At 57.5% G+C, this 115343-nt stretch carries 99 protein-coding genes, 5 tRNA genes and 1 pseudogene (1 of these 105 only partly in view); 61 read left to right on the top strand and 44 right to left on the bottom strand.

Going from position 1 to position 115343, the window contains the following annotated elements; all coding sequences use genetic code 11:
* The 4 genes in view from HMPREF1255_RS05420 to HMPREF1255_RS05405 are tightly spaced (at most 50 nt apart) and all read left to right on the top strand, a layout consistent with a single transcriptional unit that may run on beyond the window.
* Positions 1–324, top strand: the final stretch of a protein-coding gene (locus HMPREF1255_RS05420; protein WP_016455169.1) for an SDR family oxidoreductase. It extends 444 nt beyond the left edge of the window; only the last 324 of its 768 coding nucleotides appear in the window; the start codon falls outside the window, past its left edge; the stop codon is at positions 322–324.
* Complete coding sequence (locus HMPREF1255_RS05415) at positions 325–1101, top strand: lysophospholipid acyltransferase family protein (protein ID WP_016455170.1); 777 nt, start codon at positions 325–327, stop codon at positions 1099–1101.
* 50 nt (positions 1102–1151) lie between these two features.
* A complete protein-coding gene (locus tag HMPREF1255_RS05410; protein WP_016455171.1) occupies positions 1152–2096 on the top strand; it encodes a glycosyltransferase in 945 nt (314 codons plus the stop codon).
* Positions 2089–2949, top strand: coding sequence for a glycosyltransferase (locus tag HMPREF1255_RS05405; RefSeq protein WP_016455172.1), 861 nt, complete (start codon positions 2089–2091; stop codon positions 2947–2949). Before HMPREF1255_RS05410 ends, HMPREF1255_RS05405 begins: the two co-directional genes overlap by 8 nt.
* Here the strand turns inward: HMPREF1255_RS05405 and HMPREF1255_RS05400 are convergent.
* Positions 2946–4601, bottom strand: a complete 1656-nt coding sequence (locus tag HMPREF1255_RS05400) for a SulP family inorganic anion transporter (RefSeq protein ID WP_036917357.1) — start codon at positions 4599–4601, stop codon at positions 2946–2948. The genes HMPREF1255_RS05405 and HMPREF1255_RS05400 overlap by 4 nt on opposite strands.
* 274 nt (positions 4602–4875) lie before the next feature.
* Between HMPREF1255_RS05400 and HMPREF1255_RS05395 the strand changes: the two genes are divergently transcribed.
* From HMPREF1255_RS05395 to HMPREF1255_RS05380, 4 genes are all read left to right on the top strand, one after another.
* Positions 4876–7392 (top strand): DMSO/selenate family reductase complex A subunit, encoded by a 2517-nt coding sequence (locus tag HMPREF1255_RS05395; protein WP_024111047.1) that lies wholly within the window; start codon positions 4876–4878, stop codon positions 7390–7392.
* Positions 7393–7398: 6 nt separating this feature from the next.
* Positions 7399–8037: a DMSO/selenate family reductase complex B subunit gene (locus HMPREF1255_RS05390; RefSeq protein WP_016455175.1), complete on the top strand. Its 639-nt coding sequence runs from the start codon at positions 7399–7401 to the stop codon at positions 8035–8037.
* A 2-nt stretch (positions 8038–8039) separates the two neighbouring features.
* Positions 8040–9194: a DmsC/YnfH family molybdoenzyme membrane anchor subunit gene (locus tag HMPREF1255_RS05385; RefSeq protein ID WP_024111031.1), complete on the top strand. Its 1155-nt coding sequence runs from the start codon at positions 8040–8042 to the stop codon at positions 9192–9194.
* Positions 9195–9299: 105 nt separating this feature from the next.
* Positions 9300–10991, top strand: a complete 1692-nt coding sequence (locus HMPREF1255_RS05380) for an alpha/beta-hydrolase family protein (RefSeq protein WP_024111120.1) — start codon at positions 9300–9302, stop codon at positions 10989–10991.
* Positions 10992–11503: 512 nt separating this feature from the next.
* Here the strand turns inward: HMPREF1255_RS05380 and HMPREF1255_RS05375 are convergent.
* The gene (locus HMPREF1255_RS05375) at positions 11504–11689 is read right to left on the bottom strand and encodes a hypothetical protein (protein WP_024111266.1); all 186 of its coding nucleotides are present in this window, start codon (positions 11687–11689) and stop codon (positions 11504–11506) included.
* A gap of 178 nt (positions 11690–11867) precedes the next feature.
* On the opposite strand from HMPREF1255_RS05375, the gene dnaK reads away from it, so the two are divergent.
* From dnaK to HMPREF1255_RS05355, 4 genes are all read left to right on the top strand, one after another.
* Complete coding sequence (dnaK, locus tag HMPREF1255_RS05370) at positions 11868–13730, top strand: molecular chaperone DnaK (protein WP_028821809.1); 1863 nt, start codon at positions 11868–11870, stop codon at positions 13728–13730.
* 104 nt (positions 13731–13834) lie between these two features.
* Positions 13835–14455, top strand: coding sequence for a nucleotide exchange factor GrpE (locus HMPREF1255_RS05365; protein WP_024111077.1), 621 nt, complete (start codon positions 13835–13837; stop codon positions 14453–14455).
* Between the two features lie 40 nt (positions 14456–14495).
* Positions 14496–15611, top strand: coding sequence for a molecular chaperone DnaJ (gene dnaJ / locus HMPREF1255_RS05360; protein WP_016455181.1), 1116 nt, complete (start codon positions 14496–14498; stop codon positions 15609–15611).
* Positions 15611–16021, top strand: coding sequence for a heat shock protein transcriptional repressor HspR (locus tag HMPREF1255_RS05355; protein WP_016455182.1), 411 nt, complete (start codon positions 15611–15613; stop codon positions 16019–16021). Before dnaJ ends, HMPREF1255_RS05355 begins: the two co-directional genes overlap by 1 nt.
* Before the next feature lie 49 nt (positions 16022–16070).
* On the opposite strand, the gene treZ is transcribed toward HMPREF1255_RS05355, so the two are convergent.
* Complete coding sequence (treZ, locus tag HMPREF1255_RS05350) at positions 16071–17831, bottom strand: malto-oligosyltrehalose trehalohydrolase (RefSeq protein ID WP_024111111.1); 1761 nt, start codon at positions 17829–17831, stop codon at positions 16071–16073.
* A 54-nt stretch (positions 17832–17885) separates the two neighbouring features.
* Positions 17886–20525 (bottom strand): malto-oligosyltrehalose synthase, encoded by a 2640-nt coding sequence (treY, locus tag HMPREF1255_RS05345; RefSeq protein ID WP_024111263.1) that lies wholly within the window; start codon positions 20523–20525, stop codon positions 17886–17888.
* Between the two features lie 285 nt (positions 20526–20810).
* On the opposite strand from treY, the gene HMPREF1255_RS09405 reads away from it, so the two are divergent.
* Both HMPREF1255_RS09405 and clpB read left to right on the top strand, forming a co-directional pair.
* Positions 20811–21917 (top strand): LppP/LprE family lipoprotein, encoded by a 1107-nt coding sequence (locus HMPREF1255_RS09405; RefSeq protein WP_024111045.1) that lies wholly within the window; start codon positions 20811–20813, stop codon positions 21915–21917.
* Between the two features lie 299 nt (positions 21918–22216).
* Positions 22217–24793 (top strand): ATP-dependent chaperone ClpB, encoded by a 2577-nt coding sequence (clpB, locus tag HMPREF1255_RS05335; RefSeq protein WP_024111106.1) that lies wholly within the window; start codon positions 22217–22219, stop codon positions 24791–24793.
* A 46-nt stretch (positions 24794–24839) separates the two neighbouring features.
* On the opposite strand, the gene HMPREF1255_RS05330 is transcribed toward clpB, so the two are convergent.
* Genes HMPREF1255_RS05330 through HMPREF1255_RS05320 form a run of 3 tightly spaced genes read right to left on the bottom strand, consistent with a single transcriptional unit; the run spans position 24840 to position 27655 of the window.
* Positions 24840–25889 (bottom strand): phosphotriesterase, encoded by a 1050-nt coding sequence (locus HMPREF1255_RS05330; RefSeq protein ID WP_016455187.1) that lies wholly within the window; start codon positions 25887–25889, stop codon positions 24840–24842.
* A gap of 8 nt (positions 25890–25897) precedes the next feature.
* Positions 25898–26899: a DMT family transporter gene (locus HMPREF1255_RS05325; RefSeq protein ID WP_016455188.1), complete on the bottom strand. Its 1002-nt coding sequence runs from the start codon at positions 26897–26899 to the stop codon at positions 25898–25900.
* A gap of 15 nt (positions 26900–26914) precedes the next feature.
* Positions 26915–27655, bottom strand: a complete 741-nt coding sequence (locus tag HMPREF1255_RS05320; RefSeq protein WP_024111230.1) for a glutamine amidotransferase — start codon at positions 27653–27655, stop codon at positions 26915–26917.
* Between the two features lie 99 nt (positions 27656–27754).
* Between HMPREF1255_RS05320 and HMPREF1255_RS05315 the strand changes: the two genes are divergently transcribed.
* Positions 27755–28762, top strand: a complete 1008-nt coding sequence (locus HMPREF1255_RS05315) for a LacI family DNA-binding transcriptional regulator (RefSeq protein WP_024111094.1) — start codon at positions 27755–27757, stop codon at positions 28760–28762.
* Between the two features lie 21 nt (positions 28763–28783).
* Positions 28784–29746 carry a ribokinase gene (locus HMPREF1255_RS05310; protein ID WP_024111088.1) on the top strand — a complete coding sequence of 321 codons (963 nt, stop codon included), beginning with the start codon at positions 28784–28786 and terminating at the stop codon, positions 29744–29746.
* On the opposite strand, the gene HMPREF1255_RS05305 is transcribed toward HMPREF1255_RS05310, so the two are convergent.
* Entirely contained in the window at positions 29737–30534 is a 798-nt protein-coding gene (locus tag HMPREF1255_RS05305) for a MurR/RpiR family transcriptional regulator (RefSeq protein WP_024111176.1), read from the bottom strand. The genes HMPREF1255_RS05310 and HMPREF1255_RS05305 overlap by 10 nt on opposite strands.
* 349 nt (positions 30535–30883) lie before the next feature.
* On the opposite strand from HMPREF1255_RS05305, the gene HMPREF1255_RS05300 reads away from it, so the two are divergent.
* The 9 genes from HMPREF1255_RS05300 (at position 30884) to HMPREF1255_RS05260 (ending at position 38103) form a co-directional block, all read left to right on the top strand.
* On the top strand, positions 30884–31693 hold the full coding sequence (locus HMPREF1255_RS05300) for a spermidine synthase (protein ID WP_016455193.1): 810 nt from the start codon (positions 30884–30886) through the stop codon (positions 31691–31693).
* A 19-nt stretch (positions 31694–31712) separates the two neighbouring features.
* A complete protein-coding gene (locus tag HMPREF1255_RS05295) occupies positions 31713–32321 on the top strand; it encodes a class E sortase (RefSeq protein ID WP_024111217.1) in 609 nt (202 codons plus the stop codon).
* Between the two features lie 41 nt (positions 32322–32362).
* Complete coding sequence (gene pyrE, locus HMPREF1255_RS05290; protein ID WP_036917207.1) at positions 32363–32902, top strand: orotate phosphoribosyltransferase; 540 nt, start codon at positions 32363–32365, stop codon at positions 32900–32902.
* A gap of 81 nt (positions 32903–32983) precedes the next feature.
* A complete protein-coding gene (locus HMPREF1255_RS05285; protein WP_024111251.1) occupies positions 32984–33841 on the top strand; it encodes a LemA family protein in 858 nt (285 codons plus the stop codon).
* Positions 33842–33864: 23 nt separating this feature from the next.
* On the top strand, positions 33865–34512 hold the full coding sequence (locus HMPREF1255_RS05280; RefSeq protein WP_051112330.1) for a TrmH family RNA methyltransferase: 648 nt from the start codon (positions 33865–33867) through the stop codon (positions 34510–34512).
* Entirely contained in the window at positions 34505–35689 is a 1185-nt protein-coding gene (locus HMPREF1255_RS05275) for a MalY/PatB family protein (RefSeq protein ID WP_024111066.1), read from the top strand. The genes HMPREF1255_RS05280 and HMPREF1255_RS05275 overlap by 8 nt, the downstream gene beginning before the upstream one ends.
* A gap of 47 nt (positions 35690–35736) precedes the next feature.
* Positions 35737–36303 (top strand): hypothetical protein, encoded by a 567-nt coding sequence (locus HMPREF1255_RS05270; RefSeq protein WP_155948485.1) that lies wholly within the window; start codon positions 35737–35739, stop codon positions 36301–36303.
* 103 nt (positions 36304–36406) lie between these two features.
* Positions 36407–37429: a class II fructose-bisphosphate aldolase gene (fbaA, locus tag HMPREF1255_RS05265; RefSeq protein WP_024111277.1), complete on the top strand. Its 1023-nt coding sequence runs from the start codon at positions 36407–36409 to the stop codon at positions 37427–37429.
* Positions 37430–37539: 110 nt separating this feature from the next.
* Positions 37540–38103 carry an isochorismatase family protein gene (locus HMPREF1255_RS05260; RefSeq protein ID WP_024111231.1) on the top strand — a complete coding sequence of 188 codons (564 nt, stop codon included), beginning with the start codon at positions 37540–37542 and terminating at the stop codon, positions 38101–38103.
* Here HMPREF1255_RS05260 and HMPREF1255_RS05255 read toward each other — a convergent pair.
* Complete coding sequence (locus tag HMPREF1255_RS05255) at positions 38100–38984, bottom strand: hypothetical protein (RefSeq protein WP_024111013.1); 885 nt, start codon at positions 38982–38984, stop codon at positions 38100–38102. The two genes, HMPREF1255_RS05260 and HMPREF1255_RS05255, sit on opposite strands and share 4 nt — an antisense overlap.
* 73 nt (positions 38985–39057) lie before the next feature.
* Here HMPREF1255_RS05255 and HMPREF1255_RS09400 point away from each other — a divergent pair, with 73 nt between their 5' ends.
* Positions 39058–39771: a hypothetical protein gene (locus HMPREF1255_RS09400; RefSeq protein WP_024111212.1), complete on the top strand. Its 714-nt coding sequence runs from the start codon at positions 39058–39060 to the stop codon at positions 39769–39771.
* Here HMPREF1255_RS09400 and HMPREF1255_RS09395 read toward each other — a convergent pair.
* The 3 genes from HMPREF1255_RS09395 to HMPREF1255_RS05235 all read right to left on the bottom strand — a co-directional run bounded on the left by HMPREF1255_RS09395 (position 39761) and on the right by HMPREF1255_RS05235 (position 43070).
* The gene (locus HMPREF1255_RS09395) at positions 39761–40630 is read right to left on the bottom strand and encodes a hypothetical protein (RefSeq protein ID WP_016455204.1); all 870 of its coding nucleotides are present in this window, start codon (positions 40628–40630) and stop codon (positions 39761–39763) included. The two genes, HMPREF1255_RS09400 and HMPREF1255_RS09395, sit on opposite strands and share 11 nt — an antisense overlap.
* A gap of 78 nt (positions 40631–40708) precedes the next feature.
* Positions 40709–41662 (bottom strand): carbohydrate kinase family protein, encoded by a 954-nt coding sequence (locus HMPREF1255_RS05240; RefSeq protein WP_016455205.1) that lies wholly within the window; start codon positions 41660–41662, stop codon positions 40709–40711.
* 13 nt (positions 41663–41675) lie between these two features.
* Positions 41676–43070 carry a sugar porter family MFS transporter gene (locus HMPREF1255_RS05235; protein WP_024111208.1) on the bottom strand — a complete coding sequence of 465 codons (1395 nt, stop codon included), beginning with the start codon at positions 43068–43070 and terminating at the stop codon, positions 41676–41678.
* 182 nt (positions 43071–43252) lie between these two features.
* Between HMPREF1255_RS05235 and HMPREF1255_RS05230 the strand changes: the two genes are divergently transcribed.
* Positions 43253–44248 (top strand): LacI family DNA-binding transcriptional regulator, encoded by a 996-nt coding sequence (locus HMPREF1255_RS05230; RefSeq protein ID WP_036917332.1) that lies wholly within the window; start codon positions 43253–43255, stop codon positions 44246–44248.
* 114 nt (positions 44249–44362) lie between these two features.
* On the opposite strand, the gene ilvD is transcribed toward HMPREF1255_RS05230, so the two are convergent.
* A complete protein-coding gene (ilvD, locus tag HMPREF1255_RS05225) occupies positions 44363–46204 on the bottom strand; it encodes a dihydroxy-acid dehydratase (RefSeq protein WP_024111112.1) in 1842 nt (613 codons plus the stop codon).
* 85 nt (positions 46205–46289) lie between these two features.
* Complete coding sequence (locus HMPREF1255_RS05220; RefSeq protein WP_024111073.1) at positions 46290–46940, bottom strand: DNA-3-methyladenine glycosylase I; 651 nt, start codon at positions 46938–46940, stop codon at positions 46290–46292.
* A 789-nt stretch (positions 46941–47729) separates the two neighbouring features.
* Here HMPREF1255_RS05220 and HMPREF1255_RS05215 point away from each other — a divergent pair.
* The 9 genes from HMPREF1255_RS05215 to HMPREF1255_RS05175 all read left to right on the top strand — a co-directional run bounded on the left by HMPREF1255_RS05215 (position 47730) and on the right by HMPREF1255_RS05175 (position 56988).
* On the top strand, positions 47730–48710 hold the full coding sequence (locus HMPREF1255_RS05215) for a hypothetical protein (RefSeq protein ID WP_028821789.1): 981 nt from the start codon (positions 47730–47732) through the stop codon (positions 48708–48710).
* Between the two features lie 38 nt (positions 48711–48748).
* On the top strand, positions 48749–49609 hold the full coding sequence (locus HMPREF1255_RS05210; RefSeq protein WP_024111089.1) for an HAD-IIA family hydrolase: 861 nt from the start codon (positions 48749–48751) through the stop codon (positions 49607–49609).
* Positions 49610–49653: 44 nt separating this feature from the next.
* Positions 49654–51216: a ribulokinase gene (locus HMPREF1255_RS05205; RefSeq protein WP_024111132.1), complete on the top strand. Its 1563-nt coding sequence runs from the start codon at positions 49654–49656 to the stop codon at positions 51214–51216.
* 7 nt (positions 51217–51223) lie between these two features.
* Entirely contained in the window at positions 51224–52594 is a 1371-nt protein-coding gene (locus HMPREF1255_RS05200; RefSeq protein WP_024111105.1) for a sn-glycerol-1-phosphate dehydrogenase, read from the top strand.
* Positions 52595–52611: 17 nt separating this feature from the next.
* Entirely contained in the window at positions 52612–53052 is a 441-nt protein-coding gene (locus HMPREF1255_RS05195; RefSeq protein WP_016455214.1) for an RpiB/LacA/LacB family sugar-phosphate isomerase, read from the top strand.
* A gap of 235 nt (positions 53053–53287) precedes the next feature.
* The gene (locus HMPREF1255_RS05190) at positions 53288–54799 is read left to right on the top strand and encodes a methylmalonyl-CoA carboxytransferase subunit 5S (protein ID WP_036917330.1); all 1512 of its coding nucleotides are present in this window, start codon (positions 53288–53290) and stop codon (positions 54797–54799) included.
* A 12-nt stretch (positions 54800–54811) separates the two neighbouring features.
* A complete protein-coding gene (locus HMPREF1255_RS05185) occupies positions 54812–56368 on the top strand; it encodes an acyl-CoA carboxylase subunit beta (protein ID WP_016455216.1) in 1557 nt (518 codons plus the stop codon).
* A gap of 8 nt (positions 56369–56376) precedes the next feature.
* A complete protein-coding gene (locus HMPREF1255_RS05180) occupies positions 56377–56601 on the top strand; it encodes a hypothetical protein (protein ID WP_016455217.1) in 225 nt (74 codons plus the stop codon).
* A 21-nt stretch (positions 56602–56622) separates the two neighbouring features.
* The gene (locus tag HMPREF1255_RS05175) at positions 56623–56988 is read left to right on the top strand and encodes a biotin/lipoyl-containing protein (protein WP_016455218.1); all 366 of its coding nucleotides are present in this window, start codon (positions 56623–56625) and stop codon (positions 56986–56988) included.
* Positions 56989–57219: 231 nt separating this feature from the next.
* On the opposite strand, the gene HMPREF1255_RS05170 is transcribed toward HMPREF1255_RS05175, so the two are convergent.
* Positions 57220–58620 carry an L-serine ammonia-lyase gene (locus HMPREF1255_RS05170; protein WP_024111259.1) on the bottom strand — a complete coding sequence of 467 codons (1401 nt, stop codon included), beginning with the start codon at positions 58618–58620 and terminating at the stop codon, positions 57220–57222.
* A 92-nt stretch (positions 58621–58712) separates the two neighbouring features.
* Between HMPREF1255_RS05170 and HMPREF1255_RS05165 the strand changes: the two genes are divergently transcribed.
* Positions 58713–59573: a DedA family protein gene (locus HMPREF1255_RS05165; protein WP_024111039.1), complete on the top strand. Its 861-nt coding sequence runs from the start codon at positions 58713–58715 to the stop codon at positions 59571–59573.
* 36 nt (positions 59574–59609) lie between these two features.
* On the opposite strand, the gene HMPREF1255_RS05160 is transcribed toward HMPREF1255_RS05165, so the two are convergent.
* Entirely contained in the window at positions 59610–62072 is a 2463-nt protein-coding gene (locus HMPREF1255_RS05160; protein WP_051394995.1) for an MMPL family transporter, read from the bottom strand.
* A 142-nt stretch (positions 62073–62214) separates the two neighbouring features.
* On the opposite strand from HMPREF1255_RS05160, the gene HMPREF1255_RS05155 reads away from it, so the two are divergent.
* Positions 62215–62290, top strand: a tRNA-Thr gene (locus tag HMPREF1255_RS05155).
* Between the two features lie 75 nt (positions 62291–62365).
* Here the strand turns inward: HMPREF1255_RS05155 and HMPREF1255_RS05150 are convergent.
* Positions 62366–63985: an ABC-F family ATP-binding cassette domain-containing protein gene (locus HMPREF1255_RS05150; RefSeq protein ID WP_024111175.1), complete on the bottom strand. Its 1620-nt coding sequence runs from the start codon at positions 63983–63985 to the stop codon at positions 62366–62368.
* Positions 63986–64380: 395 nt separating this feature from the next.
* Between HMPREF1255_RS05150 and HMPREF1255_RS05145 the strand changes: the two genes are divergently transcribed.
* On the top strand, positions 64381–65430 hold the full coding sequence (locus HMPREF1255_RS05145) for a virulence RhuM family protein (protein WP_016455286.1): 1050 nt from the start codon (positions 64381–64383) through the stop codon (positions 65428–65430).
* A gap of 546 nt (positions 65431–65976) precedes the next feature.
* On the opposite strand, the pseudogene HMPREF1255_RS09820 reads toward HMPREF1255_RS05145, so the two are convergent.
* From HMPREF1255_RS09820 to HMPREF1255_RS05120, 3 genes and pseudogenes are all read right to left on the bottom strand, one after another.
* Positions 65977–67204: pseudogene (locus HMPREF1255_RS09820) on the bottom strand (IS3 family transposase).
* Positions 67205–67392: 188 nt separating this feature from the next.
* The gene (locus tag HMPREF1255_RS05125; protein WP_036917194.1) at positions 67393–67854 is read right to left on the bottom strand and encodes a cupin domain-containing protein; all 462 of its coding nucleotides are present in this window, start codon (positions 67852–67854) and stop codon (positions 67393–67395) included.
* Positions 67855–67895: 41 nt separating this feature from the next.
* Positions 67896–71366, bottom strand: coding sequence for a SpaA isopeptide-forming pilin-related protein (locus HMPREF1255_RS05120; RefSeq protein ID WP_024111056.1), 3471 nt, complete (start codon positions 71364–71366; stop codon positions 67896–67898).
* Between the two features lie 383 nt (positions 71367–71749).
* On the opposite strand from HMPREF1255_RS05120, the gene HMPREF1255_RS10195 reads away from it, so the two are divergent.
* The 4 genes from HMPREF1255_RS10195 to HMPREF1255_RS10180 are packed head-to-tail and all read left to right on the top strand — an operon-like array spanning position 71750 to position 73003.
* On the top strand, positions 71750–72073 hold the full coding sequence (locus HMPREF1255_RS10195) for an IS3 family transposase (protein ID WP_024110995.1): 324 nt from the start codon (positions 71750–71752) through the stop codon (positions 72071–72073).
* Positions 72074–72075: 2 nt separating this feature from the next.
* Complete coding sequence (locus tag HMPREF1255_RS10190; RefSeq protein ID WP_369793286.1) at positions 72076–72579, top strand: IS3 family transposase; 504 nt, start codon at positions 72076–72078, stop codon at positions 72577–72579.
* Entirely contained in the window at positions 72546–72623 is a 78-nt protein-coding gene (locus HMPREF1255_RS10185; RefSeq protein WP_369793285.1) for a hypothetical protein, read from the top strand. The genes HMPREF1255_RS10190 and HMPREF1255_RS10185 overlap by 34 nt, the downstream gene beginning before the upstream one ends.
* Positions 72624–72661: 38 nt before the next feature.
* Positions 72662–73003 carry an integrase core domain-containing protein gene (locus HMPREF1255_RS10180; RefSeq protein WP_369793284.1) on the top strand — a complete coding sequence of 114 codons (342 nt, stop codon included), beginning with the start codon at positions 72662–72664 and terminating at the stop codon, positions 73001–73003.
* Positions 73004–73875: 872 nt separating this feature from the next.
* Here the strand turns inward: HMPREF1255_RS10180 and HMPREF1255_RS05100 are convergent.
* Positions 73876–74469 carry a hypothetical protein gene (locus HMPREF1255_RS05100; RefSeq protein ID WP_155938258.1) on the bottom strand — a complete coding sequence of 198 codons (594 nt, stop codon included), beginning with the start codon at positions 74467–74469 and terminating at the stop codon, positions 73876–73878.
* A 159-nt stretch (positions 74470–74628) separates the two neighbouring features.
* On the opposite strand from HMPREF1255_RS05100, the gene HMPREF1255_RS05095 reads away from it, so the two are divergent.
* From HMPREF1255_RS05095 to HMPREF1255_RS05065, 8 genes are all read left to right on the top strand, one after another.
* Entirely contained in the window at positions 74629–75435 is an 807-nt protein-coding gene (locus HMPREF1255_RS05095) for a hydroxymethylpyrimidine/phosphomethylpyrimidine kinase (protein WP_016455294.1), read from the top strand.
* Positions 75436–75758: 323 nt separating this feature from the next.
* Entirely contained in the window at positions 75759–77108 is a 1350-nt protein-coding gene (gene mgtE, locus HMPREF1255_RS05090) for a magnesium transporter (protein WP_024111020.1), read from the top strand.
* A gap of 259 nt (positions 77109–77367) precedes the next feature.
* Positions 77368–77586, top strand: a complete 219-nt coding sequence (locus HMPREF1255_RS09605; RefSeq protein WP_024111145.1) for a hypothetical protein — start codon at positions 77368–77370, stop codon at positions 77584–77586.
* A 15-nt stretch (positions 77587–77601) separates the two neighbouring features.
* Positions 77602–78156, top strand: a complete 555-nt coding sequence (locus tag HMPREF1255_RS05085; protein ID WP_024111098.1) for a hypothetical protein — start codon at positions 77602–77604, stop codon at positions 78154–78156.
* 286 nt (positions 78157–78442) lie between these two features.
* Positions 78443–78515, top strand: a tRNA-Glu gene (locus HMPREF1255_RS05080).
* Between the two features lie 196 nt (positions 78516–78711).
* Positions 78712–78785: transfer RNA gene (locus tag HMPREF1255_RS05075), tRNA-Asp, on the top strand.
* 69 nt (positions 78786–78854) lie between these two features.
* A tRNA-Phe gene (locus HMPREF1255_RS05070) sits at positions 78855–78931 on the top strand.
* A 74-nt stretch (positions 78932–79005) separates the two neighbouring features.
* Positions 79006–79932, top strand: coding sequence for a cation diffusion facilitator family transporter (locus HMPREF1255_RS05065; RefSeq protein WP_024111018.1), 927 nt, complete (start codon positions 79006–79008; stop codon positions 79930–79932).
* On the opposite strand, the gene HMPREF1255_RS05060 is transcribed toward HMPREF1255_RS05065, so the two are convergent.
* The 4 genes from HMPREF1255_RS05060 to HMPREF1255_RS10120 all read right to left on the bottom strand — a co-directional run bounded on the left by HMPREF1255_RS05060 (position 79933) and on the right by HMPREF1255_RS10120 (position 83847).
* Positions 79933–81297 (bottom strand): ABC transporter permease, encoded by a 1365-nt coding sequence (locus HMPREF1255_RS05060; RefSeq protein WP_024111085.1) that lies wholly within the window; start codon positions 81295–81297, stop codon positions 79933–79935.
* A 2-nt stretch (positions 81298–81299) separates the two neighbouring features.
* A complete protein-coding gene (locus tag HMPREF1255_RS05055; RefSeq protein WP_024111178.1) occupies positions 81300–82409 on the bottom strand; it encodes a COG1361 S-layer family protein in 1110 nt (369 codons plus the stop codon).
* A complete protein-coding gene (locus HMPREF1255_RS05050; RefSeq protein ID WP_081717345.1) occupies positions 82393–83247 on the bottom strand; it encodes an ABC transporter ATP-binding protein in 855 nt (284 codons plus the stop codon). The genes HMPREF1255_RS05055 and HMPREF1255_RS05050 overlap by 17 nt, the downstream gene beginning before the upstream one ends.
* Before the next feature lie 249 nt (positions 83248–83496).
* Complete coding sequence (locus HMPREF1255_RS10120) at positions 83497–83847, bottom strand: cell division protein CrgA (protein WP_255325104.1); 351 nt, start codon at positions 83845–83847, stop codon at positions 83497–83499.
* An 80-nt stretch (positions 83848–83927) separates the two neighbouring features.
* Between HMPREF1255_RS10120 and HMPREF1255_RS05040 the strand changes: the two genes are divergently transcribed.
* Positions 83928–84608 (top strand): DUF881 domain-containing protein, encoded by a 681-nt coding sequence (locus HMPREF1255_RS05040; RefSeq protein ID WP_024111023.1) that lies wholly within the window; start codon positions 83928–83930, stop codon positions 84606–84608.
* Here HMPREF1255_RS05040 and pknB read toward each other — a convergent pair.
* From pknB to trxA, 7 genes are all read right to left on the bottom strand, one after another.
* Positions 84605–86431, bottom strand: coding sequence for a Stk1 family PASTA domain-containing Ser/Thr kinase (gene pknB / locus HMPREF1255_RS05035; RefSeq protein WP_016455302.1), 1827 nt, complete (start codon positions 86429–86431; stop codon positions 84605–84607). The genes HMPREF1255_RS05040 and pknB overlap by 4 nt on opposite strands.
* Positions 86432–86498: 67 nt before the next feature.
* Entirely contained in the window at positions 86499–87902 is a 1404-nt protein-coding gene (locus HMPREF1255_RS05030) for a penicillin-binding protein 2 (protein WP_024111102.1), read from the bottom strand.
* Positions 87903–87918: 16 nt separating this feature from the next.
* Positions 87919–89292 carry an FtsW/RodA/SpoVE family cell cycle protein gene (locus HMPREF1255_RS05025; protein WP_036917184.1) on the bottom strand — a complete coding sequence of 458 codons (1374 nt, stop codon included), beginning with the start codon at positions 89290–89292 and terminating at the stop codon, positions 87919–87921.
* Entirely contained in the window at positions 89283–90698 is a 1416-nt protein-coding gene (locus HMPREF1255_RS05020) for a PP2C family serine/threonine-protein phosphatase (protein WP_024111129.1), read from the bottom strand. The genes HMPREF1255_RS05025 and HMPREF1255_RS05020 overlap by 10 nt, the downstream gene beginning before the upstream one ends.
* A gap of 8 nt (positions 90699–90706) precedes the next feature.
* Complete coding sequence (locus HMPREF1255_RS05015; protein ID WP_016455306.1) at positions 90707–91222, bottom strand: FHA domain-containing protein; 516 nt, start codon at positions 91220–91222, stop codon at positions 90707–90709.
* A gap of 2 nt (positions 91223–91224) precedes the next feature.
* On the bottom strand, positions 91225–91938 hold the full coding sequence (locus HMPREF1255_RS05010) for a DUF3662 and FHA domain-containing protein (RefSeq protein WP_016455307.1): 714 nt from the start codon (positions 91936–91938) through the stop codon (positions 91225–91227).
* Positions 91939–92083: 145 nt separating this feature from the next.
* Positions 92084–92485 carry a thioredoxin gene (gene trxA / locus HMPREF1255_RS05005; RefSeq protein WP_016455308.1) on the bottom strand — a complete coding sequence of 134 codons (402 nt, stop codon included), beginning with the start codon at positions 92483–92485 and terminating at the stop codon, positions 92084–92086.
* A gap of 417 nt (positions 92486–92902) precedes the next feature.
* On the opposite strand from trxA, the gene HMPREF1255_RS05000 reads away from it, so the two are divergent.
* Positions 92903–93841 (top strand): SDR family NAD(P)-dependent oxidoreductase, encoded by a 939-nt coding sequence (locus HMPREF1255_RS05000; protein ID WP_024111142.1) that lies wholly within the window; start codon positions 92903–92905, stop codon positions 93839–93841.
* Between the two features lie 46 nt (positions 93842–93887).
* Here the strand turns inward: HMPREF1255_RS05000 and HMPREF1255_RS04995 are convergent, their stop codons facing one another.
* The 5 genes from HMPREF1255_RS04995 to HMPREF1255_RS04975 all read right to left on the bottom strand — a co-directional run bounded on the left by HMPREF1255_RS04995 (position 93888) and on the right by HMPREF1255_RS04975 (position 98618).
* Positions 93888–94709: a hypothetical protein gene (locus tag HMPREF1255_RS04995; RefSeq protein WP_024111040.1), complete on the bottom strand. Its 822-nt coding sequence runs from the start codon at positions 94707–94709 to the stop codon at positions 93888–93890.
* Complete coding sequence (locus HMPREF1255_RS04990; RefSeq protein ID WP_024111166.1) at positions 94697–95431, bottom strand: ABC transporter ATP-binding protein; 735 nt, start codon at positions 95429–95431, stop codon at positions 94697–94699. Before HMPREF1255_RS04990 ends, HMPREF1255_RS04995 begins: the two co-directional genes overlap by 13 nt.
* Positions 95428–95814 (bottom strand): GntR family transcriptional regulator, encoded by a 387-nt coding sequence (locus HMPREF1255_RS04985; RefSeq protein WP_016455312.1) that lies wholly within the window; start codon positions 95812–95814, stop codon positions 95428–95430. The genes HMPREF1255_RS04990 and HMPREF1255_RS04985 overlap by 4 nt, the downstream gene beginning before the upstream one ends.
* A 932-nt stretch (positions 95815–96746) precedes the next feature.
* Positions 96747–98336, bottom strand: a complete 1590-nt coding sequence (locus tag HMPREF1255_RS04980) for an aspartate:alanine exchanger family transporter (RefSeq protein WP_024111108.1) — start codon at positions 98334–98336, stop codon at positions 96747–96749.
* 51 nt (positions 98337–98387) lie between these two features.
* Positions 98388–98618, bottom strand: a complete 231-nt coding sequence (locus HMPREF1255_RS04975) for a hypothetical protein (RefSeq protein ID WP_036917180.1) — start codon at positions 98616–98618, stop codon at positions 98388–98390.
* A 107-nt stretch (positions 98619–98725) separates the two neighbouring features.
* On the opposite strand from HMPREF1255_RS04975, the gene HMPREF1255_RS04970 reads away from it, so the two are divergent.
* On the top strand, positions 98726–99241 hold the full coding sequence (locus HMPREF1255_RS04970; protein WP_024111200.1) for a nitroreductase family protein: 516 nt from the start codon (positions 98726–98728) through the stop codon (positions 99239–99241).
* Here HMPREF1255_RS04970 and HMPREF1255_RS04965 read toward each other — a convergent pair whose 3' ends face one another.
* The gene (locus tag HMPREF1255_RS04965; RefSeq protein ID WP_024111280.1) at positions 99242–100315 is read right to left on the bottom strand and encodes a branched-chain amino acid aminotransferase; all 1074 of its coding nucleotides are present in this window, start codon (positions 100313–100315) and stop codon (positions 99242–99244) included.
* A gap of 7 nt (positions 100316–100322) precedes the next feature.
* Positions 100323–101711 carry a hypothetical protein gene (locus HMPREF1255_RS09815; protein WP_155948483.1) on the bottom strand — a complete coding sequence of 463 codons (1389 nt, stop codon included), beginning with the start codon at positions 101709–101711 and terminating at the stop codon, positions 100323–100325.
* Positions 101712–101859: 148 nt separating this feature from the next.
* On the opposite strand from HMPREF1255_RS09815, the gene HMPREF1255_RS04950 reads away from it, so the two are divergent.
* Positions 101860–103806, top strand: coding sequence for an NAD(+) synthase (locus HMPREF1255_RS04950; RefSeq protein WP_024111121.1), 1947 nt, complete (start codon positions 101860–101862; stop codon positions 103804–103806).
* On the opposite strand, the gene HMPREF1255_RS04945 is transcribed toward HMPREF1255_RS04950, so the two are convergent.
* Positions 103803–104561, bottom strand: a complete 759-nt coding sequence (locus tag HMPREF1255_RS04945; RefSeq protein ID WP_024111197.1) for a PIG-L family deacetylase — start codon at positions 104559–104561, stop codon at positions 103803–103805. The two genes, HMPREF1255_RS04950 and HMPREF1255_RS04945, sit on opposite strands and share 4 nt — an antisense overlap.
* The gene (locus HMPREF1255_RS04940; protein WP_036917178.1) at positions 104554–105774 is read right to left on the bottom strand and encodes a glycosyltransferase; all 1221 of its coding nucleotides are present in this window, start codon (positions 105772–105774) and stop codon (positions 104554–104556) included. Before HMPREF1255_RS04940 ends, HMPREF1255_RS04945 begins: the two co-directional genes overlap by 8 nt.
* 129 nt (positions 105775–105903) lie before the next feature.
* Between HMPREF1255_RS04940 and HMPREF1255_RS04935 the strand changes: the two genes are divergently transcribed.
* A complete protein-coding gene (locus HMPREF1255_RS04935; protein ID WP_016455321.1) occupies positions 105904–106782 on the top strand; it encodes a D-hexose-6-phosphate mutarotase in 879 nt (292 codons plus the stop codon).
* A gap of 77 nt (positions 106783–106859) precedes the next feature.
* Here HMPREF1255_RS04935 and HMPREF1255_RS04930 read toward each other — a convergent pair whose 3' ends face one another.
* A complete protein-coding gene (locus tag HMPREF1255_RS04930) occupies positions 106860–107840 on the bottom strand; it encodes a ribose-phosphate pyrophosphokinase (protein WP_024111048.1) in 981 nt (326 codons plus the stop codon).
* A 145-nt stretch (positions 107841–107985) separates the two neighbouring features.
* Between HMPREF1255_RS04930 and HMPREF1255_RS04925 the strand changes: the two genes are divergently transcribed.
* Positions 107986–109677 carry an AMP-binding protein gene (locus HMPREF1255_RS04925; RefSeq protein WP_024111184.1) on the top strand — a complete coding sequence of 564 codons (1692 nt, stop codon included), beginning with the start codon at positions 107986–107988 and terminating at the stop codon, positions 109675–109677.
* Positions 109674–111113 (top strand): FAD-binding protein, encoded by a 1440-nt coding sequence (locus tag HMPREF1255_RS04920; RefSeq protein WP_016455324.1) that lies wholly within the window; start codon positions 109674–109676, stop codon positions 111111–111113. Before HMPREF1255_RS04925 ends, HMPREF1255_RS04920 begins: the two co-directional genes overlap by 4 nt.
* Here the strand turns inward: HMPREF1255_RS04920 and mptB are convergent.
* Entirely contained in the window at positions 111110–112621 is a 1512-nt protein-coding gene (gene mptB, locus HMPREF1255_RS04915; RefSeq protein WP_024111210.1) for a polyprenol phosphomannose-dependent alpha 1,6 mannosyltransferase MptB, read from the bottom strand. The genes HMPREF1255_RS04920 and mptB overlap by 4 nt on opposite strands.
* Positions 112622–112769: 148 nt before the next feature.
* On the opposite strand from mptB, the gene HMPREF1255_RS04910 reads away from it, so the two are divergent.
* Positions 112770–113726 carry an enoyl-CoA hydratase/isomerase family protein gene (locus tag HMPREF1255_RS04910; protein ID WP_024111252.1) on the top strand — a complete coding sequence of 319 codons (957 nt, stop codon included), beginning with the start codon at positions 112770–112772 and terminating at the stop codon, positions 113724–113726.
* On the opposite strand, the gene HMPREF1255_RS04905 is transcribed toward HMPREF1255_RS04910, so the two are convergent.
* On the bottom strand, positions 113723–114619 hold the full coding sequence (locus tag HMPREF1255_RS04905) for an exodeoxyribonuclease III (RefSeq protein ID WP_024111276.1): 897 nt from the start codon (positions 114617–114619) through the stop codon (positions 113723–113725). The two genes, HMPREF1255_RS04910 and HMPREF1255_RS04905, sit on opposite strands and share 4 nt — an antisense overlap.
* 107 nt (positions 114620–114726) lie before the next feature.
* On the opposite strand from HMPREF1255_RS04905, the gene HMPREF1255_RS04900 reads away from it, so the two are divergent.
* Complete coding sequence (locus tag HMPREF1255_RS04900) at positions 114727–115134, top strand: hypothetical protein (RefSeq protein WP_028822174.1); 408 nt, start codon at positions 114727–114729, stop codon at positions 115132–115134.
* 116 nt (positions 115135–115250) lie between these two features.
* Positions 115251–115336 (top strand) — tRNA-Tyr (locus HMPREF1255_RS04895).
* The last annotated feature ends 7 nt before the right edge of the window (positions 115337–115343 follow it).

Below are 115343 nucleotides of genomic sequence, written 5' to 3'. Positions count from 1 at the left end.
ATCAAACGCTGGGTCGTCACATATACCCAGGCGCTCGCCGACGAGCTGGCGGATACTGGCGTGCAGGCCACCGTCGTCTGTCCCGGCTGGGTGAAGACCGAGCTGCACGCGCGAGCGGGGGTTAAACGCCCCAAGCTGCCCGGTTGGGCCTGGAATGAGCCACGGGACGTTGCCCGGGCTGCGTTAAAGGGTGCAAAGGCGGGTAAAGTATTAGTGGTGCCTAAGCTGCAGTGGCGGTTGGCCGTTTGGTTCCTGAACCACGGCCCAGCGGCTCTGCCAAGGTTTGTGTCAAGGAAAATACGTTCTTCGCGAAAGGCTAAGTAGATGGGCGACTACGGTGGCGGCAGACGCCGATTCAAGTCGCCCCTGAAACGATTGGCCTCGATGGGTGCACAGCGGGGGTTGCTGAAGCCCGCGTTGAACACGGCCATCAGCGTGCACGTTTCCGGCACCGAACTGTTGAAGGGCGTCGAAGAGCCCTTCTTGTTGGTGGCGAACCACTCATCGCACTTTGACGGGCCGTTGCTGATGACGTCGCTGCCTGCCCGGCTCTCCAAGAAGATAGCCACAGGCGCGGCCGCCGATTACTTCTTCACGAACAGGTTTAGTGCGGCAACCGTCGAGCTTTTCATGAACGCATACCCAGTGAACCGAGGCGCGACCCGCAGTCATCGGGGAATGTCTAAGCAGCTTCTGAACGACGGCATCCCCCTGATGATTTTTCCTGAGGGAACCAGATCCCGCACGGGCGCCATGGGACCGTTCTCTCCGGGTACCGCGGCTCTGGCCATCTCGTTTAACTGCCAGGTGGTCCCTGCCGCGCTAGTAGGCGCGTTCGCGGCCTGGCCGGCGAAGAACAAACGCTGGAAATCGGGCCGTCCCGACGTCTACGTAACATACGGTAACCCGCTTCGTCCGCAGCCCGGAGAGGTGGCGCACGCCTTCAGCGAGCGAATCCGGCGTAAGGTAATCGAGCTGCACGATTCCACCGCGCGCGCATACAACATGCCCACCCAACTGGAGATGGCCAACCTGGCCGCGCTCGAGGCCGGGCCCAAGGGCAAAAAGAGGGCCGCGGAGAAAAAGAAGAAGCGCACATAGACGAGCCCCAAAAGCAGGTTCGGCAAACTTATAACCGTTAATGTGTAGCTATGAGTGTTAGGGTTGCCGCCGTTGTGGTGGCGTGGAATCGGGCTGACATCTTGCGTGACACCGTTGCGGCTCTTGGTTGTCAGGAGCGCAAGGTTGACGACATCGTCGTCGTCGATAACGCTTCCACGGACTCCACCCCCGAGTTTCTTGCCCAAAGCGAGATCGTCGACGACGTCATCACCATGCCGGAGAATCTCGGCGGTGCGGGTGGCTTCGCGGCAGGTATCGCCAGGGCGGTCAGCAGGGGAGCCGACTACGTCTGGATCATGGATGACGACACCGTCCCCACACCCAAAGCGCTTTCGGAGTTGTTGGCCAGCCTCGCGAAATACCCCGGCGAGCCCGCCATTATGGCCTGCAGGGCCGACTGGTTTGACGGACGCGAACACCCAATGAACAAGCCGCGCACTCGGTTCGGAATGCCCAAGCGGATGCACACCGATGCCAAAAAAGCCGGCGCGCGGCAGATCCGCACGGCCTCTTTCGTTGCGATCATGATCGACGCCCAGGCAGTGCGCGAAGAGGGCCTACCCATTGCCGACTATTTCCTCTGGAACGATGATTTTGAATACACCGCCCGGTTGCTACGCAAGAGAATCGGGCTTTACGTCGACGCCGCCCGTGTCGAGCACCGCACGAAGGTCTTCGGTAATTCCACCGCAGACCCGGGCCCAAGATTCTTCAATGAGGTGCGCAACAAGATCTGGGTCTTCGGTTTTTCTCACGGTTTATCCCCGCTTGAGAAGCTGCTCTTCGGCGGTAAGACGCTGCTGCGCTGGACGAAAATGATTCTTAAATCCGGCGATCGCAGGGCGATGCTCGGATATCTGCGCGATGGAATCGCCGCCGGCTGCAAGTTTCCGCGGAGGAATTCCGAGGTGCTGGCGGGCACGCCCGTCGCCGACGAGGTCACCCAGATCGAGCAGGGTGCGGGCAATGAGTGAATTGCCCGATTTCAGCGTCCTGCTGCCGGTATATATCGGTGACCCGGTCGACTTTTTCGCCCGCTCGTTGAAGTCGGTGAGCGCTGAGCAGACGCTGAAACCTGCCGAGGTCGTCGTGGTTTGCGACGGGCCAGTGAAACCCGAGGTAGACGAGTTCCTAGCCGAGGTTGCTGCGGGTAGCCGCGAGGATCTGGTGGCTGATGTTCCCGTGCGGGTGGCGCGGTTGGAACAAAACCAGGGACTGGCCACCGCTTTGAACTTCGGCCTTGGTGAATGCGCCCACGACGTCGTCGCCAGGGCCGACGCGGACGACATCTCGCTGCCCGAGCGATTCGCCGTCCAAATTCGGATGGTCGCCCAAGGCCACGACCTGGTGGGCTCAGCTGTTGAAGAATTCGAAAGCGACGAAACTGAACCTGGCATGATCCGGTCGATGCCGGTGAGCCAAGACGAAATCCGCGAGGTCGTCACATACCGTGACCCGTTCAACCACCCGAGCGTGGTCTACCGCAAATCTAAGGTTCTGGAGTTTGGCGGCTATCGCCACTTAGAACGCATGGAGGACTACTGGTTGTTCGCTCGGCTCGTGCACGGCGGGGTATCGTGCGCGAACAGTCCGAAGGTGCTGGTCAAATATCGAGTCGGAGCTGGCGCCTACGACCGCCGAGGTGGTTTGGAGATGCTCGCTTCTGAGTTGCGGTTGCAGAAAGCCCTGCTCCGCGAGGGCATAGTGACCTACCCGCAGTTTTTCAGGAACCTCTTGGTTCGTGGCCTCTACCGGCTAATTCCTTCCAGCGTTCGCCAGGCACTGTATCGCGGCGTTGGCGCTAAACGCTGGTTTTCCAACGGCTAGTCGATCGCCTTGAAACGTCCGGTAGCCGTGGAATGAGACTCGCCGGTGGCGGCGATCTGGCAGGCCTTCGCGATAGCGCTGGGCAGATCAGCGAACAGGTATTCGTCCAGGCTCACCTGCTCCAGCTCCATGCGCTTGGCCATCTCCTGAATCTGCTTCGGCATTCCTTTCAGAAGGACGGTGTTGCCCGCGTCTACTAGCTTGCCGACAATTTGGGCCAGCACGCGCACGCCGGTCGCATCGACGATACCCACGCGAGACAGTCGCAGGATAACGACGTCGACGCCGGCAAGGCGAGGGAGCTCTCGCTCGATTCGGTCGCCCACGCCGAAGAACATTGTGCCGTCGATGCGCAGGATGGCGATCTTGGGATCGGACGGCAGATCCTCGCGGAAGATGCCCGAGCGGTTAGCCATTCGTCTCAGCACCAGCACGCCCGAGACGACGATGCCAGCGGCGATCGCCCAGATAATGTCCAGGCCGACGGTGATGATGGCGGTGACGACGAACACCAGCGCGTCGGAGCGGTTGGAGCGCATCACCTGACGGATGGTGTCTGGGTCGACCATGCGGAAACAGGTCACCGCCAGCACGCCGGCCAACACCGAAAGCGGGATGACTGAAACCACGGTCGAGGCCAGATAGACCACACCGATCAGCAGCAGTGAATGAACGATCGATGACAGTCTCGAGCGGCCACCCGAGCGCACGTTGACGGCCGTGCGGACGATGGCTCCCGTCGCCGGCATGCCCCCGAACATTCCGCTGGCCACGCTGGCCAGGCCTTGCCCGACCAGCTCACGGTCGGGGCTGTAGCTGCCGCCGCGAACCATGCCGGCGGCGATCCGCGCGGAAATCAGCGATTCGATTCCGGCCAGGGCTGCGACGGCAAGCGAGCCCTGCAGCAGCGAGGTGGCCAGCGGAATCGAAAACTCCGGCATGATGGGTGCGGGCAGAGAGTTGGGGATTGTGCCAATCGTCGGTATCGATACGCCCATCGCCCAGACGGCTAGCGTCACTACGACGACTGCGATCAGCGAACCGGGCAGTTTTCTAGAAATCTTTGAACAGGCAGCAATAACGACGATTGACGCCAGGCAGGTCAACCCGGTTTTCGTCGCCGTTGTCGGGTCGATGCGGGCGATCGCCTCGAACGCGGCCGGCAGCGTGCTAAGCCCAGATTTCGCCTCGACGCCGATTATGTTCGGCACCTGCTGGAAGAACAAAATGGCCGCAATGCCCAGCGTGAAGCCTTCGATGACCGGCCAGGGAATCAGCGAGACCGCCCGGCCGAGCCCAAGAAGCCCGCCGAGCACGATGAACGTCCCAGCCATCACGCACAGTAGGGGCACTACGTGCACCCCGTGAGCTGCGACGATCGGCGCGAGGATCACGGCCATAGCGCCCGTCGGGCCCGAAATTTGGTAGTTCGAACCACCGAAGACGGCAGCGATGGTTCCGGCAATGATCGCAGTGATCAGTCCGGCCTCGGCGCTCAGCCCGCTGGAGATAGCGAATGCTAGGGCGAGCGGAAGCGCGACGATCCCGACCGTGATTCCGGCGGGGATGTCCTGGCGCCAATATTTTTTGACGGCACTGAGGTCGTCGACGTTAGGCAGCAGAGAGCGCAGATGATTCAGAACTGCAGGCACGTAAACCTTTCGAGGTTGGGGCACGGCTGTCGATTCGGCGGTATTAACGCGCGGGTGTGGAATAAAGATCTTGTGCCGAGCCAGATCCGACGGCTCGACCATATCACAAGGTGTTTCAAAATATGAGACGGGATGATTTTCGGCGTTTACTAACTGAGGTCGTCCTATCCCTGTATCCGGCTGAGCCTCGGTTATTATTGGGCTGTTGTTGTTCTCGTAAGAAATCTTTAAGTTTCAGGCGGTTATCGAAGCGCGGAAACAAAAAGGAGCTTTGATGGTCGATCGAGCAGAGGCTGTATCCGATCCGGCGGCAACGAAGCCGTCGCGTCGCACATTCCTAAAGTGGTCTGGCGTTGCGGGCGTTGGCGCAGGCCTGGTCGCCTGCAGTGCCCCCGCGGAGTACCCGGCCGATCAAAAGGCTGCCCGGTCTACGGCAGGAATGCTGGATGCCGATAAAACCGTGTGGTCGGCTTGCATGGTCAACTGCGGTGCGCGTTGTCCGCTGCGCCTGCAGGTCAAGGACGGTCAGGTGGTGCGCGTACTGCCGGACAACACCGGCGTCGAAAAGTTGGACGGCACCCCGTGGCGAATCCCTGCGTGCCCGCGCGGGCGCTCAATCAGGCAGCGAATTTACAACCCTGATCGCCTAAAAACCCCACTGAAGCGCAAGCCCGGCACTAAGCGCGGCGAGGGCCAGTGGGAGAAGATCAGCTGGGAGCAGGCGTTCGACGAAATCGCAAAGAAATACGACGAGATCCTCGGCAAATACGGGCCCGAGTCGTCGTTCATTGCATACGGCACCGGCGTCATCGGCTGCAGCGTTTCGCAGTCGTACTCGCCGTCGGGTGGCCCGCTCGCCAAACTGCTTAGCTTGAAGGGCGGCTTCCTGACCTACTACGGCGACTACTCCACGGGCGGCATCACGGAGGCCATGCGCGTTTGCTACGGCGGGTACTTCGATACCAACTCCACCGACGACCTGGTGAATACCAAGCTGTACGTCATGTGGGGTCACTCGCCGATGGAGACCAAGATGTCTGGCGGTTCCGAGGCTTTCTACCTGCCCAAGTTCCTGCGCAAGGCCGGGGTCAAGGTTGTCGCAATTGACCCGCGCTACTCGGACTCCGTTCAGCTGCTGGCCGACGAGTGGCTCGCGCCGAAGCCCGGCACCGACGCCGCGCTGGCGGCAGGGCTCGCGTGGGTGCTGCTTGACGAAGGGCTGCACGATCAGGCGTTCCTAGATAAATACTGCCTGGGTTTCGACGACGCCCACTTGCCGGAGGGTGCGAAGCCGGGCTCGTCCTATCGCGCTTACATCGAGGGTAAGGGCCCCGACGGCACGCCGAAGACTCCGCAGTGGGCTGAGGGAATCACTGGCGTGCCCGCCGAGAAGATCATCAACCTGGCCCGCGAGCTGGGCAACAACAAGCCGTCGATGATCGTGCAGGGCTGGGCGCCTCAGCGTCAGGCCAACGGCGAGAACTCGGCGCGTGCCATCATCACGCTCAACGCGATGCTTGGCAACGTCGGACTCAAGGGCGGCGGCACCGGCACGTTCGTCGGTAGTTCCGGGATCGCGCTCGACGCTAGCTCGTACAACTCCGTGGAGAACCCCGTCACCAAGAAGATTTCGCATTTCTCGTGGATGGATGCCATGGAGCGCGGTCCCGAAATGCGTGGCCAGGACGGTGTGCGCGATTGGGACGCCGACGGCAACCCAATCGAGGATCCGCACCTGAACGTGCCCATCAAGTCGCTGTGGGTCTACGGCTCCAACGTGCTGATCAATCAGCACTCCGAGGTCAACAACTCCAGGCGTGTGCTAGCCGACGATTCGCTGGCCGAACTCATCGTGGTTTGCGAAAACCAGCTGACCGCGTCTGCCGCCTACGCCGACTATCTGCTGCCCGGCACGATGACAACAGAGGAAGACGACGTCGTTCCTCAGGGTCTGGCCGCGAACATGGGCTACCTTGCGGTCAGCTCCAAGGCAACCGAGCCGCTCTACGATTCAAAACCGATCTACGAGATCTGCACGGAACTCGCGAAGCGCTGGGGAATCGAGGACAAGTTCACCGAGGGCAAGACGCAGCTGGAATGGGCCCGCCAGATCTTCGAGGACTCCCGCAAAGAGAACCCGGACATTCCCGGCTACGACCAGATGCGCGAACAGGGCGTCTACAAGCGGATGAACCCGTCGGCGATCGGGCTTGAGGATTTCCGTAAGGATCCGGTGGCCAACCCGCTCGACACACCCAGTGGCCTCATCGAGATCTATTCGCCCGAGGTTGCGCACAAAGCCGAAACCTGGCAGCTGCCCGAGGGCGACGTCGTCACTGCCGTCCCCGAGTTCATCCACACATGGGAGGACGCCGAGGCGGCCAAGAACAACGAAAAGTATCCGCTGCAGATGACCGGCTATCACTTCAAGGGCCGCACGCACTCTTCGTACGGAAACGTGGCGTGGCTCAAGGAGGCCCACAATCAGGTGGTCTGGATCAACCCTGCCGACGCCAAGGCGAGGGGCATCGAAAACAACGACAAGGTGCAAGTGTTTAACGACCGCGGCTGCATCGAGCTGCAGGCGAAGGTGACGCCCAGAATCATCCGCGGGGTTTGCTCGGTTCCGGAGGGCGCCTGGTACAAGCCGGACGCCGAACGCACCGACGACAACGATTTTCCGATCGACCGCAACGGCTGCGCGAATGTGCTGACCAGGCACCACCCGAGTGCTCTTGCAAAGTCGAACCCGCAGTACACAAACAACGTCCAGATCAGAAAAGCCAAGTAGGTCACCATGTCAGATGAAGTGAATTTCACCGCTAAAGACGGACGATTCGGGTTCTATTTCGACCAGACACTTTGCAACGGCTGCCGCGCCTGCCAGATTTCCTGCAAGGACAAGCACGATCTGCCGCTCGGCGTGAACTGGCGAAAGGTCGTGGAATACGTTGGCGGAGACTTGGACGGCGAGTCCGAATCCCCGAACGTCTTCTCCTATTACACGTCCATTTCGTGTAACCACTGTGAGGACCCGATCTGTGTGGAGGTCTGCCCGACCACAGCGATGACCATCCGCGAAGACGGCACCGTTTACGTCGATCAGACCAAATGCATCGGCTGCCGATACTGCCAATGGGCCTGCCCGTACGGCGCTCCACAGCTCAACTCCGACACCGGACGCATGAGTAAGTGTGACCTGTGCTACGACTACCGCGCCAGCGGCCAGAACCCCGCCTGCGTCGACGCCTGCCCAACCAGGGCGCTGCACTGGGGCCCGATCGACGAGCTGCGGGCCGAACACGGTGACGTCGCCGGCATCGCGCCGCTACCTGACCCGTCAATCACGAAGCCGCACTTGGTGATCACGCCGCACAAGGACGCCCAGACCTGGGACGAGGCAACCGGCGAAATCGCAAACAGCAAGGAGATCTAGAGATGCATCTCGAAGAGCTGCCAATGATCATCTTCACCACCGTCGGGCAGATGTCCGTGGGTGCGTTCTGGATGCTCGGCATCATTCACCTGCTCGGCTACGCGCGCAAGATGTCGGCGTCCACCATCGACCGTCTGACGAACGCGGCGCTTTACGCCTGCGGCCCGCTGCTGATCCTCGGCTTCGGTGCCGCATCTTTTCACCTGAGCTACCCGTTGAACGCGCTCAACTCGATGCGCCACGCGGGTTCGTCCTGGCTGACCAACGAGATTTTGTTCGGCGTCGCCTATGGCACACTCGGCCTGATCTTCTCGCTTTGCCAGTGGTTCGGCTGGCTCTCGCGCAGCGCCCGCCAGGTGCTCGCCGGACTGACGGCTCTGGCTGGCCTGGGCCTGGTCTGCGCGATGGTTGGCGTCTACTTCTTCCCCGGCACCATCACAACGTGGTCGACGTGGTTCAGGTGGGTGCTTTTCTTCGGTTCCGCGCTGGTGACGGGTCCGCTCGCCGTCGCGATCACGATCGCGCTGTCTTGGCGCGCCCAGACCCGCAACGCGGCCAACTACCGCTACAACCAGGAAAATCCACTCGCGGTTCACTGGGATTCCTCCCTTTCCGAGGACCTCGGCAGGCTGCGCGAGGCGTGGCAGGAGGCGCGTTTCCCAGGTGTCTGGAAGTGGTTCAAGGGTTGGATTGCGTCCCGATTCATCACAAAGGACGGCGTCAACGACGAGCTGACCGCCCTGACGCTTTCCGCCACAAAACTGTCGTGTCGTATCTCCGCTTTCGCTGGCATCGTTTTGTTGATTGCGTACCCCATTCACGCCATGCAGATGACCTCCGGCGACGTCGCTCAGCGCCACGTTGCCGACAAGGTGTTGGCAATGCCGTGGCTGTATGTTCGTTGGGTGCTGTTGGCCCTCGGCGTCGTCTTGATCAGCGTCTTCATGCACATGTTGATGCGCAAGGTCAAGCGGCCCACCCAGAAGATGCTCGCAGTTGTCGCCGTGGCTTTCTTGCTGATCTTCGGCTCGGAGTTGCTGGGCCGCGGCCTGCACTACGAGGGCCTGTGGCACGTCGGCATCAACACCAGCCAAAACTGGCTGGATCACGACGCCGAGGACATCATCTTCCACGACGGGAACCCCACCGACGATTAAATATCGGTCATTTTGATTTATCGGGTGCACGAACCTGGCGTCTGCTCGGTTCTATGCACCCGATATTTTTAGTGGGATGCTCTCGCCTTGGCATAGGCTAAAACTATGGTTTCCCCGTTTAGGCGCGTGTTGCCCGGCTCAATCAGCCTGCCGACGCTCGGTGGTGTCGCCGGCTACGCGGCTAGCTTCACCGCGAGCCTGCTGCCAAGGCCCTGGTACTTGCAGGGGCTGATCTCGGGTATAGGTGCGCTTGGCGGGTTTCAGCTCGGCAAGTGGGCAAGCTACATTCTCAACAGCCTGGCCAAGCGCGCCGGGCTAGCGACTCGCGTCAGCCCGAAAATGAAGCTGACCGCGCAGATCGCTGGGGGAGCGGTTGCTGCGGTCGGGCTGATCGGGGTGCCGCTGCTGAGCATCCGCTGGCAACGGCGGGCTGCCAAAAAGGCGAAAGTTAAGGGGCCCGATCTTAGCTGGGCGTTTGGTTCGTCCGGGGCTGCAGCGGGAGCCTTCGCGATACTTTATGGCCAGTGGCGGGCAACCATGTGCGCCATCAATTTCATCTCCCGGCAGTTCCCGCAGCGTCACGTCTGGCGGCTGCTTTCCAGGCTGACGGCCACCGCCGTCACGCTAGCCACGATCATGGTGATCCTCGACCAGGTGATCATGCGCGCTGTGCCCAGCGTGGCTAAAACGGCATCCGCCGCCGTCGACCTGCGCGCGCCGGAAGAGCTAAAACAGCCTTTGACGCGTTTATGCTCAGGAAGCCCGTTTTCCCTGGAGTCCTGGGACCAACTCGGACTGCAGGGCAAGCGTTTTGTATGCGGCAAAACCACCGCGGAAAAGATCGAGCGAGTGATGGGAGAGGCCGTCGACGAGCCGATCCGCGCGTATGCATCCCTTAATGGCCGCTCGCTCGACGAAGCCGTCGATGCCGTGCTTGCCGAGGTGGATCGCATGGACGGCTGGAGCCGCGCCAACCTGCTGCTGGTCACCACCACCGGACGCGGCAACGTCAACGAGTGGGCAGCGTCCGCGTTCGAATATCTGACCCGCGGCGACTGCGCACTGATCGCGATGCAGTATTCCGGTCTGCCGTCCGCGGTGACGACGCTCACCTCGAAGTCTTCGCCGGTCGAGGCATCGAAACTGCTCTTCGAGGCCGTCGAGAAGCGTTTGGCCGATATTCCGAATCCGCCGAAGGTCTACTTGAACGGCGAATCGTTAGGCGCGTTCGGTTCCTGCGGAATCTTCGATGGCTACGAAGACCTGCTTGCCCGCGCAGACGGTGGCCTGTGGCTCGGCTGCCCAGACTTTACGCCCCTGGCTAAGGGTTTCATCGAAGCATGCGATAGCGGTTCAGACGTCGTCGTGCCCGTCTATGACGGTGGACGTCATGTGCGCTTCGCAGCTAAATCCGCCGACCTGCAAATGTCTAACGAGTGGGAATCGCCGCGTTTCTGCTTCTTGCAAAACGACACCGACCCGGTTGTCTACTGGAATTCGCGGCTGCTCTACGAAAAGCCGTCTTGGCTGGCCAAGCCTAGGCCGGGCTCCGCGATGGCCGACATGACGTGGATGCCGTTCATCACCTTCTGGCAGGTAGCCGCCGATATGACGTCGTGCCGTAGCGTCGGCCCCGGCTACGGGCACAAGTATTACGCCCACCAGGTTGTTCCCGCGTGGGTCGGAATCCTCGGCCTTGACGAGCACGCCGACTACCGTCCCCTCTACGAAACCCTGAACGCCGACGTGCCGATCGTCAGCGGCGATTTAAAATTCGCGTCCCCGATAGATCTGTAGTGCTCTTGCATAAGTGACGGGTTTATTTGCCGGGTTTCTTGTTCCGAAGCGGTCGGCCTGTTCAGGTTAGGTCGGTTGCTGGTCTGGTTACTTTTCGACGGTTGTGGGATTCGGGTTTTTGCGTCACTGGCTACGTGTCTCCGCTCCTGATTCAAACGCGAATGCGTTTGAATGTCGTCGCTCTCGCCACGCCTTTATGTTCCTTCAAAGACCCGAACTCCCACAACCTCATGCCTTTAGGTGGTCATCCGAATTATTGCGTCAAAAAGGGCTCGTCTACGAGCCAAATCTGCCGCAATAATGTCGAGACCACTTAATAAGCCAACCCAGGCCAGCAGCCGTGTGCGCTTAAACCGATCAGCACGTCGCCGAAACATCGGGAACCAAAAAGTCCGACTACGAACTTTTTCATCCCCGCTAACACGTCAAAATTTAACGGGAACCAAAAAGCTCAACTACGAACTTTCCGGTTCCCGTTAATCGCGTCTGCTCAGATGAATCTAAGAAAAGGATTAGTCGATTTTTAGCTCGCCCATTTCGTCCCAGCCTTCGCCTTCGACCTGGCGGCTGACGATCTTCGGAGTGGCGACGATCACAGGGCGCATGTCTTCCATCGCCTTCTTGAAATGGGCGCTGTTGACGAGCGGGCCGGCTCCTTGCGGGTTGCTTCGGTGAAGTCGTGGACGATGTTCATCCACTTGTCTGCGTACTCGGGCTTGGTCTCAAACGACGATGAAATACAAAAATTAATTTTAAAGGTTGGGAATAACTCTGAGCGGGTCGGAGTTGAGTCTAGTGAACTCAAGTTGTAAGTTGAGTCAAACAGGCTCAGCTTGAATAACAGACTTTTAGCTTTTGACTTATATAGGAGGAAACATGGCTCGTGCAGTAGGTATTGACCTTGGCACTACAAACTCGGTGGTAGCTGTCCTTGAAGGCGGCGAGCCCACCGTCATCCCGAACGCGGAGGGCGCTCGCACCACCCCGTCCATCGTCGCTTTCACCAAGAACGCCGACGACGTCCTGGTTGGTGAGGTCGCTAAGCGTCAGGCGGTGACGAACCCGGATCGCACCATTCGCTCGGTTAAGCGTCACATGGGCACCGACTGGACGGTGAAGATCGACGACAAGGAGTACCGTCCGCAGCAGATCAGCGCATATGTGCTGCAGAAGCTGAAGAGGGACGCGGAGGCTTACCTGGGTGAGCCCGTCACCAACGCCGTCATCACGGTTCCGGCTTACTTCGGCGACGCAGAGCGTCAGGCAACTAAGGAGGCCGGCGAGGTCGCGGGTCTGGTGGTTGACCGCATTATTAACGAGCCCACGGCCGCTGCTCTCGCATACGGCCTGGATAAGGGCGACAAGGAGCACACCGTTTTGGTCTTCGACCTCGGTGGCGGCACCTTCGACGTCTCGCTGCTGGACATCTCCGATGGCGTCTTCGAGGTTCGCGCAACCAAGGGTGACCCGAAGCTGGGTGGCGACGACTGGGACGCTCGCATCGTTGATTTCCTGGTCAAGCAGTTCAAGACCAAGCACGGCATCGATCTGTCTAAGGACAAGATGGCCCGCCAGCGTCTGCAGGACGCCGCGGAGCGCGCAAAGATCGAGCTTTCGCAGCTGCAGGAGACCGAGATCAACCTGCCGTACATTACGGCTGGCGCCGACGGCCCGCTGCACCTGGAAGAGAAGCTGACTCGCACCGAGTTCCAGCGCCTAACCAACGATTTGCTCGAGCGCACCCGTGCACCGTTCCAGTCGGTTCTTTCCGACGCGGGCATCTCGGTTTCCGACATCGACGAGGTCATCCTGGTTGGTGGCTCCACCCGTATGCCGGCCGTCGCAGAGCTGGTTAAGGAGCTGTCGGGCGGCAAGGAACCGCACAAGGGTGTCAACCCGGACGAGGTTGTTGCCATGGGCGCTTCGCTGCAGGCAGGTGTGCTGAAGGGCGAGCTGAAGGACGTGCTGCTGCTAGACGTCACCCCGCTGAGTCTTGGTATCGAGACCAAGGGTGGCCTGATGACGAAGATCATCGAACGCAACACCACCATCCCGACCAAGCGTTCCGAGCGCTTCACCACGGCAGAGGACAATCAGCCTTCCGTGATGATTCAGGTGTACCAGGGCGAGCGCGAGTTCGCTCGCGACAACAAGTCGCTGGGTAACTTCGAGCTGACCGGCATCATGCCCGCACCGCGTGGCATCCCGCAGATCGAGGTCACCTTCGACATCGACGCCAACGGCATCGTGCACGTCTACGCCAAGGATACCGGCACCGGCAAGGAGCAGTCCATGACTGTCACCGGCGGCACCGCCCTGGGTAAGGACGAGATCGATCGCATGGTTAAGGAAGCGCAGGCCAACGAGGAGAACGACCGCAAGCGTCGCGAGTCCGTCGAGATGCGCAACCAGGCCGACGCTGTCGCTCTGCGCACAGAGAAGCTGCTGGCTGACGCTGGCGACAAGCTGACCGACGAGCAGAAGGCTCCCGTCACCGAGGCCCTGACTAAGTTGCAGGAGGCCCTGAAGGGCACCGACAACGACGAAGAGGTCAAGGCCGCCATGGAGGAGCTCGACCAGAAGGCCGCCGCAATGGGCCAGGCTTTCTACGAGGCCGCACAGCAGGCCGAGCAGCAGAACGCTGCGGGCGCCAGTGAGGCTTCTGGCGAGGGTGCTGCCTCCGATGACGACGTGGTTGACGCCGAGGTCGTTGACGATGAAAACGACGAAAACAAGTAACCACTAGGGGCTAGACCCAATTGGTTAGTGGGGCCGGCCGAATCCCGGCCGGCCCCGTTTCCGTTGCCCCTATGGGGTTCAATTACAAGACTTTAGGAATAGATATGAGTGAGGTAGACGAGAAAGTCGCCGACCAGGCCCCGGATCCCGAGGCTCAGGCAGGGGAGGCAGCGCAACAGGCTTCGCCAGATGCCGACGAGAGCGTCGACGAGGTCGCCGAGCTGAAGAAACAGCTTGCCGAGCGCACCGAGGATCTGCAGCGTTTGCAGGCCGAGTACGTCAACTACAAGAAGCGAGTCGACCGCGACCGCCCGCTTGCCAGGCAGTCCGGAATCGATGCTGTGCTTCGCGACTTGATGCCTGCCTTCGACTCGATCGTTGCGGCTCAGAACATGGGGCACCTGAGCGATGGCTTCAAACTGACCGCGGACGAGTTCATCAAGGTTGCCCGTCAGTACGGCATGGTTAAGGTTGGCGAGGTCGGCGAAGAGTTCAATCCGTTGATCCACGAGGCTCTGATGCAGCAGCCCGTCGCCGGCACCGGCGAGCCGACAATTCACGAGGTCATGCAGGTTGGCTACCAGATCAACGGTCAGACGGTTCGTCCGGCCAGGGTTGTTGTTGCCATGCCAACCGGCGAGGCGGAAGAGGATAAGGCTGAGGAATCGCAGGCTGAAGAGCCGAAGGCTGAGGCTGACAAGCAAGAAGGAACCGAGGGCAACTGAATTCTCGGAAAAGATATAGCGCTTTAGTTAGGAGGGCACGATGAGCGCAGAAAAAGACTATTACAAGGTGCTTGGCGTGCCTAAGAACGCCAAGCAGGAACAGATCAAGAAGGCGTTCCGAAAGATCGCCAGGGACAATCACCCCGATCAGCATCCTGGAGACAAGGCCGCCGAGCAGCGGTTCAAGGAGGCCTCCGAGGCCCATGACGTCCTTAGCGACCCTAAGAAGCGCAAAAAGTACGACGCCGAGAGGACGATGCCGCCCGGTGGCTTCCACTTCCCGGGTGGAGGCTCGCGCACCACGACGTTCACCGGCAACATCGACGATGTCCTGAAGGGATTCGGCGGCGCTGACGGCCTGGGCGACATCTTCGGCGGGTTGTTCAACGCGGGCGGCCGCAAGCCGACCACTCCACAGAAGGGCGCGGACGTTGAGGGCACGGTGACGATCGACTTCATGGACGCCGTCAAGGGTGCCACGGTTTCGGTTAAGGTTTCCGGCCAGCACGCCTGCAGCACTTGCCGAGGTACCGGCACTAAGGCCGGCACCCAGCCCAAGGTTTGCCCGTCCTGTCAGGGCGCTGGCATGAAGAACCAGGGCGGTATGCGCATGACTTGCACCGAGTGTGGTGGGCGTGGCCTCGTCGTCGACGAGCCCTGCCCAGATTGCCGAGGCACCGGACGTTCGAACTCGCACCGCAACGTGAATGTACGCCTGCCCGAGGGCGTTTCCGACGGCCAACGCGTGCGAATCCGCGAGCGCGGTGGCGCCGGCAGCAACGGTGGCCCGAACGGCGACCTGTACGTGAAGGTGAAGGTGCGGGAGCATCCCGTCTTCGGACGCGACGGAAAAAACCTGACCATCACCGTCCCCGTGACGTTCAGCGAGGCTGCTTTGGGTGCGGAGATCGACGTCCCGACGCTCGAGGGTGGCACCGTGAAGCTGCGTCTACCGGCCGGCACCCCGAATGGTCGGGTGCTTCGGGTCCGCGGTCGCGGCATCAAACCTGCCAAGAAATCGGCAGGCGACCTGCTGGTCAAGATCGAGGTGCAGGTGCCGAGCTTCCTCGACGACAACGCCAAGGAGAAGCTGCGCGAGTTTGACCGTGCCGCAAACCAGCTGAATCCGCGCACCAGGCTGCTGGGTGATAACTAATGGCTAAGTTACCCGAGCGGCTAGACCCGGACGCCCCGATTTTTGCGGTGTCCGTGGCCGCAGAGCTGGCCGGGATGCACGCCCAAACGCTGCGGCAATACGACCGCATCGGGCTGGTCGTGCCGAACCGCACTAAGAGCGGGCGACGCCGCTACAGCCCCAGGGATGTCAATAAACTGAGGCTGATTCAACACCTGAGCCAGGAGGAGGGCGTCAACCTGAATGGCATTCGACGCATCATCGAGATGAGCAATCAGATCGATTCGTTGAAGAAACGCAACGAGGAACTTTCCGAGCTGCTCGAACAGGTATTGGCTAGGGGAGACGAACACAGGGTGTTCACGGCCACCGTCGGCGGAAGTATTTATCGCGGCAGAATCCGACGTGATTTGCTGGCGATAGATCGATAATCCTCAATATCTAACCTGGACCTGGTGGACATTCACCGGGTCCAGGTTTTTAATGCAGGATGGCCACTGAGTCTTTGCCGAGCTTCAGTCTGACGTCGTCGTAAGAAACCTCGCCCCAACTGGCCAGAATCTCACTGGGTTTTTGGTCAATCAGGTCTGGTTCGCCGTCGCTATTGACCACTACGGTCAACCCGCCGCTTTTCATTCTGAACCAGCCATTGCCCCAATCGCACTTGATCTGCTCGTCGGTCAACTCGCCGCGAAGCAGGATCAGTTCCTTGTACCACTGAAGCATCTCAGCGTGCCGACCACGCCTGCTTTCATCCCAGTCCAGTGTGCTGGCTTCGAAAGTCTCGGGGCTCTGCGGGTCGGGCACCCACGGGTTTTCGCCGTAGATTTCCTCCCAGCCGTGCGCGCCGAACTCCTCCATCCGGCCCTCGCTGACGTCTTTTCCTAGGCTGGCGTCGTGGTCGGTGAAGAACTGGAACCTGCCTTTTGTTGCCCATTCCTGGCCCTGGAAGAGCATCGGGGTGAACGGCGAAAGCAGCAGGATTGCTGCGCTTGCGGCCTGTAGGCCTTGGGGCAGGCGCTCCTCGGGGCGGTCGCCCTGGCCGCGGTTACCCACCTGGTCGTGGTTTTGCGTCGAGATGACGAATCTTTTTCGGCTCAGGGTTTCGGGAACCGGAGCTCCCCAGTTCTGCTTACGGAAAGTGGAGTAGCAGCCGTCGTGGACGAATACCTGCTCAAGCGCTTTGGCGAGTGTTTCCGGCGCGCCGAAGTCGATGTAGTAGCCGAAGGTTTCGCCGGTCAGGTACGAGTGCAGCGCGTGGTGGATGTCGTCGTCCCACTGCCCGTCGATGCCTAGCCCGCCATCAGCAACCGGCAGCACCATGCGCGGCTGGTTCATGTCCGATTCGGCGATGAGAGTCTTTTTCAAGCCCAGCTCGGCCTCGAGCTCATCGACCTTCTCGGAAAGTTCCGCGAGGATGTGGACGGGCGAATCGTCGATCAGCGCGTGAACCGCGTCCAGGCGCAGCGCGTCGATGCGGAAATCGCGCAGCCAGCGCAGCGCTGCCTCGACGATGAACTTGCGAACTCCCTCGCAACCTTCGTCGTCGAGGTTGATGGCGTCTCCCCAAGGGGTGGTGTGCTTCTTGGTGAAGAACGGTGCGAAAGTTGGCGCGTAGTTGCCGGCCGGGCCGAAGTGGTTGTAGACGACGTCCAGGCAGACTGCAAGATCCTGCGCGTGGGCCGCGTCGACGAATCGCTGCAGGGCCTCCGGGCCACCGTAAGATTCCTGGACCCCATACCAATAGACGCCGTCGTATCCCCAGCCGCGCTTGCCGGGGAACGGCGAGACTGGCATCAGCTCGATGGTCTTAACACCGAGATTTTTGAGGTGGCCGAGACGCTCGATGGCCGAGTCCAGCGTTCCTTCAGATGTGAACGTGCCGATGTGCAGCTCGTAGATGACGTCGCCAAGTACATTGTGGCTCGCCTGCGGGGTGCGCCACCGGTAGGCGCCTGCGTCGAATGTTCTCGACGGCCCATGCACACCCCAAGGCTGGGCCGCAGAACGCGGGTCGGGACGCGGGGAGCCGTCGTCGATAGACAGCAGGTAATTGGTGTCGGCCGGAAGTGAAATGGTGAAGTTCTCGCCGCTCTTGTGCATCTCCAACCGCTGGCAACCTGCCAACGCCTCGTCGCTCAGCGGCTGATCGAGGCGCCCGGAAAGCTGCTCCGGTAGCGGGTCGACGATTACGGCGTGCGCGGTCTTCGCTGACGGCGCCCAAAGCTTTATTTCAACCATTTTTCACTCCAAATGTGGGGTTCCGCCCGGCACAGCGAGCGAAACCCCACAGATTTATTCGTCGTTTTTCTTGCTGAATCGGCGCACGAGCCAGCTCAACATGTCCGGTTTCTCGACCGTTTTCTCGGCCGGTTCGGGGATCGCCGCGATGGTCTCGGTGCCGGGATTATCGTCAAGGTTTTCGAGCACAGCGCATGGGAATCTTTCCAGCAGATCACGCACCTTGGCCTCGCCACCGGGGAATTCCTTCTGGGTGAGAACGTCGATCCACTGCCCAGGCGGCAGCACGACGGTGTGGTCTGTGAACCCTTCAGATTTTTGGATGCCACGGTAGAGGCGTGCTGCGATCGTCACCACTTGCGCCTCTGCTCCGCGTGCGTAGGCGACGACGTGGCCCGTTGAACAAGCCAACGGGCGGTAGCTGGCGTTCGGCCCGACGAAAACTTCCGGGCGACGTCTACGCAGCCGCAGGATCCTGGCTGTCAAGAACATTTTCTGTTCAGCTAGCGTCCGGGGCGAGTGCTCGGTGACGTGGTCGAGCATCGCTGAAAGCTCTTCGAAGTTCGCTGGACGCCTGTTGTCCGGGTCAACCAGATAATTCTGTGTTGTCTCGCAAGTGTTGAATGTGTCGGCGACTCCCGGGCAGGTCAGCTGCAGTGCCTTGCGCGAAAGAATCGCGACGCGCGCTGCCGGGTTGGTGAGCTTGTACCAGTCGGCGAGCGTGCCCATGACGTCTTCGTTGGCGTAGATCGCGTCGATGACGTCCAGCATGGTCTGCTCGGCTTCGGTGTTTTGCTCGGTCCAGGTCGTCCACAACTGTTGCTCGCGGGACGCCTTGATCATGTACTGCTTTAGGCGCTCGATTTCGATCGGGCCGTCGTCGGTCCAGGTGCCGGCAAGGGTCTGCCAGAGGAAGTTTTCGGTCTCCGGTTCGACGCCTTCCGCGAATGGGTGCAGCTGGGTGATCAGCCCACGCCACTGCGGGGCAAATTGGCTGAGCACGCCGATGCGTTCGCGGACGTCCTCTGAACGCTTGTTGTCGTGTGTAGAGCCGGCGGACATGGCGGCCGGCCAATATGCGGCCTGGTGCGCGGCCCAAGAGTGGAAGTCATCGGGAGCGAGGCTCCAGGTGGCGGGTGAACCGCCCACCTCGTTCAGCGCGATGAGCGTTGAACTGCGGTAGTAGGCGGTGTCCTCTACGCCCTTCGCGGTGGTCGCGCCGCAGGTTTGCTGGAAGCGCACGACCAATTCGTCTCGGATGTCCTGTTGGGCGCGGGACGCGGAACCAACTTCGCGGCCGAGAACCAGGTTGACGACGACGTCGAGGGTGTCTAGCAACTGCGGGTCGAGTCTGGTGGCGGCCACCTTCGCGGCTTCCTCCACCAGCCTGATGGCCTCGTTGTCTGCCGGCTCGCCCGGCACCACGTAGGCGCGGTAGCGGGGGAAGGCGATCACCAGCTCGGTGATGCACTGCTGAATCCACGAATGCGTGTGGTCGCGAAGCATGATGTCGTCGTGGCAGATCTGGTACGCCAGGTCTGCAATCCGGTAGACCTCCGCGTGCAGCGACTCGGTCGCGATCTCGCGCTTGGATTTTTCGATGGTGACGGACAGCGGCTCCGGAACAGCCCCGATGTCTGGCAAAACAGCGGCCATCTCGTTGTGCCCGGATGGGTCGATCTGCAGCTGCGAGATCCGCCAGGACGCGTCGTATCCGGTCGTGCCCGCAGTCGGCCAATCTTGGGGGAGTTCTTCGTCGGGCTCCAGGATTTTCTCGACGGTAACCCATGCGCCGCCCGTCGCCAGGGACAGGTTGCGCAGGTAGCCGCGCGGGTCGGCCAGGCCATCGATGTGGTCGATGCGGAAGCCGTCGATTTTTCCGTCGGCGTAAAGATCGAAGAGAAGTGCGTGGGTGGCCTGGAAAACCTCTGGGTCTTCAACGCGGACGGCGAGCAGGGTGTCGACGTCGAAGAAGCGACGGAAGTTGAGTTCCTCGTTTGCCACCTTCCAGTAGGCAAGGCGGTAGTACTGCTTGGCGACGCACATCGGCAGCGGCAGCGATTCGGTTCCGGCGCGAACCGGGAACACGTGGTCGTAGTACTTCAGTACGGGGGCGGGGCCTTCATCTTCTAAGCCCGGCACCACCATTTCTTCGAGGGTGATCTTGCCTTCCGCGAGTGCAGTGCCGATCCGCTCGCCCAGGAACGGCATGAGGATGCCGTCGGAATCTTCGGTGCCGTCGAACCATTCGGCGTATTCGGAGTTCGGGCCTTCGCGAAGCACCGACCACAGCGCCTTGTTGTGGTAGATCGGCGTGGGCACGCCCATGTGGTTTGGCACGAGGTCAACGATGACGCCTATGTTTCGGTTGTGCGCGTCGTCGGCTAGGCGTTCGAAGCCTTCGCGTCCGCCGAGGCTCTCGCTGATCCGGGTTGGGTCTACGACGTCGTAGCCGTGGGTGGAGCCAGGTGCTGCCTGCAGGATCGGGCTTAGGTAGATATCTGTGACGCCCAGCCGCTCGAGGTAGTCGAGCGAGTCCCTGGCGTCGTCGAAGGTCATTTCGGGGCCCAACTGAATTCTGTATGTTGAAACCGGCGTGCGGTGACCGCTAGACGGCAGGTGGCTAGCCGCAATCGGCTGGCCCGCTGCCTCCTGCTCTGCGGAGGTGGTCACGCCTTCTTTTTCGCTGTTCATAACTCCTCCAGGCTACCCAATAGCCTGATCGGGTTGCCGCTGCGGCGAAAAATAGCGCTCAGTTTGCATGTTTTGGCTGAAGGCCTCGTGATAAAACGTGGCGGCACTGACAGGTTCGCACCGCAACTTTTGCAACAAAATCCTCTGACTTGGGGAATTGCAATAGCGCGACTCCAGCGGGTCTAAGGACGACCCTCATTTGTCACGCTCTTTTGTTTAGAAGGGTGTGCGCTCACTGCGGAAAAGGTGTCGTGTATATAAATAGGTAACAAGTAAGGGGTAAAAATGAAGAAAGTTTTTTGTGCACTGTTCACGACCTTGGCACTGTTGCTGACGGCGTGTTCCAGCGTTTTACCGTCGTCCGTGACAAATCCTGACGGCTCTCAGAAGCCCGCCGCGAAGAAGAACAATAAGAAGGCATGCGGTCTAAGTCTCGAAGAGGTCGCGAAAGATGCTTTAGAAAAGGCGCCTTATAAATCAGCGGAGACCAGTTGGACGCAGAGTCCCTGGGCCTGGCAGGAAGATGGCGTCAACACTTCCGTCTACGACCCCTGCGCTCCGCTATCTGTGATCTCCATTCCTGTCAGTGGGGCTACTGCTGATTCGCCTGAAATCCAGTTGCTCTACAGCTACGGAGAATACCTGTATCCAGCGACCAAGTGGTTGTTTGGTGGGACCCCTGCAATCCAGCGAATCAGTCCCGAAGAGGTGGAGGTTAGCTACCGCTTCATGAAGCCAGGCGACTTAGCTCCTGTCGAAAGCACCGGTTGGGCAGAGTCAAAATTCAAGTATGACGTTGACCAGGACGAAGTCGTACGTACGGGCGAATTGCCGATTAATCGAATAGAACTGGAGGATCCGGGTATCGAATCATCCGGTAAGCCTGCATACAAGGACGAGGGGAGGGCCCCTGGTGTTCCAGCCGAGGCGTACGAAGGTGCAGGTGGCCCGATTCCTGAAGGCGCAAAAGAGATTCCTATCACTGGCGTCTCTATCCAGGGAGGTGAAACCTTCAGGTCGATTCAAACCCCAGATAAGAATATTGGCTGCGAATTCCCAGCCTCAGGCGAGGGGATGGCTTATTGCGGAGTCATGTCGTATTTGAAGGAAAACAAGTATCCGGAAGAGATGGGAGGAAGTTTCTCGGACGGCTATTCAACGATTCCCGCGTGGGCTTTCAGCCTGAACAGTGATAAGGCGATATCAGCACATCCGGAAACGTCTGCGCCGGCTTTCTTTGATGACGGCAGCAAGCACACGATCATCCAACCGGGCGAGGTCATGTACACCGGCAACTATGTGTGCGCGAGTTCCGGGTCAGCGCTTACCTGCTGGAACACCTCGACCGGCCACGGCGTATACATGGCTCCTGAAGGGTATCAGGGCTGGTAGCTGGTGCTTCGAGGGCGGGCGACGATTGTCGTCCGCCCTTGTTTTGCCCTAGACGCCGTGACAAAACGTGGTCGGTGAATGGGTGATCTAAGGTAACTCGTAGTGTTTACCCTAGTCATCAGGTTTTGCTGCAATGGTCGCGGCTTCCCGTCGCTCTTCCTAGGAAGTTTTGTCACGGATTTTACAAATGACTTTGCAAAATGTCGCGCGCTCTGGAATAAACCAGCCACGAAGCAAGTTGAGTTAAGTAGACTCAACTTTGTAAAAGGTTGGGGTAATACCTAGCAAAAGAGGAAATTATGGATACCGAAAAGCTAACTTCATTAGCAACAGACGGTGTCACCACTGCGGTTCGGCTAGCGCTGAGCGCCGGCAACCCGCAGGCCGAGCCCGTCCACTTGTTGCGAGCGCTGCTGCTGACACCGAATAGCAGCTGCGAAAAACTACTTAACGCTGCAGGCATAGACGCCAAGGTGATCAGCCAGGAGGCGGAGTCTGCAATCAAGCAACTGCCGAGCACTTCAGGCTCGTCCGTGGCTCAGCCGCAGCTGTCCGGTTCGCTTGCCAGGGTGCTTGCGGACGCCGAAACGCGCGCCCAGGCTCTTGGCGACCAATACGTGGCGACCGAACACCTGCTGATCTCTCTCGTCGAGGTCGATTCACAGGCCAAAACGATCTTGACTCGAACCGGGCTTACTGCCAGCAAGCTCGAAGAGATCTTCAATTCCGAGCGCGGTGACAAGCGCGTCACCAACCCCGAGGCTGAGGGCGGCGAATCCGCGCTGGAGAAGTACTCGATAGACCTGACGATGCAGGCCCGCGAAGGCAAGCTCGACCCGGTCATCGGGCGCGACTCTGAGATTCGTCGTGTCGCCCAGGTGCTGAGCCGCCGAACCAAGAACAACCCTGTTCTAATCGGTGAGCCTGGCGTCGGTAAGACCGCCGTCGTCGAGGGGCTAGCCCAGCGCGTTGTCGCCGGGGACGTGCCCGATTCGCTGAAGGGCAGGCGAGTGGTCTCGCTGGACCTCGGCTCGATGGTCGCCGGTGCTAAATATCGTGGTGAGTTTGAGGAGCGCCTGAAGGCCGTCCTGAACGAAATCAAGGAGGCCGAGGGCCAGATCATCACCTTCATCGACGAGCTGCACACGGTTGTCGGTGCTGGTGCGTCGGAAGGCTCGATGGATGCTTCTAACATGCTCAAGCCGATGTTGGCCCGTGGTGAGCTGCGAATGATAGGCGCCACCACGCTCGACGAATACCGCGAGCACATCGAAAAGGATGCCGCGCTGGAGCGCAGGTTCCAGACAGTTTTCGTTGGTGAGCCGAGCGTCGAGGACACGGTCGCGATTTTGCGTGGCTTGCGCGAACGCTATGAGGCCCACCACAAGGTGCGCATCACCGACGGTGCTCTGGTGGCGGCTGCTCAGCTGTCCAACCGTTACATCACCAACCGTCAGCTGCCGGATAAAGCCATTGACCTGATCGACGAATCCGCCAGCCGGCTGCGCATGGAGATCGACTCTTCGCCGATCGAGATCGACCAGTTGCGTCGCGCGGTAGACCGCCTGACTATGGAACAGTTTGCCCTAAGCAAAGAGGACGACGACGCTTCCAAGCAGCGCCTTGCTGCGCTCGATCAAGAGCTGGCCGACGAGAAGGAGAAGTTGCGCACTCTCGAGGCCCAGTGGCAGGAGGAGAAGCGCAGCCTGAATAGGGTTGGCGATCTGAAGACGCAGATCGACGCCTTGCGCACTGACGCCGAGAAGTATCAGCGCGAGGGCAACCTCGAGAAGAGCTCGCAGATTTTGTACGCGGAACTGCCAGCCCTGGAACGCGAGCTTGGGCAGGCCACCGAGGCCGAGAACACTTCGATGGTTTCGGAGGAGGTACGAGCCGAGGACATTGCGGATGTTGTTAGCGCGTGGACCGGCGTTCCCGTCGGCAAGATGCTGGAGGGCGAGTCCGAGAAGCTGCTGCACATGGAGGAGCGCCTCGGCAAGCGTCTGATCGGCCAGGAAGAGGCCGTGCAGGCCGTCTCCGACGCGGTTCGTCGTAGCCGTGCGGGCATCGCCGACCCGAACAAACCGATCGGTTCGTTCCTGTTCCTTGGCCCCACGGGCGTCGGCAAGACGGAGTTGGCCAAGTCTCTGGCTGACTTTCTCTTCGACGACGAGCAGGCGATGGTCCGCATCGACATGAGCGAGTACATGGAGAAGCACTCCGTTTCTCGTCTGGTCGGCGCGCCTCCGGGCTACGTCGGCTACGAAGAAGGCGGCCAGCTGACCGAGGCAGTGCGTCGTCATCCGTACTCGGTCGTTTTGCTGGACGAGGTTGAGAAGGCCCACGCCGACGTCTTCAACATCTTGCTGCAGGTGCTCGACGACGGCCGCCTGACCGATGGCCAGGGTCGTACGGTGGATTTCCGCAACACGATTCTGATCATGACCAGTAACTTGGGTTCTCACGCTTTGGCCGATCAGAGCATGGACGAGAAGGCCAAGCACGAAGCCGTCATGAACGTCGTTCGCGCCCAGTTCAGGCCAGAGTTCTTGAACCGTCTAGACGAGATCGTCATGTTCACCCCGCTGACTCGCGAGAACCTGGCGAAGATCGTCGACATCAACCTGGCCAGGGTCAACAAGAGGCTGGCGGACCGCCGCATCTCGATCGAGATGAGTGACAACGCGAAGGCGTGGCTGGCAAACACCGGCTACGACCCGACGTACGGTGCCCGCCCGCTGCGCAGGTTGATCCAAACGAGCGTCGAAGACCAGCTGGCTCGCAAGCTGCTTGCCGGTCAGGTGCCGGACGGCTCGGTCGTCCACATGGGCGCCGCATCAGACAACAATGGTCTAGAGATCACGGACGTCGAATAGGCGTAAAATTGGGGGCTACTAACTAGTAGCCCCCAAAAAAGGTTAGTTATTTGGTTAGAACCGCGATTGGATTCTCATAAAGTAGCTTGTGAAGGTCTTCTTCTCCTACTCCCTCTGCTTTGAGAAGATCTATGAATACTGTAGGCACGAAGGCAAACCCATTTCCGCCATTCTTCGTCCACATCTGTTTAAGAAACAGATCGTGGCTAAGTAATAACTGGTCCGTGTAGCCCTCTTTAATTAAGCTGGAAACGCACTTAACTGTTTCGTTTACCGAAGGAGAGACACCTTCTTTAGGGAAGGTTATATCCAGGCCAATCATGTCAAACTCCAACCAAATGCCTTTGTCGAGCATTCTGTGCTGGTATTCGACGTCGCATCCGGATGGATCAGAGTGTGCTAACGATACTTTCTCTGGTTTGACTCCTTCTTTGAAGACGATATCCAATACCTCGTCGCCTCTACGCTGCCAGCCAGGCATGTGGATATTTAGAGCCACTGTTGGGTTATTAGTCTGAGCGACGGCTGCTGCTGTTAGAGAAGCTTTTTCACCATCGGTGAAGAATGGGGACACGCCGATCTCACCGATCATTCCCGCTTTGATCTCTGTTCCTTGAACGCCAGAATTGATGTCGTTGTCTATGCCTTCGGCAATTTTGTCGATACTTTGTGCAGTTATTCGCTTTCCTTCAAACTTTTCTAAATAGTGCCCGCTGGACATAACTACGTTTAGACCAGTTTGGTTAGCCACTTCGAGAAGTTTCTTGGGGTTACGGCCTATAGCTTCAGTCCCGGTGGCATCGACGATAGTTTTGCCTCCGAGCTCTGCATAGTGATTTACCTCGAAGACAACATCAGATGTATCTTTTTCTGACATGTTATCTGCGTTGCAGTAAGGGTCTTGTCTAAGGCCATACATGAGAGATGGCTCGACTTTTTTGCCTACCAGTTCATTGGAAAACTTGAAATAGGGCTCATCTACTACAGACGACAAGTCATTAAAGAGATGCTCATGAACAAGCGTCATACCCATCTCTTCGGCTTGGATGATTCCTGTAACAGTCTGTAGCTGTCCTGATGATAATTTCTGGTTCATCATTGATCCTAAAAATCGTTGCTTTTAATCTTTTTTGTTGGCGCCATTGCAATTCCCGCTGCAACCAGGGCAACGCATGCGCCGATTACCGTCGCCGTGTAGATGACGTGTCCTGACTGAGGGAAGAACACATCAATCAAGATGGAGCCGATGAGCTGTCCGGCTGTAGATGCAAGAGCAAGCAGTAAGAGGCCTAGCTTGCGCACTAGCAACGCCATCAAGGCGATTGAAAGTAGCCCAAGAGGCCCTCCCAAAAACATCCACCATTCAGTAGGTAGATGGAAAGTGGCCTTACCAATAGCCATCCGAACCAAAAAGGCGAGCGTAAGTACTGAAAATCCTACGATGAAGTTCCAGGTAATAGAAACAAGCATAGAATCGGCCAGGTACCCGATTTTTGAGTTGCCTGCTGGCTGCCATCCAGCAAGGAGACCGCCACAAAAAGGCAACACTGCTAGCCCTATCATGTGCGGGGCAGTGAAGTTTGGTGACACGACAAGGACCGTTGCTGCGATCGCAAGCAAGGCCCCTAGGATACGCGGAATATTTAGTGCTTGCTTAAACTCAACACCAATTCCTAAACGGTCACAAACGATTCCAGAGATAACCATTCCTGCAATCAGCGAAGTCTGAAATGTGGCAACGCCGAGCATGCCTACTGATACTCCCTCTGAAAGCACGATAACTGCACCGCAGCAACCGGCGAAGAAGTAAGGCCAGGGGAGGGTCCTGTTCTTTAGATGTCCTGGAAGCGACAATAGAGATTTACGCAGTTTTTTCTGAGATAGGACAATGATCAACATTACGACCAGTCCGCTGAAGAAGGAGATGCAAGCGGCAAGATGTCCGTCTTCTACGACGACGCCGAGCCTGCCGTTCACCGAGCTCTGAAGAGGCCCTAGCATTCCAGCTAGAACCGTTAAGAAGGTGAATATTGCTACCGTTAGACTGCCGTAACTGTTTGTTTTCTGATCTTTATTTTTTGAGTCAATGCTTGAATTTGAAGACATCGTTGTCACACTTTCTTAGCTGAGCCAGTTGATAATGTTGTTAAATAATTTCCCGTAGCCGTTCCAGGCCATGAACTCTTCCGGAGCCCAATGAGGAGAGATATCTGAAGCGAATGCGACCGAACGTCCTTCTCCAAAATCCGTTGTAATGAGTAGAGGATCGTCGTTAATAGTGGCCAAGACTTCCGAGCCATCTTTAGGTGTTAATAGCTGGTATCCCAGTAAGTCAGGCCAGTATTCGTCCAGATCTTCGGTGATTGTGTGTGCAGTTGCTGAAAGCTGTGGTTTGGCACCTTCAGGCGTCTCAACACGGTCGTCCCAGTGAAATATAGATACCGGTAGAGCTTCTTCAACAGGGGTGCCTGCGTAGTTTGCTTTTGCTTGGAAGCCTTGAAAGCTCAAGTAGCCTCCCGCCATTAGCAGGCCTCCGCCTTGCCTAACCCAGTCCCGGATAACTTTAAGCCGATTCGGTGTTTTTTTACCCTCCTCAAAAACTTGTGGGGGAAGAAGAAGGCTGTTCGCTCCAACATCAGAAAGAATCACAACATCGTATTCATTCAGTTCGTCGATAGAGAACGGGAAGTCCGTGCTGACATCGTGAGATTTTAAATGAGTAACTTCATGGCCATTGTTGCGCAACACTTCTAGAAGTTTTTCGCATCCAATGTGAACTTGAGTGTGGGGGAAAGGATCGAAACCCTTGTGGTCGGTGACGTCACTTACCCAAGATTCGCCTGCCAATAATACTTTTGACACATCGTCTCCTTTGACAATGTTGCGCAACGTTACGCAACGAATAAAGGTATGATATATGTTTGGTATTGCAAATGCAAGGTTTTTAAGGATTGGATCTCTATGGGGGCGTCACTGCGCGAGGTAGCGAGAAGGGCAGGAGTTTCCACTTCTACCGTGTCTAGGTATGTCAAGGGCGAGCTGAATGTCACGGTAGATACTTCAAGAAAAATTCAAGATGCGATGTCTGAAGTGGGTTGGAGTCCTCGTCTTAAAAAAGATCCGAGTTTAAATTCAATTGCATTATTGGTTCCATCCCTGACTAATCCTTTTTTTGCGTCTTTAGCCGATGAGATAGTTGTCGCTGCAAAATTTGAAAATAAGCAGATATCGGTTCATCTGACCGGTGGTGGTTTGGCTAGTGAAATATCTACATTAAAAGCGGTTTTAAAAAATGATTCGATTCATGGCATATTGTATGTGGGAAACAATATGCTGGATGAGGTTATCGACGTAACTAGCTTTAATAAGCCATTCGTTATGGTTGATGAAATAGTTTTAAGTTCGGAATCTCTTAATAAACTTCCTTATGTCGTTTCTGGAAATCTTAATGGTGCTTATCAGGCTACAAGTCACCTAATAGTAAACGGGCACGAAAATATTGCTTTAGTAGGAGGTCCTGTAGGCTTATCCTCGGCGGAGCAGAGAGAGCTTGGTTTCCGTAAAGCTATGAAGGCTCATGGGCTTGCGTGTTCGGAAGATCTTGTATTCAGGGGTCCTTACAGTGAAGCCTTTGGTGCATCCATCCTTCCTGCTTTGGTAAATAAGAAAATTTCTGTTTCTGCTGTTTTTGCATGTTCCGATATCATTGCGGTTGGATTAATCAGGGCAGCAAAAGAATCTAACTTGGATATTCCAAAAGATCTTTCAATTATAGGTTTCGATAATATACCGCTATGTGATTGGCTTTCGCCTAGATTGACGACTGTGAGTCAACCAGTTAGTGAAATGGCGACGGCTGCTTTACAAGCTCTAATTTCTCAATCTCATCAACGTTCTTTCGAGAATGCCGTGTTGCCTATGCGACTAGTTACTAGAGCGTCAGTTGAAAAAATAAATAATCAAAAATAGGAACTCAAAGAGGAGTGTTTTGTGGAAACTAAAGGTTCTTCTAAAAATATTGATTTGCTAAAATCTCTCGGCGCGCCCGTCGCCGTGGTTGGCTCCATTAATGCTGATCTGACGGTCGAGACCGAGCGTCTTCCTGAGCCGGGGGAGACCGTTGTTGGCGGTCCGTTGGCCATTCTGCCCGGAGGAAAATCGGCTAACCAGGCGGTGACCTGTGCGCTGCTTGGTGCCGACGTCAATTTGATCGGTGCGGTTGGGCTGGACGGCCATGGCGATCTGCTGCTCGCCTCGTTGCAGAAAGCCGGCGTCAACACGCTGGGCATTAGACGCGTAGAGCAGCCCTCGGGATCCACTCTGATCACCGTCGATAAGGCGGGGGAGAACACCATCGTTTATTCGGCGGGCGCGAACAACGCCGTAGATGCCAAAATGGTCCATTCGAAGCGCCGGTTGATTCGCGAGGCAAATGTTTTGGGGTTGTGCCTGGAAGCCCCGATCGAGGCGGTCCAAGAGGCCGCCAGAATCGCCCACAAGGCTGGAAAGACGGTCGTGTTGAATTATTCGCCGATCGTCAAGGTGCCGGATTCGCTGCTGGAACAGGTAGACGTGCTGATCGTCAACGAACACGAGCTAGCGGTGCTCAGCGGTCGCAAACTAGACGCCGAATCCAGCGAGGACTTGGAAAAGGCCATGCGCGAACTTGATTGTGATCGCGTGGTGCTGACCCTCGGGGCAAATGGCTCAAAGGTTCTGGAGGACGGCGAGATCTTCGACGTTCCGGCGGTTCGGGTCGAGACCGTAGACACCACTGGTGCCGGAGACTCCTTTATGGGCACTCTGCTTTGCACCCTCTCGGCAGGCCACAGCCTGGTTGACGGAGCCAAACTAGCTGCGGTCGTTTCTGCGCTTGCCACGAAAAAGGTGGGCGCGCAGGCCTCGTACAGGAATGCCGACGAAGTGAAGGAATTCCTGAAGGCTCAGGCCTGAGACGAGGCGGCCAGCAAGTTCATCCCGGAACGCACGCAATTGATCAGGGCGATCTGACCCAGGAATGCGCTGCCACCGAAAAGATCGGCGTCGCTCGCTGGCGCAGATACGAGAACTTCGTCGACGACATTTGCCAGCGGTGAATTGTAGGACGTGGTGAACGCGATTGCCTTCGCGCCTGCATTCTTGGCGCAGCGGATGGAGCTAACCAGGTTGTCGACGTCGTCGGTGCCTGTCATGCCGATGGCGACGTCGCTATCCATCAGACTGGAAGCCGCTGCTAGCCCGGACTCGTAGTCGTTGTAGACGACGCAAATGACCCCGGCGTCGGAGAGAACCTGCGACAGAAAAAAGCCAACCACGGCCGAATCTGCTGGAGCGTAGATCTGGACGCGCTTGGCTTTCGCTAAGATCTTGATCGCGCGTTCAAGCGACTTGGTGTCCAACATATTGAAGGTGTCGCGAATGTTCTCGAGTTGCAGCTTGGCCAACTGTCTGGCGTCTATAGATAGCGCGTCGGCCCCTTTATCTGTCAGCTCCCAGTCGTGCCCCGAACGCTTCCCGGCCTCAAGAGCGAGCAGGTAACGCATCTGAGAGTATCCGGAAAGCCCGATTCTTTGGGCGAAACGCATTACTGTTGTTTTTGATGTGAAAGCGGCATTGGCGAGCTCGGATATCGTGCTGGCGGCAGCTTTAGGTGGATTATGCAGAATCAATTCGGCGACAGAACGCTCGGAAGGGCGTAACTTAGGAAGAATGTTCGATATGCGTTCTGTTATAGGTATCATCTGCTGGCCGATCTACTAATGAAATCTAAGACTCCAAGATTTTCTGGGGGTGAAAAGTAGGCGTTTGTGATTCGTAAAATAACAGGAACTAAAGAAAAATGGAATAGTTATTCCAGTTGGTGAAATAACTGGATCAGTTCTCCCTAGTCAGAGGCTCGTTGATAGCTGATATGTGGCGGCATAGCGAATGAAAATTCTCCGCGTTATCTCCAACAAATTACAGCTTTTTAGGGCTAAAGATGCTGAAGAATCGCTTGGAACGGAGATTAGGAAAATAAGTTACCTAAATCAGGAAAAATTTTGTAACTTATTTACACAGGTAAAAAGAAAAAGTGAATGAGCTAACAATATGGATGCAAATACTGTCAGATTCATCGAAGAAGATGACGGGGTAATAGTGGAGATCAATGGCGTCCCACAGTCTTATGTGGACGTCGAAGATCCGACGAAACTCATTTTTCCGTACATGGAAAGAATGGCCGATTTTCTAGATCAGATAGCTCCCTCAGGCCAGCGCTATCGCGTCGTTCACGTGGGTGGGGCAGGAATGTCTTTGGCTAGATACGTAAGCGTGACGCGTCCGACTTCCCCGCAGATCGTTCTGGAACCTGACGAGGCCTTGACCGCGGCAGTGCGAGAAAAACTGCCGCTTCCGCTCAGGTCTGGAATCAAGGTTCGTCCACTGGACGGCAGAGCCGGCATTGCTGGCATGAGAGACGATTTCGCTCAAGTAATAATCGTCGACGCCTTTTCCTCGGCGAGCGTGCCCAAGGAACTTGTCGGCGTCGAGTTCTTTGCCGAAATTAAACGGGTCTTAACGCCTGACGGTCTGTTGCTGATGAATGTCATAGACCAGCGCCCGTTCGACTGGACGAGACGGGTGGTTGCGGGGTTGGCTTGGCTCTTTAAAGAGGTCGTGGTTGGCGCCGAACCCAGGATCTTTAACCAGCCCAGGTTTGGCAACCTGCTGCTCGGAGCGAGCCAGGCTGATATTCCCCTAGACGACATCAAAAAAGAAGCCACCAAAGCCATCTGGCCGTATAGATACATCGGCTCGGAAAAGATCGGCCGGTTCATTGCAGGAGCCGAAGCGTTCACGGATGCTGACGCCGAGCCGTCCCCGGTGGCAAGCAAACACGGCATCCTGCGGTTTAGCTAATCCGGATATCCTTAGTTTTGTGGCAGAGAAGAAATCGAAGTCTTGGGTTCTGCGCATGGCGTGGGTTGGGCTCGTGGCCGTCGTGGTTGGGGTGGCGGCTTTTGCCGCCTGGCAGCTGATTGGCAGTAATCAACTGGGCCGAAATAAAATCGCGCAGAATCTCGCCGAGTTCGATGATGCCTGCGCTGCAGGAACCCAGCCGAGTGTCGTCGGAGTGTTGAAGATCGGCGACCAGCGCTATCCGATTCTGGAGGGCATCGGACGAGACCAGCTCTCCGCGGGAGTCGGGCTCTACCCGGACTCCGCAGCTCCCGGACAGGTAGGTAACACAGCTATCGCCGGCTATCGCCTGACGAACGGTGAGCCGTTCCGGAATCTTCTCGACTTAAAGGTCGGCGATGCGATTCAGCTTGAGACCTGCAAAGAGGTTTTTGAGTATGAGGTAGTGGTTTCGCCGGATCGGCTAACGGTCGGCTCCGACGACGATTGGGTTCTGGATGAGGTGCCTGGAGAACAAGGCAAGCGCGCCACCATGCCCATGCTGACCTTGACGACTAGCCAGGATCTGCTGCCCACTGGGGATCGCTCAGTGTGTTTCGCGAAGTATTTGGGTAAGCGCGCTAGATAGCGTGTTAAAAATTGTCGGCCCTGACGACTATGCTTTTTGGTATGACTGATCGGGAAACACTTCTTAAAGCCATCAATGAATTAGCCGTAGTCCGAGGCAAGGTGACGCTGGCCAGCGGTCGCGAAGCCGACTACTACGTAGACATGCGCAGGGTTACCCTGGACGGCGCGGCCGCACCTCTGGTTGGGCGCGTTCTGCGTGAACTCACTAAAGACCTAGATTTCGATGCCGTCGGTGGCCTGACGATGGGTGCTGACCCGGTCGCCTTCTCCATGCTCGCGGCCGCAGCAGCCGAAGGCGAGCGGCTGGACGCTTTCGTCGTCCGTAAGGAAGCCAAGTCGCACGGCCTGCACAAACGCATCGAAGGCCCGGACGTCAAGGGTCGTCGTGTTTTGGTTGTGGAAGACACCTCCACCACAGGCGGTTCTGCCCTGACTGCCGTAGAAGCCGTTCGTGAGGCAGGCGGCGAACCGGTCGCGGTTGTCGTCGTGGTTGATCGCAGCACGGGAGCAGAAGAAAGAGTTCGCGAGGCTGGTCTGGAATACCGCTACGCGTACGGAGTCGAAGAGCTCGATATTTAATTTTGCGTCGCGACTTTTTGTCAGTGGCGGCGGTTAAAGTTTTTGTAGCTGGAATTTTCGTCTGCTTTAAGGAGAGTTTCGATGTCCTCGGTTCTAATAATTGTGATCGTACTTATCGTCCTGGTTGTAGGCATCATCGGCTGGGGCGTTGGCGCCTACAACGGCTTGGTGAAGCTGCGCAACCAGGTTGAGCAGGCCTGGCGTCAGATCGACGTCGAATTGAACCGTCGTTACGATCTAATCCCGAATCTGGTCGAGACGGTTAAGGGGTACGCGAGCCACGAATCCCAGACGCTTGAGCGCGTGATCGCGATGCGCAACAACGCGTACCAGTCAGCACAGGCGGGAGCCAGTGGCGAGCAGCGTGCTGCGGCAGAGAATCAGCTGACCGGCGTCCTGCACAAGTTGATCGCCACCGCTGAGGCCTACCCGCAGCTGCGTGCGGATGCTGGCTTCCGTCAGCTCGCTAGCCAGCTGGAGGAGACGGAAGACCGCATCGCTAACGGCAGGCGTTACTACAACGCTGTTGTCAGCAGCTATAACACCAAGATCCAGTCTTTCCCGAATAACATCCTGGCCAACATGGGTGGGTTCAAGGAGGCCGGCTACTTCGAGGTTCGCGACACCAACGTTCGCCAGGCCCCGACGGTCGACTTCGGCAACCGCTCCGTGCAAGATCATGCTGTCACCGACGAATCCAGGAACTCCGGCGAGTTGCCCAGCTACACCGGCCAAGACCGCAGCACCATGAGCAAGGAACAGGGTTTCAGCTTCCCAGGCGCTAATTCGTCACCTGTAATCGATCAAGGCACCAATCCGCAGACCGGCTACAGCGCTGATCAGTTCGGCTCTCAGGCTCCCGCTCCCGATCCGGTCGAATACAAGCAGCCACCGGCCAGCGGCACCAACCCGTACGGGCAGGTCGATCCCGAAAAGTGAGTTCTGAAGAAGACAAGAAGCCAATTGACCCGACCGCTCCCACGGTCGGGGTGGGCCCGTACGAGGGTCCATGGCCCGACGACGAGCGGTTAGACCCGGAGCTGCTAGCAGAGGGCGACCACCGGAACGTAATCGATCGGTTCCGCTATTGGAAGATGGACGCCATCGTCGCCGAGTTGGACGCCCAACGCGATAAGTGGGCGCCCGCCGAGCTGCATATCGCCATTCAGAACTGGCAGCACGACTTCAATATCGGTTCCATCGTGCGAACTGCCAATGCGTTCAACGTCTCTAGCGTGCACGTGGTTGGCAAGCGCCGCTGGAACAAGCGCGGGGCAATGGTTACCGACAGATATATCCATGTTCACCACGCTCCTGACGAGAACGCGCTCGTGGAGTTCTGTAAACAGAATTCTCTGACCCTAATCGGCGTCGACAATCTGCCGGGGTACGTGCCGCTCGAAGAAGCGCAACTTCCCGAGCGCTGCTGTCTGGTCTTCGGCTCGGAAGGTCCTGGGCTCACCGACGAGATGCTCGCCGCCTGCGAGCGTCTCGTGGCAATCACCCAGTACGGTTCCACCCGTTCGATGAATGCGGGCGCCGCGGCCGCCGTAGCCATGTACGAATGGTCGAAACAGTGGCAGTACGGAAAAAAGAGAAGTCATGACTAAGAATTTTGTGCCGGTTAGCCAGCGTCCAGGAACATTCGCCGAGCGCGCGGATGCCAGGGACGCCCAAGAACTTCAAGAGGCGGGCAGCCTGAAGTGGACGGCGTTCCAGCCAGCTGACGGCGCTTGGGTGGCCGAGTCTGATTTCGGTCTGGCCGCGCCGGTGCGTAAGGCGGTTGTGGATTTCATCGATAAAGAGATGACCGGTTACGCGCCGATGAACATGCGCAAAGAACTCAAAGTGGCCACCGCGCAATGGCTGGATAAACGGTACGGCTGGAGCGTGCCTGCCGAGCGTGTGCATTGGCTGCCCGATGTGCTGACCGGCTTGACCATGATGCTCAGTTATCTGGTGCCCGACGGCAAAGTCATCGTCCCGACGCCCTGTTACATGCCGTTCGTCGACATCCCTGGTGTCTGCGGACGCGAGCTGATTCAGGTCCCGATGATCCAAACCGAAGATTCATGGGAATTTGATTTCGAGTCCATCGATCAGGCCTTCAAAGACGGCGGTAACGTGCTGATTCTATGTAACCCGCACAACCCCATCGGCAAGGTCGTCACGGCTGGAGAGATGGGTAAGATCACGAAGATCGTCGACGCCCACAACGGTTGGGTATTCAGCGACGAGATCCACGCACCCCTGGTGCTCGACGGCAATCATGTGCCGTACGCGTCCACCAGCCAGAGCGCAGCCCAGCACACCGTCACTGCGCTGTCCGCCTCCAAAGCGTTCAACACTGCGGGGCTCAAATGCGCCCAGCTGGTCGTCACCAACGACGAGCAGCAGAGGTGGATGACCAGCCAGGGTCACGGCATAATCCACGAGTCCGCGCCAATCGGTGTCGTAGCGGCGATCTCCGCTTATCGCGACGGCGAAGAGTGGCTCGACGATCTAGTCGACTACCTTCGTGGAAATCGTGACTATCTGATTGAAGCGGTGGAGAAGAAGCTGCCCGGCGTGAAGATGATCGCTCCGCAATCCACATTCCTAGCCTGGCTCGACGTCCGCGGCCTTGGCCTGGAAGATCCGCGCCAACACTTCTTGAAGGCGGGTGTCGCGCTTACCGATGGCGCAGAATGCGGAGACGTCGGCAAGGGCTGGCTAAGGCTTTGCTTCGGCACTCCGCGTCCGGTGTTGGAGCAAATCATTGAAAAGATGGCTGCGGCGCTCGCGTAGGCAACCTGCCTCTCGGTGCAAACGTCAAACAGGGTAAGCTAGGTGACATGAGCCAGACATTGATGCGTGAGCGCTTGGCGCGGCCCGCCCAAATGCCTGGTTTTTCGGTTAGTTTCACGCAGAAAAACATGGCCGAGCGGGCAGCTGATATGCGCTCGAAAATGAACAGCAGACTAATCTCGCTGGCCGTCAGCATCGTGTTGACTATCGTCTTCTATTTCATTTGGAAGCCGAAATCGGACGAACTGTTTTTCTGGATTCTCATCGCGGGGCTTTGCTACTCGATGGTGATGGCGCTTGTGTCGGTCATGAAAATGGCGAGGGCGCGAAGCGTGGCCAAGTCCATCATCCCCGGGCCAGCTTTCCTGCTGGACAACGAGGGCGTCGCGTTTCCAAGCGGTGAGAAAATCCGATTTTCATCGATCAAATTGGTGAAAGCCGTCGATAAGCGATTCAACCCGGGCCCGAACCTTGTTTTCGAATGGCAAGACGGGCGACGCAGCTTTCCGATCATCTTTTTGGATGCAAACCCCGAGATTATCGACGGCATCCTCCGCGCCAACTCTAGGGGCCGTTTTGGTATGGATCTCAGTCAAGTGGACGAACTCTGGTGAGGGACACGGTGTTTGAGAGACTTACAACAAAATAGATCCTGATGAATGATTGCTGCATGCAGCTAGCATTTGGTTAGAAAACAACTAGTAGAAAGAAGAAGCAATGGGTATTGCTACTCCTGAAGTTTATGAAGAGATGATTGACCGTGCGAAGGAAAAAGGCTTCGCATACCCGGCGATCAACATTACATCTTCGCAGACTCTGAACGCGGCCATCCGCGGTTTCGCCGAGGCAGAGTCTGACGGCATCATCCAGATTTCGACTGGCGGCGCTGAATATGCTTCCGGCTCGAACATCAAGGACATGGTCACCGGCGCTGTTGCTCTTGCCGAATACGCCCGCGTTGTAGCCAAGCACTACAACGTCAACATCGCCCTGCACACCGACCACTGCCAGAAAGAGAAGCTGGACAAGTACGTCAACCCGCTGATCGCCATCTCGCAGGAGCGCGTCGACCGCGGCGAGGACCCGCTATTCAACTCCCACATGTGGGACGGCTCCGCCATTCCGCTAAAGGAGAACCTGGAAATCGCCCGTGAGCTGTTGGCCCGAACCTCCAAGGCCAAGCAGATCCTCGAGATCGAGGTTGGCGCTGTTGGTGGCGAGGAAGACGGCGTTGTTGGCGAGATCAACGACAAGCTGTACACCTCTCCGCAGGATGGCTTCGACACCATCGACGCGCTGGGTCTTGGCGAGCACGGCCGCTACATCACCGCTCTGACCTTCGGTAACGTTCACGGCGTTTACAAGCCGGGCAACGTTAAGCTGCGCCCGTCCATCTTGAAGGAGATCCAGGACGCCTGCGCGAAGAAGTACGGCAAGGATCGTCCGTTCGACCTGGTCTTCCACGGTGGCTCCGGCTCCACCGACCAGGAGATCGCAGAGGCTGTTAGCTACGGCGTCATCAAGATGAACGTCGATACCGACACCCAGTACGCCTTCACCCGTCCGGTTGTTGAGCACATGTTCAAGAACTACGACGGTGTTCTGAAGATCGACGGCGAGGTCGGCAACAAGAAGATGTACGACCCGCGTTCGTGGGGCCGTGCAGCTGAGAAGGGTATGGTCGATCGCGTTATCGAGTCCTGCCAGCAGCTGGGTTCCGCTGGCACCAGCGTTAAGTAAATAATTCGCTAAAAGGCGAGGTTCGTTTCGCGGGCCTCGCCTTTTGCGTATCTAATTGTTTTTACGGCTCGCTGGCTTTCGGGCTCGAGCAGATTTTTTAGCGAGGAAAAATGTCTAATGCGTTGATTGTTGTGGACGTCCAGGTCGATTTTTGTGAGGGCGGTTCGCTGGGAGTTGGCGGCGGCAATGATGTGGCAGAGAAGTTAGCGAAGATGCTCGAGTTGCAGGACTACGATCACGTGGTGGCAACCCGCGATCACCACATCGACCCTGGTTCGCACTTCTCAGACAACCCGGATTTTGTCGATAGCTGGCCCCCGCACTGCGTCGTGGGTACCGACGGTCAGCAGCTGCACGAGGCCATCCGCGGTTTCGGTTTCGAGGCGGTTTTTGACAAGGGATCGTACGAAGCCGCGTATTCCGGCTTCGAGGGAACAATCGGCGGCACGTCAGAGGGACAGGGCCTGGAAGATTGGTTGAGGGAGCACGGCGTCGAGGACGTCGACGTTTGCGGAATCGCGACGGATTACTGCGTTCGCCAAACCGCACTGGATGCGGCAAAGGCTGGCTTCACCACGTCGGTTCTGGGTAGCCTTTCTGCACCCATTCATCCGGAGAATCTGGCCGAGCTCGCCGACGAATTCGTCGAGGCAGGCGTCGCCTACAACGGCTAGCTTGCCTCTAGGGCGGCAGCGATCTGGTTGAGCACGGATTGTCCCTGCCCGAAATCTGCCGCGCGAACTGCGAATGCGATGGGAACGCGTCCTTCTGCGCCGGTGTACCAACCGAGCTGCCGCACGACGTAGCCGTATTGGTCGGGACCCCAACCGCCCTTGAAAACGGCATCTGGCAGCGTGCCCAGTCCCCAGCGCTGACCAGGAGATACGTTCGACATGTCCTCGATCACTTGTCCCGAGCCGGTCAGGCAGGGCATCTTTTTCAAAAAATCCACCTGGTTGTGGACGTCCCACTCGGTCTGGCCGAAAACACTGAATCCGGCCCGGATACGATAGCTGGGAACCGTTGTGTCGTCGCCGGCTGTCCTAAAAACCTGTGTAACCGCGTTGGCTCGTTCAGCGTCGGTTGTTCCTAGGTTGTTCCAGACCGCGTCCGCAGCCTCGTTGTCGGACTCCCGCAGCGCCAAAGAGATCTGGGCCGAGAGCTGACCTCCTAGCCCCGCATCCGTAGCGGCTAACGCGAGTGGCACCTTAGCCGTCGACCAAGCAGGGAGAGTCTCCTGGCCGCCGATCCGCTCGACGGAACCATCTTCCCGAAGCCAGGCAGCCTCGATCATCACACCCCGGTCTGCGGCGATGCTTTGGATGGCGGACGTCAGGTTCTTGTTCGACGGTGAGTGCAGCGGCGTCGAATCGCACGCGATCACCTGGGTCGGATCAGGTTCTTTAGTTTGCGCAGAAGCGGTTTCGTAGCGAGAAGCGGGCGTCGGCTCAACCCGTTCTGGTTTTATATGCTTCGAGGACACGAAAAGCAGCAACCCCAAAAGGGCCACCAATAGCAGGACAAGCACAGCCAGTAGCTTTGATTTATCGCGCATGGATATCCTGGTGTCGGGTTGCTTTTGTTACCATACTGAACAGATTATCGGCATCGGGAGTTTGGAGATAACCATGGCCAACGAACAACAGAATTTTCCGCAGGGAAATGGAAATAAAGGCCAGTACAACCAACCGATGCCCCCGCAGTTTCAGAATCAACCAAACCCTTACTTGCCCCCAAACCAGCCTTACCCTCAGCAGGGTCAGCCGCAACATTACGGCCCCTATTACGGCCAGCCCCAGGGACAGTTTCGTGGGCAGCCGCAGGGTCACTACCCGCCGCAAAACCAACAGTTCCAGGCTGGCCAGTATCCTCCGCAGTATCCAGGGCAGTACGGCCCAGGCAACGGCCAGAAGAAGAAGGGTGGCAACGGCATTCTGATCGCTCTGATCGTGATCGTCTCTATTGCCATCATTGCCCTGCTGGGGTTCATGGCATTCGGATTTTTTGACTCCGACCAGAAGTCCTCACCGGCGAACGTGCCCTCGGCTAGCGCAAAAACCACTGTGACGGTGGATCCGGAGCCGACAGTGACCGTCACTCGCCGCATTGATTGGCCGCCGACGGGCGCCACCAAATCTTGCAGTAGCAGCATCATGGTAAATGACGTCACCAGCTGCCCGTTCGCCGACAACGTGTTCAGCGAATTCGATCGTCACGGTGACGGCGAGATAGAGGTTTACAGCCCAACCACTGAGAAGAACTACACGATGTCGTGCAGCACATCCGATGGGGTGGCGATCTGCACGGGCGGTAACAACGCCGTCGTGTGGATTAAGCGTTAAATTCCTTAACCATCTCGGTTATCGCATCTTGCCCGCTCGCCTGATCGGGTGAGATGGTCGCGATCGCGAGGATTACGCGTTCGCCGTTTTCCTTAGTGAACCAGCCCATCTGGCGGACGGTATGGACGCCGTTAGCGTCGCCCCAGCCGCCTTTGAACGACGGATTTGGGGCTTTTCCGATGCCCCAACGCTGGCCTTCAGTGATGTTGGACATGTCCTCGATCACCTGGTCTGAGTTATCGACGCAGGGCATCTTAGACAAGAATTGCACCTGATCTGCGACGTCCCAGAGCGTCATGCCGAACGCCTCGCCGTTCAGTTTGGTGGTTTCGTCGCCGCAAGACTGCAGCGTTTCGTCCACCAGCTGTAGGCGTTCGAAGTGTGATGGCGCTAAGGCCTCGAAGATGGCTGTGGCCGTGTCGTTGTCGGAAACCCGAATTGCCGTGGATATCGGCTGGGTTAGCTCCTCGCCCTTGCCCATTCTCGTGGCGGTTAGGGCAATCGGAACTTTAATCGTCGACCAGGCGGGCAGGTTGTCCTCAGATCCGATCCTTACAACGCCCTTCTCCGGATCCAGCCAGGCAGCCTCCAGGGTGACATTGTGGTCCTTCGCGATCTTTTCGAGTTTCTCCTCGATATCTTTCGGGGCTGCAGCAATCGTCTTGCTGTGGCATACCTTAGGGGCTGACGAGATCTTCGCCACCGGAGTCGGGAAGAGATTAAGACCATTCTCGGGCGTCGAGTCGACCTCGACGGTTTTGAAAATTGTCGACGAAAAAAGAACTGCCAGCACAATGGCGCCCACTAGGACGCCACTGGCCAGCAGTGTCTTTTTATTTATCCAACTTCTCTTGAGCATTCGCCCACCCCTCGACTTATCGCCGCATTCAAATTCAATGCTACCGATTAAGCCGCCGAATTTGCTGTTAAGCCCGCTCTAGAGCAGTGGATCAACCGAGCGAACCTTCTCAACCTCATCCATGGTTGGAGCGTAGGCGCCGGCTCGGCTGACGGTTATCCCAGAGGTGATGACCGCACGGTGTAGCGCGCCGCGGATGTCGGAAAGCCTGGCGTTGCGCAGGCGTTCCTTAGCGTCGGCACCGCCCAGCAGTCCCGCATCGAGCAGGCCAGAAATCAGGCCAGCCATGAAGGAGTCCCCGGCACCAACCGTGTCGCCGATATCGACAGTTAACGGGTCGACGACCAACATGTCTCGGTCGCTGGCGATCTTCGCGTATGCGCCCCACGGGCCGCGGGTTGCGACCACCATGCTCGCACCAAGCGAGAGCCAGCGCCTCATGACCTCCTCGATGGGGGTCTCTTCGCCATAGAACCAGGCGATGTCCTCGTCGGACGCCTTCACCAGGTCTGATTCGCTGATCAACTCTTCTACCAGCGGCACGACGTCTTCTGGGCTGCCCATAATGGAAGGGCGGGCGTTCGGGTCGTAGCTGACGGTGCCGGTGGAGTTATCGACGGCCTTCTTGACGTCAGCAGCGCCCGGGGCAAGAGTCGCCGAGAAGCTGCCGATATGTAGGTGCGAGACCTCGTCGGCACTTGGTAACGACGGTACCTGCCAGTCCAGATCGAACTCGTAGGTGGCCTGACCGTTCTCGTCGACCTGGGCGTCGGCGATTGGTGTCTTTTTGGCCTTGTTGCTGCCCTCGACAACCGAAACATTGGCGTTAACCAGGTGCCTTTCGATCATGCGTCCACGCTGGTCCTCGCCAAACCACGAGCCCATCAAAGTGGGGTGGCCGAGCTGCGCGATTCCGCACGCCACGTTAAGGGGGCTTCCGCCGACATGCTCCTCGACTTCCGCGTCCTTGCGCGAGATGACGTCGATCAGCGCCTCGCCGAGACAGAGAACAGGTTGGGTGCTATTAGTCATAATTTTCAAAACCTTACTTTTCGATGCCGAGTTTGTCGGCCATCTCTTCTAGAGGCACGCCCTTGGTCTCAGGCATGATCTTCAAAACCCAAATCAGCTGGCAAGCCATGCACGCGAAGAAGATGAGGAAGCTGAATCCTCCGCCGAGCAATTCGATCATAGATGGGAACGCGAATGAGGTGATAGCCGCGAAAATCCAGTGGGTGGTGGAGCCCAGCGACTGGCCTCGACCGCGAACCTGATTTGGGAAAATCTCCGAGATGAACACCCAGATGACGGAACCCTGGCCGAAAGCGTGGGCGGCGATGAACACCATCAGACCAACCAGAACCAGAATGGACGACGTGGAAGTGAAGTTGCCCTCGTAGACGAACATGACGCCAGCTAGGAACCCGAGGCTGATTAGGTAGCCGATGGAGCCCACGAACATCAGTGTGCGGCGACCGAGCTTGTCGATGACGGTCAGAGCGGTCATGGTGGCGATTAGGTTCATGAAACCGACGGCAATGGACATCAGGTAAGAGATGTCCTCTCCGGCGCCGGCCTGCTGCATGACCATCGGTGCGTAGTACAGAATCGCGTTGATTCCGGAGAGCTGGTTGAAAGCGGCGATGGCGATCGCGAGCAGAATTACTTTGCGGTAGCGCTTGGTGAAGAAGGGTACCTTCTTGTTCTTGGAGTCGGCGACGAGCTGAACCTTGATGTCCTGGATCTCTGCGTCGGATTCCTCCTCGGTGCGGCACAGGCGACGACTGATCTCGATTGCCTCGTCTTCGCGGTTTTGGCTCATCAGCCAGCGTGGCGTCTCGGGGACGCTGAACAGCAGAATCAGGAAGATTGCCGACGGGGCGGCCATTACGCCTAGCATCCAACGCCACGCGTCCGGGTTATTGACGATCGCGCGAATGATTGCGTTGGAGGCGTAAGCAACGAGGATGCCCAGCACGATGTTGAATTGGACGAGGCCAACGAGACGACCTCGCTGGGCGGCCGGGGCGATCTCTGCGGTGTAGATCGGTGCGCAGACGCTAGACATGCCGACGCCAATGCCGCCAAGCACTCGGCAAAGGAGGAAAAACCAGTAAGCAGATGCCGGGGTCAGTGCGGTGCCGAGCGCACCGATCATGAAAAGTGCGCCGATCGCGAACAGCATCTTTTTGCGTCCGAAGCGGTCGGCTAGCGAGCCGGCGAAAACCGCCCCGAAGATAGTTCCGATAGTTGCGCTGGATACGGCAATGCCGAGCCCGAAGCTGTCCAGGGTAAAGACGCGTTCCAGCGCTTTCGTTGTGCCAGAGATAACAGCGGTGTCGAAGCCGAAGATCAGGCCGCCGATGGAGGCGACAAGTGCGCTACGGATGACTATTGCGGTCACACCTGTCTTTGCAGGTTGTTGTACTTCACTCGTCATGGTTCGCCTTTCGCGGTGAGAGTTTTCCGCAGATAAGTGGATTTGAGTTCGATAACGGTGCCTCTTGACAACGTTGTCTATAAACTGGACATTATTGGACAAAATGGCGCTGCGCAATGGAGTTGCAAAGGTTGCCAAAAAAATCTGGCATACTTGATCACATGAAAAACAAGCGGGTGACGATGAGGGAAGTTGCCGCTTTGGCTGGTGTCAGTCTCAAGACAGTCTCACGAGTGGTCAATGGTGAACCGGGCGTTGCTGAGCAAACTGCCGAGGCAGTGAAGGACGCGATAAACAAAACCGGCTACCGCGTCGACCCCCAAGCGCAGGCGTTGCGCAGGACGGACAGGCGTTCCAGGACGGTCGGGCTATTGGTTTCTTCGGTGGCCAACCCGTTCGACGCAAAGATCCACGCGGCACTAGAAGAGGTCGCCGCCGAGCATTCGTCGACGGTGCTGGCGCTAAGTTCAAACGACGACCCGAATCTGACGAAACAGAGGGCTCAGGTGCTGGTTAACCGGCAAATCGATGGGCTGGTTTTTTCGCCGCTAGGCAAGAGTCAAAAGTGGCTGGCCGACCTGATGGGTGACCGTCCCGTCATTGCCTTCGACCGCCAACCGCACGGGCTAGACGTTGACGCTGTCGTCTCCGACAACTTCCAGGGTGCCCTACGCGCCACCAGACATCTGATCAGCGGCGGGCATCGTCGCATCGCTTTTCTTGGTGACAGGGACGTTATCGAAACCGCGCAGATTCGTCGCGCGGGGTTCGAACGGGCGATGGGGGAGTCGGGCGTCGAGATAGCGCCAGGACTGGTCAGGTCAAACCTGCCCGGCGAGGAGGCCGCCCGAATGTCGGCACACGAGCTGTTGACCGGTCCAGAGCCGCCCACCGCGTTTTTCTCTGCGCAGAACAATCTGACCGCAGGCGTGCTGCGGGCGCTAAAAGACCTGAACATGGACGAACAAATCGCGGTCGTCTCTTTCGACGATCTGCCACACGCCGAACTGTTCAAGATCGGGCTAACCGCCATCACACAAGACCCCGAGCGGATCGGACGGATTGCTGCAGAGCGTCTCTTTGCAAGGCTAGGCGGCGACATTGATGGCCCAGCGGAGACGATAACCGTGCCAACCGGGTTCCAGATCAGAGGCTCTGGCGAGATCAAACCTGCGTAACAAAAACGGAGAACCTAAAAACACTTTATTGCGAAGCTTTTGGTTTTCGCTGATTGAAAAGATTTAGCGGGAACCTTCGAGTCGGAAGTTTTCGGTTCCCGCTAAGTTTCTTGCTTAAAGCTGGCGGCGAGCCGCACCCTTGTCGGCGCTTTGGGCGAGCAGCGCGAATACCTTCAGCGAATTGCTGACGACGCGGTCGCGCTTGGCGGGCTTCCAGCCAATCTTGTCCTGTTCGGCTCGACGCTTAGCGAGCTCCTCGTCGGATACCTCGACGTTGATCGAACGATCGGGGATATTGATCGTGATGATGTCGCCGTCGCGAACAAGACCAATGTTGCCACCCGAAGCAGCCTCCGGGCTGATGTGGCCAAGCGAAAGGCCGCTGGAGCCGCCGGAGAATCGTCCGTCGGTGATCAGCGCGCATTTCGGGCCGAGCCCGACGCCCTTCAGGTAGCTGGTGGGGTAGAGCATCTCTTGCATGCCCGGGCCGCCCTTCGGGCCTTCGTAGCGCACGACGACGACGTCGCCGGCCTCGATACCGCCGTTGAGGATGGCGTCAACAGCTTCCTCTTGAGACTCCGTAACCTTGGCCGGGCCAGAGAACACCCACTGATGCTCTGGCACGCCCGCGGTCTTCACGACGCAGCCGTCGACAGCTAGGTTGCCCTTCAGCACTGCGAGGCCACCATCCTTCGTGTAGGCGTGCTCGACGGACCGGATGCAGCCGTTTTCGGAGTCGGTGTCCAGCGTCTCCCAGGTGTTCTCGGTGGAGAACATCTCGGTGGTGCGGACGCCACCGGGCGCCGCGTGGAACAGCCTGTTGGCGGCGTCGATTGCCTTGCCGCCGCGAATGTCCCAATCGTCAAGGAACGACTGCAGGCTGTCGTGGTGGACGGAGTGGACGTTCTTCTTCAGCAATCCTGCGCGGTTTAGCTCGCCGAGGATCGCAGGAATGCCGCCTGCGCGGTGGACGTCCTCGATCCAGTATTGCTTGGAGTTCGGGGCAACCTTGCAGAGGCACGGGACGTGCAGGCTGAGTTCGTCGATGTTGTCCTGCGTGAAGTCGACGCGGGCCTCCTGGGCGGTGGCCAGCAGGTGGAGAATCGTGTTCGTCGAACCGCCCATCGCGATGTCCATGGTCATGGCGTTCGTGAAAGCCTCAAAGGTGGCGATGGATCGCGGCAGCACCGATTCGTCATCTTCGTCGTAGTAGCGCTTGCACATCGAAACGATCCGTTTACCAGCTTCGATGAACAGTTCCTTGCGCCAAGCGTGAGTGGCCAGCGTGGTGCCATTGCCCGGCAGCGAGAGACCGAGGGCCTCAGTCAGACAGTTCATCGAGTTGGCGGTGAACATGCCCGAGCAGGAACCGCAGGTGGGGCAAGCGAGCCTCTCCATGCGGGCGATTTCGTCGTCAGAAATATCGTTGCTAACCGATGCCATCATTGGGTCGATGAGGTCGAGGCCCTTGTTGGTAGAGCCGTCGTCATAGGTCATCGGCTTGCCGGCCTCCATGGCGCCGCCAGAGACGAAGATGGTCGGAATGTTCAGGCGCATCGTGGCAATCAGCATTCCGGGGGTGATCTTGTCACAGTTGCTGATGCAGACCAGGGCATCCGCTTTGTGCGCATTGACCATGTATTCGACGCTGTCTGCGATGATCTCGCGGCTGGGCAGCGAGTAAAGCATGCCGTCGTGGCCCATTGCGATGCCGTCGTCGATGGCGATGGTGTTGAACTCTCGCGCAACACCGCCGGCCTCTGCGACCGCGTCTGCCACTACTTTGCCGACGTTGCGTAGGCCGACGTGGCCAGGTACGAACTGGGTGAAGGAGTTAGCGATCGCAATAATCGGCTTGCCAAAGTCATTGTCGGTCATTCCGGTGGCACGCCAAAGAGCCCTGGCGCCTGCCATCAGACGGCCCTCCATTGTGGTTTGCGAACGCAGTTTCGGCATCAATTCCTCCTAAGAAACTTGTCGTTTCAGACTAACCTTCGAGCACAGACCCGCCCCGCGATGTCCGCCTGGTGACTAGTTAGTATCACCTATATAAAGCGGCCTCGGGCAGGCCCGGATTGGCCAGTCGGATACTCTCTGTGACGTCGACCGCCCGGCCATTTTCATCGAACACGCCCGATGTTCCGCGCCTGGGCGAATCGGCCGGGTGATCGTCAACCATGCCTATGGCCTGCATCAGCGCGTATGCCGTGCTCGGTCCGACGAACTTAAATCCCTCCTTCTTCAATCGTTTGCTGAGTGCGACGGATTCAGGCGTTTGAGTCGGAACGTCTTCGCTTGTCGAAGGCGTCTTCGTTTCTTCGGGGCGAAAAGACCAGACGAGGTAGGGCAGCGGCTGGCTTTCGCGCAAGGCCAAGGTTGCCTGCGCGTTGGCTATTGCGGCGTTGATTTTCGGGCGGTTGCGAATGATTTCTGGGTCCGCCAGCATCTGCGCAATTTCTGGCTCGCCGAATTCGGCGACTATCTCTGGGTCGAAGTTGTTGAAGTGCTTTCTGAACGCCGGTCTCTTCTTTAGGACAGTCAGCCAAGACAAGCCTGCCTGGAAAGACTCCAGACAAATTCGCTCATAAATGCCTCGTTCGTCGAAAATGGGATTGCCCCACTCCGTGTCGTAATAGTCGCTGAGCAGCGCGTTCGTGTTTGCCCAGTTTGGTCGTATAACTTGTTCGCTCATGAGGCAATCGTGTCATCGAAACTCGATTGCTCGAGAAGTTATCCACAGCTTTTGTGTTTTTGTGCGGATCGGTAGAACTATTGCTTGAGTCAAACGTGCGGAAAAATTTTCCCTGAATGAGAAAAAGCGCGAGCCGCTTGCTTGGTTAGATTGTTGTGATGGTCCGCAGGGCAGGAGAAAACTGGTTTGTCAGCAGTTAAATCTTGAGCTACTAAGAGCGGGAAATGGTTCAATCGGTGTAGTCTTCCATGCATTAGTTGACGGGTTCGATTTATCGAAAGGCCTGGTGGTGACGAAGTTGCCGTGACTGAACACTTGCTGGCGGCGCATACACATTTGTTGATCGCTGACCCCGGCTAGGGGATTCGGTGTGGGCTACGAAAACAGAGCTCGCGGAATCGCTCATGTTTGTTCTTTTTATCAGCCGGTATGTTAATTTTAACATTGCGTGTGTTGCTTGATGGATCCATGGAAGGTTCTGTAAAGCGGTCAAAGACGACGCAAGTTGGCTGAGCCCGCGAAGCAAACACCTGTTACCTAGTTGAAAACCGAGTCGGACAATCAAGAGTTAAAGACCGAGTCTGCTTTGGGAATTCGGGTTGCGAAACGTAAACCCCGGATTAATAAGGGCAGTAACCAGACATAGAAGTCGAAAAACATCTCGATAGTCCCTGATCAGCTAGCGAAAACTAAATATGTAGTAGTTGAGCACCAAAAACTGAGGTGCTCAAAAAATTCTTGAAAGCGCGGTCGCCAACGTTGGTGGCTGCCCTCGGAATAGGTGGAAAAATGACTCCAGATCTTGTAGTCCAATTCGTGGAGAACATCACGGTATTTGGGCTGATCGCCTCTATCGCTGGTGGCTTCTTTGGCGCAGCAATCGGCGGTAACAACGCGTTCGGCTTCACCGGCGTGATGATTCTTCTCGCCTTCGGCATCACTTTTGCAACCGGCTCGACCATGGGCTTCGACTACCTGGCCTTCGGCCCGCTGTTCGGCCCCCACGTCGCATTCGCTGGTGGTGCCGCTGCATCTGCATACGCGGCGAAGAAGAAATTCCTCACAGCCGACACCGGCTACGGACGAGATGTTAACCAGCCACTAGCCGGCCTCGGACATCCCGACGTTCTTCTCGTCGGCGCCGTGTTTGGCGTTTGCGGCTATCTGCTGCAGAAGGCGATCACCTTCATCCCTTGGTTCGGTACTCACACCGACTCGGTAGCGCTGACCGTTATGACTTCGGGCATTGTTGCTCGTCTGCTCTTCTCCAAGCAGCCTGTATTCCACTGGGTTAGCAAGCTCGACGACAAGAAGTGCTGGTTGGGCTGGCAGGAGAAGCCGAGCCAGTACCTCACCCTCGGCGCTTTCTCTGGTCTGATGGCTGCTGGCGCTGCTCTGGCTTTGACGCACTACGCTTACCAGGCTGTTCCGGGTGAGGCTGCTGACCACGTAATGGCTAACGCTCAGGCCCTGCCGTTCGCGATCTCCGCTCTGTGCATCTTCTTCCTGCCTCTCGGCTCGAAGTTCCCGGTTACTCACCACATGACCATCACGGCTGCTCTCGCCGCCGTGAAGTTCCTGCCGGTTGTTGGTAACAACGTTTGGGCCGCACTGGTCATCGGTGTTGTGGCTGGCATGCTGGCCGCGTTCCTGGGTGAAGTTGCCCAGCGTCTGGTTTACGCCAATGGCGACACCCACATTGACCCCCCGGCAAGCGCAATTTGGCCGATGAACACCCTGATCTGCCTGGGCGTTCTGGCTCTCGCATAAACAAATAAAAAAGTTAGAAACACGCCAATAGGAGAAAAATGACTCAGCAACAGGCGCCATTGAAGTTCCCTACCGAGTTCTACGATGCCTACATCTTCGACATGGATGGCACCATCTACCTCGGTGACCACCTCCTCCCCGGAGTGACGCGCATGGTTGAGGAGTTGCGCAGGCGTGACATACCGATCCGGTATCTGTCTAACAACCCAACAAAGGACCCGCAGCTGTATCTCGAAAAGCTCGAGCGCCTCGGTCTGCCGACTGACATCTCCGAGATCGCGAACACCGTCGTCACTATGACGAACTGGCTGAAGGAACACCATCCCGACGCAGTCGTGTTCCCGATCGCGGAGGAGCCACTCATCAATGCCTTCAAGGATGCTGGCATCAAGTTGAGCGACAACCCCGAGGAAATCGACATCGTGGTCGCCTCCTACGACCGCACTTTCGACTACAGGAAGCTCCAGATCGCTTTCGACGCAATCTGGTTCCACAAGCGGGCCATCCTTGTGGCAACGAACCCCGACCGCTACTGCCCATTCCCGGGCGGTCGGGGCGAGCCCGACTGCGCCTCAATCATCGCTGCTATCGAGGCGTGTACACAGACCAAGTGCCAGATCGTCGTCGGCAAGCCGAACCCAGAGATGCTCTACGAGTGCCTCGTCGGTCTTGACGTCGATCTGAAGCACTGCATGATGGTGGGCGACAGGCTCGGCACCGACATTCAGATGGCCGTGCGCGCCGGAATGGTGTCCGCGATGCCGCTAACGGGTGACTCCACCTGGCAGGAAGCCGTTGCCCTACCCGAAAAGGATCAGCCCACCTACCTGCTGGACCGCGTAGACAGGCTGATCCCCCAGAGTGCCTGGGAAGAACTCGGCTGGACCGAGGACAACTAAAAACTTCAAGGTTTTACAAAACATTTTTGAAAGGATGAAGCATCATGGCTTTACCTGGTTACGAAGGCCCCTTCCTTCTAGGCGTTGATTTCGGTACGGAATCTTGCCGCGCTGCGATTTTCGACCTTCGTGGTAATCCGCTGGGTTTCGCAGGCACTCCATACAAGACGAACTTCCCTCGTCCTGGTCAGGCAGAGCAGTCTCCTACTGACTGGTGGGAGGCATTGAAGGCCTCCGTTAGCCGCGTGCTCAACCAGACAGGTATTCCGGCTCGTCAGATCGCGGGCATCTCCTATGACGCAACCACGATGACCGTCGTTGCGCTAGACAAGGAGGGCAACGCCCTTCGCGACGCCATCATGTGGATGGACGTTCGAGCCATTAAGCAGGCCAAGCGAGGCGACGAGGCTGAGAGCTGGGCGAAGTTGTACAACGGTGGCGGCACCATGCCGGTTACCGCTGAGTGGTACCCATTCAAGGCAGCCTGGCTGAAGGAAAACGAGCCGGAAATCTACAAGAAGGCATACCGCATTGTCGACGCTCCGGACTGGCTGACCTTCAAGCTGACCGGCCGCTGGACTGTCAACTTGAACACCGCATCGGTCCGTGCGTACTACAACCGCGACTACGGCGGCTGGCCGGAAGATTTCTTCGAAAAGATCGGCTGTGGCGATGTGTTCGAGAAGCTTCCTGAGGACGTTCTGCCGCTGGGTCAGCCCGTCGAGGGTCTGTCAGTAAAGGCAGCTAGCGACCTTGGTTTGACTCCTGGCATCCCGGTTGTTCAGGGTGGCGGAGACGCCTGGCACGGCCAGATCGGCCTTGGCGTGGTAAACCCGGGTTCGCTGGCAATCATCACTGGCTCCTCGCAGGTTATGAGTGGCCAGAGCAAGGACAAGATCTACGGCAAGGGCTTCATGGGCGGCTACACCGACGCCGTCATGGAAGGCCAGTACACCGTTGAGGGTTCGCTGGTTTCGTCCGGTTCTGTGCTGAAGTGGTTCCGCGACAACTTCGCTCGCGAGATTGCTTCCACCACCGAGCGTCTAGGCATGAACGTATACGAGGTTCTCGACAAGAACTGTGCCAACATTGCCCCTGGTTCCGACGGCCTGATCGTCAACCAGGACTTCCAGGGCAACCGAACCCCGTACACCGACTCTAAGGCGCGCGGTGTCATCTGGGGTCTGTCGCTGTCGCACACTGCCGACCACATGTACCACGCCATCATGGAAGGTGTCTGCTACGGCACCGCTCACAACCTGAAGGTGATGGAGGCCGGCGGCTTCAACCCCGAGAAGCTGGTTTATTGTGGTGGTGCAACCAAGTCGAAGGTTTGGATGCAGATGTACGCCGACGTCACTGGCAAGCCTGTCACCCTGACCAAGGTTGGCGACGCTGTGGTTCTCGGCTCCTGCATGCTGGCAGCTGTCGGCGTTGGCCTCTACGAGTCGCTGCCGGACGCTGCCCGTTACATGGTGCACGAGTCCGACGTGATCGAGCCCAACATGGAACGTCACGAGCAGTACAAGTTCTTCGTTGATCAGTACATGAACGCTTGGCCGCAGATGGCAGAGCTGACCCACAAGACTGTTGACCACATTTCGTAAGGAAAACATGTCTGAACTAATTGATAAGGCCCTGAGCACGGCGACGCAGACCCGGGACATAGCCTTCGGCAAGGGCGCCAACAAGAAGACCGGTGAACTGTTCAAGAAGAACTTCCCCGGCAAGAAGGTTATCGTCGTAGCAGACGAAAACACCTTCGGCGCCTGCGGTGACGAGGTAGTGGCCTCCCTCAAGGAGGCCGGCGTCGAGTTCGCTGCAGATCCGTACATCTTCCCCGGAAAGCCGACTCTCTACGCCGGCTACGAGAATGTGGAGAAGCTGCGCGAGATCCTGCGTCCGATGGGCGACGATGTCGTCTGCTGCTCCTTGGCTTCCGGCACGCTGAACGACCTGGCCAAGCTGGCCAGCAGCGAGCTGAACCGCGAGTACATGAACGTCTGCACCGCTCCGTCGGTGGATGGTTTCGCCGCCTTTGGTGCGTCCATCTCCGAGGATGGTTTCAAGTCGACGCACAGCTGCCCGGCCCCGGCCGCGCTGGTCGCCGACCTGGACACCATGGTTGCCTCTCCGATGCGCTTGATCGAAACCGGTTATGGCGACCTGATCGAGAAGATCCCGGCAGGTGCAGACTGGATTCTGGCGGATGCGCTTGGCGTCGAGCCGATCGACGACTACGTGTGGAGCCTGGCCCAGTCGACGCTTCGCGATTCGCTGTCTGACCCTGCCGGTTGCGCAAACCGCGATCCGGAGGCCATCGAGAAGCTGGCCGAGGCCAACATCATCTCTGGCTTCGCTATGCAGGCCGCGAACTCGTCGCGTCCGGCATCTGGCGCTGGGCACCAGTTCAGCCACGTGTGGGAGATGGAGGGTCACGGCACAGACTGGGATCCGCCGCTATCTCACGGCATGAAGGTTGGTGTTGGCACCGTCGCTTCCTGCGCAATTTGGGAAGAGGCCCTCAAGATCGACGTCGATAACCTCGAAATCGAGGCCATCGTCGCAGCCACTCCTAGCGCTGCGGAGGTCGAAAAGCGCGTCCGCTCGAGGCACATCGATCGGATTGTCGACGCAGCCGTGGAGAACACCCTTGTCAAGCACCTCGAGGGCGACGCACTGCGCGAGCGGCTGACCAAGATCAAGGAGGTCTGGCCGGAGCTTCGCGAGAAGGCTAAAAAGCAGCTCTACACACCGCACGAGATCCAAGAGATGCTCAAGACGGCCGGTGCACCGTACCACCCGGAGATGATCAAGATTGATTGGGACCGCTTCCGCGAAACCCACTTCAAGGCTCAGAACATCCGCAACAGGTCCACGATTCTAGACCTCTTGGTAGACCTGAATAAGACCGAAGAGGTTGTAGACAAGCTGTTCAGCCCAGAAGGCTTCTGGGGCAAACACCGTCATCCCGAAAACAACTAGACAGTTAGGTAAGAATTATGAAGATTGCATTTGGATGCGACCCGAACGCAACGGCCCTCAAGAAGGCCCTGATCGCCAAGGCTGAAGAGCTCGGCCACGAGACCAAGGACTTCGGCTCCGACGACCCGATCTACGCAAACGTTGCAGTTGACGTTGCCGAGGCCGTCGCAGCAGGCGAGTACGACCGTGGCATCGTCGTTTGCGGTACCGGCATCGGCGTTTCGATCGCCGCGAACAAGGTCAAGGGTGCCTACTGCGCCTGCGTCACCGACATCTACCAGGCCCAGCGCGCCGTGCTGAGCAACAACGCCAACATGATCGCCATCGGCGAGCAGGTTGTCGGCATCAAGTCCGCTGAGATGTTCCTCGAGGAATACCTCAAGTACGAGTTCGACCCGAACTCGCGCTCCGGCGAGAAGGTTGCTGCCATCTGCTCCTACGAAGGCAAGAACAACTAAGTAAACCTTTTTTAGAGACTGCCCCGAAGCCACACCAGGCTTCGGGGCAGTTGCTCGTTATCGAGAAAATATTTACCCAAAAAGATGCATGTTTTCTCACAATCTGAACGAACTAATCAGCTGGTAAGGCAGAATCTGACGGCGAAGGTGAAATAACTTGCAGTAATGCCGCAGGACCGTTTTACATCAGCCCCCAGTCGCACTTTTGCGAGTAAGTCGTGAGATGATTGGAGACATGAGCTACCGAGAAATTGAGATCGCAGCGCCGCGCAAGGTGGGAATCACCGAGCTCGCGCTTCGCGACGCCCATCAGAGCCTGATGGCTACCCGAATGGCAATGGAAGACATGGTCGACGCTTGCGCCGACATCGACGCAGCCGGCTACTGGTCGGCAGAGTGCTGGGGCGGAGCAACCTTCGACTCCTGCATTCGCTTCCTCAACGAGGATCCGTGGGAGCGCCTGCGCACTTTCCGCAAGCTGCTGCCGAACACCCGTCTCCAGATGCTGCTTCGTGGCCAGAACCTGCTGGGCTACCGTCACTACAACGATGAAGTTGTTGACCGCTTCGTCGACAAGGCCGCCGAGAACGGCATGGACGTTTTCCGTGTCTTCGACGCACTGAACGACCCCCGCAACCTTGAGCACGCTATGAAGGCCGTCAAAAAGTCCGGCAAGCACGCTCAAGGCACCATCTGCTACACCGTCTCCCCGGTTCACACCGTCGAGAACTACGTCAAGCTGGCAGGCCGCCTGCTCGACATGGGTGCAGACTCAATCTGCCTGAAGGACATGGCCGCACTGCTGAAGCCGCAGCCGGCATACGACATCGTCAAGGGCATCAAGGACACTTATGGTGAGGACGTTCAGATCAACGTCCACTGCCACTCCACCACCGGCGTTACCCAGGTTTCGCTGATGAAGGCCATCGAGGCCGGCGCTGACGTCGTCGACGCAGCAGTCAGCTCGATGTCGCTTGGCCCGGGTCACAACCCGACCGAGTCCGTCGTCGAGATGCTAGAGGGTACCGGTTACGAGACCGACGTCGACATCGACCGCGTCAAGAAGGTCCGCGACCACTTCAAGAAGGTTCGTCCCAAGTACCAGAACTTCGAGTCCAAGACGCTGGTTAACACCAACATCTTCAGCTCCCAGATTCCTGGCGGCATGCTCTCCAACATGGAGTCGCAGCTGCGCGCTCAGGGTGCCGAGGACCGCCTAGACGAGGTTATGGAAATGGTTCCGGTTGTCCGCAAGGATGCCGGCTACCCGCCGCTGGTTACCCCGTCCTCCCAGATCGTTGGCACCCAGGCCGTGTTCAACGTCTTGATGGGCGAGTACAAGAACATGACTGCAGAGTTCGCCGACCTGATGCTCGGCTACTACGGCGAGTCGCCCGCTCCTCGTAACGAGGAACTGGCCAAGAAGGCTCAGGAAGTTAACAAGAAAGAGCCGATCACCTGCCGTCCGGCCGATCTGCTGGAGCCCGAATGGGAAAAGCAGGTCGAGGAGGCAAGCAAGCTCGAGGGCTACAACGGCACCGAGGAAGACGTCCTCACCTACGCCATGTTCCCGGGCGTTGCACCGACCTTCTTCGAGCACCGCGACGAGGGCCCCAAGTCGGTTGCTCTCTCTGAGGCTGCGCTGAAGGCCGCCCAGGAAGGCCAGGCGAACGCACTATCCGGTCCTGTCACCTACAACGTCAAGGTCGGCGGCAACGAGCACACCGTTTCCGTCGAGCCCGCGTAAGAGGCGAAGTAAATGGCTAAAGAAAAAAGCATGGAGCAGCGCATCGACGAGCTCACCGAAGCACGTGCAACCGTGCAGGCGGGCGGCGGCGAAAAGCGCATTGAGAAGCAGCACGCCAAGGGCAAGCTGACGGCTCGCGAACGCATCGACCAGTTCGTCGATCCGGGCTCGTTCACCGAGACCGGCGCGTTCCGTCGTAACCGCACCACGGCTTTCGGCATGGATAAGGCAGATATGCCTGCTGACGGTGTCGTAACCGGCGCCGGCTCGCTGATGGGCCGTCCGGTGTTCCTGGCTAGCCAGGACTTCACCGTCGTTGGTGGTTCCGCTGGCGAGACGCACAACATCAAGGTCACCGAGACCATGGAGAACGCTCTGGAGGCTGGCGCCCCGTTCGTCTTCATTAACGACTCGGGTGGCGCTCGTGTTCAGGAGGGCATCGATTCGCTGTCCGGCTACGGCAAGGTGTTCTACGCCAACGTCAAGCTGTCAGGAGTTGTCCCGCAGATCTCGATCATCGCCGGCCCGTGTGCCGGTGGTGCGGTCTACAGCCCGGCACTGACCGACTTCATCATTCAGACCCGTAAGGCACACATGTTCATTACGGGCCCTGGTGTGATCAAGCAGGTCACCGGCGAGGAAGTTACCCAGGACGCGCTCGGTGGCGCTGACGCCCACCAGCAGGTTTCTGGTGTTAACGACTTCGTTGTGGACACCGACGAGCAGGCGTTGCTGGTCGCCCAGAAGATTCTGAGCTTCCTGCCCAGCAACAACCGTGAAGAGGCCCCGATCGTCAACCCCGATTACTCGGCCGACCCGGACGAGTCGCTGCGCGATATCGTTCCCGTCGAGGGCAACAAGGGCTACGACGTTCGTGACGTCATCTCTAAGATCGTTGACCACGGCGACTTCCTCGAGGTGAAGGCCGGCTACGCGGGCAACATCGTCACCGGTTTCGGCCGTGTCGGTGGCCGCTCCGTTGGCTTCATCTGCAACCAGCCGAAGGTGATGTCGGGTGTTCTCGACATCAACGCCTCCGACAAGGGCGCTCGCTTCATCAACATCTGCAACGCGTTCAACATCCCGATCGTCAACCTGGTCGATGTTCCTGGCTTCCTGCCTGGTGTCGCTCAGGAGCACGGCGGCATTATTCGCCACGGGGCGAAGATGCTGTACGCGTACTCCGAGGCAACCGTCCCGAAGATCACCATCGTCCTGCGCAAGGCGTACGGAGGTTCCTACCTGGCCATGTGCTCTAAGGAACTTGGTGCCGACCGCGTGTTCGCTTGGCCGAGCGCCGAGATCGCGGTTATGGGTGCCGACGGCGCTGCCGCGGTTGTTTTCCGCAAGGAAATCGCCGCTGCCGAAGATCCGGAGGCCAAGCGTGCAGAGGTAGTGCAGGCGTACCGCGACGAGTTCGCGACTCCGTTTGCCTCCGCAGCACACGGTTACGTGGACGACATCATCGATCCGGCTGACACTCGTCGTGAGATTCTCGTCGCGCTCGAACTTCTTGCTAAGAAGAGGATTCAGCGCCCCGAGAAGAAGCACGGCATCATGCCGGTTTAGGAGTGCTGATGAGCAAAAAAGATGACGAGCTTCTCGAGCTCGTAAAGCAAATGCAAGAAAAGATCGCCTCTCTTGAGACTGAGCTCGCCGATTCCAAGGCTGCACAGCCGATCCCGGAGGAGGACCTCGCGGTCATCGCGGCTTCCGCCGCAGCCTTCCTGGGCATCAAGGGCAAGGTGAAGGCCATCCAGTTCGCTGGCCGTTCCGGCACTAATTCGCTGGCGTCGGCATAAGAGATTTGAAAGAGGAAAATTATGCGTCTCAAGATGACCGTTAACGGCAACGAATATGTCGTCGACGTAGAACAGGAGCCGGAAGTTCGTCCGGTTCCGGGCCCGATCGTGATCGGTGGCGGTGCTGCTCCGGCGGCTGCCGCTCCCGCAGCTGCCGCCGCTGGTGGCGCTGGCCCGAACGACGTAACCGCTCCGCTGGCCGGTTCGGTTGCCCGTTTCGAGGTTGCCGAGGGTGACAAGGTCGAGGCCGGCCAGGTTGTGGTCGTGCTCGAGGCTATGAAGATGGAGACCGAGATCGCAGCCCCCAAGGCTGGCACTGTCACCAAGCTTCTCGCCGAGGTACGCCAGGCCGTCCAGGGTGGACAGCCGCTGCTGACCATCGAGTGATCGATTAGACAATAAGATTTAGGGCATCGGGATTCGTCCCGGTGCCCTAAATTTTTGTGGTTTCGCAGTTTGTATCATGTGCGGAACCTGTTGGGGACAACGGGAACGGAAAAGCTCGTAGTCGAACTTTTCGGTTCCTACTATTTATTTTTCAACTAGTGAGAACCAAAGCATTCGACTACGAGCTTTTTGGTTCCTGCTGATCTTGGTGGTGTTTGTGGGCGATTTGGTTTAGCACTCAGCGAGGCTTACGGCCAGGCCGCCCGTCGACGTCTCCTTGTATTTACTCATCATGTCGGAGCCGGTCGCCATCATCGTCTCCATCACCTGATCGAGGCTGACCAGTTGACGCCCGTCGCCAGCCAAGGCGAGACGGGCTGCGGTGATCGCCGTGACCGCGCCCACGGCGTTGCGCTCGATACATGGCACCTGGACGAGTCCGCCAACAGGGTCGCAGGTCAGGCCGAGGTGGTGTTCCAGGCCAATTTCCGCGGCGTTGCAGACCTGTTCTGGGCTGCCACCCCTTACCTGGGCAAGCCCCGCAGCAGCCATTGAACTAGCGACGCCCACCTCGCCCTGGCAGCCGACCTCGGCGCCGGAAATTGACGCGGTTTGCTGGTAGATAGTGCCGATGGCGCCGGCAGTGAGCAGGAAATCGCGGATCGGGTCGTCGCAGACGCTCAAGACCGCCTTAGCTTGGCGGGAGTAGTTCAGCACCGCAGGGATGATTCCGGCTGCTCCATTGGTTGGTGCCGTCACCACCCGGCCGCCTGCAGCGTTCTCCTCGTTGACCGCGATCGCCCACACAGACACTCGATCCATCACCGATAGCGGATCAGCCTCCTCAGATTGCAGATCCTTAGCTAGCAAGGGAGCGCGTCTGCGAACCTTTAGCCCGCCGGGAAGCACTCCTTCCGTGCTGCAGCCCCTCTCTATAGCCGAGTGCATGACGTCCCAGATTCGGTGCATCCTGCGCGTAACCTCGGCTTCGTCGCGTCCGATCGCGGCCTCATTAGCCAAAACGAGCTGGGCGATGGAAAGCTGCGTAGCCGAACAATGCCCCAGCAGCTCGGACGCCGTTCGGAACGGGTAGGGGATCTTCGCTGCGACGGTTGCGGTCGCCGTCTTTTTGTCGACGGTTTCGTCGGTTGCGATGAATCCACCACCGATCGAATAGAAATTTTTGCGCGCTAGCTCGGTTCCGGTCTCATCGAACGCCCAAAGCGTCATCGCGTTTGGGTGTGGGTCGCGGATTTGGCAGTTGTAAGAGGCGAATTCGAGGTCTCCGTCGTAGTCGAAGGGGATAGTCTTAGACACGCTTCCGGAGGTGTTTGCCAAAACCAGAGTCTTACTTTCCTTAGTCTGTGCGACGATGCCTGTCACCCATGTTGGGTCAACCATTTCTGGCCAGCCGCCGCCCAGGCCGGCAAGCACTGCGGCGTCGGTACCGTGGCCTTTTCCGGTTGCGCTAAGCGACCCGCGAAGCTGCACCTTTACTGCCTTAACTGAGGCAAATAGCCCTAGATCAACGAGCTCGTTGATGAACCTCGTCGCCGCGACCATCGGCCCAACCGTGTGAGAACTGGAGGGCCCGATGCCGACCTTGAACATATCGAAAACGCTGATGGACATGAGGCAATTGTGCGCTTACAGGTCAAGTTATTTCCACTCTTCGATTGTGGGCTTATTGGGTGAGCACGACTGCTCTGGGTAGAGTTTTGCGCGTGAGCGAAGAAAAACCCAAGCGTGCCGCCGACGAGGCTATCGAGTACCAAGCCCCGGAGGACCCCGATGAGATAACTCGTGAGGCTTTCGAAATCCGGGTTGACGATGCCGGCACTGAACAGCGCGAGGCAACCTCGGCAGAAATCGTCGAGGGTGCCGAACCAGAACGCGAATGGTGGGACGACCCGTCGCTGCCTTGGCGGTATAAGCCGTCCAGGTCTGACTGGGCTTGCATGGGTTGGATTGCCTTTCTGGGTATTTTTTCGCTTTGCATGCTGCCGTTGCGGGCATGGCTGCTCGGGTCACCGGATAGGTTGCCTTGGCTGGTGGCCTTGATGGGTAGCCGCTCCGGCACGGCCGCTCTCGGTTCCGTCGTAAGCACTGGCGGCAGCCAGCCCTGGGTCTGGCCTATCCTGCTCGGCACACTGATGTCCATCAAGCTCGACTGGGTCTACTGGTGGGCAGGCAAGCTTTGGGGCCGGGGCATGATCGAGGTTTGGGCCGGGCAGTCCGAACGCTCACGAAAGAACTACGCGCGCGCCGAGCGCTGGGCCCAAAAGCTGGGATGGCTCGGCATGTTCGTCGCATACGTGCCCATTCCGCTGCCAATCATGCCGGTGGTTTTCGTGTTGGCCGGCGCCAGTGGAATGAACTGGAAGAAGTTCATGATCCTCGATTTTTTCGCAGCTGGGATCTGGCTATTGGCGTATTTCGGTTTCGGTCTACTGGTTGGCGAACCGGCCGTAGCCGTCCTGAAGTGGTACGGCAAATTGGCTAACTACGTCGCCATCGCACTGGTGGTAGGCATCGTATTCTTGGCCTTTCGACGCGGTTCTAAGAAGGCAAAGGAAACCGCCTAGACGACTACGCGACCAGGCGGTTTGCTTCTGCAACTATTAGTGGTCGATGTGGAACCTCTCGTGCAGCTTGCGCAGCGGTTTCGGCGCCCACCAGTTCCACTTGCCTATGATGGTCATGGTGGCTGGCACCAGCAGCAGCCGCACCAGCGTGGCGTCAGCGATGACCGTTATGGCAAGCGCGACACCAATCTGCTTGATGGCCAACATGTCGCCCGCGACGAAGCCGAGGAATACAGCGACGATGATGGCCGCAGCGGACGTGATTATTCGCCCGGAGCGCTGCAGGCCGCGTTCCACCGCCGTGTCGTTGTCGAAGCCGGCGTCCCAGTACTCCTTGATCCGGGCGATCAGGAACACTTCGTAGTCCATCGCCAGGCCGAAGCCGAATGCGATCATCACCGCCACGATATACGTCTCTAGACCATTGACTTGTGGCATTCCGAAGTGCCCGCCGTGGAAGATCCATACGGTTGCGCCAAGCGATGCGACGAGCGAGAACGAGTTAACGATCAGAGCCTTGAGCGGCACGATCACGGAGCCCGTCATCAGGAACAGGAGGATCATTACAGCAGCGACGACGATCAGGCCGGCCCATAGCGCTCGATCGCCCAGGGAGTCGACGAAGTCCGTCTGCATCGCTGCTCCGCCGCCAATTAACACGGGATCCTCGAAGTCGGTATTCCTCATGTCCTTGACGATGTCAACTACGCGATCGCCGACGGGGTCGTCGACGTCTAAGTGCACGGCCAGCTTGGTCATGTCGGAGTCATTGATGGCGGACGGAACGATGTAGCTAACCTCGGGGTAGCGATTGGTGATCTGATCGCTGACCGTCTGAACCGCCGGGTCCTCGGGGGCTGCCTCAACGACCACTTCTATTTCGGGCGTGGCGAGGGCCGGGTAGTTATCGTTCATGGTTTGGTAGGCAATCCTTGAGGCGGAATCTTCTGGCAGATATTCCATGAACGACGAGCGCATGCGCAGGTCGCCGATGGGGGAGGCCATTAGGCTCAAAATTGCTACGACAATGATGAGGATAGGAATCGGCCACTTGTGAACGAACTCAGCCAGCTTGCTGAACGCGCCGTGGTCGCTCGAGCTGTCGCCGAACAGCTTGATGAGCTGTTTGATGCCAGGAAACTTTGAAACCATGGACGGCCTCACCAAGCGGTTTCCGAGCAGAACGATTATTGCCGGCACCATGGTGATCGCCGTGAAAACTGCGAACAGTGTGACGACGATGCCGCTGATGCCGATGGTCCGCAGAATGTTGGAGCTGAACACTAGCAGGCCGGCGATTGAGAAGGCGATTGTCATTGCGGAGAAGAAGACTGTGCGTCCGGCGGTCTTGACCGTAGTGAATGTTGCCTTTTTGACCAGGTCGTTAACCACCGAGCGTTCCGGCAGGGTGGTGCCGTCGCTGGGGTATCCCGCCTTCTCGAGTTCCTCGGCTATTTCTTCCCGGTACCGGCTGACCACCAGCAGGCCGTAGTCGATGGACAGCGCCAGGCCGATCAGCGAGACAACGTTCAGGATGAAGCTGGAGATGTCCATGCTGAACGTCAGCGCCCACACGATGCCCATGCCGATGCCGATGGCTGTGAGCGCACCGACGAGCGGCAGACCCGCGGCTACCAGGCCACCGAAAATGACGACGAGCAGAATTAGCGCCACAGGCAGGCCGATAGATTCTCCCTTAACCAGATCTGATTGGACCTGTCCCATGATCGTGGACTCGATCTCGCTCTGCGCGACTACCTGGACTTTCGCTTCAGGAGCCTTTTCTTGGAGCGCCGACTGCAGGTCGTCGCTGTACGAGATCACTTGCGAATCGGCCTTCTCGGCCGCGTCGTCGCTGAGGCCTTTCTCGAGTGTGATTGCGACGACGAAACCGTCGCCTTTTTTGCTGAGCAGGGCTTGGTTCTCAGGGGAGTGCAGGTCTGGCATGCCGGGTATGACCGTGCCCTCGGGAAGCTGCGACGGATCCAACTGGCTCGGGTCGACGCCGGCAGGCAGCTGGGAAGGATCGACGCCGGCTGGCAGCTGGGACGGGTCTAGCTGACTTGGGTCAACACCCGCAGGTAGTTGCGGTGTTTGAGGCTGAGCGGGTTTCTCTGGAACGACTAGGGGATCCTTCACCTCTGCCACGCCGTCGATGTCGGCAATCTTTTCGCGTTGGGTAGCCATGACTTCGACGAGGCCCGGGAGATCATTTTTGAGGTCTATCCCACTTATGACGTAAGTGATTGCCTGTTGGCTGTCTTCGCCCGAAGTTAGGTGATTGACTTTCTCAGACTCGGAGCCGGGAGTCAGCACCTGGGTGGTTGCCATGCGGTCGAAAAGGCCGCCTTGGCCAAAGCCCCAGAAGGTGCCAAGCAGGCCGAGCACGGCCAGCAGCAGCCAAGACACTATGACCGTTATCGGGCGGCGGATTACGCTTCTTCCCAGCCAATTGAACATCTCAACAACCTCTATCTGAGTGCGGCATTGCTTACCCATTAAATGCTACTCGGGGACACCGACAATTTCTGATGGTCGTACCCTGCCATCTTTTGAAAGTGGGGTTGGACAGACGCGCTGCCGCAAGTCATCTTGATCTGACGGCGGTTTTAAGCGAGAATTAAACCTCGCGAATGCGTTTGCCTCCTTAGCTCAGTTGGTAGAGCACCGCTCTTGTAAAGCGAAGGTCGTCAGTTCGAGTCTGACAGGGGGCTCCACTTTCACGTCGGATTTGATAAGTCGGCGTTTGCGTTAGTGAGTACGCCCCAAGGGGGTGTGAAAAATCGACCGCGTTAGCGGATACAGATTCTTCTGTCTTGCCAGTGATTGATGAGCCACCGGTCGTGGCTGGCGATGATCAATGTGCCCGTCCATTTTGTTAATGCTTCCTCAAGGGCTTCCATGGAGGCTAGATCGAGGTAGTTAGTTGGTTCGTCGATGATGAGGATGGCAGGGGTCGAGGCAAACGACACTGCGATTTGTGCCCGTCGTTGGTTACCTGCCGACAGCTCTGAGATGGGCGTGAACCACATTGACGGGTGCAAGATGCCTTTGCCAGCTTCGCCGATTCCGTTGAACCAGGCATCGGTGGTAAGACCAGGGTCGTTTTCTTTGGGTAGTCGCTGGGGAACCAGGATGACCGGTTTGGCGCGCGTGATCGTCCCGCTTGTCTCAGCCTCCACAGGTGGCTGTGCGGTGTAAATCCAGTTCAATAACGTACTTTTCCCAGATCCGTTTGGGCCGGTGACAAGCAAGTGCTCGCCGTAAGCAAGATCGAAATTGACAGCTGCAAGCCGTTGCTTTACCGTTGCTTGCCTGGCGGATACCGCAATACCTGCGCGATCTGATGGTTGTTCAAACTGGAACGACAAGTCATAGTTACGAGGTTTGCGCACCTCTTGGTCGACTAAGACTTGTAATCGCTTGTCGTCGTTACGCATCCTGCGTTCAGCCGTAGCGGCTGCACGGTCTGCAAAAAACTTCTTTGCTTTCCCCTCAGCTTTGGCTAGCCGCACGCCGCCAGAGGCAATCTTTCTGGCTTCCTGCTTGTGTTTTCGTAACTTACGTTTTTCGGCTTGTTGAAGTGCATGTATATCGGCGTATTTGCGTTGGGCTTCTGATTTCTCGGATAAATAGTTGGAATAGTTTCCCACGCACCGATAAAGGCCTTTTACTTTGGCGCTTCCGTCAGCTTTAGCCAGCGCATCCCACACCTGCGTGTCCATGTCGTAAATAACCGTTGCGGTGTCTTCGATGAAAGCCCGATCATGGCTGCTCATCAGCACCGGGCCGTTCCAGCTAGTGATTGTTTTTGCAAGGAAGCCGATTGCTTCGCCGTCGAGATGGTTGGTGGGCTCATCTAAAATCAACGCTTTAGGTTTCATGATGACAGTGGCTGCCAGTTCAAGGCGAGCGAGTTGGCCAGGAGACAGTGTGCCCAGACTACGCGTTGACCCCATGAATAGCCCTAGACCGATTCCGTCCATAACCTCAGCGACCCGAGCATCTAGCGTCCAAATGTCGAGGCTTGTCATTTGGGCAAGCAATCGGTCATATTCCCGGCTCACCTCACCAGGAGCAAAATCGCTCTCCAGTCGGGTAGAGGCAGCATAAAACTGGGTAGCAATAGTTCGCAGCGAACTAAGTGCAGAATCGAGATAGTCTTCGACCGTTCTGTTGGATTCTTCAATAACCGGAACGCGGAAAAGCTCGGGCTCCACACCGTCGAATTTGACTGTTCCTGTCTCCGGCATTAGGTCGCCTGATGCGATGCGAAGCAGCGTGGTTTTGCCACACCCGTTGGGCCCGATCAGGCAGGCGCGTTCGCCGTCACCGACATGCAAACTGATGTGATCTAACAGCGGTACAGATGAGTAAGAAAAAGAAATATTATCGAGGTTGATTGCAGACATAATGATCTCCAGGACGCAACGGTAGATAGGTAGCGTCTCAGCTGGGCTGAGTAGAGATCACAAAGTCATCGGAACATAACCCCTTGATGCTAAAAACACGACTGGCGTCAAGCACGCCGCTTTCATTGATTCTAGCTGACTCGTTGTTTGGTAGCCACAGAACCGCAGTTACGCCGCTCTTTTCTCCAGCCCTAATCAAATAGCTGAAATATTCAGCGCTCGGACAATTCCAATTGCACGTTGAAAAATTGATATAAACCACCTGATCTGTCGTCTCTCAAAACACCGTGGCTCGTAAACTACAATTATTGGTAAATGCGCTGCGATTCGGTTGCTGACCAGCTACTGCAAATTGCCTAGTGGTCGATCTTATCACTCGTGCGGAAGGGAGCGTCATGGCCACAGAAGACAATAGTCGAACTGACGAGCCCAATAGACAGATGTTGATCTACCAGAGCCCAGAGAACACTGTACGTATCGAGGTCCGACTTGAGGGTGAGACGGTTTGGCTTACGCAGCAGCAGATGGCGGAGCTTTTTCAAAGTTCAAGGTCTAACATTGTCGAGCACATTGGAAACATCTACGCTGAGGGTGAACTTGATGAGGAGGCAACCTGTCGGGATTTCCGACAGGTTCGCCGTGAGGGTAGCCGCAACGTGGCGAGGACGCTGCCTCACTACAACCTAGACATGATTATTTCCCTGGGATATCGGGTTAAATCCAAGACTGCTACGCAATTTAGACGTTGGGCAACCGAGAGACTGAAAGAGTACCTCATCAAGGGCTTCACCCTAGATGATGAGCGACTTAAGAACCTTGGTGGTGGATCGTATTGGTACGAGCTTCTCGAGCGGATCCGCGATATCCGTTCGTCGGAGAAAGTGATGTACCGACAAGTGCTGGATCTATACGCAACTAGTGTTGACTATGACCCGAAGAGCGCGGAATCGGTCGCTTTTTTCAAGATGGTTCAGAACAAGTTGCATTACGCTACCCACGGGCACACAGCGGCGGAAATCATTTATAGCCGAGCCGATGCTGCCAAACCTTTCATGGGTTTAACGACTTTCAAGGGCAATCAGCCTACTCTTGCAGAGACCAAGGTGGCCAAGAACTATTTGACGGAAGACGAATTAAAGGTGCTAAATCGTCTAGTTTCTGGTTACTTCGATTTTGCTGAAGTGCAGGCTATGAATCACCATCCGATGTACATGAGTGACTACGTCGAGCATCTTGACAATATCCTGGCAGCAACTGGGCAACAGCAGCTTCAAGGGGCAGGAAAAGTCAGCCACCAGAAAGCGATTGACAAGGCAACTGCTGAGTACCGTAAATATCAGGTACAGACACCGTCACAGGTCGAGAAGGACTATCTGGAAACCATTAAAGGGCTTGAATCAAGAGCCAAAAAGGCCGATCATGACATTCCTGATTCCGACGGATAAGCTGAATTCAAGAAGACGTGAAGACAGATAACTCGTTGACATTGTCCGAACCCCCTAGTGTTGAACTAGCTGGCGGAAGGCAAGAATCGCCCCCGCTAGCCAAAACGTGCTTCGGAATCCGAAAGAAGAAAATTACCCGTGATGGGGTAATGAGGCCCACAAAACTTGCCGAATTGATCTTGAAAACAAAAACCTCCTACTCAGCGGAAGGTTCTCGTTCTCACGTAACAGTTATCAAATCCGACGTCTTTGTCTCCACTATGACGCTCATTTTGATACAAAGTGAGCGTCCTATTTTCGTGTTGCGAAATCTGGTGTTTTGCCTTGTCAGGGCTGGGTTGCGCGCGTTGGTGGCTTTACCGTCTAACTGTCTGAGGTGTCGCCGGCATGGCTCAGTTAGCCAGATTCCTAGGTTGACGGAAGGTTCAGAGAAGCAAGCGCCAAAAGGTATGTCTATCCGCTAAAAAGTGTGCGAGTCGCTAAAAAGTATGCGGTTCCGCAGGGCGGATCTAATAGATTGAAGCGTCCCGGGTTTTGTTCCGCTTCTTATGTGGGTGCTAGTTGTTTAGCGTGGGTTTGATTGTATCGGGTTATCACCTCCTCGGGTGTGGAATAGTCCAGGGATTCGTGAAGGCGGATATTGTTCCACCAGTAAACCCAGTTCATGGTGGCGAACTCGACCTCGGACAGGGTTTCCCAGGTTTGCGAATAGATCAGTTCGCTCTTATATAAACCATTTACGGTCTCTGCCAGGGCGTTATCGTAGGAGTCTCCCACGGTCCCTGTAGAAGGTTTTATCCCGTAATCAGTAAGTTTGTTGTTATAGGTAATGGAGGTGTACTGGCTACCGTGATCGCAATGATGCACCAGACCTGCAAGATTGTCTTTTGCTAGGGCTATGGCCTGCTCGAGAGCTTGCAGGGGCAGTAGCTCGGTTTTCATTGATGACCGGGTAGCCCAGCCCACAATTTTTCGAGAATACACATCGGTTACGAACGCGGTATAAACAAAACCAGACAGAGTACGAACATAGGTAATATCTGCTACCCACAACCTGTTAGGCCTACCTGCGCTAAACTGGCGATTAACGAGATCCGGGCGCGTATCAGGGACTTTAGAAGGACGGGGTAGTAACTGGTCTGCGTCCCCTACGCGCCCCATAAATCCCGGCAAGACGCATCAGTCTGCCAGTTTGTTCCCGCCCGATATCCCAACCAGCCCGGCGCATAGCACGCCAGATTTTACGAATCCCGTAGACCCGGAAGTTATCATCGAAAACTTCACGATTTCCTCTACTAGCACGGCATTTCTCAATCGCCTGGCACACACTTTTCTTGACTTTGCCGCCCGGTAACCACACGGAGTAATAAAGCCACCCAAACGGTGTGTTCGTTCATAACCCGGCAAATGAACTCGACCGAGAAACAATCACGATACTGATCGATAAACGCAATCATTTCATCCCGGGGTGGTCGAGTTCTTTCGCGAAAAAAACCGATGCGAGCTTCAAAATCTCGTTAGTGCGTTTAAGCTCCGCGTTTTCCTTACGCAAACGCCTTATTTCGGCAGACTCTTCCCGGCTAAGTCCGGGTCTTTGTCCCTGGCCTATCTCGGCTTAAACGACCCAGCGACGCAATGATCCACGACTTACACCGAGCTTTAACCCGGTATCACTAATAATCGCTGCTCTCGAAACACCAGGATCATCCCGAAGCCGGTCAAAGACCAACCCGACAGCACGATTGCGAAACTCTTGCGAATACTTCCTAGGCATAAAACAATCCTCTCAAAAAAATCAAAAACCTAGGGACAAAGCCTGGGACGCTTCAGTGCCTCATTGACGACGAGGTGCTAGTTGTGTTGGTGGTTGATGTCGCGCACCGCTCAAAGGTTTGCAGATAGTTAGTTACTGTCGTGTCAACACGCGAGTACTGATTCGCTGATAGTTAGTTGTTGGCTTGATTATTTGCCGAGCTGCACCGTCCACTCAGGTGGGACGTCCTTGCCGGATTCTTCGTCCTTTTCAGCCTGCTCGGCGGTTGCCTGGATGATTCCCTTAGCATGGTGGGACGGCGAGTATACGGCGTAAACCTGCATTGGCTCATCGCCAGTGTTAATGATGTCGTGCCACTTGCCGGCAGGCACCGAAACTACCCAACCGTCAGAGACTTCCTGCTCGAAAGTCAGGTTGTCCTTGGAGTCACCCATTACGGCCTTGCCTTTGCCCGCGTCCAGACGCAGGAATTGGTCATTGTCAGGGTGAACCTCTAGGCCAATCGAGGAGCCAACGGGGATAGACATCAGTGTTACCTGTAGGTATTTACCCGTCCAAGCGGTCGTCCGATAATTCTTGTTTTCCCGAGTTTCGGTCTCAAGGTCAAAACTATAAGGCTCGGGGCCAATGTCGCGTACGCTCGTCGCAATTTACTTTTCTTAAATCAGTAGCGCTCTTTGTTCAATGGTAGCTAGCGGCGACGCGATATAAAGGCCGCGCCCAAACCGATACCCGCGACCGCAACCGCGATACCCACCGCGCCAGCGGTTCCGGTCTTCGGCAAACGTTTGCCGTTCTTACCGGGGGTAGCGCTGGGCGCGGGGCTAGGCTCATCTTCCTTCGGGGTGTTCGGGAAGTAAAGCACTTCGCCGTCGTAAACCTCGTTATCTTGGGTGGGTGTCTTGGTGATTGAGAAAGTCAGTGGCTCAGGCAACAGTTCGTAACCCTCAGGCGCTTTCACCTCGCGTAACTGATAGACGTAGGTGTTTGCCTCATCACTAACCAGCAGCGACCAGTCGAGGTTTTCCTTGTGGCCTTTGATGGTGACTTCGCCGTTCTCATCGGTGGTGAAGCGTAACGGTGCAGCCTCGGCTTGATCTTCGGTGAGCTTGCCAACTACCGGCTGAGCTTCGCCGTCAACAATGCGGTAAAGCTCGAACTTGGCGCCGGCTAGTTGCGTAGTCAAATCACTGGCGTCATGTTTGTGAATTGTGATTCCCGGGTTCACGGCTGAACCAATAGCACCAATTCTCACCGCGACGGAACCCTCGGACTTGGCTTCTTCCGAGCCGACGCTCACCTTATTGCTGTAGTTCACAAGGTCTTCGCCAATGACTTTCGCCTGATAAGTAATCTCGACTTTTTGCTTATTCGGGATATTCATTGTCAGTGAGCCGTCTTTATAAACCGGACGGTACTGGAAATCGTCTGGGGTCATCGTCAAAGTTTCTGGTTTCAGACGAAGATTCGTCATATCGTCTTTAAGGACGAGACCCTCACCAATATCCAAACCGCCAGAGTTCACAACGATGCGGAATGTAGCCGTGTAGTTATTGCTTAGCGTCGGCTTTTCAGCAATCTCTTTCGTTAGTGGCTCGTAAACGTAGTCCGCGTCTACTGCCTTGGTGGTCACTGGCCCCCAAGTGGCAGTGTTGCTTACCTGTAGACCCGCTGGGTTCGTGTTGATAGCGTCCAGAGCCTCCCGGCTAGTTGGAATCAGTGAGTAATCCAGGTAATAAACCGAGAGTAAATTGCCGGATGAATCCTTAGGCAAATCGGCGGTCTTCATCTCGAAAGTAATCTCGCCATTCTGCTGCTCAATTTTTAGGGTCTGCTTGCCTGACACATTGGGCTTCGGGTCATCAACCAGCTTCAACTGCGTGGCGTCAAACTTGTCAGTTATCTTGAAAGCCTCACCTTGGTATTTATCTAGACCCTCTAAGCGCAGTCGATAGTTGAATACCGGGTAGTTAACCCCGTCGATTTCTCTATAGGTTATTCCACCGAAGGTTTTGTGGATACCCTCCGGGTCGGGGGTGGCGGCTGCTGTAGCAGTGCGGTCAATGCCATTAGCAGTGGCTTTCACCTTATTAATGTGACGGTAAAGGATCTCGTCACCTGCGCGGTAAGCTTTTACCCATTCCTGGTCATTAGTGGTGGTGAAAGTTACCGTGACCTGACGCTCGATGGGGTTGCCTTGTTCATCTAGCTTGGTGTTTTGCTTTAGGCCAGGCACGTTCTTTTCCGCATCCTGGAAGAATGTGACGCTAAAGCCGCTGTCAGGCTTTTCGGTGTTCTTCGCGAAAGTGTAGCTTTCGCCGTCGAGCAAGCCCTCAACCGTGATGTTGGTATCTTTCAGCTTGTCTTGGAAAGATCTATCGCCACTCTTAGCTGCGGGAAGAGTGTCCGTCAGTACTAAGGACTTATAGCCTTGAGGCACCACATTGACGGCGACCTCCCAGGTGACCTCGTCCTTATTTGCCTTAAGCGCTTTCTTTTCGACATTAAAAATGTGCGGCGGGTTGAGGCTATTGCTGGGGGCGGTCACCTTCTCGTCCGGGCCCTCTGGGGTGATGACATTCTTATTGGACGCCTCATTCTTCACCGAGGAGGGCACAATCTGCTTAGTGACATCGACCTGGGTGGTGTAGGTGATTTCGTAGCTAGAGTTTGCCGGGTCGGTTTCGGGCAGCATGTACGACCACTCGTGCTCGTTGGCGTTAAGGTTTTCCCAGGCGATTTCACGGGTTTCCTCAATAGGGTTTCCGTCCTCGTCCTGTTTGCCCTTATTAACTACGATTCTTATACCGTCACCCGAATACTTCATGATGCTCTGGAACTCTTGAGGTATAGAGTCCTTAACGGTATTGCCCGCCACGTTCAGCTTCGAGTACTTGTTGACGTTCAGCGTCCAGGGCTGCTCGTAGATTCCAGACTTGGGCGCCGTCTCTTGAGCTGCGCCGGCACCCTTAGTGATAGTGCCAATCTTCAGCTTGCTCTCTAAGTTATTGGTGGTCTCTTTAGGAGCTGGAATCTGATCGGAAACGACTTTCGCATCATTCTTCGTTTGTTTGATGGTTCCGCCAACCGCTGGATCAATCTTGGAGTAATCGACGAAAGCTGAATAGGTGACAGTCACCTGCTCGTTGTGCGTCATCTTCGGGATGATCAGCTTGAAACCATTATTTTCAAAGACAGGCACGCCCGGTTTCGGTGCTTTCTTGTTGTTTGATGTGACCTTAATGCTCTTGGGGTCGGTATCTAAGGTCAGCACACTGTCTTCACCCGTGATTTGGTCAGCTATCTCGACGTTTTCGTTAGTGTCAATCGATTTCACGACGAGCGTGTAAAACACCTTGCCAGCGGCGAAATCATGGCTTGCTGTCTTGGTGATGGTTAGGTTCGGGTCATTAGAGATAGTTACTTTCAAAGTGACGTCAGGCGATAGCGGAATATCGGTAGCGTCAGCAGCGAACTTAACGTCAACCGACGCATAAAACTCGGCTTGTTGTGAGGCTGTCAGGGCAGAGTGATTGGCCAGCTTTACGTGCAGCTCGTTGTTTTTAACCTCGAATGTGTTGCCTTCTACTGGGCCTTCGCTGGTCTCGATAGTAAAAGTACCCTTTTGGTTAGCGTAAGCCTGAAGCCCTGCCGGGAACTTGTAGAACAAATCTATGCCGCTCGGCATTTGACCGTTCGTGGCGTCCGGCTTCTCAGCGAAATGCAGTTGAAGTTGATAAGGAGTGTTCGTGTGTACGGAATATCCGTTTTCGCCGGCAGCCAGCTTTTCGCCGTCTAAAAATAGTTGTGGATTTTTGGCGAGAAGATGGGTTATATCCATGCTCTGAAGAGGAACCGGCGTTGGGGTAGCAGACGGGTCGCTGCTTTGGACAGCGGACGGAGAAGCCGATGGGGTGCTAGACGTCGAGTTGCTAGGAGCCGAGCTAGCAGACGAGCCGGTTGTTGCCTGAGCGCTAGACGGTGTAACGCTCGGAGATGTCGCCGTATTGGTGGACTGCGGACTGGCCTCGTTTGGGTTCGCGTGGCTTAGGGCTGCTGGGGTCACCCCGCACAGCATCAATACCGCCAGGATTGGTGCTAATAGGTTTAGAGATTTCTTTCGGCTTCGTTGTTTATTTGAACCACTGGAAGCGAAACTCATGTTTATTTCTCCTCAAGGCGACTGCGACTGCCCACACCCATCTTGTGTGCATTCGCATTAAGTCATTGCCCGCGCACCATATCATTTTATCATACGTGCGGGTATAGAGGCACCTCGTTATTTTTTTAGGAATCTCCCCGGATATCTTTTGCGTAGTCACAAGGCTGTAATGCGTCAAAACCGTAAAGTGACGGGTGAGGGATGGGGAAACCGTGACAGTGAAGCTCCGTTCTCGAAGCGTTCGATGGCCGTAAAATACGTGGCCCACAAAGATTCTGGCCGAACAAGCCTACGGGGCTTGTAGTTAGCTTCTTAATTGACGCTAAACGATTTAAACCGGCCTGGGTTGGTGAGAGGGCATGATGTAACGCAGGAGGAACATCATGGCTATCAGCCCCTACGACCAGGAGACCCGCCAGCGGGCGGTGCGCCTGTACTTCGAGGAGCTCGCTGACGGCGCCGAATCCAAGGCAGCCGCACTACGCGCTGTCGAAGCTGTCATCGGCATCAAAACATCCACTATCCGCAACTGGGTACGCGCAGAAGAGAAAAAGGCAGTCGTGGCCGTCGAGCAATCCGACGCCGAGAAAGACGCGGAACTTATCACCCTGCGCAAAGAAAATGCCCGGCTCAAAGAAGCCAACGAGATCCTGAAACTGGCCTCAGCTTTTTTCGCTCAGGCGGAGCTCGACCGCAAACTGAAGTGATCGTGGACTTCCTCCGCACTCACCGGCACCTGTATTCCATCGAGCGGATGTGCCGCGTGCTCAACGAGCATGAATACGCTATTTCACCAGCAACGTTCTACCGCTTCCAGGCCCGTGGTTTCGGGCCCACCCCTGCCGAGCTGGACGAGGCGTATGACGCGCACCGGCTCTTTGAGCTGTGGCGGGCTAATCGGCGGGTCTACGGGCGACGCAAACTATGGAAAGCCGCCCACCGGGCAGGCTGGAACATCGGCCGTGACCAGGTGCAACGCTTGATGAAGATCCTTGGAATCGCGGGTGTACTCCGATGCAAGACCACACGCACCACCGTTGCTGATTCCACCGCGCAGCGTTTCCCAGATCGTATTCAACGCGCCTGGTCGCAGGCTCAGCGCCCCGATCAGTGTGAGTCGCGGATTTCACGTATGTGCACACCAGCTGCGGTTTCAGCTACGTGGCTTTTGTCACCGACGTGTTCACCCGTGAGATCCTGGCGTATGTCGTAGACACCCGAGCCACGAAATCTTTGGTCATCCGTGCGCTGCGATAGTCACTGGCGCTACGCCGGCGCCAAGACCCGTACTTTGAATCAGCCGGGGTTATCCATCACTCGGATGCGGGCTCACAGTACACCTCCACAGATCTGCGCCGGCTGCTGGCCGTCCACCAGATGGACGGGTCTATCGGCACCGTCGGCGACGCCTACAACAACGGCCTGATGGAGTCAACGATCGGGGGCTGTACAAGTCTGAGCTCATTGATGTCGAGGCCGGGACGTGGACGGACTGGGGTGAGGTGGAACGCTCCACAGCCGGATGGGTCTGCTGGTATAATCACCAGCGGTTGCATTCCTCGCTCGGGCATATCCCGCCGACCGAGCACTACACCAACTACCAACGAGAAAACTACGCAGGCCGTCACGCCGCGTAACACGCCACTCTCAAAAACTCAGGCCGATTCATACCCGCTGCACCCGAAATCTGGCTTGCATCAAACAGTGTGTGGTCTACTAGCGCCGCCCATTGGAAGGGGCGGAAGTACTTTTCTGGCTTGCCGCTGGTTTCTGACGCGTTTCCGGGGTGTTCATGGGTCTTCAGTTTCGTGAATGTTTTGCGCTAACAGTTCTACCGTGTGCATAAATAAACCCGCCTGACTCTAGTACGGAGGGCAGGTAAGTGTTTTGGGTGCAAGAAAACCCAAGCCGTTAGGCGTTGGATTCGGATCGGGCGGTTGAAAGTTATGTCGTGTGGGTTACTTTCATGTCAGGTAGTGGGCGGCCAACAAGCTCGAATAGCTTCTTGCACATGTTGATTGCCATGAGTCAGTCCTCACAAGCAATTGTGCCCTCTATATAGTCCACATCTTCCTCGGTGGCGACTGCGCAGGCAGCTTCAAGCCATGCTGTCGCTAGCTCTCCTAGGTCTGACGGCGTGTCCGTATTTTCAATATAGGGCTGTCGGGTGCTGGAGCAAAGAAACTATTGACCTTAATATTGTTGTTTTCACGCTCTGTATAGCCTAGGGCATAGACTTTGCCGTCTAATTACTTGTAGCGGTTCACTACATTGTCTCACTTTGGGTGGTTGGCGACTAGATCGGCAAATGTGGCTGCTTGCTGCATCAACTTGGAGAGCTCTTTGACTGATAGCCCGATTTCGTTCCCGTGCTTGTGGGCTACGTGACTCATTGGATGATAACTTTAACAATTCATCAATTGAATCTTCTGTCTGACCCACGAAACTCTTGGCTTAGCCAGAGGCTTTAACTGACTGTGTTTCCGCCGATACCTGTGATCGCAGTTCCTTAATCTCCCCACGCTTTTCTTCCACACTGCAATGATTTCTCAGTTCCGTCGAATTTAACCCAGCGGCGAGCCCGCAATTTTTCCATCACTGTCTTCTTTACACATTCGCACCAGTAGTATTTGCTGCCTGTCCACTCGCTTGAAGGAGTGAAGAGCTGTGCTTGGACGTTATCAGGAAGTTTTGAGAAAACCTCCCGCCAGGTCGGCGAAATATCATTTAACCGGTAGTGAGACGCGATTATATTCGCGATGAGTAGCCCTAATTCGTCAATTTCTCCACTCGCTTCCAGCTGAGAAATAAATTCTAAGATGCACTTTGGTACGCGCTTTGTTGAGTTATGCGGCCTGTATTCCTCATTCCAAGAATAAAAATTGTATGAGGCAACTTCTCCGGTCTTTACTTTCTTGGGGATATGACCTAGGTGATATTTATTGCAAAGAGAGCATTTATATGTGTGTAGCGATTCACCTGGTAGCGTCTTTTGACTCTTACGTGCCTGATTCCTGCTCTCGAATTTGCGTTTGTGGCAGTTATTATCCCTGATTAGTGATGTGTATTCCTCCTGCATAAGCAAGAGGTTATTTGCTGCCACTGACAAAAAATGAAGGTATTTGTTGATGTGGTGACATAGCCAGAAAATGTCTAGGAAAATTTTTTGGACACTGCTCTCGCCAGGCTTGTTGTCGGCTGATTAAAAGCTAGGGGTTAAAATCGGGTCAACACAATATATAGATAGCTTCCAAGGAGTAACATGCCTACACCACCCGTCGCATACGTCATTGCAGGTTCCGAGGCCACCGGCGGCGCCGGTTTCCAGGTCGATCTGAAGACCTATCAGCAGCTGGGTGTTTACGGCGTGGGCACGCTGTCCTGCATCGTCGCCTTCGACCCCAAGAACAATTGGGGTCACCGCTTCCACCCGGTGCCGAGGCAAATAATCGAAGAGCAGATCGAGGTTGCGCTGGCTTGCTTCGACGCCGACGTCATGAACACCGCCAAGGTTGGCATGCTCGGCACCCCCGAGACCATTGACGCGGTTGCTCAGGGCCTGGCCCAGCGCGAGTGGAAGAATCTCGTGGTCGATCCCGTGCTGATCTGTAAGGGGCAGGAACCGGGCGCAGCCCTCGACACCGATAACGCGCTGCGTGAGAAGGTCCTGCCGTTGGCTAGCGTCGTCACGCCGAACGTCTTCGAGTCGAAGGCGCTGTCAGGTATGGCCGAGATCAACACTGTTGAGGATCTTGAAGAGGCCGCGAAGCGAATCGGCGAGAGCGTACCTTACGTCGTCGCAAAGGGCGGAGTGGAGCTGCCGGGCGACGAAGCCATCGATGTGCTTTGGGACGGCAAGGAAATCACCCGTTTCAGCGCGCCCAAGGTTGGCAATCAGCGTGTTTCTGGCGCTGGCTGCACTATTGCGGCGGCCATCACCGCTGAGCTCGCGAAGGGTGCGGACATCAAGACCGCCGTCGGTAACGCGAAGAAGTTCGTCACCCGCGGAATAAACGCCAGGGTCAGCGCCAACACGCCTTTCGACACCGTATGGCAGGGCGCTAACTAGCTGATCAGCCGATCGAATATAGAGCTGGAAGATATCGCAGCGAAAGATCGAGCACCCGAACTGCTCGCGCAGCTCGTCGTCTTTTGGTAGAAGTGCGTGCGCACGACGCACCTCTTCCTAACCGGCGGAGAAATTCTTGATATTAAGAAGTGTGTTCCGCACTCCTTACTCGCCGGTCGAAACGCTGGTTATCGCTAAGGACGACGTTGTGCCCTCACATTCATGGGTGCTGCCCTCTGCGGTCTAGCTGTTTGGCGTGAGCGCGGGCTTTTTATGGTTAACTTGAGCCGGTTGGTTTGGTTCGCAAAGCAGGAGGGTTTGCCATGTACTTAAAAAATATCGACAGTCTGGAAAGCCGCGTCCGTAGGGCTTTGCAGAAGGAGAATCTGAATCTAGTCAGACGCATCCTCTCGTCAGCGACGCCGCGGCAGGCTGCTGCCGTGATGGAGCGATCAAACTTCTACGATCGAGCGCTCATCTATCGGACTCTGCCAAAAGACGTCGCGGTAACTGTCTTCGAGCTGCTCGACCCCGCTTTGCAGGCGGACTTGGTGAAGGCCCTGCAGGACGAAGAAGTAAAGGCCGTTGTGGAGTCGATGGATCCGCATGACCGTGCCGAGTTACTCGATGAGCTGCCCGCGAAAGTTGCCACTCGTTTGATCGAGGGCCTGTCCCCTGCAGAACGCGATTTGACCGGCATCATCCTTGGTTACCCCGAGGAATCCATCGGACGGCGAATGAACCCCGAATTCGTCTCATTTAAGCCAAATGAATTAGCTGGCGACGCAATGAAGAGGATTCGTATGGTTTTGGACGACGTCGAAACCGTCTATACGATTCCGGTGGTCGGGGAGGGTCGTGAGCTTTTGGGCGTGTTCTCACTCAGGGACTTGATGCGCGTCGAACCTGACACACAAATCGGCGAGATCATGAAGACCGCGGACAAGGGTTTGGCTACCGAAGACGCTGAGGAAGTTGCGCGCCGTTGTGCGAATCGGCACCGCCTGGCGCTGCCGATCGTGGATCAGGAAAATCGTTTGGTTGGCGTGCTGTCAATCGAGGATGCGCTAGATATTCTCGAGGAAGAAACCAGCGAGGACCAAGCTCGTATCTCGGGCTCGGAACCGTTGAGCCGCCCCTACCTGGCGACTCCCATTTTTGAACTGGTTAAGGCCAGGGTGGTCTGGTTGCTTGTTTTGGCAATCGGTGGAACGCTCACTATCCACGTCCTGGAAGCGTTCGAGGCGACGATTGCTCAGATGGTCGTTCTGTCTGTATTCGTGCCGTTGTTAATTGGTACCGGCGGAAACACCGGAAACCAGGCCGCGACGACGGTTACGCGTGCAATCGCTCTGGGGGACGTGCGGAAGGGAGACGTCTGGAAGGTGATAACCAGGGAGATCCGCGTCGGCGCGTTCCTGGGGCTTCTGCTCGGCCTACTCGGCTTCGTCGTGACGTCGATTTTCTACGACCTGCAGATCGGAGTCGTGATCGGCTTGACGCTGCTTTCTGTCTGCACGTTGGCCGCCACGGTCGGCGGCTCGATGCCACTGGTGGCCAGGAAACTGGGCATCGACCCAGCTGTCTTCGCGAACCCGTTCATCTCGACGTTGGTGGACGCCTCCGGCCTGATCATTTACTTCTTAATTGCTAAAGCAGTTATCGGCATTTAGACGCGACTTGAAATTAACCTACTGCCTCGCAGTGGGGTGGCGAGAAAATTACTCGTTCGTGGTTGTTAATCTGCTCGTTTCTCCGTGGTCTTGCTGAATTTTTTAAGGCGGCTTTGCGTACCAGGCCAAATAGGACAGCGATGACCAAAATTTTTTGCTAGTAGCAAATCAAGACCTCGTGCCGTGTTTGTTTTCAGCGAAATTAAGCAATTTATTAGTGTAGGCTGACCTAAATTGTTCTTTAAGTTAAGGAAGTGGGATGTCTGAAAACATTGAAAAACAAGAGCGTCAAAAGAAAATTGATGAGCGTCGCACTAACTTCTGTTTGAATCTTTGCCCAGGATGTAAGGCAGCTCGGAAAAAGCAGAAGGGTTTTTGGTATCAGGCTGTTAAGCTCTCTGACGATAAGCTCTGCCCTTGGTGTTCTGCATATCATCGCACTCAAGGTAAGCGTGCATACGAACCGCTTGATGATTAGGGTTTAGGTGTTTCTGTGACGTACTTAGAAGAGTATTACCAAAATAAGCCCTACCCATTTTTTATTGTTCACATGGTTGCAATCGTAGGGTTTGTGGCTCTGGTAGTGACTTCCGTCATAATGCTCATAGTTTCAAACGCGGGCGCAGCAGTATTTTTAGTGCACAAGGTTGCCTCATGGCTGTTGATGATAGGTCTTGTAGTAGGTGCAGTTGAAGCTCTTGTGGTGAAGATGTTTGTGCCAAGGGACAGGCGTAAACCTTTTGGGTTTAGAGTTTCTGTGTTGAAAAATATAGCCACGAAGCGAGAAGTGGCAATATACACCACGTATTGCGTGCTTTCATGGGCGCTGATTCCAGTGGTGTTTGTATTCGCCTTTTTGAGCGGCGCAAGGTCAGACTTTTTGGGGCTAAACACATTTTTTAGCTCAATGGATCGCAGCTTGTTAATGCGTTTTCATGGTGCTAGTGGAATCGTATTTATTGTGATGATCGTCGTGCATGTATGCCTTTCCGTTCCGGCAAGACGAGTCAGGGATAAGGCAAATCTGGCGGTTGCTCCAAAAAATTAATAGTTTGCTTAGCTGCGAGGGTGGTTGGCTTCCGAAGAGCTGAGTAAATTACTCATTTTTAAAAACTCTGAAGGACAGTTTTAGTCATAAATGCGGCTAAAGTGCCTTGTCAGATGCTGTTCAGGGAATAATTATTTGTTATTGGGTAGAAGTCAAGCGGCTGAGTGAATAGCCTTATGTGAAGACGGTTGCCAACGTGAGCTTTGAGCTCGGGGAAGACGGTGGCAACCGTCTCTTTATGTTCAGATTGAGCTTGGAAAACTTATCGGTTAATATGAGCTACTGCGTCCCCGTCGTCTAGGGGCCTAGGACACCGCCCTTTCAAGGCGGCAACGGCGGTTCGAATCCGCTCGGGGATACGACGCAAAAGAGCCAAATTGGCGAATCGGGTGAAACCCGCTAAGCTGAGAGCCGCTCTTGAAGCGAACTGGAAAATTCAATAGGTCGAAATTAAAACCGGTTAAAATCCGATTTTGATTTTTCTTGAAAGATCGGCTAAGTTCATCTGGTCTTGTTTAAACAGATGAACCTATTAGAGGGTCTGTTAAGAAACATGGCCCCGTAGCGCAGTTGGTTAGCGCGCCGCCCTGTCACGGCGGAGGTCGTGGGTTCAAGTCCCATCGGGGTCGCTTAGCGGTCGTTTTTGACGATCGCGCGTAGAAATACGCAGTTGCTGGTGGTTAAGCCGCTGGCGGTTAGGCCAGGTAGCTCAGCTGGTAGCAGCGTTCGCCTGAAAAGTGAAAGGTCGGCGGTTCGACCCCGCCCCTGGCCACCACCATTGCTCTTCTTTTTAATTCTCATTTTCACCCAGGTTGAATTGCGTCTGCCATTCGTCGAACATTGATAGGTGTGAACGCCCCGAGTAGCAACAGATACGCAAAGCCAGAAGATCTGACGAAATTCGCATGGTTGTCGATCGCGGCAGCCCTAACAACCATCGTCTTAAAACTAACCGCTGCGATGCTGACGAACTCTGTTGGTCTGCTCTCGGACGCTGCCGAATCCCTGGTCAACTTAGTCGCTGCAGTAATCGCGCTGATCACGCTGCGGATCGCGATTCGTCCCGCAGACGATGATCACCCCTTCGGACATTCGAAAGCCGAATACTTTTCTGCTGCGCTCGAAGGAGTGATGATCTTCGTCGCCGCCGTATTCATCATCGGCTCGGCGATCATGAGAATGTTCAACCCCGTGATGCCCGAACAGCTCGGCATCGGTCTGTTAATCAACGCTCTGGCCGGAGTCGTCAACGGGGCTGTTGCCCTGATCCTCTATCGAAGCGGCAAGAAGCATCGCTCGGCGACTTTGCTGGCCGATTCCAAACATCTATTCACGGACGTCCTAACCTCTATCGCAGTCCTTCTCGGTGTTGGCCTGGTCGTGATTTTCAAGATGGCGATCCTCGACGCCATCGTCGCTCTGCTGGCGGGCTTCAACATCATCTTCATGGGCATTCAGATCATCAAGACCGCAATTGACGGGCTAATGGACATCGCGCTGCCCGAAGAAGTGGTCAAAAATCTGGAGAGTGTCCTTGAGAATCGTCGCAAGAAGGACAAAACCGACTTCCATGCGGTGCGCACCCGCGAGGCGGGCAATCGCAGGTTCATGAACGTCCACGTCTTGGTGCCGGGGGAGTGGAGCGTCAAGCAGGGGCACGACTACGTGGAAAACCTCATCGACGAACTCGTCGAGCAGGTGCCCGACCTGCGCGTTCAGGCCCACCTGGAGCCCATCGGAGACCCGAAGAGCTACGAGGACATCAACGATATTTAGCTATTCCGACCTGATCGCGGCCAGCGGGCTCAACTTCATTGCTCGCTGAGCGGGGATCAGGCCCGCGAGAGTACCGATTCCGGTGGAGAACAAGATTGACGAAATGGTCAGCCAGAGCGGAATGATCGAAATCTTCGTCGGCTCGGGACCGGCTGCCGCCCCGAGCGTGGTGTTCAACATCCACGAAACCAACAGGCTGAACAACAGCCCGATTATTCCGCCGAAGAAGCCGATTATCGCCGATTCGACCAGGAAAAGGTTACGGATGTCCTTCAAAGAAGCGCCGAGCACCTTCATGATGCCGATCTGGCGGGTGCGCTCGTAGACGGACATCAGCATTGTATTGGCGATGCCGATGGCGGCCACCAGCAGCGAGACTGCGCCGATGCCGCCGAAAACTGCCTGCACTACTCGTCCTATGCTCTGCATCTGCTTCATCAACTCGATGTTCGACTGCACCTGGTAGCCGTCCTCACGCAGCTGCGTGGTCAGTTCCTCCGCAGTCTTGGCATCGACGGCAGTGACTACCAACTCCGAATAGATGAAGTCGTTGCCCCTGGGCTTGCCGTCCTGCGTGGCAGGCTGGCCTGGAAGCGCGCGCCCAGGCATGGCCTTGCGCAAGGTGTTGATGAGCTGGTTGATGTCGACGAGCGCGCTCTGATCGATCTGCCAGTTGTTTGAGGTCTCTATGACGCCTGTCGCTTTAGCTAAGAACCGATGCTGTCCAGAGCTGGCGATGGTAGCCTGCTGCGCGCCGGTTGAATCCTGGATTGTTGGCCCGGAGTTCTCCTGGTTGAAGCTCAGAAAGATTTGTGAATTCAGCCAGTCAATTTTTTCGACGTTGCTCGATCCGAAGCCAACCTCAGAAAAGTTGTAGTCGACCATGCCACCCAGGGCCAAGCCGAGTGGGTCTGCCGGTTCAGGTAGCCTGCCCTCGGCCATATCGACGCCAGCCTTCTGCAGACTCTCCTGCGTCATGCCCCGCAGCGTGATGTAGCCCTTCTTGCCGTTGACAATCGCGTCGGCATCAACCTGATAAATCGGCGCGACGGACTTAACCCCATCGATCGCGGACAGCTCTTTCATGGTCGCCGCGTTCATCTTCTTGTCTTTGCTTTTGGCGGACGAACCGATGCCGAATTCGCTGTTTGCGAAGTCGTCGCCGCTGCCGGTGACGGTCAACTGCGTCATCGCCGCGTCGTTCTCCATGCTTTCGGTCATCGACTTCGTCATCCCGACGCCAAGCGACATCATTATTACCACGGACGCGGTGCCGATGAAGACGCCGAGCACCGTCAGCGAAGTACGGAATAAGCGCTGCCGAAGACTACCGAGAGCGCTCGAGATCAGGTCAGACCAGCGCATGGCTAATTACCAGGAAGATCGTCGCCAGCCCGGTCGGCGGCGTTAGGCGGAGGCAGAAGAATGGTCTCGTCCTGCTCGTACTGCTGCCTCAACGCTTCCTCATTTTTCTTCTTGCGACGGTTACGCATCACTATGATCAACACGATGGCCCCGACAATCAGAGCTAAGAATAGCAGCGGAACTACCCAGACAAACCCAATACTTTTCTGCTCGGCAGCCGTGTCTTCCGGCGCCTCTTCCACCGGCTCCGTCACGGAAAGCTGAATCTCTCGATCGAGCGTCTTCTGGGCGCCCGTCGAATCCTCGTAGCTGATCTGCAATGTGACGGGAGCCTCGCCCGCACCTATGCCTCTGACCAGAAGATCCGCGCTGGCAGACGTGCCGGCCGCGACATTGCCGATATAGGTTTCGGCTGCCTCCACCTGCGGGTTCTCTTTGACGTTGACCTTCGCGTTGTAGAGCGTCGCCTTGCCCTGGTTCTGCAGCGCGAAGCTAATGCTCGCCTGCTGACCGACTTCGATCGTTTCAGGCAGCACCTGGATCTGGCCAAGTTCGGCGCGAATCGGCTGATGCACAACGACGGCGATCGTCTCGTCCGAGCTGTAGGACTGGAAATTGTTTACGTCCTCGTATTCGGCGTGCACGCTCAGCTGATACGGCTGCTCCTCAAGATTCGGCAGCGCTCGGAAATCCATAGTCGTGGACTGCTGGCCGCCGGCGTAGATGATGGGGATATAAACCGAGGAGGCCCCGCTAACGGGCAGCAGACTGGAGTCAGCGGAGGTTACCGAAACCTTCACGTTACCGACAGCGATGTGGTTTGAGGTGTTGGAGAGAGTGAGTGTGAGCTTGAAATTCTGGCCGGCGTTGACTTCTGCGGGGTCCGTCGAAAATGCCGAGATGAGCAGCCTAGGCGTGAAGTCGCTCTGCGCTGCAGGCTGGTCGACCTCGTCCTCGGCCTTTTCCTCGTCATTTAACAACACGGCTTTGGCCGGTTTACGCGACGGTTCGTTAGATGCGTCGCCTGCGGCAGCAGAGCTCGGTATCGAGGCCCCGAGGCTCAACGACAACACGAAAATTCCAGCGGCAAAAAACCTAAATATTGTTTTCATTTTTCTCCGTCGTGTTTTGAATTGTCTGGGTGGTGGCAGGCATCCCGGTGGTCGTTTCTGCGGCAACGATTTTTCCTACGACGACGTCGTTGCCCCCGTGCCCAGTGTGTTCGATGCCAGTCACATGCCCATCTGAAATGCGCACGATTGCGTCGGCGAATGAGGCTAGGTGGGCGTCGTGAGTGACCATCACCCAGGTCTGGTGGTAGCGCCTGCAAAGCTCGCGGAAAAGCAGCAGGGTGGATTCGGCGGTCTTGGAGTCGAGGTTTCCCGTCGGCTCGTCAGCAAACACGATCTTCGGGTTGACCACCAGCGCTCGTGCGATGCCGACGCGTTGCTGCTGGCCGCCCGACATCTGGTTAGGCTTGTGCACCATGTGCTGGGCCAGCCCCATCCTGGAGAGCGCGGCCTTCGCGCGCGCCTCGCGTTCGGCCTTGCTGACGCCCTGGAAGGCGAGCGGCCAGGCGACGTTCTCCACTGCCGTCATGGAACCGATCAGGTTGAACGATTGAAACACGAAACCGACGTTTTCGCGACGAAAAGTCACCAGGTCCGTTTCGTTGAACCTGTGCAGTGGACGTCCCGCCACCCAGACCTCACCGGCGGTTGGTTTCTCCAGCCCGCCGAGCATGTTCAGCAAAGTGGATTTTCCGGAACCAGAAGTGCCGACGACGGCGACGAATCCTCCGCGTCTAAAAGACACGCTAACCCGGTTGAGTGCGACGAGATGTTCGTCACCCACCTGATAAACCTTCGTCAGGTTGCGCGTGACGACCGCGAAATCTCCGTCACCGGCCCCACCCGCGGAACCAGTCTCGGGGTTGTCTACTGCAAGCATGTCGCTCCCGGTTTGTAGATACAGTTTCTCGCGACGTGCGAAATCTCGAACTTTTCGTCTGTGCAGCCAGCGCAACAGACTGCTAGAAAATATAGCGGCTATAAGCCAAATAGAATATTAAAAACCGTTAAGTTGCGAAAATTTCCGGCTATGGCAGACGGCGTTAAAGGGCCTTAACGTGTTGAGTGAATCTGGGCACAACAAAGAGCCGTCACAAGGACGGCTCTAAAAAGCTGATTTAGCTTCCGGCTACTTCCACATCGTGGAGACGCCGAACGCGGCGGCGATCAGGCCAAGACCGACAGCGAAATTCCAGTTGCCCATGGCGGACATGAAACCGATCTTGCTGCCAGCAATGTAGAAAACGACGAGCCAAAGCACACCGAGGAGGCCCATCGGAACGAAGACGTAAGGCACCCAGTCGCGGTGGGTAGGGTGTTTACGCTCGACCATGTACTCTTCCTTGAGAGTAACCAGCTGCTTGTCGCGTGCCTTAGCGGCCTTCGCGGGGTTGCCGAAACGCGAGGCGCGACGCTTGGCGCGTTCTGCCTGGTCGGCGTGGTCGAACTTCTTTTCGTTTTCTTCCAGATTGTCACTCACCCGGTTAATTATGCCGTCTCTAGCTGTGAAAGCAACAGCGCCTTGCACAGGTTCTACAACTCACCAGATACTCTGGAGACGTGAAATACTCGCGTCCCATCATCACGGCAACCGTTTGCGGTCTGGCCGGATTAATGTTCACCCTAGCCGCGGTGAGCGTGCGCGGAGGTGAGCTGCGTCCGGAACGCACTAGCGACCTCACGCAGATAGCCAGGGAACGCGAGCAAGACAACAAGCAGCTTTCCGCGCAGCTAGCCGAGCTGCGCGAGGAAGTAGACGCGCTGACCGCCCAGTCGGGCCAAAAGGCTTCCACGGACGATCTACGCGCCGTCGAGATGGCTGCGGGGCAGACGGCTCTACACGGGCCAGCCGTGAAGGTGACGCTCACCGACGCGCCGTTAGAGGTCAAGCCCGACAACGTAGATCCGGACATGCTGGTGGTGCACCAACAAGACATTCAGGTGGTGGTGAATGCGCTCTGGCGAGCCGGTGCCGAGGCCATGACGCTGCAAGGCGAAAGGGTGATCACGACCACAGCTATCAAGTGCGTCGGCAACACCGTAGTGCTGCACGGAACGCCATACGCCCCGCCCTACGAGATCGTGGCTATCGGAAACCAAGACGCCTTAGAACGAGGCCTGGAAGCCGACGAAGGCACGCAGATTTATCGACAATACGCCCAGGCCTACCAGCTCGGCTATTCGCAGCAGCGAATCAGCGATTACGTGGCCCCCGCGTTCGGGGACCACGCGCAAAATTAGTTTTCGCCCTCTGGGTTCCTGCCCGGATCAGCAGCGTTGGTGCGTTCGCCGCCCGGTGCCGTCGTTGTAGCGGCCGGAGCCGGCGCCTTGTAGCGGGCAACGGTCAGCGTGATGGAGGTGGATCGCAGCTGCGTGGTGTTGCCTGTCGGGTTCTGCAGCGTCACCTTGCCGTTGTCGGCCTCAACGCTCGTCTCGGTCTCCCAAACCTCTACGTTGGTGAAGCCGGACTTGGCCAGCTCCGCCTTCGCCTCGTCAGCCGTCATTCCGATGACGCGGGGTAGCGTGGATTTTCCGGTCGCAACATAGATGGTGATCTGAGTGTCGGACTGTATCTTCTTGCCGGACGCGGGCTGCACGTCGACGACGGTGTCCTCGGCCGTGTCTGGGCCCTCCTTATTGGCAGGGGCGTCTTGCTTGATGACGTTAGTGAAGCCTGCTTCAGCCAGTGCGGCGCGGGCTTCCGTCTCGCTCATGCCGATGAGTCCATCCGGGACGGCCAGAGTCTTCGGACCGGAGTTGACGGTGATGGTGACGGTTGAACCGATTCTCACCTCTGTTCCGCCAACCGGATCCTGGGCTATGACCTGGCCCTTCGTCTCCGCGTCGCCATCGGAGTACTTCACCTTTGGCACGAGATTGGCCTCGGTAAGCGTGTTCTTCGCGGCTTCCTCCATAGAGGTCAAGACGCTAGGAACCGAAACCACGTCTTTCTTGTCGTCGCTTCCGTTCATCTGAAGGAAGAAGAAGCCGACGATGCCCAGCAAAACTAGCAGCAGACCGACCAAAACGAACGTCAGCCAGCTACGTTTCTTCTTCGGTTCCTCGTATTCCTCAATCGCATCCTGCGTGGTCGGATCCAGCGCGCGTGCCGGGCCGGTTTGGATCGCAGTCTCGGAAACGGTGTCGTTCGGAGTGAAGACCTGGGTGGCCATGTCGTCGCCGGCGGGCGTGACGACGGCCGGCGGGATGACTGCAGTAACCTGCTCGCCGCTCAACAACCGGGCGCAATCAGCGCGCATCTCCTCGGCGCTCTGATAACGCTGCTCGGGGTCCTTCGCCAACGCCTTCAACACCACCGCGTCCATCTGCGGGGTGACGTTCGGATTGAGCTGGCTCGGGGGTGTGACGGCCTCCCTGACGTGCTGGTAAGCAACGGACACAGGGGAGTCGCCCTGGAACGGCGGCTTGCCGGTTAGCAGCTCGTAGAGCAGGCAGCCGGTGGAGTAGAGATCCGAACGCGCGTCCACGGTTTCGCCGCGCGCCTGCTCCGGGGAGAGGTACTGCGCGGTGCCGATTATCGCTGCCGTTTGCGTCATGGTTGCGGAGGTGTCGGAAACGGCACGGGCAATTCCGAAGTCCATCACCTTGATCTGGCCAGCCGTCGTCAACATGACGTTCGCCGGCTTGATGTCGCGGTGGACGATGCCCGCCTTGTGTGAATAGGCCAGGGCGTCGAGGACGCCGGTGGTGTACTGGAAAGCCGTGGCATCCGGAATGCGCTGTCCGGAGCGCAGAATCTCGCGCAGAGTTCGGCCCTGCACCAGCTCCATGACGATGTAGGGCACCATGATGCCGTGCTCGTCGCGCTCGGTGCCAGTGTCGTAGACGCCGACGATGTTCGGGTGGTTCAGGCCGGCAGCCGACTGCGCTTCGCGGTTGAACCGCGCCTGGAAGTTGGAATCTGTCGCCAGGTTCACCCGCAGCTGTTTGATAGCTACGTCGCGATTGAGACGCTCGTCGCGGGCTCGCCAGACCTCGGCCATGCCGCCACGACCGATGATCTCGACTAGCTTGTAACGGCCAGAGAGAGTCCTACCAGTCATCGTTTGCCTCCTTGCCGCAGCGGGCTCAAATCTGCATACATATCTAAGTTATTGGGTGAGTAAAAAATCATCGCATTGCCTCCAGCACCTGCTTGGCCATTGGGATGGATTCCCCGCCTCTGGCGTTGCGAACAAATACGGAGATAGCGATGTGATTTTGCTCCATGTATCCGCTGTACCAGGACGAAAGGTGCCCCGGCTCGTTCTCGGCCGTGCCGGTCTTGCCGCCGGCGACCGTGCCTTCCATCTGGGCTGGCTTACCCAAACCGTTTGAGACGACGTGCTGCATCATCTTCTGCAGCGTTTTAGCGTTTTCGGCGCTCATCGCGCGCCCAAACTCGGTCGGCTTGGTCTTGCTGAGCAGCTTCTGGTTCGAATCGCGCTCTTCCGCCACCAGGTAGGGCTGCATGACCTTTCCGTCATTGGCGATAGCCCCGGCTACGACTGTCATCTGCAGCGGGGTTGCGCGCACGTCGTACTGGCCGATAGCGCTCATGGCAAGCGAGGCCTGGCTCATGCCGGACGGGTAGACGCTAGGCGTAGATTCGAAATCTTTGCCTAGGGCGGTGCCGAAACCGAACTTCTTCGCCTGCTCGGCGATCTTCTCCTCGCCGAGAGCCATTCCAATATTCGCGAAGGAAGTATTGCAGCTCATTGAGAGCGCAAAATCTAAGGTCTGCTGGCCGTCGCCGCAGTTGCTGGCGTTCGGCAGCTCGTGGTTGGTCTGCGGCAGCTGCAGCCGGGCAGGGGTGTCGATCATTTGATCGGGAGTGTAGCCATTCGCCAGCGCAGCCGCGCTCACGACGAGCTTGAAGGTTGAGCCCGGAGGGTAGATTTCCTTCGAGGCCCTATTCTTCATCGGCTGGTTGGGGTCGGCGTTCAGCTCGTCCCACGCGCTGGCTGCGGCGTCGAGGTCCGTGCTAGAGAGCCTGGCAGGATTGTAGCTGGGTGTCGAAACCATCGCCTTGATCTCGCCGGTGGTGTAGTCCATAGCGACGATCGCGCCTTCTTGGCCTGCAAGCGCATCCCAGGCTGCCTGCTGGGCTGCCGGGTCGATAGTGGTGACGACGTTACCGCCCTGCTGGGTACGTCCGGAGAGAGTGTCGATCACTCGACCAACGAACTGCTGGTCGGATTCGCCGATGAGCAGATCGTTATGGCTGCTCTCCAGGCCTGCGGCCCCATAGTTGTAGGAGAAGTAGCCGGTCACCGGGGCATACAGCTCGCCATTGGCGTAGGTGCGTTCGTTTAGGAACGGGCGGACTCCAGTGTAGTTGTTTCCGGCGATGGGTGCGTTGCCGGCCAAAATGTCGCCTCGGTGGGAGCCGAACTGCTCGTCGCGGACTCTCGAGTTACGCAAATCGGATTTCAGGGCATCGGAGCGCAGCATGTATCCGGCCGTCACGTTGGCCAGCAGCAAAAAGAACATCACCGCTAGTGCAATCGCTAGCACGCGCAAAGATTTATTCACGAAATCCTCCCCTCGCTCACTTCTCGTTCACGTCTATGATTTGGGTGCGGTCGTCAGCGAAGTCCGCGACGATGGGGGCCTTCTCGGTGGTCCGAGGGCGACGGGCCTCGTGGCTGATCACCATGATGATAGCGATGATGGCCCAGTTGCAGACCAACGAGCTGCCGCCTTGCGAGACGAATGGCGTAGTCAGACCCGTCAACGGCAGAAGTCTGGTGACGCCACCGATGATCGCGAAAGTCTGCAGCCCGAAGACGAAACTGAAGCCGGCAGCTAGCAGCTTGCCGAAGTCGTCTGGCATGGCTAGTGCGGTTTTGAGCCCACGGCTAATCAACAGCCCGTACAAGATGATCAACGCGATCAAACCAACAATGCCGAGTTCTTCGCCGATTGCTGCGGAGATGAAGTCGCTGCTGGCAACCGGGATCATCTGAGGACGTCCCAGGCCCCAGCCTCGTCCGAACAGGCCTCCCCAGGCCATGCCGTATTGGGCCTGAATCACCTGATAGTTGACGTCGAAGTCGCTGAACGGGTCCAGCCAACTCGAGATTCGGGTCTGGACGTGACTCAATTGCGAAACGACGACGGCCGCCGCAACGAACAGACCACCGGAGATAACTAACCAGCGGACCTGGCTGGTGGCTACGTAAAGCATCATGATGAACAGGCCGAAGAACAGCAGCGAGGTGCCGAGGTCGTTTTCGAAGACGAGCACCACCAGCGCGGTTGCCCACATGATCAGGATCGGCAGCAGATCGCGCAGCCTCGGCAGCTGAAGCTTGCCGATCTTCGGGCCCGCCATCGTCAACAAATCGCGGTGCTCAACTAGGTAAGAAGCGAACGAAATCGCCAGCAGGATCTTCGCGACCTCCGCAGGCTGGAATGAGTAGCTGCCCACCTGAATCCAGATTCGTGAACCGAATTTTTCGCTGCCCAAGCCGGGGATCAGCGGCAATAACAGCATCACCATGCCGATTAGGAACAGGACGTACGGGATACCGTCAAGCACGCGATAATCGCGCATGAAGCCCAAAATTAGCCCGAAAATGGCTATTCCGAGCAGCGTCCAGATGAGTTGCGTGGTGGCCCCGGAAGTCGCCAGGCTCATATCTAGCCGATGGATCATAGCCAACCCAAGACCGTTTAGAGCCAATACAGCGGGCAAGATCACAGGGTCTGCGAAAGAAATGAATACGCGCACCAGAATGTGGGCCACGAGGCAAAGCGCCAGCCAGCCCCCGCAGATCAACAGGACCTCGGTCGAGACCCCTCCGTCGCGGTTCCAATGCGTTAGCAGTAAACCGCCGATGCCGAATAGCGCGGCAAGAATAACGCCGAATAATTCGACGTTTCGGCGCTTGCGATAAACAACCGTTTCACTCACTTGCATTCCTCCGGCAGCTCGGGAGCAGGGGAGGGGCTGGCGGACGAACTAGGCGTGGCGGACGCGTCGGGAGCGGGCGTGGTAACGGGCGCGGGCTCGCGGCCGTCCAGCTTCACTCGGCAGTTCTTGGCCAGCTCGCTCAGCTCATCTAGCTGAGCGGATGCGTCCTCGAGGTTGTAGCCGCGCAGGTCGCCGTCTTCCACCTGTTTGCGCTGGTAGCTGGGCAGATACTTGACCTCTTCCTTGCTGGTTTTGATCAAGTCGCTGAAATCATGCCCCAGGAATTGGATGTCCACGCCGTTGTACATGCCGATCTTGCCGGAGTCCGTGGCGGAGATGAAGTAGTTCTTCTTCACGTAGTCCTTGCCGATCCAAAAGACGCAACCGGCAAGGAGTGCGAGGACGACGATAGTGATGATCGTCCAAGGCAGCCATTGACGTTTCTGGGTGCGCAACCTCGGCGTGTAACGGATCTTCTCGAACGCATCCGGATCGATTATGCCCTCGGGGACGTCGACGTCCGCAGGCACGCCCTCCAAATCGGGAGGAGGGGGAAGAGGAATCGCGGGCAGCGTGCCAGTCGGTTCGCGCAACTCGATTTTGGGGACCTGGACGGAAGCCGCCGCCCCCAAAGTGATGGGCGAACGCTTGTCAAGATCGTCGGACTGCTCGACGACATCGGCGACAACCAGCGTGATGTTGTCCGCACCGCCGCCTCGATAAGCCGCAGAGGTGAGCTCTCGCACCGCACGGGGAAGGCTCTTGATGCGGATCAGGCTGTCCAACTCTTTGGCGTCCATCATGCCCGACAGGCCGTCGGAGCAGAACAGCAGGCGGTCGCCGAGCTTGAGGTCGATCACCTTGAAGTCTGGTTCATGAGTCGGCTGCCCGTTCAGAACCTTCAACAACAGGGAACGATGCGGGTGAACCGCCGCGTCCTCCTCGGAGATTTTGCCCTCGTCAACCAGCGACTGCACCCAAGAGTGGTCGTGGGTGATCTGAACCAGGACGCCATCGCGCAGCAGATATCCGCGCGAATCCCCGATGTGCGCGATGCCGATGGATTCGCCGTCGAAGAAACCGCCGCACACGGTGGTTCCCATGCCCTCGAGTTGGCGGTCTTGCAGCACGAGCTCGGCTAGGTTTTCGTTGGCTTGCTTCAGGCCGTCGCGCATCGCCTCAAGGATGTCTTCGCCGTGTAGCTGCTCGCCTGCAGCAGCGTTCTGAACGAGCTGCTGATCGACCTCACGCAACTGGTTGATCGCAACAGTGGAGGCAAGATCGCCCGCTGCGGCACCGCCCATTCCGTCGGCAACCACCAACATCGAAGGCGAACAGAAGGCCGAATCCTGGTTGTTGTCGCGAACCAGACCGATCTCGGAGTGGGCGACGAAGTCAAGGCTGAAAGTCATCGAAGGAATCAAACCTCCAAAGCTAGATGCGTGCGCCCGATACGAATGCTGTCCTCCGGGGAAATAATCGTCGGCGCGACGATCTGCTGGCCGTTGACGTACGTGCCGTTGGTGGACTTGAGATCCTCAATCACCCACACGCCATCGTGGTCGTAGACCCGGGCGTGACGGCTGGACGCGTAGTCGTCCATGATGTCGATCGTGGCGTTATTAGAGCGACCAAGAAGCACCGCACCCGTCATCGGCAGCGGCGCCCAGATGCCCGCGTTCGGGCCATCGGTGACGACGATGCGGGTCGCCCGATTCTTTGCAGCCGCCTTCGCGTCCTTGCGCTCCTTACGGAGCTTACGACGCTCCTGACGCTTACTGGTGCGTTCGGCTGCTGCGGATTCGGAGGCAAGCTCCTCTGCGGAGACTTTACGTCCGAACATGTCGCCCCGAATCACCTGGGCAAGATAGAAAATGAAGATCCAAATGAGCGCCAAAAAGCCTATTTTTAGCGCTACTAAAGCGAGTGTGCTCATCGTCACGCTCCTACGGGGGAGTGCACCAGCATCCGTGTTTTGCCGATTTCGATGCGGGAACCGTCGCCAAGCTCGGTGCTGGTGACGCGCTCGCCGTTGACGATCACACCGTTGGTGGAGTTCAGGTCTTGGATTGTGATCTTCATGCCCTGCGGGTCGTCCTCGCAGCTGATGCGTGCGTGCAGTCGAGAAATGCCGGGGTCGTTGATGCGCAGATCGGCTTCTGAGCCGCGTCCGATGGTGAATCCCGGAGGCGTCAACGGGTGACGGACGCCGTTAACCTCTAGAACCAGCGGGGCCCTGTGCAAAGAAGTTTCGGAAGCTGGGCCGTCGCTCTCGGCGACCGTCGCAACGGATTGGGACTTTACATTGAACTGCCCGACGGAGAGTTTGTCGTCGCATTCGTACTCGATTTTGATCGGGCCGTTGAATACGTAGGAATTCTCGCCAGCGTGCCTGCGCAGCTCGGGGACGATCTCATCGTTGATGGCCCGTGCCATCGGCGCCAGCTCGTCGTAGTCGTGCGAGGACAGGTAAACGGTGAAGTCGTTAGGCACCAGACGCCTGTCGCGGCTGAGTAACTTAGCCTCGGCGTCCAGTTCCTTACGAAGCCGGGTCGCTATCTCGATTGGCTCGACGTCTCCGCGGACGGTTCGAGAAAAAATGGTGTTGACCGCATTCTCGAGCTTTCGCTCAACTCCACGTAACCAAGCCATCGCTGCCACCTCCAAAATTATGAGTTGTTCATGAATCTTAGTCGGTATTGGCCGTTTAGCCACACTTTGAGCGACCAAACAGGCCTATTTGGAGGTGAGCTGCCCGCAGTTTTGGCCCGTCCGGGCAACATTTCATGACCTTTTGTTAGTCCTTCTGAGTTGCGGTCTGCGCAGCGTGCCCCGACTGCTGGGCGGCCTCTGCTGCTTGTTTGCGCACGTCGTCCATGTCGAGCGCGCGGACCTGCTTGATCAGGTCTTCTAGTGCCGCCGCCGGAATGGCGCCCGAGTGGCTAAAGACGGGAATCTGCTCGCGAAAGATCATCAGTGTCGGGATGGAGGTGATGCCGGCGACGGCTGCCAGCTCTTGCTCCTCCTCGGTGTTCACCTTGCCGAAAAGAATGTCGTCGTGGTTTTCGCTGACTTCTTCGTAGATCGGGCCGAACTGGCGGCACGGGCCGCACCAGGGAGCCCAGAAGTCGATCAGAGAAATGTCCTTCTCAGAAAGCTTTTGTTCGAGATTGTCGCCGGTCAGTTCTACGGTTGCCATTTCGAGTCTCCTTGAAGAATTAGGTGGTTGTTTGAGCAACGTCGCTCTCGTCGTGCTTATTCCTTGGACAGCTCCGCTTTTTACGTGACAGCGGATTTAAAATGAAAGAGAAGTTTTAGCCGGTGCCTGCGTACCCACCCCCTGGAACCACAGGCACCGGTTTGTTGCGCATCGCCAGTCGGGGGAACCAGCGGAATCAACGATTAAGAATCTACCAGATTGGTTTGGGGCGTGTGCAGGCATCCCCCCCCTAAACAGCAAAAAACGGCTATTTAGGGTACAAAACCCGACAGGTTCACCCCAGACGGTTAGAAAAATTTGTTTTTGTTAATACCTAGGTCTTGATATTTAGCGAACACGTCTCCTCGAGCGTCAAAGCGCTAATTCCTGACGAAATAGCCTGTAAGACTAGGAGGCGTGTCGACGGTAATTATCAGTGGAGCAACTTCTGGGGTTGGTCTGCACACCGCCGTATCCTTGGCCGCAGCCGGCTACGACATCATCGCGACGTATCGCGACGATGCGGGAAAGCGCAGACTTCAAACGGCACTTTCCGGAATCCCCAGCGCTTGCGTCCACTTTGCGCATTGCGATTTTTCCAGGCTGCGTTCGGTAGCCGAAGCTGCGGAGCAGATCCGTAACCTTCCTATTGGCGACGTGCGCGCGCTCGTGCTCAACGCCGGCACATATCCGAGTGGTAGGTTCTCTCGCAGCGCAGATCGAGTGGAAGAGACGCTTGCAGTAAACGTCTTAGGCCAGTTCATGCTCTTCCGTGAACTCGAGTGGATGCTGCCACGCGACGCTCGTGTCATCACTCTGGCTTCGCAGGCACATCGCATACGTAGCGGATGGCTAGGGGCGAGCGGGCCGTCGATATTGCCGCCGTCTCAATTATTCGCGTCGGATCCTTGCGACTCGCGTCTTCTTTTCCGCTGGATGCACAGCCCATCCATGCGCTATGCCACCTCCAAGCTCTACTGTGTGCAACTGGCGTACGAAATCAATCGGCGAACCACTTTTTCGGGCTACGCCGTCGACCCAGGCATCGTCGCTAGCACCAAGATCTACCGAAACTATCCGAGGGTGCTCCGCGGGGCATATTGGGCTGCGTCGCCCGTCATGGAGAAGCTGGGCACCGCGCTTTCCCCGCAACAGGCCGGTGACGACCTGGCGTGGGTGGCGGTTAGCGACGAGGCTGAGAGCCTGGCAGGTGAATACATCTACCGCAGAAAAGCCAGGGTCAGCTCGCCAGAAAGTTATAACCTCGAGCTGTCTGGCGAAGTCTGGAAGACATGTATGAGGCTGACCGAAAACCGTGTCTCCGTGCCGACGCGGGGACGTCAAAGAAACTCTTAAATAACGAAAATAAGCCCCGGTTCTTCCGGGGCTTATTTTCGTTAACCTACATCGAAATCTTCGACTGCCAAGAGCGCCAGGTGCGCCAGGTTAGGGCAACCAGCATCAGCGCAGGAACTAAGTACATCCCGATCGGCATGTAAGAAACCCCGTCAGGGATATTGAAGGCGGTGTACCTGAGAATCTTATAGTCATCATTCGTCTGTATGCCGATCGGCAAAAGCAGGCTGGCTAGGCCAATGACCTGCGCGATGATGTACAGCACAATGCCAACCAGAACCGGGCCGCCCTTGCCGAATCGCTGCAGTCTCGATTCAAAACCGATCGAAATTGAGAAATAGAAGAAGACCAGGCCGTAGACCGCCGAAATGATCAGATAGATGATTGCCATAGCGACCATCAAGTTGGGTATTCCATCTGGGGCGTGGAAGATGGTGTTCCACATCGTCTCGAACGGGATACCCATGTTATGGCAGACCCCGGCCGCTATGATCAACGCGCCGCCAAATGTTAGTGCTAGGGTCAGCAAATACGCCAGCGAACTCCAGATCAGTTTGGCCCAGAAGATTTTGCCGCCTGACACGGGCATGGAGTGCGTCAGATAAGCGGTGGCGCCGTAACCCGAGCGCCAGTAGTCGAAAACGAGGTAGACAAATGTTGCGCCGGCGATGGCGATCGCCGATATGACACCGATCGTCAGTCCGATAATCCTCAGGGCGTCAACCCGAATTAGCGATATGCCGGTAAAAGCCAGCAGGCTGATAAACGGCAAAAAAGCCGTGGCCAGCAGGCCCTTGCCGGTCCGCTTTATCTCGTATTTGATCAGCGTTGCCATGTCTACCATCACTGGTTTAGTTACCTGTTCCATGAGTAGACCTCCCTGAATAGTTCGTCGATAGATTTTCCGTGTTCGTAGCGCAGATCGTCGACGCCACCCGAAAGCAGTACGCGGCCGTGGCGCATCATGACGATGGAGTCGAGTACCGGCTCAAGGTCGTGGATCAAATGCGTTGAGATGACCACCAGGCTGTCGGGTGTGATCGAGCGGAGGATTCCCTCCAAAATCACCTGGCGGGCGGCCGGGTCGACGCCAGAGATCGGTTCGTCGAGCAAGTGGACGCGTGCCTCGCGGCCCATCGCCATCGCGATCTGCGCCTTCTCTCGCATGCCCTTGGACATCTGCTTTAGTTTCATGTTCTTGTCGAGGCCAAAGTACTGAACCAATTCCAGGGCCTTGCGGGAATTGAAGTCCGCGTAGACGTCGGAGAAGTAATCGGCCAGGTAAGAGATCGAGCGGTCCGTAGGCAGATAATCCTTGTCTGGAAGGAAGGAAACCAAAGCTTTCGATTCGGGGCCGGGCTTGTGGCCTGCGATTTGGACGTCTCCGGCGTAGTCGGCCAGGACACCGCCCAGGATCTTCAGCAGCGTGGTTTTGCCGCAGCCGTTCTCGCCGAGTAGTCCGACGACCTGACCGTAATAGAGGTCGAGATTTAGGTCGTCTAGAGCCTGAGCGTTCTGATACTTCTTCGATAGGTTTCTGATCGAGATTGCATTCGCCTTGCCTGCAGGCGGTTCAAAATTCTGTGTCATTTCGTCCCCTCGGAAACGCCGCTCAGGATCTCGTCCCAGCGGTCCGCGATGAGTTGTTTAGCTGTTTCGGTGTCGATGCCGAGACCGATGCATGCCGAGATATACGAATCGGCGCTGGCAAATGCCTGCTGCGTACGCAGAGCGGAGATCGTATCTTTGTTTTCCGTGACGAACCTGCCGGAAGTTCGTTCGGAATAGGTGATCCCCTGTCTGTCGAGCTCTGCGAGTGCCCGCTGCACGGTGTTCGGATTCACTTTTAAGTCGGCTGCTAGGTCTCTGACGCCTGGAAGGCGCGCCCCGGTCTGCCATTCTCCGACGCAGATACGTCGCGAGAATTCTTCGACCAGCTGCAGCCAAATCGGTGACTTTGTATCGAATTCCATGCAACCTCCAATCCCTGTGTCGCTGTATTAGGTGATTAATACAATAAGACGGTTGAGTGGTGATGTCAACGTGCGTCGAGCTTTTTGAGCCCAGATAATTTAGCGACGACGAACCTGGTGACTGCTCAGTCGCCCTCGAATGGCTAGAAAACCATCACGTGACCAGAAACAGTGGGAACCAAAAAGTCCGTACTTGAGCTTTTCTGCACCCGCTAATAATTCTCTAGTTAGCGGGCACCAAAAGGTTTGACTACGGACTTTTCTGTTCCCGCTAATGCGTGGGAAATTAAAAGGAACCAAAAGGTTCGACTACGAGCTTTTTGGGTCCCGTTATTTTTCGACGACGTGATCGGTTTGGGTGTTCGCGTCTGGTGGCTTGTCTTGGGTGCTCTTGGTTGGTGCTTGGTCTGGACATTCTTGGTTGGCGGTAGGCCTGGTTGTGTTTCGGCGGTTGTGGGATTCGGGTCTTTGCATCACTGGCAACGTGTCTCCGCTCCTAATTCAAGCGCTATTGCGCTTGAATGCCGTTGCTCTCGCCACGCCTTTATGTTCCTTCAAAGACCCGAACTCCCACAACCTCATGCCTTTAGGTGGTCATCCGAATTATTGCGTCAAAAAAGGCTCGTTTACGAGCCAAATCTGCCGCAGTAATGTCGCGACCACTTAATAAGCGAGGCTGGTGGAGCTGGGTTGGGTTGGCGAGCATTGGAGGCGTGGCGGGAGCCAGACGAATACAACGTATTCGTCGCGGAGACACGGGCGAAAGAGCTCGACAAGCCAATCCAGACCACCGGCCGACCATAAGCTGCCAGTGCCAGCCACCAGCAGCCCGATCCGAAGCTAACAGGTAAACCACCACGTCACAGGAAACTGTGGGAACTAAAACGGCCACCTGGGTATATCCCAAGTGGCCGTTTTGATTAGTGAATGGTTTAAATCATCATCACGACTTGGACAAGCAGGATCTTCACGATGATTCCGAGGGCGAACGTCGCGGAGTATCCGGACTCGGTGCGCTCGTCAACGACAACGGACTGCACGTGGCTGAGGATCGCGGGCTGACCGATGAACCCTGCCATGGCGCCGGCGACGCGTGGCATCGACAGGCCGAGTTTGTTGCCCAAGAACCAGAAGATGAGAAGAATCGGGGTCAGCAGTACGGCCGAAAGGACACCGATCTTGATGCCGGTGGGGCTGAATGCGGTGGAGGCGAATGCCTGGCCACTGGATAGGCCGACGGCTGCCAGGAACAAGACGAGACCGAGTTGGCGAATCGTCAGGTTGGCCGCGTTTGGCATGGCCCAGATGATTGGGCCGGTGCGGTCCAGTTTGCCGAGGATCAGACCAACAACCAGCGGGCCTGCGGCGCTGCCAAGCGAGAGTACGGCTCCGCCACCAAGCGGGATAGCGACCAGACCGATCGCCACGCCGATGGCGATGCCGATGCCAACGGACCAGAAGTCCACCTCGGTGATCTTTCGCTCGGAGTTGCCGAACAAGTGCTCGATATCTTCCATGTTTTCGCCGGGCACTACAACCATCACGCGGTCGCCGGTCTGGAGCCTGGACTCGGCGGTGGCGAGCATGTCGGTGTCGCCGCGTCGGATCCTGGTGATTAAGCCGTTGAAGCGCGAAGGAATGTGCAGCTCGGCGACGGTTCTGCCAGCAATCTTGGGGTTGGACACGACGAACCTGCGGAAATCCACCGAGGAGCGGTCGTGAGTGATGTTTCGGTCGAGAACATGCCCGAGTGTGTCCGCGGCGATCGCTACGGACTCCGGGGTTCCGACGACAAGGACTTCGTCGCCCGGGAAAAGATTCTCTTCAGGATCTGCGACGCGAACTCGTCCGCTGCGGTTCAGGTAGCTAATTCTTACCTGACCCTCTTCGCTGCCGACGATCTCTGCGATGCCCGGCACGTCGAGGATGCGCATGGGGCGGTCTACATGAACCGTCTCCGAGTGCAGGCCGGCCGCGGAAACCGGGTCGGGGTCCTTGCCGCCAGGCAGGCGCTTGCTGGTGACGAAAGTGATGATCACCATCGTGACGATTACGCCCACAGGATAGGCGATTGCGTAGCCGACGGCAGGCTCGGTGGAGCCGCCAGCCGCGGAAGTCGCTGCTGCTAGGGCAGGAGTCGTCGTCAAAGAACCGGCGAACATGCCGCCGAGCAGGTTGGACGAAATGTCCAGCGGTTTGCCTGAGAACGCGATCAGTAGGGCGTAGATGGCAAGCAGAACCACCGTGCCGATGAGCAGCGGGGTCTGCTTGCGCAGGTCGCGGAAGAATGATGCTCCCGCCGCCAGGCCGATGGTGTAGACGAAGAGCGCCAGGCCGATGGATTGCACGATGCCGAACCCTTCGCCCAGCGAGGGGTCAAGGGCGCCGATTGCCAGGCCTACGAATAATGCACCTGCTGGGCCGAACTTAATCGGGCCGAATGGGATCGCTCCGACCAGGGTGCCCAACGCTATAACCAGAAAAAGCGTTAATAGTGGGGCTTGCGCCAAAATTTCAATCACGCGCTCTAGGCTATAACGCTTGCCAGGAAAATGCTTGCCCGCGGCCTTCGGCTAGTACTTTCGCAACACAGGATCTATGCGCATGAAGAAGGCTACGGCCAGCGTGAAGATACCGCAGAACGCGAGCGTCATCCAGGAGGGGAAGATGCCTGGTGCGATGCCGAAGAGCATCGTTGCCAACGCGACGGCACCACCAGCGACCATGCTGAACGCGGACATGACTCGGCCAAGCTGTGCGCTGCGCTTCCAATGCTGAGCCGGCTGCGTAGTCGAATTCGTCACCAAGAAAGGCTAAGTGCACCTACAAATCAACGACGAAAAGTGTCTCGGAAAAATGCCAACCTGCTAATTACAGCTTTTTTGGGCCTTACTGCTTTTAGAATTGGTCAATGGCTACACCAATACACGAAATCAATGATTTGTTGCGCGGGCGTTGGAGCCCACGCAATTTTGACGCCACCCACGATATAGCCCGCGAGGACATCGACCTAATGCTCGAAGCTGCCAGGTGGGCGCCCTCGGCGATGAACCGGCAGCCGTGGAAATTTATCGTCGGCCTGCGCGACGAAACCCGTGAACGCATTGATAAACACGTGCGCGGCTACTCGGATTGGGCGTTGGATGCCAGCGCGTTGATCGTCAATTGCTACCAGAAAACCCCGGATTCGGCGCTCGACTTCGCCCTTTACGATCTGGGCGGGGCCGTGGCGCACATGAGTGTAGAGGCTGAGGATATCGGCGCGAAGCTGCGTCAATTCGCCACTTTCGACCGCGATGGTCTGGCCAACGAATTTGGGCTGGGCGACGAGTGGATCCCAGTCACCATCTGCGCGGTTGGTACGCCAGGTGAGATGGCCAGCTCGTTCGGACGCGAGCGCAAACCCGCGTCCGAACTGACCTTTTAGTTAAGCGACTGGGGTGAGCCAGCCGAAGGTGTCTTCTCGTTTGCCCAGCTGTATGCCGGTGAGGTGTTCGCGAAGCGCCATTGTCTTTTCGCCTGGCTTGCCGTCCCCGACGCTCACCTCGAAGTCGGGCGCCTTCAGACCGATGACCGGGCTGATCACTGCGGCTGTTCCGCAGGCGAGTGCCTCGGTGATCTGGCCCGACGAGATCTGCTCGCGGACCTCCGCCAGCGCCAGCTCCCTCTCCACAGGCTTGAGATCGTGGAATTCGGCGAGTTTCAGCAGGGAATCCCTGGTTACGCCAGCGAGAATATTGCCGTCCAGGGCGGGGGTAACCAGTTCGTCGTCCTTGGTGACGACGAAGAAGTTCATCGTGCCACCTTCCTCGATGTTGGTGCGGGTGGCCGAATCGAGCCACAGCACCTGTCCGCAGCCGTTCTCGTGCGCCTGCGCCTCCGCGGCCATGGAGGCCGCGTAGTTTCCGCCGCACTTGGCCATTCCGGTGCCTCCGGAGGCCGTGCGGGAATAATCGGGGGTGACCCAGAGCTTCAGCGGTTCCGGGTAGAAGGGTGATGCCGGAGTGGCGATGACCATGTAGGTGTATTCCGCCGCCGCGCGAACGCCGATGAGTGTTTCGGAAGCGAACATGAACGGACGCAAATACAGGCTGCGTTCGCCATCCCCGTTCGGCACCCAAGCCTTGTCCGCGGAGACGAGCTCGAGAACCGAATCCAGGAAGTCCTGCTCGGGCAGGGGAGCCATGGCCATTCGACGGGCCGAGGCGGCGAACCGTGCCGCGTTCATTTCCGGACGGAAAATCCAGACGCTGTCGTCGGCGTGCCGGAAGGCCTTTAGCCCCTCAAAAATCTCTTGCCCGTAGTGCAGGGCGGCAGTTCCCGGATGCAGCTGCAGCGACTCCCGTCCGATCAGTGCGCGATCGTGCCAGCCCTTCTCGGGGCTCCAGCGGGCGAGGGCGCTGTGGTCGCTGAAATATTTTCCGAAGCTCGGCTTCGCCAGCGCTTCGGAGATTTCCTTCGGACTGGAGAACCCGGCACCTTCTGCAATCGGGAATGCCATTCGCTAATTACTCCTTGGTTTCGTTTTCATCGTCGGTTTGAGCCGGGGCCTCAGTCTGCTGTTTTGCATCCTGCTCGGGAGCTGCACTTTGCTGAGCCGGGGGAACGAAGAATTGCTGGGCGGGCTGGTTCTGGTAGTTCGGCTGGAACTGCTGGGAACCAATCTGCTGGTTGTTGTTGGTTAGGTTCTGGGCGGTCTCTTGAATGTTGTCGACGATGTTCGCGACTCCCTTAGAGCCAAACTGGTCGAGAATCGAGAACGCGATGATGGCCAAAGATGCCACCAGCGCCAAGAAAATGCCGAAACTCAAGGATAGGCCGATGTAATCATTGGTGAGCACGCTGACCATAACGATGATCGTGAACACGAGGGCGAGCATGCCGGAGCCCAAAGCGACCCAGGCCAGCTGCTTGCGGTATTTGAACTCCGGAACGACCAGCTTAACGGCGAAAGCAGCGATTGCTATCAGGCTCACTAAGAACGCGCCGATGCCGGCGAAACCATAGCTGAAAGCGTTGTAACCGAAGCTGGAGTCGAAAATTCTCGCGCTAGACCAGGGGAAAAGTGTGCTTAAAAGCAGCACAATGCCCGAGATACCGCCGAGGATCGGCCAGCGACGACTTTCCTTGGCCATCAGTTTGCTGATCTCTTGGCCGGCCTGGGATGCGGTTCGGCTCAGATCGTCGAACGCGCTGCTCTGATTTTGCTGGTTGCTCTGGGGCTGCCCGAAGTTCTGCGGAGGCTGCTGAGCGAATTGCTGATTATTCGGGACGAACTGCTGGGGACGTCCCTGTTGAGGCTGGAACGCCTGAGGCTGTGCCTGGGGTTGAATGCCCTGCGGGCGATCTGCGCGCTGTTGGACGGGCTGTTGGTTGAATTGCTGGCCCTGCTGGAAGCCCTGCGGCTGACCCTGTTGCTGGCCTTGGAAAGCTTGCTGGGGTGGGAAAGGCTGGCCTGGCTGGGGCGGGAACTGGTTGCCCTGCGGCTGACTGGGGAACGGTCGGGGAGGCTGGCCCTGGAAAGGAGGCTGGCCGGGGAATGGACGTCCCTGGAACTGCTGCGGGTGTGGCTGGCCAGGGAACTGCTGGGGCGGGAACTGCTGGCCGGGGAAAGGACGGGGAGGCTGGCCCTGGAACTGGCCCTGAGGAGGGACGGGTTGTCCGGGCCTCTGGAACTGACCGTAGTTCGGAAAACCTTGAGGCCCCGCCTGCATAGGTGCTTGATTGGAGGCGCTGCGGCTGGCGTCAGCCTCCTGGCCGCCGAAAGGGCCCTCCGTCGGGACTGGATTAGCAGCCTTTTCGGGCGCTTCGGATCGAGCGTCGCCGAGTTGTTCTGGTTGGGCTTCCTGATTTTCCGCAGGGTTGAAATCTTGGTTGCTATTTTGATCTTGCGACACTTTTTCCTCCAAGCTTGCTACTTAACTCCCAACTTTACAGACATAGCCGAATCTGCGCAGCGACAAATTACGGGGTAAATCAGCCCGTCGATAAGGCTTCGACGGGATAGGCGGAATCTGAATTGCACAAGGTTTTAGAGTTAGACGTGTGAACCGCAATCTGTATAGCCAAGGCTTTGTCCGGGTGGGCGCATACAGCCCACGCATCTATCTTGGGCAGCCTAAAAAGAACGCCGAACAAGTAATTTCCGTCTCCAAGAAAGCCAGCGACGAGGGCGTCGGGCTGGCGGTATTCCCGCAGCTCTGCCTGACCGGCACGTCGCTAGGGGATCTTTTTACCTCGAACTCTATGCTCTCGGCTGTGCTCGATGCCTTAGAACAGATCATCGAGGCCTCTCGCGAGCTGCTGCCCGTCATAGTGGTTGGCGGGCCGATGGCGATCGGGGCTAAAACCTACAATTGCTCATTTGTCGTTCACCGCGGCTCTTTGATTGGCGTAGTGCCCAAGAGATTCTTGAATGCGGAGGAAAAGCGCTGGTTCTCCGTCGGCGAGGGCCTGGAACTGTTCACCGAAATTTTCGACGAGGCAGTCGCGGTCGGCTCAAACTTCAACGTTCAGGCAGTAGACCTGCCAGACTTCACGATCAGCTTCAGTCTAGACGCCCCCGGAGTCGGCGCGGACGCAGCTAGCGCAGTGCTCTCCGGCGCTACGGTGCTGGTTTGGCCAAGCGGTGCGCCCGCCGTGGCAGATAGTTTTTCGCGCAGGCGCACTGCGATCGCTGCGGAATCGGCCAGGCTAAGCTCCGCGATCGTCTCCGCGGCTCCCGGGCTGGGCGAGTCCACCAGCGAATCCGCCTGGTCGGGCGGCTGCCTGATCGCGGAGAACGGCGAGGTTCTGGCCGTCAAATCTGGGGCAAAGGAAAACGCCGTAACAGCAGACGTCGATCTGGACTTGCTGGTCGCTACCCGCAGGGCCAACGATTTTGCAGGCCGGGAACGCGCAGAAATGGCCAGCAGACAGATAGAGCTCGGCGCGCCCAGCGGGGATCTTGGCCTGCAGCGCAGCGTGCCCAGGCAGCCATTCTTCCCCGCCGGTGACGAAAGCTACGCGGAAATTTTCGAGCTCCAGGCGTCCGCATTGGAGACCAGGCTTTCGGCAATCGGCGGGTCGAAAGTAGTCCTGGGGGTTTCCGGTGGCCTGGACTCCACTCACGCGTTGCTCGTCGCAGCCGAAACGATGGACCGAGCCAAGCGTGGCCGCGATGAAATCCTGACTTTTACGCTGCCCGGTTTTGCGACGACGTCACACACCAAGTCCAACGCTCAGCGGCTCGCGGAGGCGCTGGGCGCCTCCTTCGAGACGATCGACATTCGCCCAACAGCGGAACTAATCCTCAAGAACATCGGTCACCCGCTCGACGAATACGACGTCACATTCGAGAACGTCCAGGCGGGCGTGCGCACGGATTACCTGTTCAGGATTGCCAATCAGCGGGGCGGAATCGTGCTCGGCACCGGCGATCTGTCGGAGCTCGCGCTCGGTTGGTGCACCTATGGGGTCGGCGACCAGATGAGCCACTACGACATCAACGCAGGGCTGCCGAAAACTCTTATGCAGCAGTTAGTGCGTTGGGTGATAAAGACCGACAGGTTCGGGGCTAAGGTCAGCCGGGTGCTCCAGTCGATTCTAGACACCGAAATCACGCCCGAACTGATCCCGACCGCTGGCGACGCCAAGCCGCAGTCGACCGAAGGCAGCATCGGCCCATACAACCTGCACGACTTTTTCCTGTATTGGATGCTCTTGGGCTACGAACCCACCAAGATCCAGTTCTTGGCGCAACACGCCTGGGCGGATGCCAGCAAGGGGCAGTGGCCCGACGGCTTCCCAGAAAGCTCGAAGGTGGAATATTCGGCTGATGAAATCAACCGCTGGTTGAAGGTATTCCTGCGCAGGTTCACCACACAGCAGTTCAAGCGCACAGCAAGCCCCTCCGGGCCCGCACTGCTAGGCGGCGGATCCCTCTCGCCAAGGAACGGTTGGGTTGCCCCGAGCGATGCGAACGCGGAAGTATTTCTGGAGAACCTCGACTAGCGGATGCCGATCTCGGTGTGAAACTCCTCAGTGTTTCCGCCGACGTGACGCACGTGATCTTCGCAGACCGTCAACTGGGTTCGGTAGAAACCGAGCGCTTCGCGCAGCTTCGGCAGCTTGTCTGAAAAATCGAAGTAGGTGAACCCTCCTTGCCCGGGCTCAGACGCGATCTCGTAGAAAGTGACGTCAAGGTCGGCGCATGCCTTCTTGGCGATCTCGTGGGTCCGGACATGGTCGGGGTGGTTGTAGCTGCCTCCCGCGTCGTAGCTGATCACCGCGCAGGGCGATAGCTCTTCGATCGCAGCCATGAGATCGGCGACGGCCTCGTCGAAGTCGGATTTGGTTAGGGAATCGGCGCCGGTGTTCTCGTCGGGGCCTGCCATGCCCTCTCGGATCCAGCGCATTCCGGAGTCCTTGTATTCGCGGGGCTGCTTACCGCGCGTTCTGGCAGGGTACTCGCCGAGGAAAAACCTGCGATGGATGCCTAGCTTGGCGCAGGCGTCGGACAATTCGGTTTTTCTCGCCAGCACGAGATCTTCTTCGGTGATGTTGTCGGGCAGCACGCCGGAGACGACCTCCCCCTGCTCACCGCGGGTGCAAGTGATCAGATCGACAACCGCATTGTTCTCGGTCAAAGTCGCGATGAGCGTGCCGGTCTGCAGAGTTTCGTCGTCGGGATGGGCATGGACGAAAAGAAGTCGTTTGCCGCTTAGCCTTCCACGGTCTTCGCTCAAGATCTCGATTAGGTCAGTCATTATTTCGCCTTGCCTTGATCTGGTTGTAGGTCGCCGCGAGTCTTTCCGCCGAGTCCGCCCAACTGTGTCTTTCGGCGAACTTGCGAGCGGATTTGGCGTATTGAGCTCTAGTGCGCGCGGAGCCGGTGAATTTCTTTATCGCCTGCGCCCAATTTTTCGGGTTGCGATTGTCTAGCAGGATTCCGCTGAGCCCGTCCGCGACGGATTCCTCCAGACCGCCTGCGCGAGACGCGATAACTGGCACCCCGCTCGCAGCAGCCTCGAGGTTGATCAGCCCGAACGTTTCCGAATAGCTCGGGTTGAGCAGCACGCACGCGCCGCGAATCATGCGGGCAAGCTCTTCGCGCTTCTGGGTGCCGAGGAAAATTACCTCGTCCGCAACGCCCTTTTCGATGGCTAGATCCTGCAGTCGATCTTCGTAGTCTGCGAATTCGCTCGCCGCTTGACCCGCAATTACCAGCCGAGGCTTATCTGTCATCTCGGCAAGGGCTTTGATGGCAAGGTCCGCGCCTTTAAGGGGTTCCAGTCGGGCGGCGAATAGCGCGTAGCAGCCCGACCAGTTCCAGTGCCGTTCCCGGCAGCTCAGCGGCCTGAACAACTCGAGGTCGACGCCGGGGTGGACAACCGCGATCGAATCGGGCGTAACGCCGTAGCGCTCGATGATCGTCCGCTTCTCCGCTTCGCTGACGGTGACGGTCAGGTCCGACTCGTTCGCCGTCATTCGTTCGCCTTTGATCCTGCCCGGCGATTCAGCCTTCTCGCCTGCGGCGGGATCCGTCGTGTCTGCTGGGGCCGCGACCGAGTGGAAGGACTGGACGTGCGCGATTCCGGCCTCTTTTGCGACAGGCAGGGCCGCCATGCCGGAGAACCAGTGCTGAGAATGGATCAGCCCGGTATTTGAGCCGGGGCCCGCTAGCCAATCTTTCAGCGCCGAGGAAAATTCATCGATGAATTGTTCCTGCTCGGATTTCGCCACCGGGTGCTTAGGCCCGACGGGAAGATTGAAAAGCCGCACGTTGTCCGCGATCTCTACGCAGTCTGCCGAAGGTCCGTCGCGTCTGGTCACCAGGTCGACGCCATAACCCAGCTGTGCTAAAGAAAGAGCCCAGTTAAGTTCGACTACGTTCATTCCGCCAGCGTCGGGGGTGCCCGGTTCAGCGACCGGAGACGTGTGCATCGACACAAAAGTTATGCGTCGCTCATTAGTGTTCACCCAAAATAGCAAACCACACGCCAGTGACATTTTCTAAAAAGAATGAAGGATATTCGGGCGTTGAGAACAAATAGGTAAAAATTGGCCCAAGGTCTTCCGTGTAAACACAATTGCGTTTATCGTCTGGTTATGGATTTTGTTGATTTGCCGGCCGGGTTGAGCCTGGTCGAAGAGCCTATGCGCGGTATCAAAGTTGATACGCAATTGTGCACTGGGCTAGTGCTTGAACATGGCGCACACGTGGTTGAGTGGACGCCGAAGTCCGCATCTGATCCTGTGCTGTGGATGAGTGAGAAGTCGGATTTCGCCGACGACAAACCGATCCGAGGAGGCGTGCCGATCGTCTACCCTTGGTTTGGTCCCGGCCGAAAAGGTACCGAGCAGCCTGGGCATGGGTTTGGGCGTCTAGCGCCGTGGCGTCTGATGTCTGCGAAGGTCACCGATCGTGGGGCGGCGCACCTGGTATTCCAGATGAACGCCAAGGACGATTCCCTGTTGGGGGTTAATCGCTACCCAGAGGCAACCGTCGAGCTGCATCTTTCGATGGGTTCCGTGCTGCAGATGTCGTTGGTTGTGACGGCCCGCGAGCACAAGATCGACTTCGAGGAGGGGCTGCACACCTACTTCACTGTTGGCGACGTCAGAAAAATCAAGATCAACGGCCTTGACGGCGAGCCCTACACGGATAACCTGACCGGCAAGTTTCACAGGCTAGAGGGCGATTTAACTTTCGACGCCGAAACGGATATTCGTTTCGACACGGTGAAGAACCCCAGGATCGTCGACGAAGAGTTGGCTCGCGTGATCAGCATCGAGAGCGTGGGCGCTAGCAACGTCGTGGTTTGGAACCCGTGGGTCGACAAGTCGAAGGCGATGCCGGACTTCGGTGACGACGATTGGCCGGGAATGGTTTGCGTCGAAGTGGCGAACGCCAGGAGCGGCTCACTGGTGCTTGCGCCGGGGGAGCGTCACGTCATGAGCCAAGTAATCACGGTCAGAGAGATTTAAGCTCTGCCGGTCTAAATGTTTAAGGAGAGGAAACCCCGTTGTGGGTTTCCTCTCCTTATTCTTAGGTACTGAGAGTTTTAGAACAGACCCTCAAGATCTTCCGGCGGGGCAAACGTCGGATCGACGTCCTTGAACATCTTGCTAACCGAGCGGCCCTTATGGATACGTTCGATGGCCTCGGCGAACAGCGGGGCGACCGTCTGCACCTGAAGCTCTGGCCAGTGCAGGGGAGCTGGCAAGGTGTCGGTGGTGATGACCTCTTTAATGAAGCTCTCCGCGCGCATTTTCGCCACGGCTTTCCCGCTAAACAATCCGTGCGTGCATGCGACGCGGGCATCCAGCGCACCGAAATCTTTCAACCTGCGACATAGCGCGATGATCGAACCGCCGGTTGCGATCTCGTCGTCCAGAACGATGGCGTGCTTGCCCTCGACGTCTCCAACGATGTTGTCGATGACCACCTTGTCGTCACCGAGGCGACGCTTGGATCCGGCCGCGACCTGCAGGCCGAGAAGGCGGGAGAACTGGGTCGCGTTCTTTGCGTTGCCCAAATCGGGCGAAACCACGACCGAATTTTCTAAGTCGCTTTGGAGAAAATAATCGGCGAGGACCCCGAGCGCCGTCAACTGGTCTACGGGGACGTCGAAGAAAGCCTGCACCTGAGGTGCGTGCAGCTGCATCGTGAGCACCCGGGAGACGCCGGCGGTGACCAGCAGGTCCGCCACGAGCTTGCCGCCAACGGAAATCCTGGAAGCGTCCTTCTTGTCCGAACGGGCATAAGAATAGTGCGGGATGACCGCGGTGATCTGGGAGGCCGATGCGCGCCTCGCCGCGTCGATCATCAGCAGAAGCTCCATCAGGTGCTCCTGAGTTGGGGGAGTCAACGGCTGGACTAGGTAGACATCGCGCTGCCGAACGTTAACCATCAGTTGCGCCTGCAGGCAGTCGTTGCTGAACCTGCTGATTTTCGCGTCAGAAAGATTTATATCCAGATGATCACAAATTTCCTCGGCCAACTCCTTGTGCGCTGAACCCGAGAAAACCACGATGTCTTTCACGTTGAAAACCCCTAGCGGCGAGAAGACTATTTATAAAAGAAGACTAACGCTTATAGGCGGGTCTTTCATGTCGAAGTCGAACACCATTCTTCCGTCAAATTTTTCATCTCACCAAGCTGTTGGGCCTTTGTGAAAGAATTGGATCATGAGACAGCGTCGTAACCTCAAGCCAGACCCAGCATGGACGAAGCATTATCAGCATGGCGTTAAGCCAAGAATTGTTCCGCCGACGGAGTCGTTGGCCGAAATGTTCGCTCGTTCCGTCCAGCAGGCTGGCAAGAAGACGGCAACTGTTTTCTTCGACGCAAAAACAAGCTACAAAGCGCTAGGCGACCAAGTCTCTAGGGCCGCCAATTCGCTGCGCCGTATGGGGGTTCGCCCCGGCGACAGGGTGGCCGTGTTGCTGCCAAACTGCCCGCAGCATCTGGTGGCCATGTACGCGATCTGGCGCATCGGGGCGGTGCTCGTCGAACACAACCCGCTCTACACCCAGCCCGAGCTCGAGACGATGTTTGCCGACCACGACGCCCGCGTCGCCATCGCCATGGACTCCGTGGTGCCTAAGCTGAAGAAGATGCCTCGAAACGTGCGTCCCCGTACGATCGTTTCGGTGAATCTGCTGCACGCGCTTCCGAAGCTGAAGCGGATGGCCCTTTCGCTGCCGTTACCCAAACTGCGTAAGATGCGCGCCCAGCTAAGCAGTGGCGATAGGGGCTCGGTGACCTGGGAGGAGATGCTCTCGGCCAAGCCGATCAGCAATCGGGTGCCGTATCCACAAGTAAATTCTCTGGCAGCAATCCAATACACGTCCGGCACCACTGGCAAGCCCAAGGGCGCCATGCTGACCCACTTCAACCTCTACTCGAACGCGCTGCAGGGTGCCGCCTGGATGCGCGGGGCCGAAACAGGCAAGGAAACCAGCTATGCGGCGCTTCCCATGTTCCACAGCTTCGGCATCACCATGCACGTCACCTTCGGCGTGCTCAAGCAGATGCGTCAGGTGCTGTTCCCCAAGCCGGACACCGACTTGATCGTCTCGGCGATGAAGAAATACCCGGCAACCGTCTACTGTGTGGTGCCGATCCTCTACCAGCGCACGGCGGAAACCGCCCGCAAGCGTGGCGTCTCGCTGAAGAGCTGCAAATACTGCATTTCTGGCGCCGCTGCGCTGCCCGATTCGACGCGCACCCTTTGGGAGAAGGTTTCGGGCGGGCTGCTCGTTGAGGGCTATGGTTTGACGGAGGCGTCCCCGGTGGCCCTCGGCAACCCGTTTTGGAAGTCCAGGCGTCCGGGCACCATCGGCATTCCTTTCCCGTCCACTTTGATGAAGGTCGTCGACGACGAAGGCAACCAGGTGTCGCCGAACACTCCCGGTGAGCTGCTGCTGCAGGGGCCGCAGATCACCCAGGGGTACTGGCACGATCGTGAGGCCACCGAACAGGTGCTCAAGGATGGTTGGCTACATACCGGCGACGTCGTCACCGCTGATGAGGACGGCTTCGTGACAATCGTCGCCCGCAAGAAGGAAATCATCGTCACCGGTGGCTTCAACGTCAGCCCAGCAGAGGTCGAGGAAGTGTTGAATAGCCACGAGGGAATAGTCGAATCTTGCGTGGTCGGGCTGCCCACCGAGCGCGGCGACGAGGAAGTCGTTGCCGCCGTTGTGCTGAAACGAGACGTCAAGCTGGACACCGAGGAGACGCGCAATTGGCTGAAGAAGCAGCTTGCCGCATACAAGGTGCCCCGAAAATTCTTCCCCGTCGACGAAATCCCGAAGTCGATGCTGGGCAAGGCACTGCGCAAGCAGACCCGAGACCAGATTCTGAGCAACCTGTGAGGGATAACCAGATAGCGCCGCCAGCCAGGCGCTATCTGACGGACGTTGTTGTCTTAGGCTGCGGCGCCCCGGGTCTGCTGGCCGCTCTTCGAGCCAGAAGGGCCGGCCTTGAGGTGACCGTCCTAGACGTGGGCGATGGCCGCGATGAGAACCTGCTGTGGATCCCTGAAAGTTATCACTCGGCCAGGAACTACCTAGATCAGGTGTTGGGCGACGCAACCGTCGAACAGTCTCAGCGCAGACACGATTTTTTGCAGGCGGCCACCTCGCTGCCACAGCTGTTAGCCGAGTTCGGTGTCGGGCTCGCTAAAACGAAGATCCGGGACAACTATCCGCAGCTTTCATCAGCCTCGAAAGGCCGGGTGTGGCGAGTCATCTACAAGGAAAAATTTTGGAACCTGGCGAACGCAGTCATCGATTCGTCGGTTCTGAAGATGCAGTTCCTCAGCGTCGCTGCTCAAGAGGAGGTCAGCGTTTGGAGCGTTGAGGGTCTGGAGGATCTGGTTTGGCGTGACGGACGAGTTATCGGACTCAGGGTTCGACGTGCTGGGACGCCGATAATAGTCGAGGCCAATTTTGGGGTCGTGCTGTCAAGCGGAGGTTTCGGCCAGAACGTGAAGCTGCGCAGGCGTTTCCTTCCAGGCACTAGGGCGGATCGCCAGCTTGAGGTCGACGGTGATGGGTGCGTCATCGAGGCTGCCGTCAACCACGGCCTCGACCTTGGTGCGATGGCTCGCACGTGGTCGTCGATCGGGATGCAAGATCCGCTTGGCGAGGGCTGGGTGGACGCCACCGAGGCCGTCCGGGCTGGCCATTCGATGCTCGTGGATTCCGCTGGCCTCAGGTTCTGTGACGAGTCCGAGCCGCCGGAGGTGCTTGCCGAACGATTTGAAAAGGCCTGGTTAGTTTTCGATTCGGCACACCGAAAGACGGTTCCGCTGGGCTCGCTGAAGCCCGGGCACGTGCCCCGGAAGGCGGCCGAGAACGGGGGACTGCGAAAGGCAAAGAGCCTCGAGGAGCTCGCGCGAGTGATCAGGGCTCCCCGCCTTACCGAATCCGTAAAACGGTTCAACGCGATGGCGGATGCCGGTAACGACCTGGATTTCGGACGAGACTGGCAGATTCTTGGCAACGAAGAAAATGCCGGAATTAGGGGCAGGCTGACCCAAGCCAGGCAGAGTCTCGGCTCGTTAGCCAGACGCGGCAACGGGCTAACTAACGGGCCCTTCTATGCGGTTGAGATTCGCCCGTGCGACGCAGGCACCAAGGGCGGAATAATCGTCGATTCGCAGGCCCGCGCCCTTCGCGGTGGCGAACCCGTCCCAGGCCTATACGCCATTGGCTCTGCTGCCGCCTCGATCTGCGAACTTCGTAGCCCGGCTACGGGGACGAGGGCAACCGAGCGGCTCTGCGGAGCGGCCCAGATAGCCTTTTAGGCGCCGTCCTCCGTCGAGATCCGATTTTTCAGCAGATGCCGGCGGGCGAGCAGCCAGATGACGCCGATGAGGGCGATGCCCAGCGCGGTGGAGTCGTTGCGCCAGGCCATGTTGATGCCGTCGTAGCACAGCAAAACGAGAGTGAACCAGCAGGCGATCTTGACTGCCTTCGGGCTAGGTTTCGCCCACGGCAGCGCGATCCAGCCCCAGAGGATGTACCAGCTGCGCAGCGCCGGAGCGCAAATTGCCGCGGCCAGGTATCCCCACGCGATAAACGCGCGCGGCTTTTTTCTCGCCACGCTCAGCGCTAGGCACGCCACTATCGCCGCAGCCACGGCGATGCCCAGGCTCCTGGCATAGTGAACCGCTGCACGCCCGGTGGGGTCGATACCGAGCATGTCGACGAATATCTGAACCACCTGGCCGGCTAGCGTGAACGGCGCCACCGTTATGACGCGTCCCGGGACATTGACGGCCTCCAGCCAACCGAATCCAAGCCTCGTCGCGAGGCTGATTAGCGCGAACACTCCGATCGCGATGCCCAGGCTGATTAGTGCCCGCGTCGCGATCACTGCGACGTGTCTTGCCCGCCAACTCGTCCAGCGTTTGGAGATCAGTGGCAGGGCATAAGCCACAAGAAAAGCCGGTTGTTTGATGGCGGCGCTCACGCCGATCACTGCGGCACCGAGCAACCACATGTTGTTGGCTAACAAGCCAAATGTTCTGGATTTTAATCCCGCGACCCAGACAGCCAGCACAACCAGCCCCATCATCAGGGAGTCGTTGTGCGCACCGCCTACGAAGTCGATCACCAGCAGCGGGTTAAGCACGGCGAACCAGGCTGCGAACGCGGGATTCGCGCCCACCTGACGACTAACTCTAGGGGTGAAAGCGCTGATCATCGCGACGCCAATTAGGGCAGGGATTCGCTGCAGAACCGCGGCGAGGTAAGGCTGTCCACCGCTAAGCAGCACCAGAAGATGTTGGATGCGCAGGCTCAGAGGACCGTAGGGTGCAGTAGTGTTTCGCCACACCCACGCAACCTGGTCTGCAAAGGGGCCAGGCAAAACTGCTGGGCCTGCGTCGTAAGGGCTGATGCCGTTGACCAGCTGCCAGCCCTGCGCCGCGTAGGAATACGCGTCGTGGCTGAATATCGGGGGAGCCAACAGAAACGGCGCTGACCAGATCAAAAGAACTGCCCAGTGCTTAATGTTTCTGTACGGCTGTTCCTTGCTTGCCTTCGACCCGGGGCGCAGCCTGAGCCAGGCATCCACCAGAAGCAGAAGCCCCGTCATAGTGACGAGGGTACCCAGAATCCTGAACGGCATCCCCGTCATCGATAGGCGGTCTAGCCAGCGCCAAATGGGCGTCGATCTGGGCAGGTAGGCGGCGGAGATACTGCCCAGCGCGATCAGCACAGTGCCTAGAAAACCCCGCTTGACGAAACGCGCGCGCCAGGCGGCCGCGATGTCCGCAGCCACCCTCGTTCGGAGTTTGATTCCTGGCATGATGTAATACCTTACTGTTACGCCCCGATAAATTATTACCGGCGTTGGCCCGAAAGGTATCCGCCCTAGTGAAAAACGCATAGGCAGTAGGGCGGCCAGAAGCCGGGCCACTAAAATCGCTAGTGGAGTAGGCGACGAAAGGATCCAAGTGAGCGACGAAGTCCTGTTTGAAATTAACCGCGGGGTGGGCAAGATCACCCTCAATCGTCCGAAGGCAATTAACGCGCTGACAAGCGACATGTTCAGGAGCCTAGATGCCAAGCTAGACGAGTGGGCCGAAGACGAGCGCGTCGAACGCGTCGAGCTCACTGGCGTCGAGGGACGCGGATATTGCTCTGGCGCCGACATTCGCGCGTTGCGCGAGTTGATCGTCGAGAAGGGCGACGGCTCCCCGTTGCGTGAATTTTTGGAGCTCGAGTACGACGTCGATGCCAAGATCGTCAGGTTCCCAAAGCAGTTTGATTCTTACCTGTTCGGGGTTTCTATGGGTGGCGGCTTGGGGCTGTCAATGCATCGCGGAGGCGCGGGCAAGCGCGTCGCTAAGGCGGACCTCAGGTGGGCGATGCCGGAAACCGGCATCGGGCTGTGGCCAGACGTTGGAGTGACGTACGAGCTGGCCAGGATGCCCGGTGAACTAGGCACCCACCTGGCGCTAACCGGAGCCCCCATCGACGCCGCTTCTGCTCTGTATGCGGGCGTGATTACCGAGGTCGAAGGCGACGTGGCCCCGGCTAATTCTGCGCTGGCTAAGAACCAGCCGTGGATCGACGAGTGCTACAGCGGCGACGATCCGGTCGAGATTCTGCGTCGGCTGGAGGAGCACCCGATAGCAGCAGCCCGCGAGACTGCTGAGCTGATTCGGGGTCGCTGCCCGATGTCCGTTTGCGTTTCGCTCGAGGCCGTTCGTCGCGCTGCGAAGGCAAAGGACGTCTTCGAGGTGCTCGATCAGGACATGGCCCTCGGCCGCGCATGGGCCAAGCAACCCGAAGAATTCGTCGAGGGTGTGCGCGCCCAGCTGGTGGACAAGGATCGTCAGCCGCGTTGGCGAAACCAGCGTGTCGAGGAAGTCGATCCTGCTGAGGTGCAGGCCAGGTTCGAAGCCTAAATCTTGTAGTCGATGGCTAGCGCCGCGTGATCGCTCACCCTCGACGCATAGTCGGGGGCTCTCCAGACCTTGGATGTCTCGGCGCGCGCGGCCAGCTTCGGCGTCGCCAGCTGGTAGTCGATGCGCCAGCCCGCGTCGTTGTTAAAGGCTTTGCCGCGCCAGCTCCACCACGTATACGGGCCTTCCTCGCCAGGGTGTAGATCTCGGCTGACGTCGACGAGTGAATCGGGTGAGATGATCGAGTCGAGCCATTGCCGTTCTTCCGGCAGGAACCCGGAGGACTTCTGGTTGCCCTTCCAGTTTTTCAGGTCGAGGTTGGTGTGGGCGATGTTGTAGTCGCCGACGATCACCAGTTCGCGTCCGGTCTGCGCAGAGCGCTTCAACATTTTGGAAAGCTGCTTCGCGAACCCGGACAAGAACGACATTTTCGAGTCGTACTTGGCTTTGGCGTTTTCCAGATCCTTGTTTCGAGTGTTGTACGGCGAATCGCCTTTGGGTAGGTACAACGATGCGACAGTGACGGGTGCATCGGCAAGGTCCACCTCTATCCAGCGGCCTGCCTGCCTGAAATCTTCGAGCTCCGGCTCCAGCGGAAGCTCGTCGGGAGTGTCTAGCTCGGTCTGCTCGACGCCCACGAGCTGCATCGACTTGCCGTTCCAGGTGCGCACGGCTTTCGGGGCGTTGCGCGTCATGATCGCGACGCCGTTACGCCCCGCAAGATTGCCTTCGCAGTAGCTGACGTGATAATCGCCAAACGAATCCGGCAGCTGCTCGGCGCGGCAACGCACCTCTTGAAGGGCGATGACGTCGGCGTCCACGTCTGACAGCCACTCGACGAAGCCACGTCGGGTTGCGGCCCTGATTCCGTTTACGTTGAAGGTGACGATTCGCATGGATCTCAGGATACCTAAGGCAAAATCGTCGCCTCGAAGGTTGAACTTGGCTTTCCAAGCAGTTTCGTCTACCCGATAATTAAGAAAACCAACTAGATTTGTTCGCCATGAAGAAGTGGCGCACGAAGTCGGCGGTTGTTGCAGTTATAGCGGCTTGGGTCGCTCCCGTTGCGGCGCTCGCAAGCTATCTGCTGCTCGTGGCCGCATATGGCGGCGTCGGTGGGGCCGCGACGACGCTAATCGGTCTAAGCATGGCCGTGATCGCGATCTTCGCGCAGGCCACCGCGCTGATCTCTGCCCTGCTTGCCGCAGCCAAGAACAGGGAAAGGGTGCGCGCCGGCGCCATTATTTTGGCGACGATTCCTCTAGCACTATTGGTTTATGCGGCATATGCGTTCGCGCAGACAAACACCGCGAGCGACGTCTTCGGCCCGCTCGTTTTCATCTACTCAGGCATCGCGCTGCTGATATCTACGCTGCTTATTACGTTGCCCGAACACCTCGGAACGCGCTGAGTTCCGCCAGTATTGCCCGATTTTTGTCATCTCGCAGAATTCTGTTAGAGTCTTGCACTGCTGGTCATCAAGTTTGAGCGTTCGCTACGCGGGCACGAAGATTTGAAGCTTTGCAAGGCAGCTTGCCCGAGCGGCCAATGGGAGCGGTCTGTAAAACCGTCGGCTTACGCCTACGATGGTTCGAATCCATCAGCTGCCACCAGAGGACG

The organism is Propionimicrobium sp. BV2F7 (assembly GCF_000510445.1).
GTDB lineage: Bacteria > Actinomycetota > Actinomycetes > Propionibacteriales > Propionibacteriaceae > Propionimicrobium > Propionimicrobium lymphophilum.
The sequence above is the reverse complement of the archived record's forward strand: the minus strand, read 5'-3'. Positions and strand labels throughout refer to the sequence as shown.

Bases quoted from the DNA above. Each gene is read 5' to 3' on its own strand.
- HMPREF1255_RS05415 (WP_016455170.1), top strand. From the start codon at position 325: ATGGGCGACTACGGTGGCGGCAGACGCCGATTCAAGTCGCCCCTGAAA.
- HMPREF1255_RS05410 (WP_016455171.1), top strand. From the start codon at position 1,152: ATGAGTGTTAGGGTTGCCGCCGTTGTGGTGGCGTGGAATCGGGCTGAC.
- HMPREF1255_RS05405 (WP_016455172.1), top strand. From the start codon at position 2,089: ATGAGTGAATTGCCCGATTTCAGCGTCCTGCTGCCGGTATATATCGGT.
- HMPREF1255_RS05395 (WP_024111047.1), top strand. From the start codon at position 4,876: ATGGTCGATCGAGCAGAGGCTGTATCCGATCCGGCGGCAACGAAGCCG.
- HMPREF1255_RS05390 (WP_016455175.1), top strand. From the start codon at position 7,399: ATGTCAGATGAAGTGAATTTCACCGCTAAAGACGGACGATTCGGGTTC.
- HMPREF1255_RS05385 (WP_024111031.1), top strand. From the start codon at position 8,040: ATGCATCTCGAAGAGCTGCCAATGATCATCTTCACCACCGTCGGGCAG.
- HMPREF1255_RS05380 (WP_024111120.1), top strand. From the start codon at position 9,300: ATGGTTTCCCCGTTTAGGCGCGTGTTGCCCGGCTCAATCAGCCTGCCG.
- dnaK (WP_028821809.1), top strand. From the start codon at position 11,868: ATGGCTCGTGCAGTAGGTATTGACCTTGGCACTACAAACTCGGTGGTA.
- HMPREF1255_RS05365 (WP_024111077.1), top strand. From the start codon at position 13,835: ATGAGTGAGGTAGACGAGAAAGTCGCCGACCAGGCCCCGGATCCCGAG.
- dnaJ (WP_016455181.1), top strand. From the start codon at position 14,496: ATGAGCGCAGAAAAAGACTATTACAAGGTGCTTGGCGTGCCTAAGAAC.
- HMPREF1255_RS05355 (WP_016455182.1), top strand. From the start codon at position 15,611: ATGGCTAAGTTACCCGAGCGGCTAGACCCGGACGCCCCGATTTTTGCG.
- treZ (WP_024111111.1), bottom strand. From the start codon at position 17,831: ATGGTTGAAATAAAGCTTTGGGCGCCGTCAGCGAAGACCGCGCACGCC.
- treY (WP_024111263.1), bottom strand. From the start codon at position 20,525: ATGAACAGCGAAAAAGAAGGCGTGACCACCTCCGCAGAGCAGGAGGCA.
- HMPREF1255_RS09405 (WP_024111045.1), top strand. From the start codon at position 20,811: ATGAAGAAAGTTTTTTGTGCACTGTTCACGACCTTGGCACTGTTGCTG.
- clpB (WP_024111106.1), top strand. From the start codon at position 22,217: ATGGATACCGAAAAGCTAACTTCATTAGCAACAGACGGTGTCACCACT.
- HMPREF1255_RS05330 (WP_016455187.1), bottom strand. From the start codon at position 25,889: ATGAACCAGAAATTATCATCAGGACAGCTACAGACTGTTACAGGAATC.
- HMPREF1255_RS05325 (WP_016455188.1), bottom strand. From the start codon at position 26,899: ATGTCTTCAAATTCAAGCATTGACTCAAAAAATAAAGATCAGAAAACA.
- HMPREF1255_RS05315 (WP_024111094.1), top strand. From the start codon at position 27,755: ATGGGGGCGTCACTGCGCGAGGTAGCGAGAAGGGCAGGAGTTTCCACT.
- HMPREF1255_RS05305 (WP_024111176.1), bottom strand. From the start codon at position 30,534: ATGATACCTATAACAGAACGCATATCGAACATTCTTCCTAAGTTACGC.
- HMPREF1255_RS05300 (WP_016455193.1), top strand. From the start codon at position 30,884: ATGGATGCAAATACTGTCAGATTCATCGAAGAAGATGACGGGGTAATA.
- pyrE (WP_036917207.1), top strand. From the start codon at position 32,363: ATGACTGATCGGGAAACACTTCTTAAAGCCATCAATGAATTAGCCGTA.
- HMPREF1255_RS05285 (WP_024111251.1), top strand. From the start codon at position 32,984: ATGTCCTCGGTTCTAATAATTGTGATCGTACTTATCGTCCTGGTTGTA.
- HMPREF1255_RS05275 (WP_024111066.1), top strand. From the start codon at position 34,505: ATGACTAAGAATTTTGTGCCGGTTAGCCAGCGTCCAGGAACATTCGCC.
- HMPREF1255_RS05270 (WP_155948485.1), top strand. From the start codon at position 35,737: ATGAGCCAGACATTGATGCGTGAGCGCTTGGCGCGGCCCGCCCAAATG.
- fbaA (WP_024111277.1), top strand. From the start codon at position 36,407: ATGGGTATTGCTACTCCTGAAGTTTATGAAGAGATGATTGACCGTGCG.
- HMPREF1255_RS05260 (WP_024111231.1), top strand. From the start codon at position 37,540: ATGTCTAATGCGTTGATTGTTGTGGACGTCCAGGTCGATTTTTGTGAG.
- HMPREF1255_RS05255 (WP_024111013.1), bottom strand. From the start codon at position 38,984: ATGCGCGATAAATCAAAGCTACTGGCTGTGCTTGTCCTGCTATTGGTG.
- HMPREF1255_RS09400 (WP_024111212.1), top strand. From the start codon at position 39,058: ATGGCCAACGAACAACAGAATTTTCCGCAGGGAAATGGAAATAAAGGC.
- HMPREF1255_RS09395 (WP_016455204.1), bottom strand. From the start codon at position 40,630: ATGCTCAAGAGAAGTTGGATAAATAAAAAGACACTGCTGGCCAGTGGC.
- HMPREF1255_RS05240 (WP_016455205.1), bottom strand. From the start codon at position 41,662: ATGACTAATAGCACCCAACCTGTTCTCTGTCTCGGCGAGGCGCTGATC.
- HMPREF1255_RS05235 (WP_024111208.1), bottom strand. From the start codon at position 43,070: ATGACGAGTGAAGTACAACAACCTGCAAAGACAGGTGTGACCGCAATA.
- HMPREF1255_RS05230 (WP_036917332.1), top strand. From the start codon at position 43,253: ATGAGGGAAGTTGCCGCTTTGGCTGGTGTCAGTCTCAAGACAGTCTCA.
- ilvD (WP_024111112.1), bottom strand. From the start codon at position 46,204: ATGCCGAAACTGCGTTCGCAAACCACAATGGAGGGCCGTCTGATGGCA.
- HMPREF1255_RS05220 (WP_024111073.1), bottom strand. From the start codon at position 46,940: ATGAGCGAACAAGTTATACGACCAAACTGGGCAAACACGAACGCGCTG.
- HMPREF1255_RS05215 (WP_028821789.1), top strand. From the start codon at position 47,730: ATGACTCCAGATCTTGTAGTCCAATTCGTGGAGAACATCACGGTATTT.
- HMPREF1255_RS05210 (WP_024111089.1), top strand. From the start codon at position 48,749: ATGACTCAGCAACAGGCGCCATTGAAGTTCCCTACCGAGTTCTACGAT.
- HMPREF1255_RS05205 (WP_024111132.1), top strand. From the start codon at position 49,654: ATGGCTTTACCTGGTTACGAAGGCCCCTTCCTTCTAGGCGTTGATTTC.
- HMPREF1255_RS05200 (WP_024111105.1), top strand. From the start codon at position 51,224: ATGTCTGAACTAATTGATAAGGCCCTGAGCACGGCGACGCAGACCCGG.
- HMPREF1255_RS05195 (WP_016455214.1), top strand. From the start codon at position 52,612: ATGAAGATTGCATTTGGATGCGACCCGAACGCAACGGCCCTCAAGAAG.
- HMPREF1255_RS05190 (WP_036917330.1), top strand. From the start codon at position 53,288: ATGAGCTACCGAGAAATTGAGATCGCAGCGCCGCGCAAGGTGGGAATC.
- HMPREF1255_RS05185 (WP_016455216.1), top strand. From the start codon at position 54,812: ATGGCTAAAGAAAAAAGCATGGAGCAGCGCATCGACGAGCTCACCGAA.
- HMPREF1255_RS05180 (WP_016455217.1), top strand. From the start codon at position 56,377: ATGAGCAAAAAAGATGACGAGCTTCTCGAGCTCGTAAAGCAAATGCAA.
- HMPREF1255_RS05175 (WP_016455218.1), top strand. From the start codon at position 56,623: ATGCGTCTCAAGATGACCGTTAACGGCAACGAATATGTCGTCGACGTA.
- HMPREF1255_RS05170 (WP_024111259.1), bottom strand. From the start codon at position 58,620: ATGTCCATCAGCGTTTTCGATATGTTCAAGGTCGGCATCGGGCCCTCC.
- HMPREF1255_RS05160 (WP_051394995.1), bottom strand. From the start codon at position 62,072: ATGGGTAAGCAATGCCGCACTCAGATAGAGGTTGTTGAGATGTTCAAT.
- HMPREF1255_RS05150 (WP_024111175.1), bottom strand. From the start codon at position 63,985: ATGTCTGCAATCAACCTCGATAATATTTCTTTTTCTTACTCATCTGTA.
- HMPREF1255_RS05145 (WP_016455286.1), top strand. From the start codon at position 64,381: ATGGCCACAGAAGACAATAGTCGAACTGACGAGCCCAATAGACAGATG.
- HMPREF1255_RS05120 (WP_024111056.1), bottom strand. From the start codon at position 71,366: ATGAGTTTCGCTTCCAGTGGTTCAAATAAACAACGAAGCCGAAAGAAA.
- HMPREF1255_RS10195 (WP_024110995.1), top strand. From the start codon at position 71,750: ATGGCTATCAGCCCCTACGACCAGGAGACCCGCCAGCGGGCGGTGCGC.
- HMPREF1255_RS05095 (WP_016455294.1), top strand. From the start codon at position 74,629: ATGCCTACACCACCCGTCGCATACGTCATTGCAGGTTCCGAGGCCACC.
- mgtE (WP_024111020.1), top strand. From the start codon at position 75,759: ATGTACTTAAAAAATATCGACAGTCTGGAAAGCCGCGTCCGTAGGGCT.
- HMPREF1255_RS09605 (WP_024111145.1), top strand. From the start codon at position 77,368: ATGTCTGAAAACATTGAAAAACAAGAGCGTCAAAAGAAAATTGATGAG.
- HMPREF1255_RS05060 (WP_024111085.1), bottom strand. From the start codon at position 81,297: ATGCGCTGGTCTGACCTGATCTCGAGCGCTCTCGGTAGTCTTCGGCAG.
- HMPREF1255_RS05055 (WP_024111178.1), bottom strand. From the start codon at position 82,409: ATGAAAACAATATTTAGGTTTTTTGCCGCTGGAATTTTCGTGTTGTCG.
- HMPREF1255_RS05050 (WP_081717345.1), bottom strand. From the start codon at position 83,247: ATGCTTGCAGTAGACAACCCCGAGACTGGTTCCGCGGGTGGGGCCGGT.
- pknB (WP_016455302.1), bottom strand. From the start codon at position 86,431: ATGACTGGTAGGACTCTCTCTGGCCGTTACAAGCTAGTCGAGATCATC.
- HMPREF1255_RS05025 (WP_036917184.1), bottom strand. From the start codon at position 89,292: ATGCAAGTGAGTGAAACGGTTGTTTATCGCAAGCGCCGAAACGTCGAA.
- HMPREF1255_RS05020 (WP_024111129.1), bottom strand. From the start codon at position 90,698: ATGACTTTCAGCCTTGACTTCGTCGCCCACTCCGAGATCGGTCTGGTT.
- HMPREF1255_RS05015 (WP_016455306.1), bottom strand. From the start codon at position 91,222: ATGAGCACACTCGCTTTAGTAGCGCTAAAAATAGGCTTTTTGGCGCTC.
- HMPREF1255_RS05010 (WP_016455307.1), bottom strand. From the start codon at position 91,938: ATGGCTTGGTTACGTGGAGTTGAGCGAAAGCTCGAGAATGCGGTCAAC.
- trxA (WP_016455308.1), bottom strand. From the start codon at position 92,485: ATGGCAACCGTAGAACTGACCGGCGACAATCTCGAACAAAAGCTTTCT.
- HMPREF1255_RS04995 (WP_024111040.1), bottom strand. From the start codon at position 94,709: ATGGAACAGGTAACTAAACCAGTGATGGTAGACATGGCAACGCTGATC.
- HMPREF1255_RS04990 (WP_024111166.1), bottom strand. From the start codon at position 95,431: ATGACACAGAATTTTGAACCGCCTGCAGGCAAGGCGAATGCAATCTCG.
- HMPREF1255_RS04985 (WP_016455312.1), bottom strand. From the start codon at position 95,814: ATGGAATTCGATACAAAGTCACCGATTTGGCTGCAGCTGGTCGAAGAA.
- HMPREF1255_RS04970 (WP_024111200.1), top strand. From the start codon at position 98,726: ATGGCTACACCAATACACGAAATCAATGATTTGTTGCGCGGGCGTTGG.
- HMPREF1255_RS04965 (WP_024111280.1), bottom strand. From the start codon at position 100,315: ATGGCATTCCCGATTGCAGAAGGTGCCGGGTTCTCCAGTCCGAAGGAA.
- HMPREF1255_RS04945 (WP_024111197.1), bottom strand. From the start codon at position 104,561: ATGACTGACCTAATCGAGATCTTGAGCGAAGACCGTGGAAGGCTAAGC.
- HMPREF1255_RS04935 (WP_016455321.1), top strand. From the start codon at position 105,904: ATGGATTTTGTTGATTTGCCGGCCGGGTTGAGCCTGGTCGAAGAGCCT.
- HMPREF1255_RS04925 (WP_024111184.1), top strand. From the start codon at position 107,986: ATGAGACAGCGTCGTAACCTCAAGCCAGACCCAGCATGGACGAAGCAT.
- mptB (WP_024111210.1), bottom strand. From the start codon at position 112,621: ATGCCAGGAATCAAACTCCGAACGAGGGTGGCTGCGGACATCGCGGCC.
- HMPREF1255_RS04905 (WP_024111276.1), bottom strand. From the start codon at position 114,619: ATGCGAATCGTCACCTTCAACGTAAACGGAATCAGGGCCGCAACCCGA.
- HMPREF1255_RS04900 (WP_028822174.1), top strand. From the start codon at position 114,727: ATGAAGAAGTGGCGCACGAAGTCGGCGGTTGTTGCAGTTATAGCGGCT.